The organism is Serratia sp. CY82433 (assembly GCF_052166535.1).
Taxonomy (GTDB): domain Bacteria; phylum Pseudomonadota; class Gammaproteobacteria; order Enterobacterales; family Enterobacteriaceae; genus Serratia; species Serratia sarumanii.
In genome coordinates this window covers 2589780-2701347 of the sequence record NZ_JBJNOR010000001.1, presented here as the reverse complement: position 1 = coordinate 2701347, position 111568 = coordinate 2589780, and the positions used below count along the sequence as shown (strand labels likewise).

At 60.9% G+C, this 111568-nt stretch carries 110 protein-coding genes and 1 tRNA gene (2 of these 111 only partly in view); 85 read left to right on the top strand and 26 right to left on the bottom strand.

The window, feature by feature from the left end:
* On the bottom strand, window positions 1–482 hold the start of the coding sequence (locus ACJ8PI_RS13055) for a PAS domain S-box protein (RefSeq protein ID WP_164134487.1). The gene continues 1015 nt to the left of window position 1, outside the view; the window shows 482 of its 1497 coding nt (coding positions 1–482); it begins with the start codon at window positions 480–482; its stop codon lies beyond the left edge, outside the window.
* A gap of 227 nt (window positions 483–709) precedes the next feature.
* Between ACJ8PI_RS13055 and ACJ8PI_RS13050 the strand changes: the two genes are divergently transcribed.
* The 4 genes from ACJ8PI_RS13050 to ACJ8PI_RS13035 all read left to right on the top strand — a co-directional run bounded on the left by ACJ8PI_RS13050 (window position 710) and on the right by ACJ8PI_RS13035 (window position 4704).
* Window positions 710–1681: a hypothetical protein gene (locus ACJ8PI_RS13050; protein WP_041036124.1), complete on the top strand. Its 972-nt coding sequence runs from the start codon at window positions 710–712 to the stop codon at window positions 1679–1681.
* A 1-nt stretch (window position 1682) separates the two neighbouring features.
* A complete protein-coding gene (locus ACJ8PI_RS13045) occupies window positions 1683–1904 on the top strand; it encodes a hypothetical protein (RefSeq protein ID WP_004936288.1) in 222 nt (73 codons plus the stop codon).
* A gap of 704 nt (window positions 1905–2608) precedes the next feature.
* On the top strand, window positions 2609–3409 hold the full coding sequence (locus ACJ8PI_RS13040; RefSeq protein ID WP_033635401.1) for a helix-turn-helix domain-containing protein: 801 nt from the start codon (window positions 2609–2611) through the stop codon (window positions 3407–3409).
* Window positions 3410–3429: 20 nt separating this feature from the next.
* Complete coding sequence (locus ACJ8PI_RS13035; protein ID WP_239509786.1) at window positions 3430–4704, top strand: lactonase family protein; 1275 nt, start codon at window positions 3430–3432, stop codon at window positions 4702–4704.
* 94 nt (window positions 4705–4798) lie between these two features.
* Here the strand turns inward: ACJ8PI_RS13035 and ACJ8PI_RS13030 are convergent.
* Together ACJ8PI_RS13030 and ACJ8PI_RS13025 are read right to left on the bottom strand one after the other, a co-directional pair.
* Window positions 4799–4873 (bottom strand) — tRNA-Arg (locus ACJ8PI_RS13030).
* A 129-nt stretch (window positions 4874–5002) separates the two neighbouring features.
* Window positions 5003–5929: a formate/nitrite transporter family protein gene (locus tag ACJ8PI_RS13025; RefSeq protein WP_033648092.1), complete on the bottom strand. Its 927-nt coding sequence runs from the start codon at window positions 5927–5929 to the stop codon at window positions 5003–5005.
* 220 nt (window positions 5930–6149) lie between these two features.
* Between ACJ8PI_RS13025 and ccmA the strand changes: the two genes are divergently transcribed.
* From ccmA to mlaA, 10 genes are all read left to right on the top strand, one after another.
* Window positions 6150–6782 carry a cytochrome c biogenesis heme-transporting ATPase CcmA gene (ccmA, locus tag ACJ8PI_RS13020; protein WP_033653721.1) on the top strand — a complete coding sequence of 211 codons (633 nt, stop codon included), beginning with the start codon at window positions 6150–6152 and terminating at the stop codon, window positions 6780–6782.
* Entirely contained in the window at window positions 6782–7441 is a 660-nt protein-coding gene (ccmB, locus tag ACJ8PI_RS13015) for a heme exporter protein CcmB (protein ID WP_025303731.1), read from the top strand. Before ccmA ends, ccmB begins: the two co-directional genes overlap by 1 nt.
* 119 nt (window positions 7442–7560) lie before the next feature.
* A complete protein-coding gene (locus tag ACJ8PI_RS13010; protein ID WP_033653722.1) occupies window positions 7561–8298 on the top strand; it encodes a heme ABC transporter permease in 738 nt (245 codons plus the stop codon).
* Window positions 8295–8531, top strand: coding sequence for a heme exporter protein CcmD (ccmD, locus tag ACJ8PI_RS13005; RefSeq protein WP_004936267.1), 237 nt, complete (start codon window positions 8295–8297; stop codon window positions 8529–8531). The genes ACJ8PI_RS13010 and ccmD overlap by 4 nt, the downstream gene beginning before the upstream one ends.
* Complete coding sequence (ccmE, locus tag ACJ8PI_RS13000) at window positions 8528–9022, top strand: cytochrome c maturation protein CcmE (protein WP_004936264.1); 495 nt, start codon at window positions 8528–8530, stop codon at window positions 9020–9022. The genes ccmD and ccmE overlap by 4 nt, the downstream gene beginning before the upstream one ends.
* A complete protein-coding gene (locus tag ACJ8PI_RS12995; protein ID WP_164134488.1) occupies window positions 9019–10989 on the top strand; it encodes a heme lyase CcmF/NrfE family subunit in 1971 nt (656 codons plus the stop codon). Before ccmE ends, ACJ8PI_RS12995 begins: the two co-directional genes overlap by 4 nt.
* A complete protein-coding gene (locus ACJ8PI_RS12990; protein ID WP_015378623.1) occupies window positions 10986–11537 on the top strand; it encodes a DsbE family thiol:disulfide interchange protein in 552 nt (183 codons plus the stop codon). Before ACJ8PI_RS12995 ends, ACJ8PI_RS12990 begins: the two co-directional genes overlap by 4 nt.
* Window positions 11534–12001: a cytochrome c-type biogenesis protein gene (locus tag ACJ8PI_RS12985; protein ID WP_033648088.1), complete on the top strand. Its 468-nt coding sequence runs from the start codon at window positions 11534–11536 to the stop codon at window positions 11999–12001. Before ACJ8PI_RS12990 ends, ACJ8PI_RS12985 begins: the two co-directional genes overlap by 4 nt.
* On the top strand, window positions 12001–13215 hold the full coding sequence (gene ccmI, locus ACJ8PI_RS12980; RefSeq protein ID WP_033653727.1) for a c-type cytochrome biogenesis protein CcmI: 1215 nt from the start codon (window positions 12001–12003) through the stop codon (window positions 13213–13215). The genes ACJ8PI_RS12985 and ccmI overlap by 1 nt, the downstream gene beginning before the upstream one ends.
* 28 nt (window positions 13216–13243) lie before the next feature.
* Complete coding sequence (gene mlaA / locus ACJ8PI_RS12975) at window positions 13244–14002, top strand: phospholipid-binding lipoprotein MlaA (RefSeq protein WP_033635394.1); 759 nt, start codon at window positions 13244–13246, stop codon at window positions 14000–14002.
* Between the two features lie 117 nt (window positions 14003–14119).
* Here mlaA and fadL read toward each other — a convergent pair whose 3' ends face one another.
* Window positions 14120–15442 (bottom strand): long-chain fatty acid transporter FadL, encoded by a 1323-nt coding sequence (fadL, locus tag ACJ8PI_RS12970; protein ID WP_033648086.1) that lies wholly within the window; start codon window positions 15440–15442, stop codon window positions 14120–14122.
* 405 nt (window positions 15443–15847) lie between these two features.
* Between fadL and ACJ8PI_RS12965 the strand changes: the two genes are divergently transcribed.
* The 4 genes from ACJ8PI_RS12965 to sixA all read left to right on the top strand — a co-directional run bounded on the left by ACJ8PI_RS12965 (window position 15848) and on the right by sixA (window position 20687).
* A complete protein-coding gene (locus tag ACJ8PI_RS12965; RefSeq protein WP_019453781.1) occupies window positions 15848–16144 on the top strand; it encodes a YfcZ/YiiS family protein in 297 nt (98 codons plus the stop codon).
* 196 nt (window positions 16145–16340) lie between these two features.
* Window positions 16341–17651, top strand: coding sequence for an acetyl-CoA C-acyltransferase FadI (fadI, locus tag ACJ8PI_RS12960; protein WP_041036112.1), 1311 nt, complete (start codon window positions 16341–16343; stop codon window positions 17649–17651).
* On the top strand, window positions 17651–19816 hold the full coding sequence (gene fadJ / locus ACJ8PI_RS12955) for a fatty acid oxidation complex subunit alpha FadJ (RefSeq protein ID WP_164134542.1): 2166 nt from the start codon (window positions 17651–17653) through the stop codon (window positions 19814–19816). The genes fadI and fadJ overlap by 1 nt, the downstream gene beginning before the upstream one ends.
* A 388-nt stretch (window positions 19817–20204) precedes the next feature.
* On the top strand, window positions 20205–20687 hold the full coding sequence (gene sixA, locus ACJ8PI_RS12950; RefSeq protein ID WP_004936230.1) for a phosphohistidine phosphatase SixA: 483 nt from the start codon (window positions 20205–20207) through the stop codon (window positions 20685–20687).
* 71 nt (window positions 20688–20758) lie between these two features.
* Here the strand turns inward: sixA and smrB are convergent, their stop codons facing one another.
* Window positions 20759–21289, bottom strand: a complete 531-nt coding sequence (gene smrB / locus ACJ8PI_RS12945; protein WP_004936226.1) for an endonuclease SmrB — start codon at window positions 21287–21289, stop codon at window positions 20759–20761.
* A 170-nt stretch (window positions 21290–21459) separates the two neighbouring features.
* On the opposite strand from smrB, the gene prmB reads away from it, so the two are divergent.
* The 6 genes from prmB (at window position 21460) to ACJ8PI_RS12915 (ending at window position 26138) form a co-directional block, all read left to right on the top strand.
* Window positions 21460–22392, top strand: a complete 933-nt coding sequence (prmB, locus tag ACJ8PI_RS12940; RefSeq protein ID WP_028127753.1) for a 50S ribosomal protein L3 N(5)-glutamine methyltransferase — start codon at window positions 21460–21462, stop codon at window positions 22390–22392.
* 65 nt (window positions 22393–22457) lie between these two features.
* A complete protein-coding gene (gene aroC, locus ACJ8PI_RS12935; protein WP_033635387.1) occupies window positions 22458–23543 on the top strand; it encodes a chorismate synthase in 1086 nt (361 codons plus the stop codon).
* A 5-nt stretch (window positions 23544–23548) separates the two neighbouring features.
* On the top strand, window positions 23549–24376 hold the full coding sequence (mepA, locus tag ACJ8PI_RS12930; RefSeq protein WP_033653732.1) for a penicillin-insensitive murein endopeptidase: 828 nt from the start codon (window positions 23549–23551) through the stop codon (window positions 24374–24376).
* Window positions 24377–24379: 3 nt separating this feature from the next.
* Entirely contained in the window at window positions 24380–25186 is an 807-nt protein-coding gene (locus tag ACJ8PI_RS12925) for a sulfite exporter TauE/SafE family protein (RefSeq protein ID WP_033635385.1), read from the top strand.
* Window positions 25187–25266: 80 nt separating this feature from the next.
* Window positions 25267–25824, top strand: coding sequence for an elongation factor P hydroxylase (locus ACJ8PI_RS12920; RefSeq protein ID WP_033648082.1), 558 nt, complete (start codon window positions 25267–25269; stop codon window positions 25822–25824).
* Window positions 25825–25856: 32 nt separating this feature from the next.
* The gene (locus ACJ8PI_RS12915; RefSeq protein WP_016926855.1) at window positions 25857–26138 is read left to right on the top strand and encodes a YfcL family protein; all 282 of its coding nucleotides are present in this window, start codon (window positions 25857–25859) and stop codon (window positions 26136–26138) included.
* Between the two features lie 41 nt (window positions 26139–26179).
* On the opposite strand, the gene mnmC is transcribed toward ACJ8PI_RS12915, so the two are convergent.
* Complete coding sequence (gene mnmC, locus ACJ8PI_RS12910) at window positions 26180–28201, bottom strand: bifunctional tRNA (5-methylaminomethyl-2-thiouridine)(34)-methyltransferase MnmD/FAD-dependent 5-carboxymethylaminomethyl-2-thiouridine(34) oxidoreductase MnmC (protein ID WP_103774243.1); 2022 nt, start codon at window positions 28199–28201, stop codon at window positions 26180–26182.
* Window positions 28202–28371: 170 nt separating this feature from the next.
* Between mnmC and fabB the strand changes: the two genes are divergently transcribed.
* Together fabB and ACJ8PI_RS12900 are read left to right on the top strand one after the other, a co-directional pair.
* A complete protein-coding gene (fabB, locus tag ACJ8PI_RS12905) occupies window positions 28372–29592 on the top strand; it encodes a beta-ketoacyl-ACP synthase I (protein WP_164134489.1) in 1221 nt (406 codons plus the stop codon).
* 212 nt (window positions 29593–29804) lie between these two features.
* Complete coding sequence (locus ACJ8PI_RS12900) at window positions 29805–30026, top strand: hypothetical protein (protein ID WP_004936201.1); 222 nt, start codon at window positions 29805–29807, stop codon at window positions 30024–30026.
* Window positions 30027–30088: 62 nt separating this feature from the next.
* On the opposite strand, the gene apbE is transcribed toward ACJ8PI_RS12900, so the two are convergent.
* The gene (gene apbE, locus ACJ8PI_RS12895; RefSeq protein ID WP_164134490.1) at window positions 30089–31120 is read right to left on the bottom strand and encodes an FAD:protein FMN transferase ApbE; all 1032 of its coding nucleotides are present in this window, start codon (window positions 31118–31120) and stop codon (window positions 30089–30091) included.
* A gap of 154 nt (window positions 31121–31274) precedes the next feature.
* On the opposite strand from apbE, the gene ACJ8PI_RS12890 reads away from it, so the two are divergent.
* Window positions 31275–32387, top strand: coding sequence for an SLC13 family permease (locus ACJ8PI_RS12890; protein WP_164134491.1), 1113 nt, complete (start codon window positions 31275–31277; stop codon window positions 32385–32387).
* Here ACJ8PI_RS12890 and pepT read toward each other — a convergent pair.
* Complete coding sequence (gene pepT, locus ACJ8PI_RS12885; RefSeq protein WP_103774224.1) at window positions 32384–33631, bottom strand: peptidase T; 1248 nt, start codon at window positions 33629–33631, stop codon at window positions 32384–32386. The genes ACJ8PI_RS12890 and pepT overlap by 4 nt on opposite strands.
* Window positions 33632–33848: 217 nt before the next feature.
* Here pepT and ACJ8PI_RS12880 point away from each other — a divergent pair, with 217 nt between their 5' ends.
* Window positions 33849–34745 (top strand): endonuclease/exonuclease/phosphatase family protein, encoded by an 897-nt coding sequence (locus tag ACJ8PI_RS12880; RefSeq protein ID WP_033648077.1) that lies wholly within the window; start codon window positions 33849–33851, stop codon window positions 34743–34745.
* A 27-nt stretch (window positions 34746–34772) separates the two neighbouring features.
* Here ACJ8PI_RS12880 and pdxR (ACJ8PI_RS12875) read toward each other — a convergent pair whose 3' ends face one another.
* Complete coding sequence (gene pdxR / locus ACJ8PI_RS12875) at window positions 34773–36206, bottom strand: MocR-like pyridoxine biosynthesis transcription factor PdxR (RefSeq protein WP_164134492.1); 1434 nt, start codon at window positions 36204–36206, stop codon at window positions 34773–34775.
* Window positions 36207–36299: 93 nt separating this feature from the next.
* Between pdxR (ACJ8PI_RS12875) and ACJ8PI_RS12870 the strand changes: the two genes are divergently transcribed.
* The gene (locus ACJ8PI_RS12870) at window positions 36300–36755 is read left to right on the top strand and encodes a rhodanese-like domain-containing protein (RefSeq protein WP_060424362.1); all 456 of its coding nucleotides are present in this window, start codon (window positions 36300–36302) and stop codon (window positions 36753–36755) included.
* Between the two features lie 4 nt (window positions 36756–36759).
* Here ACJ8PI_RS12870 and flk read toward each other — a convergent pair whose 3' ends face one another.
* Entirely contained in the window at window positions 36760–37788 is a 1029-nt protein-coding gene (flk, locus tag ACJ8PI_RS12865) for a flagella biosynthesis regulator Flk (protein ID WP_039564954.1), read from the bottom strand.
* Window positions 37789–37993: 205 nt separating this feature from the next.
* On the opposite strand from flk, the gene ACJ8PI_RS12860 reads away from it, so the two are divergent.
* Genes ACJ8PI_RS12860 through ACJ8PI_RS12845 form a run of 4 tightly spaced genes read left to right on the top strand, consistent with a single transcriptional unit; the run spans window position 37994 to window position 41648 of the window.
* The gene (locus tag ACJ8PI_RS12860) at window positions 37994–38356 is read left to right on the top strand and encodes a copper resistance protein (RefSeq protein WP_164134493.1); all 363 of its coding nucleotides are present in this window, start codon (window positions 37994–37996) and stop codon (window positions 38354–38356) included.
* 49 nt (window positions 38357–38405) lie between these two features.
* Window positions 38406–40442 (top strand): protein-disulfide reductase DsbD family protein, encoded by a 2037-nt coding sequence (locus tag ACJ8PI_RS12855; protein ID WP_164050016.1) that lies wholly within the window; start codon window positions 38406–38408, stop codon window positions 40440–40442.
* On the top strand, window positions 40439–41155 hold the full coding sequence (locus ACJ8PI_RS12850) for a DsbA family protein (RefSeq protein WP_033648072.1): 717 nt from the start codon (window positions 40439–40441) through the stop codon (window positions 41153–41155). The genes ACJ8PI_RS12855 and ACJ8PI_RS12850 overlap by 4 nt, the downstream gene beginning before the upstream one ends.
* The gene (locus ACJ8PI_RS12845; RefSeq protein ID WP_033648071.1) at window positions 41148–41648 is read left to right on the top strand and encodes a protein disulfide oxidoreductase; all 501 of its coding nucleotides are present in this window, start codon (window positions 41148–41150) and stop codon (window positions 41646–41648) included. Before ACJ8PI_RS12850 ends, ACJ8PI_RS12845 begins: the two co-directional genes overlap by 8 nt.
* Here ACJ8PI_RS12845 and pdxR (ACJ8PI_RS12840) read toward each other — a convergent pair.
* A complete protein-coding gene (gene pdxR / locus ACJ8PI_RS12840; protein WP_033653744.1) occupies window positions 41645–43111 on the bottom strand; it encodes a MocR-like pyridoxine biosynthesis transcription factor PdxR in 1467 nt (488 codons plus the stop codon). The two genes, ACJ8PI_RS12845 and pdxR (ACJ8PI_RS12840), sit on opposite strands and share 4 nt — an antisense overlap.
* Window positions 43112–43283: 172 nt before the next feature.
* On the opposite strand from pdxR (ACJ8PI_RS12840), the gene ACJ8PI_RS12835 reads away from it, so the two are divergent.
* Together ACJ8PI_RS12835 and ACJ8PI_RS12830 are read left to right on the top strand one after the other, a co-directional pair.
* Complete coding sequence (locus ACJ8PI_RS12835) at window positions 43284–44279, top strand: DMT family transporter (RefSeq protein WP_060430706.1); 996 nt, start codon at window positions 43284–43286, stop codon at window positions 44277–44279.
* A gap of 156 nt (window positions 44280–44435) precedes the next feature.
* Window positions 44436–45065, top strand: a complete 630-nt coding sequence (locus tag ACJ8PI_RS12830) for a CatB-related O-acetyltransferase (RefSeq protein ID WP_060445752.1) — start codon at window positions 44436–44438, stop codon at window positions 45063–45065.
* A 34-nt stretch (window positions 45066–45099) separates the two neighbouring features.
* Here the strand turns inward: ACJ8PI_RS12830 and ACJ8PI_RS12825 are convergent, their stop codons facing one another.
* Genes ACJ8PI_RS12825 through ACJ8PI_RS12815 form a run of 3 tightly spaced genes read right to left on the bottom strand, consistent with a single transcriptional unit; the run spans window position 45100 to window position 48056 of the window.
* A complete protein-coding gene (locus tag ACJ8PI_RS12825) occupies window positions 45100–46617 on the bottom strand; it encodes a tripartite tricarboxylate transporter permease (protein ID WP_049213542.1) in 1518 nt (505 codons plus the stop codon).
* 11 nt (window positions 46618–46628) lie between these two features.
* Complete coding sequence (locus tag ACJ8PI_RS12820; RefSeq protein WP_033635360.1) at window positions 46629–47060, bottom strand: tripartite tricarboxylate transporter TctB family protein; 432 nt, start codon at window positions 47058–47060, stop codon at window positions 46629–46631.
* A gap of 15 nt (window positions 47061–47075) precedes the next feature.
* Window positions 47076–48056: a Bug family tripartite tricarboxylate transporter substrate binding protein gene (locus ACJ8PI_RS12815; RefSeq protein ID WP_033635359.1), complete on the bottom strand. Its 981-nt coding sequence runs from the start codon at window positions 48054–48056 to the stop codon at window positions 47076–47078.
* A gap of 360 nt (window positions 48057–48416) precedes the next feature.
* On the opposite strand from ACJ8PI_RS12815, the gene ACJ8PI_RS12810 reads away from it, so the two are divergent.
* The 3 genes from ACJ8PI_RS12810 to ACJ8PI_RS12800 all read left to right on the top strand — a co-directional run bounded on the left by ACJ8PI_RS12810 (window position 48417) and on the right by ACJ8PI_RS12800 (window position 50909).
* On the top strand, window positions 48417–48662 hold the full coding sequence (locus ACJ8PI_RS12810; protein WP_223479904.1) for a hypothetical protein: 246 nt from the start codon (window positions 48417–48419) through the stop codon (window positions 48660–48662).
* Window positions 48663–48829: 167 nt separating this feature from the next.
* Entirely contained in the window at window positions 48830–49504 is a 675-nt protein-coding gene (gene tctD / locus ACJ8PI_RS12805; protein ID WP_164134494.1) for a transcriptional regulator TctD, read from the top strand.
* Window positions 49491–50909 (top strand): sensor histidine kinase, encoded by a 1419-nt coding sequence (locus ACJ8PI_RS12800; protein ID WP_074026931.1) that lies wholly within the window; start codon window positions 49491–49493, stop codon window positions 50907–50909. Before tctD ends, ACJ8PI_RS12800 begins: the two co-directional genes overlap by 14 nt.
* Here ACJ8PI_RS12800 and ACJ8PI_RS12795 read toward each other — a convergent pair.
* Window positions 50906–51826: a DMT family transporter gene (locus ACJ8PI_RS12795; protein WP_033648062.1), complete on the bottom strand. Its 921-nt coding sequence runs from the start codon at window positions 51824–51826 to the stop codon at window positions 50906–50908. The genes ACJ8PI_RS12800 and ACJ8PI_RS12795 overlap by 4 nt on opposite strands.
* 117 nt (window positions 51827–51943) lie before the next feature.
* On the opposite strand from ACJ8PI_RS12795, the gene ACJ8PI_RS12790 reads away from it, so the two are divergent.
* The 15 genes from ACJ8PI_RS12790 to hisP all read left to right on the top strand — a co-directional run bounded on the left by ACJ8PI_RS12790 (window position 51944) and on the right by hisP (window position 66299).
* The gene (locus tag ACJ8PI_RS12790; RefSeq protein WP_033635354.1) at window positions 51944–52717 is read left to right on the top strand and encodes an AraC family transcriptional regulator; all 774 of its coding nucleotides are present in this window, start codon (window positions 51944–51946) and stop codon (window positions 52715–52717) included.
* A 53-nt stretch (window positions 52718–52770) separates the two neighbouring features.
* Window positions 52771–53892 carry a 4-phosphoerythronate dehydrogenase PdxB gene (gene pdxB, locus ACJ8PI_RS12785; protein ID WP_043147765.1) on the top strand — a complete coding sequence of 374 codons (1122 nt, stop codon included), beginning with the start codon at window positions 52771–52773 and terminating at the stop codon, window positions 53890–53892.
* A 110-nt stretch (window positions 53893–54002) separates the two neighbouring features.
* Window positions 54003–55013, top strand: coding sequence for an aspartate-semialdehyde dehydrogenase (locus ACJ8PI_RS12780; RefSeq protein ID WP_033635352.1), 1011 nt, complete (start codon window positions 54003–54005; stop codon window positions 55011–55013).
* Complete coding sequence (gene truA, locus ACJ8PI_RS12775; protein ID WP_161726366.1) at window positions 55013–55834, top strand: tRNA pseudouridine(38-40) synthase TruA; 822 nt, start codon at window positions 55013–55015, stop codon at window positions 55832–55834. The genes ACJ8PI_RS12780 and truA overlap by 1 nt, the downstream gene beginning before the upstream one ends.
* Before the next feature lie 78 nt (window positions 55835–55912).
* The gene (locus tag ACJ8PI_RS12770; protein ID WP_019453745.1) at window positions 55913–56575 is read left to right on the top strand and encodes a DedA family protein; all 663 of its coding nucleotides are present in this window, start codon (window positions 55913–55915) and stop codon (window positions 56573–56575) included.
* 232 nt (window positions 56576–56807) lie between these two features.
* Window positions 56808–57716, top strand: a complete 909-nt coding sequence (gene accD, locus ACJ8PI_RS12765) for an acetyl-CoA carboxylase, carboxyltransferase subunit beta (protein ID WP_025303691.1) — start codon at window positions 56808–56810, stop codon at window positions 57714–57716.
* Window positions 57717–57907: 191 nt separating this feature from the next.
* The gene (gene folC / locus ACJ8PI_RS12760; RefSeq protein ID WP_164134495.1) at window positions 57908–59173 is read left to right on the top strand and encodes a bifunctional tetrahydrofolate synthase/dihydrofolate synthase; all 1266 of its coding nucleotides are present in this window, start codon (window positions 57908–57910) and stop codon (window positions 59171–59173) included.
* Window positions 59174–59965 (top strand): cell division protein DedD, encoded by a 792-nt coding sequence (gene dedD / locus ACJ8PI_RS12755; RefSeq protein WP_399574390.1) that lies wholly within the window; start codon window positions 59174–59176, stop codon window positions 59963–59965.
* 234 nt (window positions 59966–60199) lie between these two features.
* Window positions 60200–60700 (top strand): colicin V production protein, encoded by a 501-nt coding sequence (cvpA, locus tag ACJ8PI_RS12750; RefSeq protein WP_004936119.1) that lies wholly within the window; start codon window positions 60200–60202, stop codon window positions 60698–60700.
* 21 nt (window positions 60701–60721) lie between these two features.
* On the top strand, window positions 60722–62239 hold the full coding sequence (gene purF / locus ACJ8PI_RS12745; protein ID WP_033653751.1) for an amidophosphoribosyltransferase: 1518 nt from the start codon (window positions 60722–60724) through the stop codon (window positions 62237–62239).
* Between the two features lie 135 nt (window positions 62240–62374).
* Window positions 62375–62947, top strand: a complete 573-nt coding sequence (locus tag ACJ8PI_RS12740) for a UbiX family flavin prenyltransferase (protein WP_033635347.1) — start codon at window positions 62375–62377, stop codon at window positions 62945–62947.
* A 304-nt stretch (window positions 62948–63251) separates the two neighbouring features.
* On the top strand, window positions 63252–64034 hold the full coding sequence (gene hisJ / locus ACJ8PI_RS12735) for a histidine ABC transporter substrate-binding protein HisJ (protein WP_033635346.1): 783 nt from the start codon (window positions 63252–63254) through the stop codon (window positions 64032–64034).
* An 82-nt stretch (window positions 64035–64116) separates the two neighbouring features.
* Window positions 64117–64803, top strand: coding sequence for a histidine ABC transporter permease HisQ (locus ACJ8PI_RS12730; protein WP_033635345.1), 687 nt, complete (start codon window positions 64117–64119; stop codon window positions 64801–64803).
* Window positions 64800–65504, top strand: coding sequence for an ABC transporter permease (locus tag ACJ8PI_RS12725; RefSeq protein WP_033635343.1), 705 nt, complete (start codon window positions 64800–64802; stop codon window positions 65502–65504). The genes ACJ8PI_RS12730 and ACJ8PI_RS12725 overlap by 4 nt, the downstream gene beginning before the upstream one ends.
* A 21-nt stretch (window positions 65505–65525) precedes the next feature.
* Window positions 65526–66299, top strand: a complete 774-nt coding sequence (hisP, locus tag ACJ8PI_RS12720; RefSeq protein ID WP_004936098.1) for a histidine ABC transporter ATP-binding protein HisP — start codon at window positions 65526–65528, stop codon at window positions 66297–66299.
* Between the two features lie 7 nt (window positions 66300–66306).
* Here hisP and ACJ8PI_RS12715 read toward each other — a convergent pair whose 3' ends face one another.
* The 3 genes from ACJ8PI_RS12715 to yfcG form a co-directional block, all read right to left on the bottom strand.
* The gene (locus ACJ8PI_RS12715; RefSeq protein WP_164134496.1) at window positions 66307–67221 is read right to left on the bottom strand and encodes a TIGR01777 family oxidoreductase; all 915 of its coding nucleotides are present in this window, start codon (window positions 67219–67221) and stop codon (window positions 66307–66309) included.
* 16 nt (window positions 67222–67237) lie between these two features.
* Window positions 67238–67609, bottom strand: a complete 372-nt coding sequence (folX, locus tag ACJ8PI_RS12710) for a dihydroneopterin triphosphate 2'-epimerase (protein WP_033635340.1) — start codon at window positions 67607–67609, stop codon at window positions 67238–67240.
* A 109-nt stretch (window positions 67610–67718) separates the two neighbouring features.
* Window positions 67719–68348: a GSH-dependent disulfide bond oxidoreductase gene (gene yfcG, locus ACJ8PI_RS12705; protein WP_033653754.1), complete on the bottom strand. Its 630-nt coding sequence runs from the start codon at window positions 68346–68348 to the stop codon at window positions 67719–67721.
* 233 nt (window positions 68349–68581) lie between these two features.
* Here yfcG and yfcE point away from each other — a divergent pair, with 233 nt between their 5' ends.
* A complete protein-coding gene (yfcE, locus tag ACJ8PI_RS12700; RefSeq protein WP_164134520.1) occupies window positions 68582–69133 on the top strand; it encodes a phosphodiesterase in 552 nt (183 codons plus the stop codon).
* A 99-nt stretch (window positions 69134–69232) separates the two neighbouring features.
* Window positions 69233–69778, top strand: coding sequence for an NUDIX hydrolase YfcD (yfcD, locus tag ACJ8PI_RS12695; protein WP_004936086.1), 546 nt, complete (start codon window positions 69233–69235; stop codon window positions 69776–69778).
* 54 nt (window positions 69779–69832) lie between these two features.
* Here the strand turns inward: yfcD and ACJ8PI_RS12690 are convergent, their stop codons facing one another.
* Window positions 69833–70852 carry a LacI family DNA-binding transcriptional regulator gene (locus tag ACJ8PI_RS12690; protein WP_004936083.1) on the bottom strand — a complete coding sequence of 340 codons (1020 nt, stop codon included), beginning with the start codon at window positions 70850–70852 and terminating at the stop codon, window positions 69833–69835.
* 310 nt (window positions 70853–71162) lie between these two features.
* On the opposite strand from ACJ8PI_RS12690, the gene ACJ8PI_RS12685 reads away from it, so the two are divergent.
* From ACJ8PI_RS12685 to ACJ8PI_RS12655, 7 genes are all read left to right on the top strand, one after another.
* On the top strand, window positions 71163–71606 hold the full coding sequence (locus ACJ8PI_RS12685) for a PTS sugar transporter subunit IIA (RefSeq protein ID WP_033653756.1): 444 nt from the start codon (window positions 71163–71165) through the stop codon (window positions 71604–71606).
* 92 nt (window positions 71607–71698) lie between these two features.
* Window positions 71699–71980, top strand: coding sequence for a PTS sugar transporter subunit IIB (locus ACJ8PI_RS12680; protein WP_025303676.1), 282 nt, complete (start codon window positions 71699–71701; stop codon window positions 71978–71980).
* A 23-nt stretch (window positions 71981–72003) separates the two neighbouring features.
* Complete coding sequence (locus ACJ8PI_RS12675) at window positions 72004–73383, top strand: PTS ascorbate transporter subunit IIC (RefSeq protein WP_004936074.1); 1380 nt, start codon at window positions 72004–72006, stop codon at window positions 73381–73383.
* Between the two features lie 13 nt (window positions 73384–73396).
* Complete coding sequence (locus ACJ8PI_RS12670) at window positions 73397–74248, top strand: transketolase (RefSeq protein ID WP_049233922.1); 852 nt, start codon at window positions 73397–73399, stop codon at window positions 74246–74248.
* Entirely contained in the window at window positions 74241–75194 is a 954-nt protein-coding gene (locus ACJ8PI_RS12665; protein ID WP_442528115.1) for a transketolase family protein, read from the top strand. Before ACJ8PI_RS12670 ends, ACJ8PI_RS12665 begins: the two co-directional genes overlap by 8 nt.
* A gap of 322 nt (window positions 75195–75516) precedes the next feature.
* Window positions 75517–75909 (top strand): polymorphic toxin type 44 domain-containing protein, encoded by a 393-nt coding sequence (locus ACJ8PI_RS12660; RefSeq protein WP_072008404.1) that lies wholly within the window; start codon window positions 75517–75519, stop codon window positions 75907–75909.
* Window positions 75887–76333, top strand: coding sequence for a hypothetical protein (locus ACJ8PI_RS12655; RefSeq protein ID WP_033653823.1), 447 nt, complete (start codon window positions 75887–75889; stop codon window positions 76331–76333). Before ACJ8PI_RS12660 ends, ACJ8PI_RS12655 begins: the two co-directional genes overlap by 23 nt.
* 111 nt (window positions 76334–76444) lie before the next feature.
* On the opposite strand, the gene pta is transcribed toward ACJ8PI_RS12655, so the two are convergent.
* A complete protein-coding gene (gene pta, locus ACJ8PI_RS12650; RefSeq protein ID WP_033653759.1) occupies window positions 76445–78604 on the bottom strand; it encodes a phosphate acetyltransferase in 2160 nt (719 codons plus the stop codon).
* 74 nt (window positions 78605–78678) lie between these two features.
* On the bottom strand, window positions 78679–79881 hold the full coding sequence (gene ackA / locus ACJ8PI_RS12645) for an acetate kinase (RefSeq protein WP_004936063.1): 1203 nt from the start codon (window positions 79879–79881) through the stop codon (window positions 78679–78681).
* 358 nt (window positions 79882–80239) lie between these two features.
* On the opposite strand from ackA, the gene yfbV reads away from it, so the two are divergent.
* The 4 genes from yfbV to ACJ8PI_RS12625 all read left to right on the top strand — a co-directional run bounded on the left by yfbV (window position 80240) and on the right by ACJ8PI_RS12625 (window position 83935).
* Window positions 80240–80695, top strand: a complete 456-nt coding sequence (yfbV, locus tag ACJ8PI_RS12640) for a terminus macrodomain insulation protein YfbV (protein ID WP_004936061.1) — start codon at window positions 80240–80242, stop codon at window positions 80693–80695.
* A gap of 141 nt (window positions 80696–80836) precedes the next feature.
* The gene (locus ACJ8PI_RS12635) at window positions 80837–81331 is read left to right on the top strand and encodes a YfbU family protein (RefSeq protein WP_016926898.1); all 495 of its coding nucleotides are present in this window, start codon (window positions 80837–80839) and stop codon (window positions 81329–81331) included.
* 17 nt (window positions 81332–81348) lie between these two features.
* Window positions 81349–82005, top strand: a complete 657-nt coding sequence (locus ACJ8PI_RS12630) for a sugar phosphatase (RefSeq protein WP_033648049.1) — start codon at window positions 81349–81351, stop codon at window positions 82003–82005.
* 79 nt (window positions 82006–82084) lie between these two features.
* Window positions 82085–83935, top strand: a complete 1851-nt coding sequence (locus tag ACJ8PI_RS12625) for an SLC13 family permease (RefSeq protein ID WP_071883829.1) — start codon at window positions 82085–82087, stop codon at window positions 83933–83935.
* A 27-nt stretch (window positions 83936–83962) separates the two neighbouring features.
* Here the strand turns inward: ACJ8PI_RS12625 and yfbR are convergent, their stop codons facing one another.
* Together yfbR and ACJ8PI_RS12615 are read right to left on the bottom strand one after the other, a co-directional pair.
* Complete coding sequence (yfbR, locus tag ACJ8PI_RS12620) at window positions 83963–84562, bottom strand: 5'-deoxynucleotidase (RefSeq protein ID WP_025303666.1); 600 nt, start codon at window positions 84560–84562, stop codon at window positions 83963–83965.
* Between the two features lie 107 nt (window positions 84563–84669).
* Complete coding sequence (locus ACJ8PI_RS12615) at window positions 84670–85884, bottom strand: pyridoxal phosphate-dependent aminotransferase (RefSeq protein WP_004936047.1); 1215 nt, start codon at window positions 85882–85884, stop codon at window positions 84670–84672.
* A gap of 855 nt (window positions 85885–86739) precedes the next feature.
* On the opposite strand from ACJ8PI_RS12615, the gene lrhA reads away from it, so the two are divergent.
* From lrhA to nuoN, 14 genes are all read left to right on the top strand, one after another.
* Window positions 86740–87684, top strand: coding sequence for a transcriptional regulator LrhA (gene lrhA, locus ACJ8PI_RS12610; RefSeq protein ID WP_033653761.1), 945 nt, complete (start codon window positions 86740–86742; stop codon window positions 87682–87684).
* 707 nt (window positions 87685–88391) lie between these two features.
* Window positions 88392–88829 (top strand): NADH-quinone oxidoreductase subunit NuoA, encoded by a 438-nt coding sequence (gene nuoA, locus ACJ8PI_RS12605; protein ID WP_025303663.1) that lies wholly within the window; start codon window positions 88392–88394, stop codon window positions 88827–88829.
* 15 nt (window positions 88830–88844) lie between these two features.
* Window positions 88845–89519 (top strand): NuoB/complex I 20 kDa subunit family protein, encoded by a 675-nt coding sequence (locus ACJ8PI_RS12600; protein WP_004936039.1) that lies wholly within the window; start codon window positions 88845–88847, stop codon window positions 89517–89519.
* Between the two features lie 96 nt (window positions 89520–89615).
* A complete protein-coding gene (gene nuoC, locus ACJ8PI_RS12595) occupies window positions 89616–91412 on the top strand; it encodes an NADH-quinone oxidoreductase subunit C/D (RefSeq protein ID WP_004936036.1) in 1797 nt (598 codons plus the stop codon).
* A gap of 2 nt (window positions 91413–91414) precedes the next feature.
* Entirely contained in the window at window positions 91415–91966 is a 552-nt protein-coding gene (gene nuoE / locus ACJ8PI_RS12590; RefSeq protein ID WP_033635327.1) for an NADH-quinone oxidoreductase subunit NuoE, read from the top strand.
* On the top strand, window positions 91963–93309 hold the full coding sequence (gene nuoF, locus ACJ8PI_RS12585) for an NADH-quinone oxidoreductase subunit NuoF (protein ID WP_033648045.1): 1347 nt from the start codon (window positions 91963–91965) through the stop codon (window positions 93307–93309). Before nuoE ends, nuoF begins: the two co-directional genes overlap by 4 nt.
* Window positions 93310–93385: 76 nt before the next feature.
* Window positions 93386–96124, top strand: coding sequence for an NADH-quinone oxidoreductase subunit NuoG (nuoG, locus tag ACJ8PI_RS12580; RefSeq protein ID WP_103799118.1), 2739 nt, complete (start codon window positions 93386–93388; stop codon window positions 96122–96124).
* On the top strand, window positions 96121–97098 hold the full coding sequence (nuoH, locus tag ACJ8PI_RS12575) for an NADH-quinone oxidoreductase subunit NuoH (protein WP_004936022.1): 978 nt from the start codon (window positions 96121–96123) through the stop codon (window positions 97096–97098). The genes nuoG and nuoH overlap by 4 nt, the downstream gene beginning before the upstream one ends.
* Window positions 97099–97112: 14 nt before the next feature.
* Window positions 97113–97655 carry an NADH-quinone oxidoreductase subunit NuoI gene (nuoI, locus tag ACJ8PI_RS12570; protein WP_025160170.1) on the top strand — a complete coding sequence of 181 codons (543 nt, stop codon included), beginning with the start codon at window positions 97113–97115 and terminating at the stop codon, window positions 97653–97655.
* A gap of 13 nt (window positions 97656–97668) precedes the next feature.
* Window positions 97669–98226 carry an NADH-quinone oxidoreductase subunit J gene (nuoJ, locus tag ACJ8PI_RS12565; protein ID WP_019453717.1) on the top strand — a complete coding sequence of 186 codons (558 nt, stop codon included), beginning with the start codon at window positions 97669–97671 and terminating at the stop codon, window positions 98224–98226.
* A complete protein-coding gene (gene nuoK / locus ACJ8PI_RS12560; protein ID WP_004936014.1) occupies window positions 98223–98525 on the top strand; it encodes an NADH-quinone oxidoreductase subunit NuoK in 303 nt (100 codons plus the stop codon). Before nuoJ ends, nuoK begins: the two co-directional genes overlap by 4 nt.
* Window positions 98522–100369 carry an NADH-quinone oxidoreductase subunit L gene (gene nuoL / locus ACJ8PI_RS12555; RefSeq protein ID WP_015378577.1) on the top strand — a complete coding sequence of 616 codons (1848 nt, stop codon included), beginning with the start codon at window positions 98522–98524 and terminating at the stop codon, window positions 100367–100369. Before nuoK ends, nuoL begins: the two co-directional genes overlap by 4 nt.
* 95 nt (window positions 100370–100464) lie before the next feature.
* Window positions 100465–101994: an NADH-quinone oxidoreductase subunit M gene (nuoM, locus tag ACJ8PI_RS12550; RefSeq protein ID WP_033648043.1), complete on the top strand. Its 1530-nt coding sequence runs from the start codon at window positions 100465–100467 to the stop codon at window positions 101992–101994.
* A gap of 6 nt (window positions 101995–102000) precedes the next feature.
* Window positions 102001–103458 carry an NADH-quinone oxidoreductase subunit NuoN gene (gene nuoN, locus ACJ8PI_RS12545; protein WP_033635324.1) on the top strand — a complete coding sequence of 486 codons (1458 nt, stop codon included), beginning with the start codon at window positions 102001–102003 and terminating at the stop codon, window positions 103456–103458.
* Window positions 103459–103517: 59 nt separating this feature from the next.
* Here the strand turns inward: nuoN and ACJ8PI_RS12540 are convergent, their stop codons facing one another.
* Window positions 103518–104393: a LysR family transcriptional regulator gene (locus ACJ8PI_RS12540; protein ID WP_164134521.1), complete on the bottom strand. Its 876-nt coding sequence runs from the start codon at window positions 104391–104393 to the stop codon at window positions 103518–103520.
* Between the two features lie 288 nt (window positions 104394–104681).
* Between ACJ8PI_RS12540 and ACJ8PI_RS12535 the strand changes: the two genes are divergently transcribed.
* Complete coding sequence (locus ACJ8PI_RS12535) at window positions 104682–105917, top strand: MFS transporter (protein WP_164134522.1); 1236 nt, start codon at window positions 104682–104684, stop codon at window positions 105915–105917.
* Between the two features lie 130 nt (window positions 105918–106047).
* Window positions 106048–106557: a DUF1097 domain-containing protein gene (locus ACJ8PI_RS12530; protein ID WP_033648040.1), complete on the top strand. Its 510-nt coding sequence runs from the start codon at window positions 106048–106050 to the stop codon at window positions 106555–106557.
* On the opposite strand, the gene ACJ8PI_RS12525 is transcribed toward ACJ8PI_RS12530, so the two are convergent.
* The gene (locus ACJ8PI_RS12525) at window positions 106537–107520 is read right to left on the bottom strand and encodes a LacI family DNA-binding transcriptional regulator (RefSeq protein ID WP_101427174.1); all 984 of its coding nucleotides are present in this window, start codon (window positions 107518–107520) and stop codon (window positions 106537–106539) included. The two genes, ACJ8PI_RS12530 and ACJ8PI_RS12525, sit on opposite strands and share 21 nt — an antisense overlap.
* A gap of 268 nt (window positions 107521–107788) precedes the next feature.
* Between ACJ8PI_RS12525 and idnO the strand changes: the two genes are divergently transcribed.
* From idnO to elaB, 3 genes are all read left to right on the top strand, one after another.
* Window positions 107789–108553 carry a gluconate 5-dehydrogenase gene (gene idnO / locus ACJ8PI_RS12520; protein ID WP_033648038.1) on the top strand — a complete coding sequence of 255 codons (765 nt, stop codon included), beginning with the start codon at window positions 107789–107791 and terminating at the stop codon, window positions 108551–108553.
* A 22-nt stretch (window positions 108554–108575) separates the two neighbouring features.
* Window positions 108576–109607, top strand: a complete 1032-nt coding sequence (gene idnD / locus ACJ8PI_RS12515; RefSeq protein WP_033653769.1) for an L-idonate 5-dehydrogenase — start codon at window positions 108576–108578, stop codon at window positions 109605–109607.
* A gap of 82 nt (window positions 109608–109689) precedes the next feature.
* A complete protein-coding gene (gene elaB, locus ACJ8PI_RS12510) occupies window positions 109690–110001 on the top strand; it encodes a stress response protein ElaB (RefSeq protein WP_025303653.1) in 312 nt (103 codons plus the stop codon).
* A 36-nt stretch (window positions 110002–110037) separates the two neighbouring features.
* Here the strand turns inward: elaB and ACJ8PI_RS12505 are convergent, their stop codons facing one another.
* Window positions 110038–111568, bottom strand: partial view of a glycoside hydrolase family 94 protein gene (locus ACJ8PI_RS12505; protein ID WP_164134523.1) — the end only. It continues 7127 nt past the right edge of the window; only the last 1531 of its 8658 coding nucleotides appear in the window; its start codon lies beyond the right edge, outside the window — the gene reads right to left on this strand; it ends in the stop codon at window positions 110038–110040.

The window sequence follows — 111568 nt, the reverse complement described above, 5'->3', positions numbered from 1 at the left end:
CTTAGCCGACAAATGACCGCCGGCGCCGGATTGGCGTTGAAGGTTTTTTCAAAGCGCTGTTCGGCGCTGGCCCACTCCGTCGCGTCGCTTAGGATCAGCGCCAGCAGCTCCGGCTGCCCCTGCGCATCGGTGATAATCAGGCTCCGCAGGCGGTGCACCCAGAAGCTGTCCGGATCGTCGGCCTGCCGAACCTCCACCACCACATCGGCGAAGGTCTCGCCATCGGCAACCCGGTTCAGCGGATACTGTTCCAAAGCCAGCGGATGATTGTTGCGATAGCGCAGGGCAAAACGCGCCGCGTACTCGCCGGCATTGGCCCCCAGAGCTTTCTGATGACTCACGCCATGCATGGCCAACGCGGCCTCGTTGGCCCAGAGCAGCGTTCGATCGGTATCCGTCAGGATCACGCCGTCGGACAAGCCGGAGATGATTTGCTGCAGGTGGCCGCGGTGGGTTTCGCTGGCCAGGACGGATTGGCTCATGTGTTCTCCGCTAGACAGAAGGGAGCGGCCTCTGACCGGGGCCGCGGGTTACGCTACTCGCTGAGCAGCTTAGTGCATAACGTGCGTATTCGCAGGGTGTGAATGCACTAGTCATTCTGGCGCAAATGAACCGGGACGGCCGACGACGCCGCGCGGCAGACTGCATCTGTCTGCGCGGTTATCCGCCGTGCGTGCAATCACTTGTCCAGAAAATATAAGGAACAACGATGACCACTGTCTATGAATCAAATCGCTTTGCGTTTCAGGTGTCATGGGGCTCGATATTGGCCGGGAGTGCCGTGGCGCTGGTGACTTATCTGATCTTCAGCGTGCTGGGCACGGCTATCGGCGCCCAGGCCGTGGATATGATGCAAAAGGGTAACCCGCTGAGCGGCTTTGGCACTGGCACCGGGATCTGGCTGCTGGTTTCAACGCTGGCGTCGCTGGCCGCAGGCGCGTTCGTCGCCGGCCGCACCGCACCGAACCGCGGCGGCTTGCATGGCCTGCTGAGCTGGGCGATCACCACCTTGCTGACCACTTGGCTGGTGGTTTCACTGGCGAGTGGCGTGGTGGGGCTGGCGGGCAGCGCGGTGGGCAAAGGGCTTTCGCTGGCGGGCAGCGGCCTGGCGGCGGCGGCGCCAAACGTGGGCGAAGGCCTCAAGCAACAGCTGGATAAAAAGGGCATCAGCCTTGACTGGGGAAGCCTGGAAAACCAGTTGAACGCCACGCTCAAGCAGACCGGCAAGCCGGAACTGGATCCGGCTCGGTTGGAACAGAAGGCCGATAGGGCGACCGCCGACGGCAAGCAATCGGCCATGGACGCGGCTGCCGATCCGGCGCAGGCCGCCTCCGAGCTCAAGCAGTGGTTCGACCGCGTCAAGCAGTCCGGTGAGCCGACGTTGAGCGCCGCCGACAAGGATGCGCTGGTGAATATCGTTGCGGCGCGCACCGGCAAAAGCCGCGATGAAGCGAGCCAAATCGTCGATAACTATGCTCAGGCTTACCAGCAGGCGGTGCAGAAAGTGGAAAAACTCAAGGCCGAGGCCGAGCAGAAAGCGCGTGAAGCGGCCGACGAAGCGGCCAAACAGCTGTCGCGCGCCGCTTGGGGTTCGCTGTTGATGCTGCTGTTGGGCGCCGCGCTGAGCGCCGGCGTGGGGCGGATTGCCGAATCAACACGCCGCACTGTCGCGGTAAGTTGAGATGAAAAAAAACCTGTCGTGCATCTCGCTGAATTATCGAAAAGTAGCGGGGGCCTCTGCGCCCGTGCTCGTCATCGATTTTTGCAACGAGAATAACGAGCGCTACACCCTGCGCTACAACCTGCCGCCGGATACCCCGGAACGCACCGAGCGGCGGGTATCTTTGCTGCTGTATCTGTTGCGCAAGCACAGATCTGCAGAGATCGACAACCTGGCTGATTAATCAGGCCGTTAATGAAAGGCCCGGCCTTATAGGCTGGGCTTTTTACTGGGCAATCAGGCTATTCTGGCAACAACGCACGGTGCGAGTCGGCATGAGGCTTTTACGTTGGAGGGCCGGCGGTTCACGGTGGGCAAAGTAGCGCCCCAATTGGCGTGGAGGGTAAAATAGGGCATCGAGCAAGATGTGTTAAAACATCGGTTCTTCTCAGCGCAGGAAAAAGATAAAAGAAGCTCCCTATTACTATCTGTGATTTTCTGGTCCGATGTTCAGAAAATGAGCCTGTCCCTATCTTCTTTTCAAACGCTGCTCATGATTTTATTTATTAGTCTCAATAAGTTTTATCAGTCAGCCTGATTATAAAATGCATTTTAATTTGCAATGATGAAATTCCTATTTGGTCATGCAATTGGGACGCAAAAAAACACTTTAAGATAAAACAATTAACATAAAGTGTGATTTGCCACGGCGGGGCAAATGCATCTTTAATGGATGCACTTTGCGTGGCACATTTTTTATTCACGTGTTTTTCGCAAGCGTATTTATATAACATGATCATTTTCAGTTATTTATATGATGACTTTTCCCATGCCGTAAAAATGGCGTTGTCAGGGTGATTTTTTTTAGGATTAATCTTAATGACTTGATTTGGTTGGTTAACGATTTTAATGAAAAGGACACGATTTTTATAAAAGCAAGGAGCGCGCATGGACTATCGAAAAGATATTCTTTTACAGGTGTTAGAGTATATGGAGAAGAATATTATAGAGGGACTTTCCGTTGAGAAAGTGTCTATTATCTCGGGTTACTCTAAATGGCATTTACAGCGGCTGTTTAAACATTATTTTGGCATTACGTTAGGGACTTATATCAGAAACAGAAAACTGAGCCGATCCGCAATCTTGCTTAAACAACATCAAGGGAACATATTGGATGTCGCCTTGGCATCGGGCTTTGCCTCTCAGCAATGTTACACGCGGGCGTTTAAACGTTTCTTTGGCGAAACGCCCAACAGCTTTAGGAACAGCCGGGGATGGGATTTTTCCACCCAGATCCCACCGTATGGCATTGACAAGAAACCCTATTTTTATCACACGGTCATGCCGGATGATATCGAGCTGTTAAAGCAGTACAAGGCATTGATCTTCCATTCCATAAGGAAATACAGAGATGCCGGTGACATTACGCAGACTAATGAGAAATGGTTAAGCAAGCATGGGAAGGCTTATCGTGCGGAAAACAACAGAGCGGGAAAATGGCATTCAAACGGTAAGGAGCAAGAGGTTTTTCATTCTATCTTCAATTTCTACATACCCAGAGGGAAATATATTGTCATCCCCTTTATGGGGGAGTTGTCTGAGTACATTGATTTTTTTGCAGATATCTATGACGCCTATCTGCCGGCTATCAATGTCAAGGTGAGAGAAAGTTTTTTTATCGAACTATATAGACATGAGCATTTACACAGTCGCGTCGTCAATGTCGATATACTTATTCCTGTAGCGTAGCGTTGAGAAAAGGAAATATCATGAGTATAGAGAAATCCCCCGATTCGATGAATAAGCGTCATTATGCGCGCCGTATGCTACCTTTGACATTGTCTGTGTCTGGCGGATCGAGCGTGGCCGGTTTAGCCAGACAGACCATTCAATTCGCGTTGGCATTAACTCTTTTCATGTTTTCAGGAAATGCGATGGCAAATAATCGGGAGCATCAGCAAATAGCGTTAGTCGGCACCTGGACCCATATTCCGGATGCGCCTGCGGTGCAAAAACCGGCGCACCCCAGTGAAGGCCTCTATCGTCTGGCGGTTAATGGCGACGGCACATTAACGCTGCTCGACGTGATTAAAATGAAAAGCCCGTCATGGATCGTAAAATCTCGCGATGGCCGTTTCGCCTATGTCACCAATGAGGAGAACGCGGGAACGGTCACTGCCTTGGCGATAGACAAAGACGGCGCCGTGCGGGTGCTGAATACGGTGAGCAGCGCGGGCCGGCAGCCGACGCATGCCACCCTCAGCCCGGATGGCAAGTTTCTGTTTGTCGCCAACTACTCCGTCGCCAAAGGCGGCGCGGGGGTGACGGTATTACCGATTGGCGGCGACGGCAAACTGGGGGAACGGGTGCAGCATTTTCCGTTCACGCCCGGCTCCGGCGTCGTGCAGGGGCGCCAGGAAGGGGGCCATGCGCACTCCACCACCTTCAGCCGCGATGGCCAATATCTGTACACGGCGGATCTCGGCGGGGACAAGCTGCGCGCCTACCGCTATCGCTCGGGCAACGCGCAGCCTTTGCAAGCGGATGCTTCGCGCGATGTCGCCTTCGCACCCGGCGCCGGCCCACGGCACATGGCGTTCTCGCCAGAAGGGGAATACGCCTACGTCATCACTGAAATGGCGAGTGAAATCGAGGTGTTTGCCGTCAGCGACCATCGATTGACGCGGCAAGGGAAGGTGAAACTGAACGGCGGGCAGGATTCAGCGGAGGCGAAAAGCGGTGGGGCAATAATCCTCAGCCCGAGCGGCAGATATCTTATTGCCACCAATCGCGGTGCCGATAACCACCTGCTGGTATTAAAAATTGGCGAGGATGGGCTGCCAGATGTGCCAACGCGCTATGAAGCCGGCGGTATTGAACCGCGTGCGCTCGCTTTCGATGCCGGCGGTAACCATCTCTATGTGACGAATGTGTTTACCAATACCGTTATGTTGTTCGATTTCGATGATGAAAAGGGCGAGTTGCAGGCCAGAGGGCAGGCGACGACGGTTTCTACTCCGACGGATATTAAGTTTTTTAATTAATGCCAATCATAACGCTCGGGGGAAATCGAATCTGAACGGGGGAAAAGGGCAGATTGCGGGTGCAGATGACGGGGAATGGCTGGACAAGAAAGAATGGCGTCCCCGACTGGAATCGAACCAGTAACTAGCCCTTAGGAGGGGCTTGTTATATCCGTTTAACTACGGGGACGCTGCGGGCCGGCAACCGAAGCTGCCGGGGCATTATACCTTTTTTTACCCGCAGAATAAGCGCTTAGCGGCGCGTTTGCTCAATACCTCGCCAGTTCATGCCGAAATTTCCTCGGCTAACCGACGGCGATCACGGTTTTTCCCCGCCGTGGCGCCGTTTTTCCTCTTGCAGGCGCGCCGCCCGATTTTTGGCGCTCAAATCGTTGCGGATCTGCGCGTGGCTTATCAGCGCAAAGATAAAGGTGCCGCCGATGATGTTGCCCGCCAGCGTCGGCAGGGCGAACGGGTAAATGAATTCTTGCCATTCAATCGCGCCGTTGAACGCCAGATAGAGGATCTCGACCGAACCGACCACGATATGGGTCAGATCGCAAATCGCCACCAGGTAGGTCATCAGTACGATCACCCAGATTTTCGCCGCGCCGGCGGCCGGGAACATCCACACCATGGTGGCGATGATCCAGCCGGCCAGGATGCCGTTGGCGAACATTTCTCCCGGCGTATGGCGCATCACCTCTTCGCCCAGGCTGATGAAGGCGCCGCGCGTCTCGGCGTCGAACAGCGGCATATGGGTAAACGCCAGCGCCGCCAGCCCGGTGCCGATCAGGTTGCCGAGCAGCACCACGCCCCACAGGCGCAGCAGGATCAGCAGGTTGCGCGGCGTGGGTTTATGCATGATTGGCAATACCGCCGTGACGGTATTTTCGGTAAACAGCTGCTGGCGCGCCATGATGACAATGATGAAACCGAAGGTGTAGCCGAGGTTCTCGATGAAAAAGCGGCTGGGATCGTCCGGCAGGCGGGCGTGGAAAATGCCCTTTGCCGCCAGCGAGGCACCCATCGACAGCCCGGCGGCGATCGCCGACCACAGCAATGCCAGCCAGTCGCGCTCCAGCTCTTTTTCGCCTTCCATCCGGATCTGTTCATGCACCGCCGCCGCGCGCGACGGCAGATTTTCTTCCCTGACTTCGATTTCGCGCTTGCCCTGTTCCTGTTCTTTGCTCTCTACCTGCATCGTCTCATCCGGCTCGTGCTCCTGGCGTCGCTGTTCGTTCATGCTGTCGCTCCTGCTTCATAAGGGTGAGTTCACGTCATTAAGCGTAGTTAAATGCGGCGAAATACAGAAAAAGGTAACAAGAGTTAAAATCCGCCGATTTTTTCCACGCATTCTTGATCCTGCTCGCCATATTGGCCCGTCGGCGCGCCCGCCGCGGGCTGCGTGCGGGGAAAGGCTTATGCTATGATTCGCTATCCCAAAGAAAAATATGAGTTCCCCGATGCTGGAAGCCAAAAGTCTGAGTTGCGTGCGCGATGAGCGCATCCTGTTTAGCGAGCTAAGCTTTTCAGTTCAGCCGGGCGATATCATTCAGGTAGAAGGGCCGAACGGCGCGGGCAAGACCAGTTTACTGCGCATTCTCGCCGGCCTGGCGCGGCCGGACGGCGGCGAGGTGTGCTGGCGCGGGCGCAACACGCTGCGCGATCGCGCGAATTACCAGCAAGATTTGCTGTTTATCGGCCATCAGCCCGGCATCAAAGCCGTATTGACGCCCTTCGAAAATCTGCAGTTTTATCAGGCGGTGCGCGGCGCGGCCGAGCATCAGGCCATCTGGCGCGCGCTGGAGCAGGTGGGGCTGGTGGGTTACGAAGATCTGCCGGTGGCGCAGCTTTCCGCCGGGCAGCAGCGGCGCGTGGCGCTGGCGCGGCTGTGGCTCAGCGCGGCGCCGCTGTGGATCCTCGATGAACCGCTGACGGCGATCGACAAACAGGGCGTGGCCGAGTTGATTAGCCTTTTTGAACAACATGCGCAGCGGGGCGGCATGGTATTGTTGACCACCCATCAGGATTTGGCCGGCGTCGGCCAAACGGTGGGCAAAGTTCGTTTGGCGGAACACGACGCGGGGAGTTTGTGATGTTTTTGACCCTGGTGCGCCGCGAACTGAAGATCGCCTGCCGTAAAGGCTCGGAGATCGTCAACCCGCTGTGGTTTTTCCTGATAGTGATCACGCTGTTCCCGTTGGGGATTGGCCCGGAGCCGCAGCTGCTGGCGCGCATTGCGCCGGGCATCGTGTGGGTGGCGGCGCTGCTGGCCTCGCTGCTGTCGCTGGAGCGGCTGTTTCGCGATGATTTCCTCGATGGCTCGCTGGAGCAGCTGTTGCTGCTGCCGACGCCGCTGCCGATGACGGTGCTGGGCAAAGTGTGTGCTCACTGGGTCGTGACGGGTCTGCCGCTGCTGATCCTGTCGCCGCTGGTGGCGCTGCTGCTGTCGCTCGATATGCAGACCTGGCTGGCGGTGGCGGGGACGCTGCTGCTCGGCACGCCGACGCTGAGCCTGATCGGCGCTATCGGCGTGGGGTTGACGGTCGGCCTGCGCAAAGGGGGCGTGCTGCTCAGCCTGCTGGTGCTGCCGCTGTATATTCCGGTGCTGATCTTCGCCACCGGGGCGATCGACGCCGCTTCGATGGGCATGCCGATCGACGGTTACCTGGCGATACTCGGCGCGATGCTGGCGGGCAGCGTGACTTTGGCGCCGTTTGCCACCGCGGCGGCGCTGCGAGTGAGCGTACACTAGCTAACGTATTGAATGAACAGACGGGCAAGGCCGACAAGAGCGTACCCCGCAGAAGATTTTCGCCGTTTCGAACCCTCGGGGCGGCCGACGCATAAAAATTACCGTGAGCACTGACGACAATGTGGAAATGGTTACATCAACTGGCGCGGCCTGAACGGCTGTATCACGTCTGCGGCCGCTTTGTCCCCTGGCTGGGGCTGGCGGCGGCGGCTTGCCTGCTGCTTGGCTGGGCATGGGGCTTTGGTTTCGCGCCGAAGGATTATCAGCAGGGCGACAGCTTCCGCATCATTTATATTCACGTGCCGGCGGCCATGTGGTCGATGGGCATCTACGCCTCGATGGCGGTGGCGGCGTTTATCGGCCTGGTGTGGCAGATGAAAATGTCCGATACCGTGGTGGCGGCGATGGCGCCGATCGGCGCGGTGTTCACCTTTATCGCGCTGGTGACCGGCTCCGCCTGGGGCAAGCCGATGTGGGGCACCTGGTGGGTGTGGGATGCGCGTCTGACCTCCGAGCTGGTGCTGCTGTTCCTCTATATGGGCGTCATCGCGCTGTACAACGCCTTCGAAGACCGCCGCCTGGCGGGCCGCGCCGCCGGGATTCTGGTGCTGGTGGGTGTGGTGAATATCCCGATCATCCATTTCTCGGTCGAATGGTGGAATACGCTGCATCAGGGCTCGACCAACATGCAGCAGTCCATCGCGCCCAGTATGCGCACCCCGCTGCGCTGGGCGATCCTCGGCTACCTGCTGCTGTTCGTCACGCTGACGCTGATGCGCCTGCGCAATCTGATCCTGTTCCAGGAACGCCAGCGCCCGTGGGTCGCCGGGCTGGTGAATAAGGAGCGTCAGTCATGAATGCCGCATTCGATTCCTGGTCGGCGTTTTTCGCCATGGGCGGTTACGCCTTCTATGTCTGGCTGGCGGTCGCCGCCACGCTGATTTCGCTGTTGGGGCTGGTGGCGCACACCGTCTGGCAACGGCGCCAGCTGCTCGCCGAGATCGGCCGCCGTCAGGCGCGCGAGCGGCGCATTCGCCATGCGCAACAATCAAAACAAAAATCCGCCGCACCGCGGGAGAAATCATTGTGAATCCACGTCGTAAAAGCCGCCTTTATCTGGCGATCGTTGTGCTGATCGGCATCGCGCTGACCGCGACCCTGATGCTGTACGCGCTGCGCTCCAATATCGATCTGTTCTATACCCCGGGTGAAATTTTGCAGGGCAAGGGCGAGAATCATGAGAAGCCCGAGGTCGGCCAGCGGCTGCGCATCGGCGGCATGGTGATGCCGGGCTCGGTGAAACGCGATCCCAATACGCTGCAGGTCAGCTTCAAGATTTACGACGCGCGCGGCGCGATCGGCGTGACCTACACCGGCATTCTGCCGGACCTGTTCCGCGAAGGGCAGGGCGTGGTGGCGCAGGGGGTGCTGGGTGAGGGCAACGTGGTCAACGCGCGCGAAGTGCTGGCCAAACACGACGAGAAATACACGCCGCCGGAAGTGGCCGACGCGATGAAAGAGAACCACAAAGGCCCGGCGGAAGCGTATAACGCGCCGCAGGCGGAGGGCGCCAAGTCATGATGCCGGAACTGGGCAGTTTTCTGCTGTGCCTGGCGCTGGCGATCGCGCTGCTGCTGAGCATTTACCCGCAGTGGGGCGCGGCGCGGCAGGACAGCCGCATGATGGCGGTGGCCCGGCCGCTGACCTACGGCATGTTCGCCGCGATTGCGCTGGCGTTCCTGTGCCTGGTGCACGCCTTCGTGGTCAACGATTTTACCGTCGCCTACGTGGCCACCAACTCCAATACCCAACTGCCGGTGTATTACCGCATCGCCGCCACCTGGGGGGCGCATGAAGGTTCGCTGCTGCTGTGGGTGCTGCTGCTGAGCTGCTGGTCGCTGGCGGTGGCGTTGTGCAGCCGGGCGATGCCGCAGGATGCGGTGGCGCGGGTGCTGTCGGTGATGGGGATGATCACCGCCGGTTTCCTGCTGTTCATCATCATGACCTCCAATCCGTTCACCCGCACGCTGCCGAATTTCCCGATCGACGGCAGCGATCTCAACCCGCTGCTGCAGGATATCGGCCTGATCTTCCACCCGCCGCTGCTGTATATGGGCTATGTCGGCTTCTCGGTCGCCTTCGCGTTCGCCATCGCCTCGCTGATGGCCGGCCGGCTCGACACCGCCTGGGCGCGCTGGTCGCGCCCGTGGACCACCGCCGCCTGGGTGTTCCTCACGCTGGGCATCGTGCTGGGGTCGGCCTGGGCCTACTATGAGCTGGGCTGGGGCGGCTGGTGGTTCTGGGATCCGGTGGAAAACGCCTCCTTTATGCCGTGGTTGGCCGGCACTGCGCTGATGCATTCGCTGGCGGTGACCGAAAAACGCGGCACCTTCAAAGCCTGGACGGTGCTGCTGGCGATCACCGCCTTTTCGCTGTGCCTGCTGGGCACCTTCCTGGTGCGTTCCGGCGTGCTGGTCTCGGTGCACTCCTTCGCCTCCGATCCGGCGCGCGGCATGTTTATCCTCGCCTATCTGGTGATCGTGATCGGCGGTTCGCTGCTGCTGTACGCGGTCAAGGGCGGCCAGGTGCGAAGCCGGGTGCAGCACGAGACCTTCTCGCGCGAGACCTTCCTGCTGGGCAACAACGTGCTGCTGATCGCCGCCATGCTGGTGGTGCTGTTGGGCACGCTGCTGCCGCTGGTGCACAAACAGCTGGGACTGGGCAGCATCTCGATCGGCGAGCCGTTCTTCAACACCATGTTCACCTGGCTGATGGCGCCGTTGGCGCTGCTGTTGGGCATCGGCCCGCTGGTGCGCTGGCGCCGCGATGAGCCGAGCAAGCTGTGGCGCCGCCTCAGCGTGGCGCTGTTGGCGACGCTGGCGCTGTCGATTCTGCTGCCGTGGCTGCTGCAGGACAGTATCGCCAGCATGACGGTGGTGGGCCTGATCATGGCGCTGTGGGTGATCATTCTGACGCTGATGGAACTGCATGAGCGTGCCACCCACCGTCACGGTTTCTGGCGCGGCCTGCGGCAGCTGTCCCGCAGCCACTGGGGCATGGTGCTCGGCCACCTCGGCGTGGCGGTGACGGTGATCGGCATCACCTTCAGCCAGAACTACAGCGTGGAGCGCGACGTGCGGATGAAGGCCGGCGACAGCGTGGATATCCACAACTATCACTTCGTGTTCCGCGACGTGCACGACATTCGCGGCCCGAACTACAGCGGCGGCGTCGGCATCATCGACGTCACGCGCAACGGCAAGCCGGAGGCGACGCTGCGCGCGGAGAAACGCTATTACAGCGTGGCGCGCAGCATGATGACCGAGGCGGCGATCGACGGCGGTTTCAGCCGCGATCTGTATGCGGCGCTGGGCGAGGAGCTGGAGGACGGTTCCTGGGCGGTGCGCCTGTATTACAAACCCTTTGTGCGCTGGATCTGGTTCGGCGGCGTCTTTATGGCGATCGGCGGCCTGCTGTGCATCCTCGACCCGCGTTACCGCATGAGCAAAAAACTCAAGCGCGAAGGCAAGCTGGAGACGCAACCATGAAGCGCAAGCTGCTGTTTATCCCGTTGGTACTCTTCCTGCTGCTGGTGGCGGCGCTGATGGTGCAGCTGACGCGCAACGCCGGCGGCGAAGATCCGACCATGCTGGAATCGGCGCTGATCGGCAAACCGGTGCCGACCTTCAGGCTGGAATCGCTGGATCAGCCCGGCAAAACCTACGATCAGGCGGTGCTGCGCGACGGCAAGCCGATATTGCTCAACGTCTGGGCCACCTGGTGCCCGACCTGCCGCGCGGAACACCAGTATCTCAACACGCTGGCGGCGCGCGGCGTGCGGGTGGTCGGCCTGAACTACAAAGACGATCGCGCCAAGGCGGTGACCTGGCTGAATTCCCTCGGCAATCCCTACGCCCTCAGCCTGTACGACGGCGACGGCATGCTGGGGTTGGATCTCGGGGTGTACGGCGCGCCGGAGACCTTTCTCATCGACGGCCAGGGGATTATTCGCTATCGCCACGCCGGTGACATGAATGAGCGCGTCTGGCAGCAGGAAGTGCTGCCGCTGTATAAAAAGTACGGAGGTGAGGCATGAGGCTGATTGTCCTGCTGTGCGCCGCGCTGCTGAGCTGGAGCGCCGCCGCGGCGATCGATACCTATCGCTTCAACTCCGTCGAGCAGGAGCAGCAGTATCGCGAGTTGACCGAACAGCTGCGCTGCCCGAAATGTCAAAACAACAGCATTGCCGATTCCAACGCCATTATCGCCGCCGACATGCGCACCAAGGTGTACGAGCTGATGATGCAGGGGCAAAGCAAGCAGCAGATCATCGATTACATGGTGGCGCGCTACGGCAATTTCGTCACCTACGAGCCGCCGGTGACGCCGGCGACGCTGATCTTGTGGATCGGCCCGCTGCTGTTCGTGCTGATCGGCGGGGCGGTGGTGATCCTGCGCGCTCGGCGCCGGCCCGACGCGGCGGTGGACGATGCATTCTCCGAACGGGAACGGCAGCGCCTGGCGGCGCTGTTGCAAGAGACTGACAGGAAGAAACCCTAATGGCTTTTTGGCTGATTATTTGCGTGTTGCTGGCCGGCGCCGCCGCGTTGCTGGTGGTGCCGGCAATGCGCCACGGCAAGCAGAGCGCCGCCACGCGCGATGCGTTGAACAAGGCTTTTTATCAGGATCGTCTCAGCGAGCTGGAGCAGGACGAGCAGCAGGGCGTGGTGGCCGAGCGTCCGGAGCTGGTGAAAGAGCTGCAACAGAACCTGTTGAACGACATCCCGGCCGAGCAAGCGGCGCAGGCGAAACCGATCAATCGTTGGGCGCTGGTGCCGGGCGTGCTGTTATTGCTGGCGGTGACCGTTGGCTTTTATCTGAAAACCGGCGGATTGGCGCAGGTGCTGGACTGGCGTCTGGTGCAGGCGCAAATGCCGGAATTGCGCGAGCGCGTTGCCAATGAGCGCGCCAAACCGCTGAGCATGGAAGAGATCGCCCGCCTCGGGCTGGGGCTGCGCACCGCGCTGCAGCAGGACGATCGCAACATCAACGACTGGATGATGCTGGGGCGCGTCGGCATGGCGTTGAACAACGCCACCACCGCCACGCAGGCGTTTGCTCATGCTTATCAATTGGATCCGAATAGTCTGGAAGTGCGGCTCGGCTATGCCGAGGTCTTGACGCGCTCCAACGATCCGGAGGATAACAAGCAGGCGACGCAGCTGCTGCGGCGCATGATCGCGGAAAACCACGGCGATCCGCGGGTGCTGAGCCTGTTGGCGTTCAATGCCTTCGAACAGGGCGATTTCAAGCAGGCGATCGGCGCCTGGCAGGTGATGCTGCAGCTGCTGCCGGCCAACGATCCGCGCGCGGAAGTGATAAAGCGCAGCATTGCACAAGCAAAAGCCCAGGCAGGCGGAGAAAATGTTAAACTGAATGTGACCGTTTCGCTGTCACCGCAGGCGGCGAAAGCCTTGCCGCCGCAGGGGACGCTGGTCATTTCGGTCACTGACGGCGTTAGCCCGGTGCCGGTGGCGGTAAAACAATTGCCGCTGAGCCGTTTTCCGCTGTCTTTCTCACTGGATGACGGCAACGCCATGATGCCCGAGCGTCTGCTCTCGGCGCAGCATCAGGTGCAGGTGCGTGTGCGCCTCTCACAGGACGGATTGGCCACGCCGCAGCCGGGGGACTGGTTCGGCGAAAGCTCGCTGCAGACATTCAGCGGTAAAGAGCAGGTTAGCGTTCAGATAAACAAGCAGGTCACTGAAAAATAAGACCGAACGTGTTTTTATGGAGAAAAATATGAACTTTCGCCTGACTGGGGTGGCATTCGCAACGGTATTACTGGTGGGCTGTGCCAGCGCGCCAGACAACGATCCGCAAGGGCGTTCCGATCCTCTGGAAGGATTCAACCGGACGATGTTCGACTTCAACTACAACGTCCTGGATCCCTATATCCTGCGTCCGGTCGCGGTGGCCTGGCGTGACTACGTGCCGATGCCGGCGCGTAACGGCATCAGCAACTTCACCTCCAACCTGGAAGAGCCGGCCAGCATGGTCAACGCCTTCCTCAAGGGCGACCCTTATCGCGGGATGATTCACTTCAACCGCTTCTTCCTGAACACCCTGCTCGGGATGGGCGGCCTGATCGACGTGGCCGGCATGGCCAACCCGAAACTGGCGCGCGAAGAGCCGAACCGCTTCGGCAGCACGTTGGGGCATTACGATGTGGGTTACGGCCCGTACGTGATGCTGCCGGGCTACGGCAGCTTCACCCTGCGTGAAGACGGCGGCGACTTTGCGGATACGCTGTATCCGATGCTGAGCTACCTCACCTTCTGGATGTCGGCGGGCAAATGGGTGGTCGAGGGGATCGAAACCCGCGCCCAGCTGCTGGATTCCGACGGCCTGCTGCGCAACTCCTCCGATCCTTACATCATGGTGCGCGAAGCTTACTTCCAGCGCCACGACTTCATCGCCAACGGCGGCTCGCTCAAGCCGGAAGAGAACCCGAACGCCAAGGCGATTCAGGGCGAACTGGACGAGATCGACTCGCAGTAATCACGGGCGTCACGCCAATGAAAAACCCGCCGGCAGGCGGGTTTTTTATGCCGGCAGCACGCGGCAGGCAAAGAAAAAGCGCCCCGCGGGGCGCTTTGGCATCCATCTCAGGCGAGATTAGAAGCGGTAGTTGAAGTTGGCGCCGTACAGCCAGGCTTTACCTTCAGAGTTGAAGGTGTAAGGGCCTTCTTTGATGGTGACTTTCTGGCCGTGCATGTAGGAAACGCCGACGTCGACCGACGCGTCTTTGTTGAACGCATAGGTAGTACCGGCACTCAGCCAGAAACGGTCCTGATCCGGAATGGAAATCGAACGGTTCTGTGCTGGCACTGGGCTGTCATCGAAGGCGATACCGGTACGGAAGGTCCAGTTGTCGTCGTAGAAGTAGGTGGTACCCAGCGCGATGCGGTAAGCGTCTTTGAAGCCTTCATGCTTCTCGAACAGCGTTTGGCCGTTGTTGCCGGTGGCTCTCAGCTCCTGGAACTGGCTCCAGCTGGTGTAGGCCAGGCTGTAGTGAATGGCCCACTGCGGCGCCACTTTGTTGTAACCAGACAGCTCCCACATTTCCGGCAGGTGCAGGCTCAGAGAACCCGGAATGGTGTTGCCGTTGGTGCCCCACGGAAGACCTTGAGAGGCCAGCAGCGGGTTGAAGGCTGAAGGCAGGCTGCTCTTGTAGTCGCCGTCGAAGTCGATTTTCACTTCAGAGCGGTAGGTGAGGCCATAACGGTTGTTTTCATCCACTTCGTACAGAATACCGGCGTTCCAACCGAAGCCCCATTCGTCGCCTTTCAGGTGCGAAATCTGGGTATCTGCCGGGATCTGCGAAACAGGGCCGGCTAGCTGCGGCGGTAATTGGCCGGAACCGGCGATGAGCTTCGGCAATTCACCGGCGTAACGTTCCAGTTTGGCTTTGGCGTACACTGCATCGAAGCCCAGACCGAAGCTGAAGTGTTGATTCAGACGGTATGCGCCGCTGAGGTTCAGGTTGAGGGTGGTCAGATCGGTCTTGCCGCCGTAAGCGCCGGCGGTATAGCCGTCGTTGAATTCTGTCGCCAGACCGTAGTTGCTGGTGACCGAGCCGCCTACGGCGAACTGATCGTTAATCGGGTGAACATAATGCAGGTTCGGCACCCAGGCGGTCGGCGCGATGTTTTTCGAATCCAAACTGGCGCCGGAAGGGGATTGACCGGTAATGTCAACGTCCGGGTCGATGAAGACCGCGCCGAAAGAAAGTTCCGGGCGGGTATACATCATCAGCAACGCCGGGTTGCGGCTTGCCGAGGCCGCCGTATCCGCCATGGCGCCTTCGCCAGAATACGAACGTCCTAAACCAGCTGATGAGAACTCATTCAGCTGGAATCCTGCGGCAGACACGTTTGAAGAGATAATTGCCACTGCAGCTGCGAGAGCTGATTTAGTCAATAGGTTTTTCTGGCTCATGACCAAAACCTCATTATGTGTTTATTATTTAAACTATTGTTACACGAAGTAACAAGGAGCGCGGGATTGTAGGGTCCGTTATCGTTCAGACAAATCAGACCAGTGGCTGAAGTATAGGTCTGACCTGTGAAAATGTTGCAAGTTTGTTTTTGAAATATTTCCAACCTGATATCAAAAAAGAGATCTGCTTAACAAAACGCCAGCGGTAAATAACAAAATTCTTACCATTCCTTAGCAGGCGCTCATTTTTATTTGTGATTTCCATCACTTAAAACACCCATTAAAAGTAAGTGCTAGTGATTGCCGGCGTGGAAGCGTAAAATACCTGCAGAATTTTGTGGCTTTGTGCCGGTGAGTAAAACGGCAATTTGGGCTGATAACCGAGGCCTTTGAGGAGAACCAATCATGTCAGATGCAATTAATAAATGCAGCGCCCAGGAAACCGCCGCGTGTTGCTGTGTGGATGTCGGCACCGTGATGGATAACACCGATTGCACCGCGTCCTACAGCCAGGTGTTCAGCAATCAACAAGATGCGGAGGCGATGCTGGCCGCCCTGAGCGAAAAGGCGCACGCGGTCGAATCCGACCCTTGTGACATCAGCAGTAGCATTAAACCGGTTGACGGCGGCGTGCAGTTGGAGGCCGATTTTACCTTCGCCTGCCAGGCGGAAACCCTGATCTTCCAGCTCGGCCTGCGTTAATCCCCGTTTTACCCCGGCGCCGCCTGCCGCGTGCCGGGGATTGCCTTCCCTACATCGCCCCCCGATAGAAAGTGCGCCTGCTCGCAGTTTTGATCTCTGCCGGTTTGCCAAATGTAACCGTTTGGTTAACAATGACCTCATCAGGTCAGACCTCTTTCTGCCCATTGCGCTGACGTTATTTTCTTCAGGAGCATTTATGAGTAAGGCACTGCCGTTGGTGACCCGTCATGGTGACCGCATTGCGATTGTGAATGGACTGCGTACCCCCTTTGCCAAACAGGCGACTGCCTATCACGGCATTCCGGCGGTGGATTTAGGGAAAACGGCGGTGAGCGAGCTGTTGGCGCGCAGCGGCATCGATCCGCAGCTTATCGAACAGTTGGTGTTCGGCCAGGTGGTGCAAATGCCCGAGGCGCCGAACATCGCGCGTGAAATCGTGCTCGGCACCGGCATGAGCGTCCATACCGACGCCTACAGCGTGTCGCGCGCCTGCGCCACCAGCTTCCAGGCGATCGCCAACGTGGCGGAGAGCATCATGGCCGGCAGCATCAGCGTTGGCATCGCCGGCGGGGCGGATTCTTCTTCCGTCTTGCCGATCGGCGTCAGCAAGGCGCTGGCGCGCACGCTGGTGGACGTCAACAAAGCGCGCACGCTGTCGCAGCGCCTCAAACTGTTCAGCCGGCTGAAATTCCGCGATCTGATGCCGGTGCCGCCGGCGGTGGCGGAGTATTCCACCGGCCTGCGCATGGGCGATACCGCCGAGCAGATGGCGAAGAGCCACGGCATCACCCGCGAGGCGCAGGATGCGCTGGCGCACCGTTCCCACGAGCTGGCGGCCAAGGCCTGGCGGGAAGGGTGGCTGCGCGACGAGGTGATGACCGCCTATGTGCCGCCTTACCGCGCGCAGCTTTCTGAAGACAACAACATCCGTAAAGATTCCAGCCTGGCTTCCTACGCCAAGCTGAAGCCGGCGTTCGATCGCAAGCATGGCAGCGTCACCGCGGCCAACAGCACGCCGCTGACCGACGGCGCGGCGGCGGTGCTGATGATGAGCGAGTCGCGCGCCAAAGAGCTGGGGCTGCAGCCGCTGGGTTATTTGCGCAGCTTCGCCTTCGCCGCCATCGACGTGTGGGAAGACATGCTGCTGGGGCCTTCCTACGCTACGCCGCTGGCGCTGGATCGCGCCGGCATCGGTCTGGCCGATCTGACGCTCATCGACATGCATGAAGCCTTCGCTGCGCAAACGCTGGCCAACCTGAAGATGTTCGCCAGCGAAGAGTTCGCCCGCGAGAAGCTTGGCCGCAGCCAGGCGATCGGCGAAGTGGACATGGACAAATTCAACGTCTTGGGCGGTTCCATCGCCTATGGCCACCCGTTCGCCGCCACCGGCGCGCGCATGATCACCCAGACGCTGCATGAGCTGAAACGCCGCGGCGGCGGGCTGGGCCTGACCACCGCCTGCGCCGCCGGCGGGTTAGGGGCCGCGATGATCGTGGAGGTGGAATGATGAGCTTCGAAAACGCATTGCATGAACAGCGCGCCAAACCGTCGGCCTTTCAGCTGACGATTCGCCCCGACAACATCGGCGTGATCACCATCGACGTGCCGGGCGACAAGGTGAACACGCTCAAGGCCGAGTTCGTCGAACAGGTCAACGACGTGCTGATCCGGGCGCAGCAGCATACCGCGCTGGAAGGGCTGGTGATCGTTTCCGGCAAGCCGGACTCGTTTATCGCCGGCGCCGACATCACTATGATTGCCGCCTGCACCAGCGCCAAAGAGGCGGAAACGCTGGCCAAGAAAGGGCAGAGCACGTTGGCGCAGATCGCCGCGTTCCCGGTGCCGGTAGTGGCGGCCATTCACGGCGCCTGCCTGGGCGGCGGCCTGGAGCTGGCGCTGGCCTGCCACGGCCGCGTCTGTTCGCTGGATGATAAAACCGCGCTCGGGCTGCCGGAAGTGCAGCTGGGCCTGCTGCCGGGCTCCGGCGGCACGCAGCGCCTGCCGCGCCTGGTCGGCGCCGCCAAGGCGCTGGACATGATCCTGACCGGCAAGCACATTCGCGCCCGCCAGGCGCTGCGCATGGGGTTGGTGGACGACGCCGTGCCGCAGTCGATTCTGTTGCAGACCGCCATCGAGCGGGTGAAGCAGGGCTGGAAGCATCAGCGCGAGCTGCCGTGGCAGGATCGCCTGCTCAACGGCCCGCTGGGCAGAAGTCTGCTGTTCAGCATCGTGCGCAAGAAAACGTTGGCGAAAACCCACGGCAACTACCCGGCGGCGGAGCGCATCATTCAGGTGGTGCGCACCGGGCTGGATCACGGCAGCGCCAGCGGCTATGAGGCCGAAGCGCGCGCCTTTGGCGAGCTGGCGATGACGCCGCAGTCGGCGGCGCTTCGCAGCCTGTTCTTCGCTTCCACCGCGCTGAAAAAGGAGCGGGGCGGCAATGCCCAGCCGCACGCCCTGCATCGCGTCGGCATTCTCGGCGGCGGCCTGATGGGCGGCGGCATCGCCTGCGTCACCGCCACCCGCGGCGGATTGCCGGTTCGCATCAAAGACATCAATGAAACCGGTATCAACCATGCGCTGAAATACAGCTGGGACGTGCTCGGCAAGCGGGTGCGCCGCAGGCGCATGCGCCCGGCGGAACGGCAAAAGCAGATGATGCTGATCTCCGGCTCTACCGATTACACTGGCTTTGAACAGGTGGATATCGTGGTCGAGGCGGTGTTCGAAGATCTGGCGCTGAAGCAGCAGATGGTAGCCGAGGTAGAAGCCAACTGCGCGCCGCATACCGTGTTCGCCTCCAATACTTCCTCGCTGCCTATCGGCCGCATCGCCGAAAAGGCCCAGCGGCCGCAGCAGGTGATCGGCCTGCACTACTTCAGCCCGGTGGACAAGATGCCGCTGGTGGAAGTGATCCCGCACGCCGGCACCAGCGAAGAGACCATCGCCACCACCGTGGCGCTGGCGCACAAGCAGGGCAAAACCGCCATCGTGGTGGGCGACAGCGCCGGTTTTTATGTCAACCGCATCCTGGCGCCGTACATCAACGAAGCGGCGCGCTGCCTGCTGGAAGGCGAGCCGATTGAGTCGCTGGACAAGGCGCTGGTGGACTTCGGTTTCCCGGTCGGCCCGATCACCCTGCTGGATGAAGTGGGCATCGACGTCGGCACCAAGATCATTCCCGTGCTGGTCGAGGCGCTGGGGCCGCGCTTCGCCGCACCTGCCGCGTTCGATGCGGTGCTGAAAGACGGGCGCAAAGGGCGCAAGAACGGCCGCGGCTTCTATCTCTACCCGAGCGAAGGGCAGCAGCGGCAGCGGCGCAAACGTGCGGATACCTCATTGTATACGCTGCTCGGCGTCACGCCGAAGGCGCACATGCTGCCGGCGACCGTCGCTCAACGCTGCGTGATGATGATGCTGAACGAAGCGGCGCGCTGCCTGGACGAAGGCGTGATCCGCAGCGCGCGCGACGGCGACATCGGCGCGGTGTTCGGCATCGGCTTCCCGCCGTTCCTCGGCGGCCCGTTCCGCTATATGGACGAGCTCGGCGCCGAGAAAGTGGTGAAGACGCTGGACTACCTGCGTCAGCAGCACGGCGAGCATTTCGCCCCGTGCGAACGCCTGCAGCGCATGGCGCAGCAGGGCGAGCGCTTTTACCCGCTGGGGAGCTGAACGCAGGGCGGCCCGATTTGCACTATAGTTGCAACAGGGTCGCGTTGTGATCGCCATCACTCCTTGCGACAGCGTCAGCCGGTGAGGCTGTACAGCGAGGCTGCGGCAGCGGTAAGTTAGCTTGACCGCCATCAATAAATTTCATGGCGGAAAGGTTAAAATTTAACCCGTTGAATTGATTGTTCTGTGAGCAATCGAGGTTTGCCCGGGGAGGATTGCTGTAAAAAACAGCGTTTTCTTTAGGCAAACTTTCAGGCAAAATGCCCGGCCGCCATAAAGAGACGGCGCGTTATCGTTTTAAAGCTTTGGCTTTGGGTTGTAAAACTCGGCGGTACAGCACGCACGGCGTTTCTGTATAGCGTTACTTTGTCAACAACAGCGGTGCAATATGCAAGTTTTGATTATGCGTCACGGAGAGGCGGCGCTCGAGGCAGCCAGCGATGCGGTAAGGCCCCTTACCCTGTGCGGCCGCGACGAGTCCCGTCAGATGGCGGCCTGGTTGAACACCAAGTCTGTGGATATTGAACGCGTGCTGGTCAGCCCCTATCTGCGGGCCGAACAGACGCTGGCGACGGTGCGTGAAGCCTTGACGCTACCGGAGGGCGAAGAAGTGTTGCCCGAGCTGACGCCGGGCGGCAACGCTGAACAGGTCGGCAGCTATCTGCAGGCGCTGGCGATGCAAGGGGTGAGCTCGGTGCTGATCGTGTCGCACCTGCCGCTGGTGGGCTATCTGGTGGCCGAACTGTGCCCGGGCGAGTGCCCGCCGATGTTCGCGACCTCGGCGATTGCCAACGTCGATCTGCCGGCGGACGGCAGCTACGGCAAGTTTGAATGGCAGGTCAGCCCGTCGCAGGTGATGGCCAAAGTGTGAACCGCGGATGCGGTGCGGAATAAACTCAGGGCGATGTCTGACATCGCCCTGAGTCGTTTCTGCGGCGGGGGCTACTCGGCCAGCTCCACCAACAGCAGGATGGCGGCGTTGCCGCCCCATTCCTTCGGCGCCTGATGAAACGCCAGCACGTCGGGATGCTGCGCCAGCCACAGCGGCGTTTGCTGTTTGAGAATGTGCTTGCCGTGCCCGTGCATCACGCAGGCGCAGTGCACGTGTTCGCGTTTGCAGGCGGCGATCAGCGCCCCCAGTTCCTGCTTGGCCTGCAGCTGGGTCAGGCCGTGCAAATCGAGAAACAGCTCCGGCGAGTAATCGCCGCGTCGCAGCTTCTTCAGCTCATACGGGCTGCTGCCGGGGCGCACGTAGCGCGTCGGGCCTTCTTCTTCCAGCTGCGGCTGGTATTCATCTGAAAAATAATAGCTGGCATCGACCTGCTCCTGCAGCAGCCGCTGCGGGGCAATCTGTTTGACCTTGGGTTTCGGCGGGCGGTGGACGATGGTGTCCTGGCGCAGCTTTTTCGCGCCCGCCACCGACTCTCTGAAGAGCTGTTGTTCGTCTTTGCTCAGAGGGGGCTTGTTCTTCATGCTTCATTCACCGGAAATCGTTTATTTCGCTAGTTTACCTTGTGAATGAGCGCTGTCGACGCAAAACTCGGGCCAGAGTGAAAAGCGCGAGGGGCAAGCGTGATTTGTCGCGGGCTTCATGGCAAACTATGCGGCTAAATCATGAAACACAGCGCCTGCCGGAGGGCAAATTGGACAAAATTTTCGTCGACGAAGCAGTGAACGAACTGCACACCATTCAAGATATGCTGCGCTGGACGGTAAGCCGCTTCAACGCCGCCAATATCTATTATGGTCACGGAACCGATAATCCGTGGGACGAAGCGGTGCAATTGGTGCTGCCAAGCCTGTTCCTGCCGTTGGACATTCCGGAAGACATGCACACCGCCCGTCTGACCTCCAGCGAGCGCCATCGCATCGTTGAGCGCGTGATCCGCCGCGTCAACGAGCGCATCCCGGTCGCCTACCTGACCAACAAGGCCTGGTTCTGCGGCATGGAATTCTACGTCGACGAGCGCGTGCTGGTGCCGCGTTCGCCGATCGGCGAGCTGATCAACGATCGCTTCAGCGCGCTGATCCCGCACCCGCCGCGCCATATCCTCGACATGTGTACCGGCAGCGGCTGTATCGCCATCGCCTGCGGCTACGCTTTCCCGGAAGCGGAAGTGGACGCGGTGGACATCTCCAGCGAGGTGCTGGCGGTGACCGAGCGCAACATTCAGGCGCACGGCGTCGAACACCAGGTGATCCCGATCCGTTCCGATCTGTTCCGCGACGTTCCCGCGATCCAGTATGATCTGATCGTCACCAACCCGCCGTACGTCGACGCGGAAGACATGTCCGATCTGCCGCAGGAGTTCCGCTTTGAGCCGGAGCTGGGCCTGGCGGCGGGCAGCGACGGCCTGAAGCTGGTGCGCCGCATCCTGGCCTGCGCGCCGGACTACCTGACCGACGACGGCGTGCTGATTTGTGAAGTGGGCAACAGCATGGTACACCTGATGGAACAATATCCGGATATTCCGTTCACCTGGCTGGAGTTCGAAAACGGCGGTGACGGCGTGTTCATGCTGACCAAACAGCAGCTGGTGGATTGCAAGGAACACTTCAGCCTCTATCGCAGCTAAGCCGCATTTTCAAGGCCCGCACGGCGGGCCTCATAACGATAAAAGACTAACGGTAAGGAGCCGTGATGGCAGGAAACAGTATTGGGCAGATTTTCCGCGTCACCACCTTCGGTGAATCTCACGGGGTGGCGCTGGGTTGTATTGTCGACGGCGTGCCGCCCGGCATCCCGCTCACCGAAGCCGATTTGCAACACGATCTGGACCGCCGTCGTCCGGGCACCTCGCGTTACACCACCCAGCGTCGCGAACCGGATCAGGTGCGCATTCTCTCCGGCGTATTCGAAGGCGTGACCACCGGCACCAGCATCGGCTTGATCATTGAGAACACCGATCAGCGCTCGCAAGACTACAGCGCCATCAAAGACGTGTTCCGCCCGGGGCATGCCGACTACACCTACGAACAGAAATACGGCCTGCGCGATTACCGCGGCGGCGGCCGCTCTTCGGCGCGTGAAACCGCCATGCGCGTTGCGGCGGGCGCTATCGCCAAGAAATACCTGCAGCAGAAGTTCGGCGTGCAGGTGCGCGGCTATCTGGCGCAGATCGGTGACGTGACCTGCGAGCTGAAAGATTGGGATCAGGTTGAGCAGAATCCGTTCTTCTGCCCGGATCCGGACAAGCTGGAAGCGCTGGACGAACTGATGCGCGCGCTGAAAAAAGAGGGCGACTCCATCGGCGCCAAGGTCAGCGTGATTGCTGAAAATGTGCCGGTTGGCCTGGGCGAGCCGGTGTTTGACCGCCTCGACGCCGATCTGGCGCACGCGCTGATGAGCATCAACGCGGTGAAAGGCGTGGAGATCGGCGACGGGTTTGCCGTGGTGACCAAGCGCGGCAGCGAAAACCGCGATGAAATCACCCCGGAAGGCTTCCAGAGCAACCATGCCGGCGGCATTCTCGGCGGTATCAGCAGCGGCCAACCGGTGGTGGCGCATCTGGCGCTGAAGCCGACCTCCAGCATCATGGTGCCGGGCCGCACCATCAATCGCCAGGGCGAAGCGGTGGAAATGGTCACCCGCGGCCGCCACGATCCGTGCGTGGGTATCCGCGCCGTGCCGATCGCCGAAGCGATGATGGCGATCGTGCTGATGGATCACCTGCTGCGCCAGCGTGCGCAAAACGGTGATGTGGTTTCCGACGTGCCGCGCTGGTAATCGCCATGAAAAACTGGATGTTGGGCCTGGTGGCCCTGACGGCCTCCGCCTCCGCCATGGCGCTGACGCCGTGGCAGAAAATCGATCATCCGGTGGCCGGCGCGCCGCAGGCGGTGGGCGGTTTCGCCAACGGCTGCGTCATCGGCGCCCAGCCGTTGCCGCTGAACTCACCGAACTACCAGGTGATGCGTACCGACCAGCGCCGTTATTTCGGCCACCCGGATCTGTTGGCGTTCATTCAGCGCCTCAGCAGCCAGGCGAATCAGAAAGCGCTGGGCACGGTGCTGATCGGCGATATGGCGATGCCGGCCGGCGGGCGCTTCAGCAGCGGCCACGCCAGCCACCAGTCGGGGCTCGACGTCGACATCTGGCTGCAGCTGCCGCGCCAACGCTGGAGCGCGCAGCAATTGCTGAAGCCGCAGCCTATCGATCTGGTGTCAAGTGACGGCAAGCAGGTAGTGGCGCGCCAATGGCAGCCGCAGATTGAGTCGCTGATCAAGCTGGCGGCGCAGGATGCGGACGTGACGCGCATCTTCGTCAATCCGGCCATCAAACAGCGTCTGTGTCTGGACGCCGGCGCCGACCGTGCCTGGTTGCACAAGGTGCGGCCGTGGTTCGGTCACCGCGCGCACATGCACGTGCGCCTGCGTTGCCCGGCGAGCAGCCTTGAATGTAAAGAGCAGGATACGCCGCCGCCGGGCGACGGCTGCGGCGCCGAACTGGCGAGCTGGTTCGTGCCGCATCAACCGAACGCCAAACCGGGTAAACCGGTGCCGCCGCCGTTACCGCCGACCTGTCAGGCATTGCTGGATCACCATTTCTCAGCGGAATAACACATGGACTGGTTTGTCATCGGCCCCGAGATGCTCGGGGTGTTGTTTGCGGTAGCGCTGCTGGCGGGGTTTATCGACTCCATCGCCGGCGGCGGCGGGCTGCTGACGGTGCCGGCCCTGCTGGCGGTGGGGGTTCCCCCGGCCCAGGCGTTGGCGACCAACAAACTGCAGTCGGTCGGCGGTTCCTTCTCCGCCAGCCTGTACTTTATTCGTCGGCGGGCGGTGAACCTCAACGACCAGAAGCTGACGATCTTTCTGACGCTGATCGGTTCGATCGCCGGCGCCATTCTGGTGCAGCATATGCGCGCCGATTTGCTGCGGCAGATGTTGCCGCTGCTGGTGATCGGCATCGGCCTCTACTTCCTGCTGATGCCGCGGCTGGGTGAGGAAGATCGTCAACGCCGTCTCGGCGCCTTGCCGTTCGGGCTGGTGGCCGGCGGCTGCGTCGGGTTTTACGACGGCTTCTTCGGCCCCGGCGCCGGATCGTTTTACGCGCTGGCCTATGTGACGCTGTGCGGTTTCAACCTTGCCAAGTCCACGGCGCACGCCAAGGTGCTTAACTTCACCTCCAACGTCGGCGGGTTGGCGCTGTTCATCATCGGCGGCAAGGTGGTGTGGAGCATCGGTCTGGTGATGCTGGTGGGGCAGGTGCTGGGGGCGCGTTTGGGCGCCCACATGGTGCTGACCCGCGGGCAGAAGCTGATTCGGCCGATGATCGTGATCGTCTCGCTGGTGATGAGCCTCAAGCTGCTGTACGACAATCACGGCGCGGAAATTCAGCAGTGGTTGAGCGCCCTGGTGCACGGTTAAAGATGGAGAGAGGGTGCTGCTTACGCGCCCTGTCTTATCGAGTATAATGGCCTCTTTATTTTTGTGGTTATAGAGTTTTTATGTCAGACACACAGACCCGCCATCACTATGAGCAACTGATCGAGATCTTCAATCAATGCTTCAGCGATGACTACAACACCCGCCTGGTGAAGGGCGACGACGAGCCGATCTACCTGCCGGCCGACGACGAACTGCCGTATCACCGCATCGTATTCGCCCACGGCTTCTACGCCAGCGGCCTGCACGAAATCTCGCACTGGTGCATCGCCGGCGAAGCGCGCCGCCAACGGGTGGACTTCGGTTACTGGTATTGCCCGGACGGGCGCGACGCGCAAACCCAGAGTGAATTCGAAGCGGTGGAGATCAAACCGCAGGCGCTGGAGTGGATGTTCTGCGTGGCGGCCGGTTTCCCGTTTAACGTCAGCTGCGACAACCTGAACGGCGACTGCGAGCCGGATCGCATCGCGTTCCAGCGCAAGGTGCGCGACCGGGTATTGGCGCTGCTGGAGCAGGGAATACCCACACGGCCTGCGCGCTTTATTCAGGCGTTGCAATCGTTCTACAATACGCCACCGTTGGCGGCCGAGCATTTTCCGTATCCGGAAGATCTCAACTGACGCCACAGCCCGTTATTTAATGAGGAAATTTGATGATCGCAGAATTCGAAGCGCGCATTTTGGCGCTGATTGATGACATGGTAGAGCACGCCAGCGATGATGAACTGTTTGCCGGTGGCTACCTGCGCGGTCATCTGACGCTGGCGGTGGCCGAAGCGGAAGAGCAGGGTGAGCACACTGCCGAAGCGCTGAAAGCACGGGTGGAAGAGAGCCTGCACAAAGCGATCGCCGCCGGGGAACTCTCGCCGCCGGATCAGATCCTGGTGCGCGGGATGTGGGAAAACCTTTATCAGGCCGCTACCCCTGCCGCCTGACCGCCATGCCGGGGCGCGCCGCCGCGCCCCTCATTCATGAATTAAACCGCACGCCCTTTCAGCAGCTTCCTCACCCACATCCGATTTGGATTCAACGCCGCCAGCAGGCGCGCATCGCCCGGCAACGGTTCGCCGAACAGCTGCGCCGCCAGAATTTCCGCCGCCAGCGGCGCCGAGCACAGCCCGCGCGATCCCAACCCGCCGATAGCGAACAGGCCGGGATAGACCGGTGCATCGGCGACGGTTTCGCCGCGCTGGTTTCGCCGCTGCAAATCCTGATACTGCGTCACCGTGGCCTGATAGTCCGGCAGCGCGCCGACCATCGGCAGATGATCGCGGGTGGCGCTGCGCACGCCGCAGCGCGCCTGATGAGCGCTGACGTCCACCTGCTGCGGCCAGGCCTGCTCCGGCAGGCAGCGCAGCAGGCGCTCGCGGTTCTCCTGTTGCTCCTGCTCGCGGTAGTCGGTGGCGGTGTCGCCGCGCTGGTAGCTGGCGCCGATGCAGTGCTGGCCGTTGTTGGCGTTGACCGGCGTCAGGTAGCCGTCGTAGCACAACACCTGCTTCAGTTGACCGAGGGCCGGCGAGGTTGGGATGTGCGACACCTGCCCGCGCACCGCATACAGCGGCAGGGCTTGCGTCGGCGCCAGCTCGGCCAACCGGTGGCCGTTGGCCAGGATCACCGTCGCATGGCGGCGGCTTTCGCCGTGGGCGAAATCGATGCGCCAGCCGTTTTCTTCCTGCGTCAGCCTCTGTGCATCGTGCCGGTATTGGCAGACCAGGCCCTGACGCTGCGCCAGCGCGATAGCGCCGCGCGTCAGTTCGGCCGGGCAGAGCCAGCCGCCCTGCGGGTAGGTGATGCCGCCAAAGCCGGTATCGACGCCGCACAGTTCGCTGAGCGTTTCGCGGTCGGCTGCCGCCGCCAAGGCCTGCGGCCAGTCGGTTTTCAGCATATTGGCGATCTTGGCGCCGCTCTTTTCGTCGTAGGCCAGCTGGCTGACGCCGCACCACTGATGATCAAAGGCGACGCCTTGTTGCAACAGGGCGTCGTATTGGCGGCGGGCGAAAGGAAACGCGGCGCTGAAGAAACTCTCCAGCGCGTCGCCGCTGCCGTTCAGCAGGGGGTAAATCGCCCCCTGACGATTGCCGGATGCGCCCTCGGCCGGCTGCTCGTCGGCGCAGTACAGCGTGACGGTGGCGCCGCGCCGCAATAGGGCCAACGCGGTGAGCGCGCTGGCGACGCCGCCGCCGATCAGAGCGATGTCGGCGGTGTTGTCCGCTGCCGGACGCCGATACCAGGGTGCCGGGTGGCGCGTGGGCTGCGCATCGGCCGGCAGACAGCCGGCGAGCATCTCACGCTTTTGGCCGAAGCCTTTGCAACGGTTGACCTGAAAACCGGCCTGTTGCAAGCCGCGGCGCACGAAGCCGGCGGCGGTAAAGGTGGCGAAGCTGCCTTCCGGCCGGGCGAAACGCGCCATGGCGGCGAACAGTTGCTCGGTCCACATGTCGGGATTTTTGGCCGGTGCGAAGCCGTCGAGGAACCAGGCGTCGACCTGGTTATTCATGCTGGCGTCGAACTGCGGCAGCAGTTCGTTGACGTCGCCGAACCACAGATCGAGCGTAATGCGGCCTTCGGCCAACAGCAGGCGATGGCAGCCCGGCAGCGGCAGCGGCCATTGGGCGCGCAGCTCATCGGCATAGGGAGCCAGCTCCGGCCAGCGCGCATGCGCCGCCGCCAGATCGGCCTGCTGCAGGGGGAATTTCTCGAAGCTGATAAAGTGCAGGCGTTGCAGCGCGGCGTCCGGCTCGGCCTGGCGGAAGCCCGCGAAGGCCTGCCACAGCGTAAGGAAATTGAGCCCGGTGCCGAAGCCGGTTTCCGCCACCACCAGCAGCGGGCGCGGGTGAGTGGCGAAACGCTGCGGCAGCCGGTTGCCGTGCAGAAAGACATAGCGGGTTTCTTCCAGCCCATCCTGATTGGAAAAATAGACGTCATCAAACTGTTTCGAAACAGGTGTACCCTGTTCGTTCCAGGTTAGCGTTGCGGTTTGGATGGGGGCGTGGTTCACGGTCAATAGCTCGAAATTAAAGGGATGCCGCGAATTCTAACGGCGCTGGCGCCCTGGCGCAAACTGGACAACAATAAAGCTGAAAAACGCTGATCGGACTTGTTCGGCTTACATCTGTACGCTAAAGTGCGATGCAAAATCCCGTAGGTAAATAGTGGAAGAGGTATTGAATGAAACGTGCAGTGATTACTGGCCTGGGAGTTGTCTCCAGCATTGGTAATAACCAGCAGGAGGTCCTGGCGAGCCTGCAGGAAGGACGTTCTGGGATCACTTTCTCCCAGGAGCTGAAAGATTCCGGCATGCGTAGTCACGTATGGGGGCAAGTTAAGCTCGACACGACCGGCCTGATCGACCGCAAGGTGGTGCGTTTCATGAGCGATGCTTCCATCTATGCCTTCCTGGCGATGCAAGAAGCGATCGCTTCTTCCGGCCTGAAGGAAGAAGAGTATCAAAACAACCCGCGCGTGGGCCTGATCGCCGGTTCCGGCGGTGGTTCTCCGCGCTTCCAGGTGTTCGGCGCCGATGCGATGCGCAGCCCGCGCGGCCTGAAAGCGGTTGGCCCATACGTGGTCACCAAAGCTATGGCTTCCGGCGTTTCCGCCTGCCTGGCGACGCCGTTCAAAATCCACGGCGTGAACTACTCCATCAGCTCCGCTTGCGCGACCTCCGCACACTGCATCGGTAACGCGGTTGAGCAAATCCAACTGGGCAAACAGGACATCGTGTTCGCCGGCGGCGGCGAAGAGCTGTGCTGGGAAATGGCCTGCGAGTTCGACGCGATGGGCGCGCTGTCCACCAAGTACAACGACACGCCGGAAAAAGCCTCCCGTACTTACGACGCCGATCGTGACGGTTTCGTCATCGCCGGCGGCGGCGGTATGGTGGTGGTTGAAGAACTGGAACACGCGCTGGCGCGCGGTGCGCACATCTACGCGGAAATCGTTGGCTACGGCGCAACGTCTGACGGCGCCGACATGGTAGCGCCATCGGGCGAAGGCGCGGTGCGCTGCATGAAGATGGCGATGCAGGATCTGGATGCGCCGATCGACTACATCAACGTGCACGGCACCTCCACGCCGGTGGGCGACGTGAAAGAGCTGGGCGCGATTCGCGAAGTGTTCGGCGACAATACCCCGGCTATCTCCTCCACCAAGGCGATGACCGGTCACTCGCTGGGCGCCGCAGGCGTGCAGGAAGCGATCTACAGCCTGCTGATGCTGGAGCACGGCTTTATCGCGCCGAGCATCAACATCGAAACCCTGGATGAGCAGGCGGCCGGCATGAACATCGTGACTCAGCCGACTCAGCGCGAGCTGACCACCGTGATGTCCAACAGCTTCGGCTTCGGCGGCACCAACGCCACCCTGGTGATGCGCAAACTGGTGAAATAATCCCGCCTGAGCCTCGCTTCGCTATCAAGCCCGTGTTTTCGCGGGCTTTTTACTGGCCGAAGCCCGCCAGCCGGGCGCTCGGAGTTTTCCCAAATCACATCCCCTGACACATCATTACCTCGCCATTACACGCGTTGGGCATACAATAGCCGGGTAGCGTGATTATCGCTCGGCGTAGTTTTCCAAAGTGATCGAACATTGAGGCACGAAGTATGAAAAAGTTAATTGCGGTTGGGTTACTGTCGGCCGTGTTGGCCGGATGCGCCACCGATTCTCCCTGCGTGCCGGTCTACGATGACCAGGGGCGCCTGGTGCACACCAACACCTGCATGAAGGGCACCACTCAGGATAACTGGGAAACCGCGGGTGCGATCGCCGGCGGCGCGGCGGCGGTTGCCGGCCTGACTCTCGGCATCATCGCGCTGACCAAGTGATCGGCGCAGCGCCTGCGGGCGCATGCAACCAGCCCGGCCATCGCGCGCCGGGCTTTTTAATTTCACTGCACCAAAAACGCCTTGAACTGCGGCGTCATCACGGCGCTGAAACCGTCGTCGGTTTTGCTGATCAGGTAGACCGCCAGCCCTTTCTCTTCGGCAAGTTTCAACGCCTTCTCCGTGCCCAGCACCATCAGGCCGGTATCCCAGCCGTCGGCCTCGAGCGCGGTGGGGGCGATCACCGTGGCGGAAACCAGGCGGTGGTTGATCGGCCTGCCGGTGGTCGGATCGATGACATGGGAGTAGCGCTGGCCGTTTTGTTCGAAGTAGTTGCGGTAGCTGCCGGCGGTGCTGATGCCGTAACCGTGCAGATCCACCAGCGCCTGCACCGCATTTTCACGGTCGGTCGGCTTTTGGATCGCCACCCGCCAGGGTTTGCCCTGGCCGTTGACGCCGCGTGAAGAGACCGCGCCGCCGACCGACACCAGGTAGTTGGTAATGCCGTTGCGGTTCATCAGGCGCACCAGTTCATCGGCGCCGTAGCCTTCGCCCAGCGTCGAGAGATCGACATACATGTCCGGCAGATCTTTTTGCAGCCACTCCCCGCGATTGTCGCTGATCAGCTTCAGGTGCTGCAGGCCGGTGCGCTGTTTCGCCGCGTCGATCTGCGCCTGTTCCGGCACTTTGACCGGGTGCTTGTCGGGGCCGAACCCCCACAGGTTCACCAGTGGGCCGACGGTGATGTCCATGGCGCCGCCGGTATCGCGGCCGATGCGCTGCGCCATCAGCACGATGTCTGCCATGCCGCGCGGGATCGGCTGCGGTTCGAGGCCGGCGCTGCGGTTAAATTGCGACAGCACCGAGTCGGCGCGGTAGGTGGAGATATCGTCGTTGGCCCGTTCGAGCACCGAGTCGATCTGCCGCTGCAGTTCTTGCTTGCCGATCGCGACGTCACCGCTGACTTTAACGCTGTAGAAGGTGCCCATGGTCTTGCCGTCGATATCGATTTGCGGGCGGGAGGCGGCATCGTCGCAGGCGGCGAGCAGGGCGCATAAGGCGCTGAGCAACGCCCCTTTGGCGAACAGGGAAGCCATAACATGTCCTTTGAAAACGAGAAAGCCGCTACAAATAAAGTAAAGCGCGGCAAATGGAAAGCGGATAAAGGTAAAATAGCATTTTGCTGGCGTAGATGCCGCGCCTGAGCTAACGTCTCGCTCATGCTTTTCGCTGAGGTTTCAAGCTGCCACCATGAGTTCAACCGCCATTTCCCGGCTTATCCACCCCTTTGTCAAAGACCGTTTCCTGCACGTGCTGTTGCTGGCCGGCGCAGCGATGTTCGCCTTTGATCCGCAGCCGCTGGCGGCGCTGGGCGGTTTCATCGACGTCCGCACCCTCATCACTCTGCTGGGGCTGATGCTGCTGACCAAAGGCGTCGAGGTCAGCGGTTACTTCGACTTCGTTGGCCGCAAGATTATCAACCGGTTGCACAGCGAACGGCGGCTGGCGCTGTTCCTGGTGTTTTCCGCCGCGCTGCTGTCGTCGTTTCTGACCAACGACGTGGCGCTGTTTATCGTCATTCCGCTCACCATCACGCTGAAAAAGCTGTCGGCGCTGCCGGTTGGCCGTTTGATCATCTTTCAGGCGCTGGCGGTGAACGCCGGTTCGCTGCTGACGCCGATCGGCAACCCGCAAAATATCCTGCTGTGGAGCCGCTCCGGCCTTTCTTTCCTCGGCTTCATCGGCCAGATGGCGCCGTTTGGCGCCGCGATGATGCTGAGCCTGCTGGCGTTGACCTGGTTCAGCTTCCCGGCGCGCGACATCGTGAAAACGCCGAATACCGAGGGTTACCCCTATCAACGGCCGCTGTTGCTGAGCTGCGTGGGGCTGTATGCGATCTTCCTGCTGTGCCTGGATATCGGCCTGCCGCTGTATGGGTTGCTGGCGGTGTTCGCCGGCTTTTTGTTGCTGGCGCGCCGGGTGCTGTTGCAGATCGACTGGAGCCTGATTTTTGTGTTCGCCGCCATGTTTATCGATGTTGGCCTGTTTACCCGCCTGCCGCCGCTTCAGTCGGCGTTTGCCGCCATCGCCGGGCTGAGCGACGGTGGGGTGTATGCGTTGGGCGTTGGGCTGTCGCAGATCGTCAGCAACGTGCCGGCCACCATTTTGCTGCTCAACTATGCGCCCTCCAGCACGCAACTGGCCTATGCGGTCAATGCCGGCGGCTTCGGGTTGGCGATCGGATCGCTCGCCAACCTGATTGCGCTGCGCATGGCGGGGGAGCGCAAGATCTGGTTGCGCTTCCACTATTACTCGCTGCCGCTGCTGGCGTGGGCCGCGCTGGTCGGCTGGCTATTGAGCTAACTCTGATTACCGCTCTGCCGGGCGGCCAGCAGGCAAATGCTGCGGGTCACCTGGTAGGATTTCACGAAGGCGCTGACGGGTAAAAACTCGAAGCGCGAGTGGAAGTTATGCGCGCCGGTGAAGTAATTGGGCGTCAGGATGCCGCGGCTCGAGAGCGCCGCGCCGTCGGTGCCCCCGCGCATCGGGATCACCTTCGGCGGGATGCCGTGGGCGGCAAGGGCGCCGAAGATCAGATCGATGGCGCGCCGATCTTCGCCGATGGCGTTGCTGATGTTGCTGTAGATGTCGCTGATGCTGCAGCTGACGTTGGCGCGCGGATAGCCGGCCGCCACCTGACGCACCGTCTCCTCAAGGCGGGCTTTGCGCGCCTCGAACGCCGCGCTATCGAAGTCGCGAATCGACACCTTCAGCGTCGCCTGATTGGCATTGGCGGCCAGATCGGTGAACCAGAAATAGCCCTCGCGCCCGTCGGTGTGTTCCGGGGTATCCTGCACGTCGAAGCGGTTGATGATGTCGTTGGCGATACGTATCGGGTTGATTAACACGTTTTTCGCCGACATCGGGTGCGCGGTCACCCCCTCGATGCGGATTTCCGCCGCCGCCGCGTTGAAATTCTCGTAAACCACTTCACCCAGTTCGCAGCAGTCGATGGTGTAGGCGAAATCGACGGGGAAACGCTGCAGATCCAGCGCCTTGGCGCCGCGCAGGCCGATCTCTTCATCCGGCACGAACGCCACCACGATATCGCCGTGGCGATCGGCGGCGGCCAGGTTGGCCAGCAGCGTCATCACCACGGTGACCGCCGCCTTGTTGTCGGCACCCAGCACGCTGGTGCCGTCGCTGAACAGGATCTCTTCGTTGCGGTAGGGCAGGATCTCCGGGTGTTCGGCGACCCGCAGCCAGATGTCTTGCTCGGCGTTCAGGCATACATCTTCGCCGGTGAAGCGCAGGCGCTGCGGGCGAATCTCGGGCGACAGGCCGACGTCCACGGTGTCGATATGGGTGATGAAGCCGATGCGCGGCGCGCCGGGCTGGGTGCCGGGCTTGCGGGCGGTGACGGTGGCGTGGTCGTCTATCTGCACGTCGGCCAGGCCTAGCCGGCGCAGCTCTTCCGCCAGCAGCTGCGCCATTTCATGCTGCCCCGGCGTGCTGGGCAGGGCGGTTGCGGCGGCATTGCTCTGGCTGGTGACCGCCAGGTAGCGGAAGAAACGTTCGGTAAGCTGTTCGGCAATCGGGCTGGTCATCGGAACTCCTCGCGGTTGGCAATCTACCGGTTTTAAAACGAAATCAGCCGTTTGTCCAACGGTGCAATGCGTAAACCGCTAGAATGCGAAGCATCGCGCAGAAACGAAAAATAGCGGTGCAACTAGGAAATAGTCGCAGGTTTCTGCGGCAAAATCGGTGTTAGCTGTGGGCCGGGAAGCGCCTACATAACACTTATCTGTCCCTCAAGGAGAATTCATGCACACCGGTCACGCTCTGCTTATCACCTTACTGTCCCTGGGCATCTCTCACAGCGCCTGGGCCTCTGCCGATGCCGGCCATGCCAACAGCAACGCCAACAGCCGCGAAGTGGCCAGCGCGTTGGGTGGCCTGAAAAATAAAACCTATGAACTGGAGCAGGCGCCGAAGATCCGCGTCGCCAGCTTCAATATCGCCGCCGGCAAGGTCAGCGACATGACCGCCATCGCCAAGGCAATTCGCGCGATGAACGTCGACGTGGTGGCGCTGCAAGAGGTGGATAAACTCACCGCCCGCAGCGGCCGGGTCGATCAGGCGGCGGAGCTGGCGAAGCTGACCGGCATGCAGGCGGTGTTCGGCCGGGCGATCGATCATGACGGCGGCGAATATGGCCTGGCGTTTCTCTCGAAGTATCCGCTGCACGATGCCGTGATCTATCCGCTGCCGTCCGGCCAGCGCGAACAGCGCATCGCCTTCAGCGCCAAGGTCGACGTGCCGGAGTTCCCGGCGCCGATCACGCTGTTCAACGCCCACCTCGATACCAAGGAAGATCCGACGATGCGCCTGGATCAGGTGCGGGAGCTGAACGATCGCGCCATCGAAGTGCGCGGCATCAAGCTGCTGTTCGGCGATATGAACGATGTGCCGGGCAGCGTGACCTGGCTGGAGCTGAGCCGCTATTGGAACGACATCATGCCTAACGGCCAGGATGGCCGCAGTTGGCCGGCGGAAAACGCCGAGATCAAGGTGGATTACATCTTCACCGGTAACGCGCAGCGCTGGCATCTGGACAGCCTGACGGTGCCGAACGCCAGCGGCGACTGGAACGGCGTGCATTGGCCGGCGGTGAGCGACCACCTGCCGCTGGTGGCGGAGATGCGCCTGACCGAGCAATAAACGGGGGGGCATTCCATTGGGGCCGCGCTAAGCCACGGCGATCCGTGCCAGCCGCTCGACGGCGCTGCGGATCTCGCCCGGCGTCAGGGCCGAAAAGCCCAGCAGCCAGCCGTCGCGCTGCGCCTGCGCCGTCTGGTATTGCGCCTTCAGCCCGGGCGTGAGGATGCCGAGCCGCCGCGCCTGTCGGCTGAGCGCCGCCTCCTGGCCGGGCGGCAGCCAGACGCTGAGCTGCAGGCCGCCGGTGGCGGGAGCGGGCGTGGCGAAGTGGCCGAGTTTTTCGCGTACTTCCGCCAGCAACACATCGCGCCGGCTGCGGTAGAGCTGGCGCATGTAGCGGATATGCGCGGCGAAGTGCCCTTGGTGGATGAATTCGGCGGTGACTGCCTGCATCAGCTGCGCGCTGTGGCCGTCATACACCGTACGCGCGGTGACGAACGCTTCAACCAGCGCGGGCGGGGCGATCAGATACGCCAACCGCAGTGAAGGGAACAGCGACTTGGAGAAGGTGCCGAGGTACAGCACTCGGCCACGGCGATCCAGGCCCTGCATCGCCGGTATCGGCAGACCGTCGTAATGAAACTCGCTGTCGTAATCGTCCTCGATGATCCAGGCCTGTTGCCGCTCTGCCAGCGCCAGCAACGCCAATCGGCGCGCCAGGCTGAGCGCGGCGCCGGTCGGGTATTGGTGTGAGGGGGTCAGATAAATCAAATGTGGGTCCGGCAAGGAGGATTCAGCACGCAGGCCGTCGCCGTCCACCGCGACCGGCGTCAGGGCGGCGCCGGCGCTGATAAAGGCGTTTCTTGCCCCGGCGTAACCCGGCTCTTCCATCCAGACGCTGTCGCCGCTGTCCAGCAGCAACGTGGCGATCAGCTGCAGCGCCTGCTGCGAACTGGTCAGCACGATAATCTGCCGTGCATCGCAGACCACGCCGCGCGTTTGGTTGACGTGGGCGGCAATCGCCTCACGCAGCGGTAAATAGCCCTGCGGGTCGCCGTAGCGCAGCAGGCTTTCTCCCTGTAGCCGCAGGCGCTGTGCGGTCAGCTGCTTCCACAAGGCCAGCGGAAACGCGCGCAGGTCCGGTGAACCGGCGGCGAACGCCTGTGGCTGCTGCGGATCGCGGCAGCCGCCGGTTTGCACGATCTGTTGGCCGCGCTGCGAAAGGCGCGGCATGCCGGAGCCGGCTGCCGGCGGCGGCGATTTGGCGATGGTAATCGCCACAAAGGTGCCCTGGCCGACGCGGCGCTGCAGATATCCCTCCGCCTCCAACTGACCGTAGGCCGCTTCGACGGTCACTCGCGAGAGGCTCAGATCGCTGGCCAGCACCCGGCTGGAAGGCAGGCGTTGCCCAACGTTCAATGCCCCTTGATGGATGGCCTGCCGCAGTGCGCCGCACAGGCGATCGCGCAGCGTGCCGGCGGTGTGGGGCGATTGCTGAAACAGCGTGACCAGCGAGTGCCGCATAATTGGCCTTATGATTTATGGAGAATGGGTATCAATCATAAGACCAAAATGAGGCACTATTGTCATCTGCCTTGATGCACGGGAGTGAGTGGTATGTCGAAAGAATCATTGGTGCTGGCTTTTCCACCGGCGGCGCCGGAAGAGAGCCTGGCTTACCTGGCGGCCAAGCTGAGCCGCTATGCGGATGCCTGGGACGTGGCGGAAGATCTGCGCAACGGCGTGGACGGGATAGTGGTGATCGACACCCGCGCAGAGGCGCTGTACGCCGCCGGGCATATCCCCGGGGCGATCAGCTTGCCGCATCGCCTGATGGATGAAGCCGGCACGGCGCAACTGGATCGCCAAAAGGTGTATGTGACCTACTGCGACGGCATCGGCTGCAACGGTTCCACCAAAGGCGCCTACAAACTGGCGAAGCAGGGATTCAGGGTGAAGGAGCTGATCGGCGGGCTGGATTTCTGGCTGCGCGACGGCCATCCGTTGGCCATCGGCGAACAGCCGGGATCGCTGCGCGATCGGGCGGCTGCTGAGGACTGCGGCTGCGCCTGAGGTGTTAAAACACCAGCGCCAGTACGATCGCCAGCGCCACCAGCAGCAGGATCAGCGCCGCGGCAGGCTTGCTGAGCGCTTTTTGCAGCGGCAGCGGCAGGGCGGCGATCAGCGGGTTGAGCAGCGGCTGCGGCTCGACGGGCTGGCTGACGATCGGCTGCGCCTGGCCGGCCTTCTCCAGGCGGCGGGCAAACAGCTGATGAATGGCGTCGCTCATTTGCGGATGCGTCAGAGGCGCATTGGCGCCGCAGTTGAAGCGCGTCTGGCAATAGTCGTTCATCTGCTGCAGCTCTTGCTCGTCCGCCGGCTGCTTGAGTGCCGCCAGCAGATTGTTCAGCGTCGGCGCGCTCTGCGGGCTGAGGGCCACCTTCACCTGCAAGAATTGGTTCAGCAGCTGGAAGTGGCGCGCCGGCAGCGGATCGTTGGTTTTCACGCCCGCCAGATCAAACAGCGTTTGCCAGATTTTAGCCGGCGCTTCACCGGTGGCCGCGCTAAGTTTGGTGACCTGCTGCTGCAGGCTTTGATGCTCTGCGGGCAGCAGCGGGCGATCGCTGGTGGCGGTTTGCTGCGGCTGGGGAATGGCCAGGCCGCCGGTCTGCAACAGATTCAGCACCTGCTGCAGCTGTGGTGGGCTCAGCTGGCTCAGTACCGTGTGGCCGAACTGCTGGCGAATAAAGTCGCTGACCGCCTGGCGGTTGTTGCCCTGCGGCAGCAATTCGGCCAGCTGTTGCAACAGCTGGCGTCCGGCGTGGTTTTGCTGCGCCTGCGTCAGGCGCGTTTGCAGCAGCTGTTCCGCCGGTTGAAAATGGCGCGCCAGCAGTTCACCGCCGTTGTCGGCGCCGAGATCGTGGCGCAGAGTTGCCCAGATCTCCGCCGGCTTTGCCGGGCTGAGCGTCATGATTTTCACGATCAGCTTTTCCAGCGTCGTGCGCTGCGCCGGAGAGAGGGGTTGATCGTCAGTGGCCGCCGTTTTGCCCGGGGAGGGAGGGCGTTCGCCGGCGATTGGGGTGCCCGGCCCACTCAAAGGTTGCATATCACCAGTCCTTCGCTGTGTATCCCCGCAGAATGCCTGGAGGAGAGAATCATCATCGTACCCGGCGAAAAGCGCAGGCTTACCCACTATGATACCTGTAAATCGCCGCCATCAATACCGCCGCTCAGACATTTCTTTACCGACAAAACGTTGCTAATCGCGCCCGCGCCGCTAAGATAGCCCCAGACCCGAACGTGAGGATGGCATGGTTAAACGGCAGCGGATTGCAAAATGGTTTTTATGCCTGGCTTGCCTGGTGGTGCTGACGTGCATGACCCAGCGCATGGCGGGCCTGCATGCGCTGCAGCAAACGCTGGGGATCCCGGCGGCCACTGCCGTTCAGTCCGGTGATACCGCCGCCGAAGCGCAGCCGACGCCCTGTGAGCTGAGCGCCAAGTCATTGCTGGCCGCGCCGCCGGTGATGTTCGAAACCGTGCTGTTCGGGCTGGGTCTGCTGCTGGCGCTGTTGGCGCCGACCATCGCCGTGCGCCTGCGCATTCCTCCTCCCCGCGCCATTTCACCCCCCACCCTCAGGGTGCACCTTCGATTATGCGTCTTCCGTGAATGAGTTAATCGCCCGTTTTTCGCGGTGATTTAATCATTTATGGAGAATTAACATGTTGAAAATTATCAGGCTGGCCTGCGCTTGCCTGTTTATGCTGTGGCTACCTGCCTTGCAGGCGGCGGACAGCGGCTGGCTGCAAAATCCGGCCAACGATCATGCCAAGGTGCGGCTGCGCGCCGACACGTCACAGCCGGGGGAGACCCGCCTGCTGCTGTCGGTCGAGCTGCAAAAGGGCTGGAAAACCTACTGGCGTTCCCCTGGCGAAGGCGGCATCGCGCCGGCTATCGTCTGGCAGGGCAACCCGCCGCCGGCGACCTGGCACTGGCCGACGCCGCAGCGTTTCGAAGTGGCCGGCATTTCCACCCAGGGCTATCACGATCGGGTCACGCTGCCGATCGTGATGTCAGGCCCGGTATCCGGCCCGCTGGCGGGCACCCTGACGCTGTCCACCTGCAGCAACGTCTGCATTCTGACCGACTACCCGTTCAGTCTGGATCTGACGACGCCGAACGATCCGCAGTTTAACCACGACTTCGCGCAGGCGATGGGGCAGGTGCCGATCGCCGCCGGGGTGGCGGAGAGCGTCAAGGCCGGTTACCGCAACGGCGAGTTGCAGATTGCCGCCGAACGCGCCGCCGGCTGGCAGCAGCCCGCGCTGTTCTTCGATACGCTGGCGGATGCCGATCTCGGTAAACCTCAAGTCGAGACCGACGGCGCTCAGCTGTTGGCGCGGGTGCCGGTCAGCGACGGTTGGGGCGATGCGGCGCCGGATCTGCGCGGCAAAACGCTGACGCTGGTGATCGACGACGGCGGCATGGCGCAGCAGATTACGCTGCCGATTGGCGATCCGTTGGCCGCGCCCGTCGGTGCGGCGTTCCCGCTGTGGCAGGCGGTATTGATGGCGCTGGCGGGCGGGTTGATCCTCAACCTGATGCCGTGCGTGCTGCCGGTGCTGGGCATCAAGCTCGGCTCCATCCTGCAGGTGGAGCATCGCGATCGGCGCAGCGTGCGTTTGCAGTTCCTGGCGTCGTCGCTGGGTATCGTCGCCTCGTTTATGGCGCTGGCCCTGTTGATGACGCTGCTGCGGCTCGGCAACCATGCGCTCGGCTGGGGCATTCAGTTCCAGAATCCGTGGTTTATCGGTTTTATGGTGCTGGTGACGCTGCTGTTCAGCGCCAACCTGTTTGGCCTGTTCCACCTGCGCCTCTCGTCCGATCTAAACACGTCGCTGGCCACCCATAACGGGCAGGGGCTGAGCGGCCATTTCTGGCAGGGCGCGTTCGCCACGCTGTTGGCGACGCCGTGCTCGGCGCCGTTTCTCGGCACGGCGGTGGCCTTCGCGCTGGCGGCGTCGCTGCCGGTGCTGTGGGGCATGTTCATCGCGCTCGGCATCGGCATGAGCCTGCCGTGGCTGCTGATCGCCGCCTGGCCGTCGCTGGCGCTGCGCTTGCCGCGCCCCGGCCGCTGGATGAATACCGTCAAGCTGGCGATGGGGCTGCTGATGCTGGCGTCGTCGCTGTGGCTGCTGAGCCTGTTGAGCAACCATATCGGCGTGCAGGCCACGCTGTGGCTGGGGGCGTTGGCGCTGCTGGCGTTGCTGCTGGCGGTGTGGCGTCAACAGGGCGCACGGTTGGCGGCCAAGCTGGCGGCGGGCACGTTGGTGCTGGCGGGCGTGGCCTTGCTGGCCGGATCGCTGACCGCCGGCCTGTGGCGCCAGCCGTTGCAGGATCGGGTGCAGTGGCAACCGCTGAGCGAACAGGCGATTACCGAAGCGCTGGCCCAGCATAAGCGGGTGTTCGTCGACGTGACCGCCGACTGGTGTGTGACCTGTAAAGCCAACAAATTCAATGTGCTGTTGCGCGATGACGTGCAGCGCGCGCTGAGCGCCGACGACGTGGTCGCGCTGCGCGGCGACTGGAGCCGCCCGTCGGCCGACATCAGCGCCTTCCTGCAAAAGCGCGGCAGCGTCGCCGTGCCTTTCAACCAAATCTATGGCCCCGGCAGCCCGGAGGGCGAGGTGTTATCCCCGCTGTTGACCCGTGACGCCGTGCTGCAAACCCTTTCCCATGCCAAAGGAACCGAACAATGAAAAAGCTACTGATTTTACTGATGATCATCGCCGCCCCGGTGTGGGCCGCCGAGCCTTTCACTCCGGCACAAGAGGCGCGTATCAAAGAGATGATCCGCGAAACGTTGGTGTCTAACCCGGACATTCTGGCGCAGGCGGTGGACGCCTGGCAGCAGCAAACCGCCGGCCAGCAAATCAGCCAAGCTATCAAGCAGAACGCCAAAACGCTGTATCAGGATCCGGCCAGCCCGCGCCTCGGCGCCGCCAACCCCAAACTGACGCTGGTGACCTTTACCGACTATAACTGCCCGTACTGCAAGCGTTTCGATCCGATGCTGGAGAAGATCGTCAAGCAATACCCGGACGTGGCGCTGGTGGTGAAACTGCTGCCGTTCAAGGGCGAAAGCTCGGTCAGTTCGGCGCGCGTGGCGCTCACCACCTGGCAGCAACATCCGGATCAATTCTGGGCTCTGCACCAGCGGCTGATGGCGAAAAAGGGCTTCCACGACAACGCCAGCATCGCCGCCGCGCAAGAGAAAACCGGCGTCAAGGCGGTGGCGCCCAGCGAGCAGAGCATGACCACGCTGCGCACCAACATGGAATTGGCGGAGCAACTGGGCGTGCAGGGGACGCCGGCGACGCTGATCGGCGATCGGATGCTGCCGGGGGCAGTATCCTATGAAGAGCTGGAAGCGATGGTGAAACAGCAGTTGGCGAAGGCCAACAATGGCTAAGCTCAAGCGCTGGGGGCGCGAGCTGCTGCTGTTGGCGCTGATCGCGCTGGCGGTGGTGACGGTGATGGATTGGCTGAACGCGCCGCAGGCGCCGCCGGCCTTCGATGCCCAGACCCTGACCACGCTGGATGGCGAGAGTGTGTCGTTGGCGCAGCTCAGCCATGAGCGGCCGCTGCTGGTTTACTTCTGGGCCAGCTGGTGCGGCGTCTGCCGTTTCACCACGCCGGACGTCGCCCGTTTGCAGGCGGCGGGCGGCAACGTGCTGACCGTCGCGCTGCGCTCGGGCGACGATGCCCAGGTGAAACAATGGCTGGCGCGCAAACGGCTGGCGCTGCCGGTGGTCAACGATCCGGCCGGTACGCTCTCGGCGCAGTGGCAGATTGGCGTGACGCCGACCTTCGTGGTGGTCTCGCAGGGCAAGGTGGTGCAGACCACCACCGGCTGGACCAGCTACTGGGGGATGAAGCTGCGGCTGTGGTGGGCCGCCGTCTAACCGGCGTTTTTCTCCGTTATCACCTCCTCAATCGCCCGGCATAGCCGGGCGATACCTTCTTCAATCTGCGGCGGCGAGTTGGCGGCGAAATTCAGCCGCAGGCCGTGCGCGCCCAAATGTTCCTGCGCATAAAAGCATTCGCCGCGCGCGAAGGTCACGCCGTATCGCCAGGCGACCGGCATCAGCTCGGCGGTGGTCACCGACGCCGGCAGCGTCAGCCAGATAAACAAGCCTCCCTGCGGCGTTTCAAAGCGGCACCCCGGCGGCAGCCGCCGCTGCAAGGCGTCAATCATCACCTCCAGATGGCGGCGGTAGACGCGCCCGGCGCGCCGCAGCTGCTTGTCGTAACGGCCGACGGTGACGAAAGCGTCCAGCGCCCGCTGGATCAGGCTGGAACTGGTGAAGCTGTCGACGTGCTTCAGCCTTGCGAAACGCTGATAGTGTTCGCTGTCCGCCACCAGATAGCCGATGCGCATGCTGGGCAGCAGCATTTTGGAGAAGGTGCTGACGTAGATCACCGCGCCCGGCTGCGCCAGCGCGCGCAGCGACGGCAGCTGTTTGCCCTGATAGCGCAGATCGCCGACGAAGTCGTCTTCCAGGATCACCACGCCGGCCTGTTGAGCGATCGCCAGCAGGCGTCGCCGACGCGCCTCGCTCAGGCAGCGGCCGGTCGGGTTGTGGAAATTGGGGATGGTGTAGATCAGTTTGGGGCGGTGGCGTTCTAACAATTCCGGCAGCAAATCCACCCGCATGCCGTGTCGGTCGCCCGGTACGGTGACGATATTGACGCGGTGCTGGCGCAGCAGGCCCAGCGCTTCGGCGTAGGTCGGCTCTTCGACGATCGCCGTATCGCCCGGCGCCAGCAGGCTTTGCACCACCAGGCTGATGGCGTGCTGCGAGCCGTTGGTGATCAGCACCTGTTCCGCCTGCGTGGGGATGCCCTGTGCGCTGAGAATGCGGCTCAGCGTATCGCGCAGCGGGTAGTAGCCGCAGTATTCGCCGTAGCTGAAGGCCTCTTCCGCGTGGCGGCTGAGCACCGACAGCAGCACTTTGCGAAACGCCTCCAGCGGAAACACCTTAGGGCTGCCGACGCCGGCGGCGAAGTTGATCAGCCCCTCCGGCAGCGGGGCGTCGGCGTAGCCGTCCAGCCGCGAGGTGAGGGTGGTGAAGCTCTCCAGCGGGAAAGGGGCATCGCTGCTCGGCCGGGCCGGGCGCGTTTGCGCCTGCGGGTGCGTGACATAGGCGCCGCTGCCGCGCCGCTGATGCAAAAAGCCCTTGGCCGCCAGTTCGGCGTAGGCGTTATCCACCGTCAAACGGCTGACCGCCAGTTCGGCCGCCAGCGTGCGCGTCGAGGGCAGTTTGTCGCCATCGACGAATACGCCGGTGAGGATGGCGCGCCGCAGCGCTTCTTCGATCTGTAAATAGAGCGGAACGTCCTGCTCACGATCCAAAGGGATGTGCATGGGAAATTGGCCCGGTTATGGAGAGAGGTTTTTACTATACCCCATGTCAACAGGGCTTCAAGCGCAGAAAAGTGGCCTGCATGACAACGCCGTAAAGTGGCTATAGTGAGAAAAAATGGCCGCGTTACACTGTGCGCCTGAGCATTTATGTCGCCATTTTTCCGAGGATCTCATGTCATTACCGTCAGGCGTTTCCGCCCGGCCGGCGCTGCCCGGCGCGCGCCTCTTTCAGGGCAGCAGCCAGGGTTACGTCATCGCCATTATCAGCGCCATGCTGCTGGCCTTTACCGCCATCATCATCCGCGCGCTGACCGAGTACTATCACCTGCCGACCTTCGTGCTGGCGTTCTGGCGCGCGGCGCTGGTGGCGCTGGTGCTGTTGCCGCTGCTGTTGCTGGTGAAACCGCAGTGGGCGCGCCTGCGCCGTAAACAGGTGGCATTCTACGCGCTTTACGGGCTGCTGCTGGCGCTGTTCAACAGCCTGTGGACGCTGTCGGTGGCGCTGAACGGCGCATCGGTGGCGACCATTCTGACCTACTGTTCGGTGGGTTTTACCGTGTTCCTCGGCTGGGTGATGTACAGCGAACGCCTGACGCTGCGCCAATTGCTGGTGATCGCCATCAGCCTGGGCGGCTGCTTCCTGGTCAGCAACGGCGACAGTATGGGGAACAGCCACTTCGATCTGCTGGGGATGCTGGTGGGGATGCTGTCGGGCATCGGCTATACCCTGTATACCCTCGGCGGGCGGGTGGCCAGCGAACGCGGCTATCCGGTGTGGAACACCATCCTGTACGTGTTTGGTTTTTCGGCGCTGTACCAGCTGGTGTTCAACGCGGCGCTGACGGCGTTCCCGCTGGCGGCGTTCCACGGCATGGCCGGCTCCCTGTGGTTCCTGTCGCACGGTGCACAGGGCATCCAGTGGAGCGGCTGGCTGTTGCTGCTGGCGCTGGCCGCCGGGCCGACGCTGCTGGGCTTCGGGCTGTACAATATCAGCCTGAAAACACTGCCGCTGGCGGTGGCCAACCTGATCCTGTCGCTGGAGCTGGTGTTCACCGCGGTGATCGCCTATTTCCTGCTGGGGGAAAGCATGAATCAGCTGCAGCTGCTGGGCAGCGCGCTGGTGATGGGCGGGGTGCTGCTGTTGAAAAGCAAGACCGCCGAGGCGTGATCGGCTACCCTTACGCCTCGCAAGAGAGGCCGTAATGATGAATAACCCGAGATTGAAACGAGCGCTTATCGCTTGAATGGCCGTGTTGAATGAACGACAACACGGCCACAGACATTCCGTTCCGTGGCTTTTATTCCCGTAACCAGAGAATACGCCATGTCCGAAAAACACTGGTCCAACACCGAGCTGCTGCATCAGACGGTGACCAACCCGAACATTATCGTCAAAGGCACCCACAGCTACTACAGCGACTGTTGGGATAACGGCTTCGAACGCTCGGTAGTGCGCTATCTGCACGGCGACGCGGTCAGCCGGCAATGGCAGCCGCTGGGCGACATAGACCGCCTGCTGATCGGCGATTACGTGTGCATCGCGGCCGAAGCGGTGATCCTGATGGGCGGCAACCATACCCATCGCATCGACTGGCTGAGCCTGTATCCGTTTATGGCAACCATCAAGCAGGCGTACCGCCCCAAAGGCGATACCCGGCTGGGCGACGGTTGCTGGATCGGCATGCGGGCGATGCTGATGCCGGGAATCTCGATAGGTGAGGGGGCGATCGTCGCCGCCGGCAGCGTGGTGGCCGGCGATGTTGAGCCTTATGCCATCGTCGGCGGTAATCCGGCGAGGTTTATCCGTTGGCGGTTCGCGCCGGAAGTCATCGCGCGGTTGCTTGCCTTGCGCCTCTATGACTTGTCGGAGGCGGACTTTACGGTGATTCAGCCCCTGCTCGCCGATGACGATATCGATGCGTTGGAAAGGGGAATTGCGGCCTTGCGCCGTTAAACGCAACGGGCGGGGATTCCCCGCCCGTTTCACGTTACTCGGCCTTGGCCTCGATCGCCGATTGGCGGCGTTTGCGCATCAGGCGCAGCAGCGGCGGCAGCGCCAGTACCGCGACCGCCAGCACCAGCAGCGTTTGCGCGATGCTGCTGCTCCACAGGATGCCGAACTCGCCGTTGCTGATCGACAGCGCGCGACGCAGATTCTGCTCCAGCATCTCACCCAGCACGAAGCCCAGAATCAGCGGCGACATCGGGAAGTGCATTTTCCGCAGGATGTAGCCGAACACGCCCAACCCGACCATCAGCAGCAGGTCGAAGGTGGTGCTGTGCACCGCATAAACCCCCACCGCCGAAACCGCGGCGATCGCCGGCACCAGGAACCACAGCGGGATGGTCAGCATGCGGGTGAACAGGCCGACCAGCGGCAGGTTCATGATCAGCAGGATGACGTTGGCGATCAGCAGCGCGGCGATCAGCCCCCAGACGATATCCGGCTGTTCGGTGAACATCGCCGGGCCGGGGGTGATGTTGTACAGCGTCAGCGCGCCCATCATCACCGCCGTGGTGCCGGAACCCGGCACCCCCAGCGTCAGCATCGGAATGAACGAACCGCAGGCAGAGGCGTTGTTGGCCGCTTCCGGCGCCGCTACGCCGCGGATGTCGCCCTTGCCGAAGGTGTCGCTGTTGCCGCTGATTTTCTTCTCGGTCATGTAGGTCAGCGCGCTGGCGATAGTGGCGCCGGCGCCCGGCAGAATGCCGACGAAGAAGCCGATCACCGACGAGCGCAGGGTAGGGCCTGCGCACTGCACCGCCTCTTTGCGGTTGAACAGCAACCGGCCGGTTTTACGCACCAGCTTTTGTCCGGCGCTGGTGCTTTCCAGCATCAGCAGGATTTCGCTGACCGAGAACAGGCCGATCACCACCACGATAAACTGCACGCCGTCAGAGAGGTGCACGCTGTCGAAGGTAAAGCGGTAAACGCCGGTATTGGCGTCGACGCCCACCGTCGCCAGCCCCAGGCCGATCAGCGCCGCCAGCAGCGATTTCAGCGGGTTCTGGCTCATCATGCTGCCGAGGCAGGCGATGGCGAACACCATCAGGGCGAAATACTCCGCAGGGCCGAAGGCCAGCGACCAGCGGGCCAGCAGCGGCGCGAACAGGATGATGCCGCCGATGGCGATCATCGAGCCAACGAACGAGCTGACCGCCGAGATGGACAGCGCCACGCCGGCGCGCCCCTGCTGCGCCATCGGGTAGCCGTCCAGCGCGGTCATGATCGCCGCCGCGTCGCCCGGCACGTTGAGCAGAATCGACGAGATGCGCCCGCCGTATTCGCAGCCGATATACACCGTCGCCAGCAGGATCAGCGCCGATTCGGCCGGCAGCTTGAGGGCAAACGCCAGCGGCAGCAGGATCGCCACGCCGTTGATCGGCCCGAGGCCCGGCAGCAGGCCGACGATGGTGCCGACGAAGCAGCCGATCAGGGCGATAATCAGGTTCTGCGGCACCAGCGCCACTTCGAACCCTTGGGTCAAATACATCCAGGTATCCATCATCGCTCCCGTTAGCTCAGCCAGGCGCCGAGCGGCAGTGTGACATCAAGAAGGCGGTCAAAGGCGTAATACAGCACTGCGCCCATGACGACGCCGGAGATCGCCGCCGCCGGCAGGCTGGCCTGAAACAGCAGGCCGATGCTGAACGTCAGCAGCGCGGTCGCCAGCGGGAAGCCCAGCCATTCAAAGCCCCAGGCATACAGCACCAGGGTGATCACCAGCACCAGTAGCCGCTGCAGCACCTTGTTGTGCGGCCACTCCACCGCCTGCGGGCGGCGCAGCAACAGCAGGGCCGAGCACAGCGCCATCAGGCTGAGGATCGCCAGCGGGAACGGGCGCGGCCCCAGCGGTTCATAGCTGTATTCGCTTTGGATGCCCCAGCCGATGAACAGCCCGCCGATACACAGCAGCAGCCAAAAGCCGGCAAAAATACGATCGCTCATGGTTTTCCCCTGCGGTTATTTGGCCAGGCCGAACACTTTCGCCTGCTCACGGTATTGGGCAACCTGATTCTTCACGTAGGCGTCCAGCTCTTTGCCGGTCATGTTGAATTCGAACAGGCCGCGCAGATCGCGCTGCTGCTTGAATTCGTCGGTCGCCATCATTTTCTGGAAGGTGTCGATCCACCACTGATACTCTTCATCGCTGACTTTCGGCCCGACGTAGAAGCCGCGAATAATCGGCCACACCAGGCTGTATCCCTGTTCTTTGGCGGTCGGAATGTCGGCCAGTTGGCCCGGCAAACGTTGCTCGGCATACACCGCCAGGACGCGGATCTTGTCGCCCTGCAGGTAAGGCACCATCTCGCTCAGATCACCGGAGACCGCCTGGATATGGTTGCCGAGCAGCGCGGTGACCGGCTCGCCGCCGCCTTCGAACGCCACGTAGCGCATCTTGCGCGGATCCACGCCGACTTCGCGCGCCAGCAGCGCGGTTTTCATCCAGTCCTGGCTGCCGATGGAGGCGCCGGCGCCGAATACCACGCTGTTGGGATCTTTTTGGAAGGCGTCCATCAGGTCTTTCAGGGTTTTGTAAGGCGAGTCGGCGCGCACCGCGATCATGCCGTAGTCGGTACCGACCGCCGCCAGCCATTTCACGTCGTCCACGTTGTAGCGGCCGAACTTGCCCTGGGCCAGATTGAGCAGCGAACCGCCGGAGAAGGCCACCACGGTGCCGAACTCCGCCGGGCGCTGCGCGACGATGGCGTTGTAGGCCACCGCGCCGACGCCGCCGGGCATATAGGTGACGCGCATCGGTTTATCGATGGCCTTGGTGTCCTGCAGCGACACCTGAATCAGCTTGCAGGTCAGATCGAAGCCGCCGCCGGGCTTGGCCGGCGCGATGCATTCGGTGCGTTTGGGCGCTTCCACGGCAAAGGCCTGATTGGCTGCCAGCAGCAGGGCGGCGGCGGTAAAGGTACGGGTCATTATTTTTTTCATTGTGACTTGCCCTCGGTATTGTTCTGATTGTGAAATCCCGCCGGGTGCGGTTGCAGGATTGTTAAAACAACAACCTTTCATTTACCTTTCAGTGGCCGGAAAAGTTTCCAGTCTGTGATTAGGGTCTCTTGTCGCCGGCGAATAACGGATGCGCTACCATAGAAAAGCAGGCAAGAACAGGGCGCAAAACCGGGCAAAATCCTGCGTAATATCAGGTTTGCCGTTCTGCTTTCGCGATAAAATCACGATCGGTGAAATGAATAGAGACGCAGTGATATGTTTTCGTTAGGGAAATTGTTTGGTGGCAGGGACAGCGCCAAAGTAGGTGCGATTAAACGGTTGCCTGAGGTTTACGCTGAAATGACGGGAAAAGCCGGGCAGTGCCGTTTAAAGCGACTGCGTGCCGACGTTGGCGTTTTTGAGCTGCATTTCGTCAACGCCGACGGTGAAAAATATGCTTGCCAGATGACCGCCTGCGTGACCGGCATCGATCTGGTGTTTGCCGTCAACAACCGCTCCGTGCTGGTTTCTTCACCGTTTACCGCCGACAAACTGCGCCCGGTGCTGGACATTGCCGTTGCCGATAGCCCCATTCCGCTGATCTGACACCGCCCTGCGATCGCGCCCCATACGCATAATTGTGTGCCAGCTCCCAAAACTGGCGGCGCGGCGCTCTTTTATCCCCTTATTTTCCATGCCATTCTCTGTTATCGGCCTGTTAACAGGCGCCGTGTCGGCGCCAGGTTGTTCAGGTAAATCAATGGAATGGGAACATGCGACTGTTATTGGTTGAAGATCACCCCGAGCTGTCTCACTGGTTGCAAAAGGCGCTGACCGGCGCCGGCTTTGCCGTTGACGTCGCCCCGGACGGCGTGGCGGCGGATCACCTGCTGCTCAACGAACGCTATGCGCTCGCGGTGCTGGATGTGGCGCTGCCGCGTATGAACGGCCTGGATTTGCTGGCGCGCCTGCGCAAGCGCGGGCAGGATCTGCCGGTTCTGCTGCTGACGGCACGCACCGACGTGGCCGACCGGGTGAAAGGCCTGAATCTGGGGGCGGACGATTACCTCACCAAGCCGTTCGAACTGGACGAGCTGGAAGCGCGCATCCGGGCGCTGCTGCGCCGCAGCGTCGGCGCCCCGCAGCCGGCGTTGCAGTACGGCGCGTTGACCTATCACGACGAAGGCTATTTTCTGCTGAAGGGCAAGCCGCTGGCGCTGACGCCGCGCGAACTGGCGGTGCTGACCGCGCTGATGCACCGGCGCGGCCGCCCGGTGGCCAAGCAACAGCTGTTCGAACAGGTGTTTACGCTGTCCGACGAAGCCAACCCGGAGAGCATCGAGCTTTACGTACACCGCCTGCGGAAAAAGCTGCAGGGCAGCGACGTGGCGATCGTCACGCTGCGCGGCCTGGGCTACAGCCTGGAGCTGTGCAATGCGGTGGTTTAACGCGCCGCGTTCGCTGTTCTATCAACTGCTGCTGTTTTTTGGCCTGCCGCTGCTGGCGTTGGGCGGCATCTCTATCTACACCCACTATTTCAGCGCCATGAGCGCCGCCACCCTGGCTTACGATCGCACGCTGCTGGCGTCGGCGCGCACCGTGGCGGAGCGGCTGGTGGTGCGCGAAGGCAAGCTGGCGGTCGATGTGCCCTATGTGGTGCTCGACAGCTTCGAGCGCAACATGAACGATCAGCTGTATTACGAGGTGATTTCGCCGCAGGGGAAAAGCATTTCGGGCTATGACGATTTGCCGTCGTTGCCGCCCCATATCCCGCGCTCCACGCTCTACCCGGCGCTGGTGCATTTTTACGATGCGGAATACCTCGGCCGGCCGATCCGCGTGGCGGCGCTGTTTCAACCGGTCAACGAGTCGGGGGTGAGCGGCATGGCGACCATTTTGGTGGCGGAAACCCTGGAGTCGCGCCGTTACCTGGCGCGGCAGATGATGATCGCGGCGCTGTTGAGCCAGGGCACGGTGGTGGTGTTGACCCTGATCCTGGCGTTCGCGCTGCTCAAGCGGGTGTTGAAACCGATGCGTAAACTCTCCGGCATCATGCTGCGGCGCGATCCGGGTGAGCTGACGCCCTTGCCGCGGGTGTTGCCGTGGTCGGAGATGCAGCCGCTGCTGGTGGCGTTCAATCGTTACATCGAACGGCTGCGGCTGATGGTGGCGCGTCAGGAACGTTTCAGCGCCGACGCCTCCCACCAGCTGCGCACGCCGCTGGCGGTGTTGAAGACTCAGGTCGGGGTGGCGCTGGCCAGCGATCGGCCGCAGCAGTGGCGTGAAAGTCTGCAGGCGATGAGCGCGACGCTGGATAATACCGTGGCGCTGACCGATCGCCTGCTGCACCTCTCACGTCTGAAGGCCAGCGAGCACCAGGCCGAGCGCCAGCTGCAGCCGGTCAATCTGGCGCAGGTGCTGCGCGACGCCTGCTTTTCCCGCTTGCCGCAGGCGCGCAGCAAACAGATCGATCTGGGTTTCGAAGGCGAGGCGGCGTGTCAGGTGGCGGGGGAGCCGCTGCTGTTGGCCGAACTGTGCGCCAATCTGCTGGACAATGCGCTGAAATACACGCCGCGTCAGGGGATAGTGACCGCCCGCCTCACTCAGGATAAGGCGGCGGGGGAAGGCATGCTGGAGATTGAAGACAGCGGCCCCGGCATCGCCTTGCAGGATAAGGCGCTGGCGCTGCAGCCGTTTCACCGGCTGGACAACGTGGGCGATCAGCCGGGCGCCGGCCTGGGGTTGGCGCTGGTGAAGGACATCACCGCCTATCACGGCACCCGCCCGGAGCTGCTGAGCTCCGCCGCGCTGGGCGGCCTGTTGGTGCGGGTGCGCTTCAGGTTGCTGCCTTAAGCCTGTTCTTTGCAGGACTCGACGTTGGCCGCCGGGGCTTTGGCTTTACGCGTCAGCGGCGTGCGCAGCCGCTGCGACAGGATAACGCCCAGCAGGGTGATGCCGCCGCCGATCAGGTGGTAACCGTGCAGCTGCTCATGCAGGAACAGCACGGCGATAGCGGCGGTAAACACCGGCGCCAGGTTCATGAAGATCGAGGCGGTGTTGGCGCCCAGGCGCATCACGCCCTGGATCCACAGGAACGGGGCGATGATCGAAGCCGGAATGCCGGCGAACAGCACCAGCGGCAGGTTATGGCCATTCAAGCCGACATCCTGCGCCATCAGGAAATTAGGCAGCAGCAGCAGCACGCCGAACAGGATCTGCACGTACAGCGATTGCCAGTTCGGCAGCGCGATGGCCCAGCGTTTGGTCAACACGCCATATAGCGCGTAAGAGGCGGTGGCGAGCAGCATCATCAATTCCCCCTTGCCGATACCGTGCTGCAGCAGCACGCCGGGCTGGCCGCCGCTGACCAGCCAGATCAAACCACCGAAGGAGAGTATGCTGCCGAGCAGTACGCCGACGGTCGGGGCAATGCGCAGCAGCACGATGCTGATCAGGATGGTCAGCAGCGGGATCAGCGACACGATGATGCCCATAAACAGCGCGCTGACGCTGTGCGCCGCGTAATAGGCCAGGCTTTGATACAGCACCATGCCCAGCAGGCCGAGGATCATCAGCTTCCACCAGTTGGCGCGCACCTGCGCCCAGTTGCGCAGCACGCCCGGCAGCACGAACGGCGTCAGGGCAATCAGCGCCAGCAGCCAACGGTAGAGCGAAATGGCCGCCGGATCGATGGCGGTGGCGGAGAGTTTGCTGACGACGGCGTTAATCGACCAAATCAGCACGGCCAACAGCGGGAAGAGCATATTCATGATAATTATTCTCAATAACGTCCAACATGCTGGCTAGTCTACGCGTGTCCGGTTTATCATATATAGCGATATCCAGACAAAAATTGGCGTAAACAAGACAAATCACGGGACGAAACCATGCCAGAAATCCGCCATTTCCCCGAGTCGCTGATCCCGGCACCCAACCCGGTGCAGTTCCGCTGTGAGGAGTTCAATGCGCGCACCGAATTCCAGCCGCACAGCCACACCTGGGGCCAGTTGATGTGGGTTAAAGCCGGGGTGATGGTGCTGCGCATCGGCGGGCAGCGCTTTCTGGCGCCGCCGGAGTTCGTGCTGTGGGCGCCGGCGGGCATCGAACACTCCTGTTACAACCAACGGCTGGCGCAGTGCCGCATGGTGGACATCACGCCGGCACTGTGCGCCGGCATGCCCGCCGATCCCTGCCTGGTGAGCGTGACGCCAATCTTCCGTGCCATCGCCGAGGATTTCTATGCGCGCAAACAGTACATTCCGCAGGCGGAGGAGGATTTGCGCCTGTGTCAGGTGCTGATCGACCAGCTGCGTCTGTCGCCGCGCCAGCAAACCTATCTGCCGTCGTCGGACGACAAGTTTTTGGCGCCGGTGCTGGAAGCGTTGGAACATTGCCCGGCGGACAACACCTCGCTGGCGGCGTGGGCGGCTCGGGTCTACACCACCGAGCGTACGCTGTCGCGCCGCTGCCAGCAGGATCTGGGCATGTCGTTCAGCGAATGGCGCCAGCGTCTGCGTTTCCTGCACGCCGTGTCGCTGCTCGAGCAGGGCAAGACGGTGCAGGACGTGGCGCTGGACGTCGGCTACAGCTCCGCGTCGGCCTTTATCGTCATGTTCCAGCAGATCGCCGGCACCACCCCTGAGCGCTTTCGCCGTGCATGATTCAGTGGCACACTATTTCGCAGACAAATAGCCGTAAACCGTCGGAGAACGCAGTGAAAATTCTGGTTGATGAAAATATGCCGTACGCGGCCGAGCTGTTCAGCCGCCTGGGCGACGTGCAGGCGGTGCCGGGCCGCCCGATCCCGCGCGAGGCGCTGGCGGATGCCGATGCGCTGATGGTGCGTTCGGTCACCAAGGTCAATGAAGCCTTGTTGGCCGGCAGCCGCATCGGCTTTGTCGGCACCGCCACCGCCGGCACCGATCACGTCGATGACGCCTGGCTGCAACGGCAGGGCATCGGATTTTCCGCCGCGCCGGGCTGCAACGCCATCGCGGTGGTTGAGTATGTGTTCTCAGCCTTGATGCTGCTGGCCGAGCGCGACGGCTTCCACCTGCGGGATAAAACCGTCGGCATCGTCGGCGTGGGCAACGTCGGTTCGCGCCTGGACGCGCGCCTCAAGGCGCTGGGCGTGCGCACGCTGCTGTGCGATCCGCCGCGCGCCGATCGCGGCGATGCCGGGGAATTCTGGCCGTTGGAGAAGCTGGTGGCCGAGGCCGACGTGCTGACCTTCCATACGCCGCTGAATAAATCCGGTCCATACCATTCGCTGCATCTGGCGGACGCCGAGCTGTTGGCGGCGCTGCCTGACAACCGCATTCTGATCAACGCCTGCCGCGGGCCGGTGGTGGACAACGCCGCGCTGCTGCAGGCGCTGGAAAAAGGTAAAAAGCTGAGCACGGTGCTGGACGTGTGGGAACCGGAGCCGGATCTCTCCTTGCCGCTGCTGGCGCGGGTGGATATCGGCACCGCGCACATCGCCGGGTATACGCTGGAAGGCAAGGCGCGCGGCACCACCCAGGTGTTCGAGGCGTTCAGCCGCCATTTGGGGCAGCCGCAGCAGGTGGCGCTGGCCTCGCTGCTGCCGGTGCCGGAGTTCAGCCAGATCCGCCTCAACGGGCCGCTGGATGAAGCGCGGTTAAAACGATTGATGCACTTGGTGTATGATGTGCGCCGCGATGATGCGCCGCTGCGCAAAGTCGCCGGGCAACCGGGCGAATTCGATCGCCTGCGCAAGCACTACCAGGAGCGCCGCGAGTGGTCTTCGCTGGCCGTGCAATGCGATGACAGCGCCAGCGCCGAGCTGCTCGGCAAGCTGGGCTTCAGCGTGGCATAGCGCGTAAGGTTGTCTTAAGCCAACGCCGCTACAGTGAGCGGCAAAGATTATCGGGCGGTGGCTGCACTGCCCGTCTGCTTTTATGAATGAAATACTCTGGAGAAAACCCGATGTCTGACGGCTGGAATATCGCGCTGCTCGGCGCCACTGGCGCGGTAGGTGAAGCGTTGCTGGAATTGTTGCAGGATCGCCAGTTCCCGGTGGGTGAGCTCTATCCTCTGGCAAGCGAACGCAGCGCGGGCGCCAATGTGCGCTTCAACGGCAAGTCTCTCTTGGTGCAAAACGCCGAGGAGTTCGACTGGTCGCAGGCGCAGTTGGCCTTCTTCGTCGCCGGCAGCGACGCTTCCGCGCGCTATGCCGAAGAAGCCGGCAACATGGGCTGCCTGGTGATCGACACCAGCGGCCTGTTCGCCATGGAGCCGGATGTGCCGCTGGTGGTGCCGGGCGTCAACCCGCAGGTGCTGGCGGATTACCGCAACCGCAATATTGTGGCGGTGGCCGACAGCATGGTCAGCCAGCTGCTGACGGCGATCAAACCGCTGACCGAACAGGCGGGGCTGTCGCGTTTGCACGTCACCACGCTGATGTCGGTATCGTCGCGCGGCAAGGCGGCGGTGGACGACTTGGCCGGCCAGAGCGCGCGCCTGCTGAACGGCATCCCGGCCGAGGAAGGCGTTTTCGGTAAGCAGCTGGCGTTCAACCTGTTGCCGCTGATTGCCGACGAGCAGGGCAGCGTGCGCGAAGAACGCCTGATCGTCGATCAGGTGCGCAAGGTGCTGCAGGATGAAGGGCTGCCGATTTCAGTGAGCTGCGTTCAGTCGCCGGTGTTTTACGGCCACGCGCAGGTGGTGCACCTGGAAGCGCTGCGCCCGCTGTCCGCCGAAGAGGCGCGCAGCGAGCTGGAAGAGGTCGAGGACATTCAGCTGAGCGAAGAGGACGATTACCCGACTCAGGTCACCGACGCCTCCGGCAGCGATGCGCTCAGCATCGGTTGTCTGCGTAACGATTACGGCATCCCCGAGCTGCTGCAGTTCTGGACGGTGGCGGACAACGTGCGCTTCGGCGGCGCGTTGATGGCTGTCGAAACCGCCGAGCGTCTGGTGCAGGAGCAGATGTACTGATGTCTGAGGTGGTCTCACCCGCTCAGCCGACGCTGAAGATCGCGCTGGGCATCGAATATGACGGCAGCCGGTACTACGGCTGGCAGCGGCAGCAAGAAGTGGCCAGCGTGCAGCAACGCCTGGAGCAGGCGTTGAGCAAGGTGGCGGATGCGCCGATTGCCGTGCTGTGCGCCGGGCGCACCGACGCCGGAGTGCACGCCACCGGGCAGGTGGTGCATTTCGAAACCACCGCGCGCCGCAAGGATGCCGCCTGGACGATGGGGGTGAACACCCATCTGCCGCCGGACATCGCGGTGCGCTGGGTGAGCCCCGTCGCCGACGATTTCCATGCGCGCTTCAGCGCCACCGCGCGCCGCTACCGCTATATTATTTTCAACCATCGCTACCGGCCGGCGGTGCTGCAACAGGGGGTGACGCACTTTTATCACCCGCTGGACGCCGATCGCATGCACCGGGCGGCGCAGGCGCTGCTGGGCGAGAACGACTTCACTTCGTTTCGCGCGGTGCAGTGCCAGTCGCGCACCCCGTGGCGCTGCGTAAAACACGTTAAGGTTACGCGCTACGGCGAATATATTGTGGTAGATATCAAGGCGAATGCCTTTGTGCATCACATGGTTCGCAACATCGTCGGCAGCCTGATGGAGATCGGCTGCGGCAATCAGGATGAGAACTGGATGGCCGAATTGTTGGCGTTGAAGGATCGCAATCTGGCGGCGGCGACGGCGCGAGCCGAGGGGCTGTATCTGGTTGCCGTGGATTATCCCGACCACTTTGGTCTACCGCGGCCGCCGATGGGGCCGCTGTTTTTGCCCGACGATTAAACGCCGGCACGCCTGAACGCGTCGCTCCCTTGTGCTTCTGCCGGGTGATTGAAACACCCGGTATCAATGAGAGAATTTATGGACATCATCAAGTTTATTATTGATTTCATTCTGCATATTGATGTGCACCTGGCCGAACTGGTCGCACAATACGGCATGTGGGTCTACGCTATTCTGTTCCTGATCCTGTTTTGCGAAACCGGTCTGGTGGTGACGCCGTTCCTGCCGGGGGATTCTTTGCTGTTTGTCGCCGGCGCGCTGGCGGCGTTGCCGACCAACGATCTGAACGTGCACACCATGGTGGCGTTGATGGTGGTGGCGGCGATCCTCGGCGATGCGGTGAACTACACTATCGGGCGGTTGTTCGGCGAGAAGCTGTTCAGCAACCCGAACTCGAAAATTTTCCGCCGTAGCTACCTGGACAAGACGCACCAGTTCTATGAGAAGCACGGCGGAAAAACGATTATTCTGGCGCGATTTGTGCCGATCGTGCGTACTTTTGCGCCGTTCGTCGCCGGTATGGGGCATATGTCCTATCGCCACTTCGCCGCCTACAACGTGATTGGCGCACTGGTTTGGGTGCTGCTCTTCACTTATGCTGGCTACCTGTTCGGCGATCTGCCGGTGGTGCAGGAGAACCTGAAACTGTTGATCGTCGGGATCATCATCGTTTCGATTCTGCCGGGCGTGATTGAAATTTGGCGCCACAAGCGTGCGGCCGCCCGCCAGCAAAAACAGTAAAAACATCGCTTAACCTGTCGGTTCGACCAGTTTTTTGTCCACAGCGTCGGGCCGATATGGTTTAATGAGCGACATTATGGTCTGTTCCTGCGAACAACCCTGAAGCCGATGCCTCAGTCGCCGCGCTTGCCGCGCCGCGAACGGGCATTTTTTCATTGGGGTGTTTTCAGGGGGATTGTTAAAGCATGAACAGCGGACTGGCGTGTGCCAGGTTCAAACAGAAAGGTCATCGATGAGCTGGATTGAACGAATTCTTAACAAGAGCAATATCACACAAACCCGTAAGGCGAGCATTCCTGAAGGGGTCTGGACCAAATGCGACAGCTGCGGCCAGGTCCTCTACCGCGCCGAGCTGGAGCGTAATCTGGAAGTGTGTCCGAAGTGCGACCACCACATGCGCATGGGCGCGCGCGCGCGCCTGCATACCCTGCTGGACGAAGGCAGCGAAGTGGAGCTGGGCAGCGATCTGGAGCCGAAGGACGTTCTGAAATTCAAGGATTCCAAGCGCTATAAAGATCGTCTGGTCGCCGCACAGAAAGCGACCGGCGAGAAAGACGCGCTGGTGGTGATGAAGGGCACGCTGTACGGCATGCCGATCGTCGCCGCCTCCTTCGAATTCGCCTTCATCGGCGGCTCGATGTCTTCCGTGGTCGGCGCGCGTTTCGTGCGTGCGGTTGAGCAGGCGCTGGAGGACAACTGTCCGCTGGTGTGCTTCTCCGCCAGCGGCGGCGCGCGCATGCAGGAAGCGCTGATGTCGCTGATGCAGATGGCGAAAACCAGCGCGGCGTTGGCCAAGATGCAGGAGCGCGGCTTGCCGTACATCTCCGTGCTGACCGACCCGACCATGGGCGGCGTTTCCGCCAGCCTGGCGATGCTGGGCGACATCAACATCGCCGAGCCGAAAGCGCTGATCGGCTTTGCCGGCCCGCGCGTCATCGAGCAGACCGTGCGCGAGAAACTGCCACCGGGCTTCCAGCGCAGCGAGTTCTTGATCGAAAAAGGCGCGATCGACATGATCGTTCGCCGTCCGGAAATGCGCCAAACGTTGGCGAGCATTCTGTCCAAGCTGACCAACCAGCCGCAGCCGCATTTCGATGAGGCCGCGCCGGTCATTGAGCCGGAGCCGCAGGCCGACGCCTGAGGCAAAGACAGATCCCGCCCGGGTTCAGCCGCCACTTTGTGGCTAAGTGACGGCTGATGCCCGTTCCCTGCCGGCCGTGGCCTATCTCGCTGCGGTTTGCAGGCTGGCGGCAGTCACGAAGCGCATCGCCTTTACCGCGGTGAGGGTGGTGCCCTGATGGATTAATGAACCCAAGTTCAGTGATGGGACTCATGCAAAACCACCAAATTCCCCAAGCCACGTCGCCATTGAGCTCGTGGCTTTATTATCTGGAACGTCTGCACAGCCAGGCGATCGAACTCGGCCTTGAGCGCGTACAGCGCGTCGCGGCGCATCTGGATTTACTGACCCCCGCCCCCACGGTGTTCACCGTTGCCGGCACCAACGGCAAAGGCACCACCTGTCGCACCCTCGAAGCCATTCTGCTGGCCGCCGGCCTGCGCGTCGGCGTCTACAGTTCGCCGCATCTGGTGCGCTATACCGAACGCGTGCGCATTCAGGGGGAAGAGCTGAGCGAAGCGGAGCACAGCCGCTCGTTCGCCGCCATTGAGGCCGGCCGCGGCGAAACGTCGCTGACCTATTTCGAATTCGGCACCCTGTCGGCGCTGCAGCTGTTCAAACAGGCGCGGCTCGACGCGGTGATCCTGGAAGTGGGCCTGGGCGGGCGTCTCGACGCCACCAACATCGTCGATCCGAGCGTGGCGGTGATTACCAGCATCGCGCTCGATCACACCGACTGGCTGGGCAACGATCGCGAAAGCATCGGCCGCGAGAAGGCCGGCATTTTCCGCAGCGGCAAGCCGGCGGTGGTGGGCGAACCCGACATGCCGGACAGCATTCGTCAGGTTGCCGAAACGCTGGGCGCGCCGCTGTATCGCCGCGGCGAAGCCTGGAGCTTCAGCGAGCAGGGCGATCGCTGGCAGTGGCAGGGCGGCGACACGCTGCTGACCGATCTGCCGACGCCGAACGTGCCGCTGGCCAACGCCGCTACCGCGCTGGCGGCGCTGAACTGCTCCCCGCTGGAAATCGACGAACGCGCGATCTTCACCGGGCTGCAGCAGGCGACGCTGCCGGGGCGTTTCCAGATCGTGCGGCGGGAGCCGACGCTGATCCTCGACGTGGCGCACAACCCGCACGCCGCCGGCTATCTGGCCGGGCGTCTGGCCAAACTGCCGCGCGAAGGCGGCAAGGTGCGCGCGGTGGTGGGCATGCTGTCGGACAAGGATATCGCCGGCACGCTGGCCTGCCTGAGCGAGCAGGTGGATGAATGGTACTGCGCGCCGCTCGACGGGCCGCGCGGCGCCAGCGTCGAACAGCTGGCGCAACATCTGAAGGAACCGCGCCGCTTTAATGATGTCGAAACTGCCTGGCGGCAGGCTATGCAGGATGCTGATAAACAGGATATTGTGATCGTCTGTGGATCGTTCCACACCGTGGCGCAGGTGATGGCGGCGTTAGACGAGATGCGGGGAGTGTGAGTGGCGAGTAAATTTCAGAACCGACTGGTCGGAACCGTGATTCTAGTGGCGCTGGGGGTGATCATCCTGCCAGGGCTGCTGGACGGCAAAAAGAAGCATTACGAGGATGAATTTGCGGCCATTCCGTTGGTGCCGAAACCGGGCGATGTCGAAGAGAACGACGTGCTGCCGCCGGTGACGCAACCGCTGCCGGCGCAGCCGCCGGAAGGGGCGGGCGCGCTGGTCGAGCAGCAGGCGGCCAATGAAGCGGCGGCGCAACAGGCGGTGCGGCAGAGCGCTCAGCAGCCGACGCAGGTGGCGCCGCCACCGGTCGAGACGCGTCCTCAGCCGGTGCCGCAGCCCAAGCCGAAACCGGTGGAAACCAAACCGGTGGAAGTGAAAACGAAACCGGCACCGCAACCGAAGCCGGTGGAAGTGAAGCCGACGCCGAAACCTGAGCCGACGCCGAAACCTGAGCCGACGCCGAAACCTGAGCCGACGCCGAAACCTGAGCCGACGCCGAAACCTGAGCCGGCGCCGCAGCCGAAACCGGCGGAAGAAAAAGCGCCGGCAGGGCAAGCCTATGTCGTGCAGCTCGGGGCGCTGAAGAACGCCGCCAAGGCGAACGAGATTGTCGCCTCGCTGCGCCTCTCGGGCTACCGTGCCTTCACCGTGCCGTCAACGCCGGTGCAGGGGCAGATAACCCGCATCTACGTCGGCCCGGACGCCTCCAGGCAGAAGCTGCAGGCGGCGCTGCCGTCGCTGAACTCGATCAGCGGGCTGAGCGGGCAGGTGAAGCCGTACGGCCGTTAAACCCCGCAGGGGCGCAGCACGATGCGCCCCTGAATGAAGGAGTGGTGGAGAGAAAGCGAGAAAAACCGCGCCTTTTACAGGCGAAATCACCTATGTAGGCGCGGCGATTGAGAATTTTTTGATCGCCGCTTTTTATTTGTAACGTGGTAGGAAATCCCCTACGCAAACGTTTTCTTTTTCTGTTAGAATTCGCCGCGAATTGGATGCAGGGGCGATTCATCATTGGAATAGTTCATGGTCTGGATTGATTACGTCATTATAGCGGTAATTGGATTTTCGGCTCTGGTGAGCCTGATCCGAGGGTTTGTTCGCGAAGCATTGTCACTTGTGACATGGGGATGTGCGTTTTTTGTTGCCAGCCATTTCTACTCTTACCTTGCGGTCTATTTCACTCGTTTTGAAGATGAACTGGTGCGAAACGGCATCGCGATCGCGATTTTGTTCATCGCGACCTTGATCGTAGGGGCTATTGTTAACTATGTGATTAGCTCACTGGTAGAGAAAACCGGGTTGTCGGGCACCGATCGGGTGCTGGGCATCTGCTTCGGCGCGCTGCGCGGAGTATTGATCGTCGCGGCGATCCTGTTCTTCCTGGATACCTTTACCGGCTTTTCACAGAGTGCCGACTGGAAACAGTCGCAGCTCATTCCCCAGTTCAGTTACGTCATCAGGTGGTTCTTTGACTACCTGCAGAGCACGTCGAGTTTCTTGCCGACCCAATTGCCGGGGCGGTAGCGCTGATGAGGAAAAGACAACATGTGCGGTATTGTCGGTATCGCCGGTTTCATGCCGGTAAACCAGTCGATTTATGATGCGCTGACGGTGCTTCAGCACCGTGGCCAGGATGCCGCAGGCATCGTCACCATTGACGCCCATAACGGGTTCCGTTTGCGCAAAGCCAACGGCCTGGTGAAGGATGTGTTTGAGGCGCGCCATATGCAACGCTTGCAGGGCAACATGGGCATTGGCCATGTGCGTTACCCGACGGCCGGCAGCTCGAGCGCCTCTGAGGCCCAGCCTTTCTACGTCAACTCGCCGTTCGGCATTACGCTGGCCCACAATGGCAACCTGACCAACGCCCATGAGCTGCGCCAAAAGCTGTTCGAAAGTGGCCGCCGCCATGTCAACACCACCTCCGACTCGGAAATCCTGCTGAACGTGCTGGCCAGCGAGCTGGATCGTTTCCCGCACTACCCGCTGGAGGCCGACAACATCTTTACCGCGGTCGCCGCCATGCATCAGCAACTGCGCGGCGCTTACGCCTGCGTGGCGATGATCATCGGCCACGGCCTGCTGGCGTTCCGCGATCCGAACGGCATTCGCCCGCTGGTGATCGGCAAGCGCACGCTGGAAGATGGCCGCAGCGAGTACATGGTGGCTTCCGAGAGCGTGGCGCTGGATACCCTGGGCTTTGAGTTCCTGCGCGACGTGGCGCCGGGCGAAGCGGTGTACATCACCACCAAGGGCCAGCTGTTCACCCGCCAGTGCGCAGAGAACCCGAAAACCAACCCGTGCCTGTTCGAATACGTTTATTTCGCGCGCCCGGACTCCTTTATGGACAAGATCTCGGTCTACAGCGCCCGCGTGCGCATGGGCCAGAAGCTGGGCGAGAAGATCGCCCGCGAGTGGGAAGATCTGGACATCGACGTGGTGATCCCGATCCCGGAAACCTCCTGCGACATCGCGCTGGAGATCGCACGCATTCTCGAGAAGCCATATCGCCAGGGCTTCGTGAAGAACCGCTACGTCGGCCGCACCTTTATCATGCCGGGCCAGCAGGCGCGTCGTCAGTCGGTGCGCCGCAAGCTAAACGCCAACCGCGCCGAGTTCCGCGACAAGAACGTGCTGCTGGTGGATGACTCCATCGTGCGCGGCACCACGTCGGAACAGATCGTCGAGATGGCGCGCGAAGCGGGCGCCAAGCGGGTGTACCTGGCTTCCGCCGCGCCGGAAGTGCGTTTCCCGAACGTTTACGGCATCGACATGCCGAGCGCCAACGAACTGATCGCCCACGGGCGCGAAGTGGATGAAATTCGCCAAATCATCGGCGCCGATGGGCTGATCTTCCAGGATCTGGACGATCTGATCGAAGCGGTGCGCGAAGAGAACCCGGACATCACCCAGTTCGAATGCTCGGTGTTCAACGGCATCTACGTGACCAAAGACGTCGATCAAAGCTATCTGGAATACCTGGAGTCGCTGCGCAACGACGACGCCAAGGCGCTGCGGGTGCAAACCGAAGCGGAAAACCTGGAACTGCATAACGAAGGCTAACCGCCTGCGTTGATCCATCAGGGGGCATCGCCGCGTCTGCGGCGGTGCGCCTTGTTGCTCCTGTGAACTTGCTTATCCCTCGCCATTGCGGCAAAGTCTGCCTGATCTTACTTTTTACGGCAGAGGCCATTCTTCATGAAACGACTCATCATCGGCATTTCCGGCGCCAGCGGCGCCATCTACGGCGTGCGCCTGTTACAGGTTTTGCGCGACGTCGCAGAGGTGGAAACCCATCTGGTGATGAGCAACGCGGCAAGACAGACGCTGGCGCTGGAAACGCCGTACAGCCTGCGGGAAGTGCAGGCGCTGGCCGACGTGGTGCACGATGCGCGCGACATCGCCGCCGGCATCTCCTCCGGCTCCTTCAAAACCCTGGGCATGGCGATCCTGCCATGCTCAGTCAAAACGCTGTCCGGCATCGTCAACAGTTACAGCGACGGGCTGCTGACCCGCGCCGCCGACGTGGTGCTCAAAGAGCGCCGTCGCCTGGTATTGTGCGTGCGTGAAACGCCGCTGCATTTGGGTCACCTGCGGTTGATGACCCAGGCGGCGGAGATGGGGGCGGTGATCATGCCGCCGGTGCCGGCGTTTTATCACCAGCCGAAAAGCGTGGAAGACATCATCGATCAGACCGTCAATCGGGTGATCGATCAGTTTGATATCGAACTGCCTGCCGATCTGTTCACCCGTTGGCAGGGCGTTAGTTAACATTTTCATCCCCAAATTGGCACATTTGTGCAACACCGCACTGAATTAGGGCGGCGCATGCACCATAATGATCCTACTTCATCACGTTCACTGTTTCATGGTGCCGCCTTGTCGCGGCTGCCAGTGGCGCGGCCCCGAGCGGCCGATTTAATTTTGCGGTTATCGTCCCAGGAAACAGTATTGTGAAGGCCGGAGCCGTTCCCTCCGCCCGTAGCACCTAATGTGGCACGATTACTGCAAATTGATTTGGTGGGGAAAAGTAATGCCCGTAGTGGCATCAAAAAAATCAATTTGAGGGTAATTTATGAAAAAGCTGGTTAAGGTTCTTCCTTTAGTCTTGGCTTTGGCGGCCGCAAACAGCGCATTCGCCGCTATCCCATCGACATTGAAGATCGGCACCGATCCGACTTATGCGCCGTTTGAATCCAAAAACGCCAAAGGCGAGCTGGTCGGCTTCGATATCGATTTGGCCAAAGAGCTGTGCAAACGCATAAATACCCAATGCACCTTCGTGGAGAGCGACTTTGACGCGCTGATCCCATCACTCAAGGCGAAGAAAATCGACGCCATCATCTCTTCGCTGTCCATCACTGAAAAACGCCAGCAGGAAATCGCCTTTACCGACAAGCTGTATGCCGCCAACGCGCGTCTGATCGCGCCGAAGGGCTCCAAGCTGTTGCCTACCGTGGACGCCCTGAAAGGCAAGAGCGTGGGCGTGCTGCAGGGCACCACCCAGGAAGCCTACGCCAACGCCATGTGGCAGCCGAAGGGCGTCACGGTGGTGCCTTACCAGAACCAGGATCTGGTCTACGCCGATCTGGCGTCCGGGCGCATCGACGCCGCTTTCCAGGATGAAGTGGCGGGCAGCGACGGCTTCCTGAAACAGCCGCCGGGCAAAGACTACGCGTTCGCCGGCGAATCGGTGAAGGATGACAAATTCTTCGGCGTCGGCACCGGCATGGGGCTGCGCAAAGCCGATACCGAGCTGAAAGCCGCGCTGGATAAAGCCTTCGCCGAAATGCGCAAAGACGGCACCTACGATAAATACGCGAAAAAGTACTTCGACTTTGACGTCTACGGCGGGTAATCCGCTAACCGTTCCATGCTGTGACTGCGGGGCCGGTGCGCCGGCCCCGATGGTTCGGATCCTAGACCACAGGGTGAAGTAGATGCTGCAAGGCTATTCCCAACTGATTTTCGAGGGGGCTCTGGTGACGCTGGAGTTGGCCCTCAGTTCCGTATTGTTGGCGGTGGTGATCGGGTTGATCGGCGCCGGCGGCAAACTCTCCCACAACCCCCTTATTTCCGGCCTGTTCGGCGCTTACACCACGCTGATCCGCGGCGTGCCCGATCTGGTGCTGATGCTGCTGATCTTTTACGGTCTGCAAATCGCGCTGAACAATATCACTACGCTGCTGGGCTTCTCGCAGATCGATATCGATCCGCTCGGCGCCGGCATCATTACCCTCGGCTTTATCTACGGCGCTTATTTTACCGAGACCTTCCGCGGCGCCTATCTGGCGGTGCCGAAAGGGCAGATCGAAGCGGCGACGGCCTACGGCTTCAGCGGTGCGCAGATCTTCCGGCGCATTCTGTTCCCGGCGATGATGCGTTTCGCCTTGCCGGGCATCGGCAATAACTGGCAGGTGATCCTGAAGGCGACGGCGCTGGTGTCGATCCTCGGCCTGAACGACGTGGTGAAAGCCACTCAGCTGGCGGGGAAAGGCACCTATCAGCCGTTCTTCTTCGCCATCGTGGCCGGCGTGGTGTACCTGATCTTCACGACCGTTTCCAACGGCGTGCTGCTGTGGCTTGAACGGCGTTACTCACTGGGCGTCAAGAGGGCCGAGCTATGATCGAGATTTTGCAACAGTATTGGCAGTCGCTGCTGTGGAGCGACGGCTACCGTTTCACCGGCGTGGCGGTAACGCTGTGGCTGCTGATCGCTTCGGTGGTGATGGGCGGGCTGCTGGCGATCCCGATGGCGGTGGCGCGCGTCTCTTCCATCCGCTGGGTGCGTTTCCCGGTGTGGCTCTATACCTACGTGTTTCGCGGCACGCCGCTGTACGTGCAGCTGCTGGTGTTCTACTCCGGCATGTACAGCCTCGAGATCGTGCGCGGCAGCGAGTTTCTCAATGCGTTTTTCCGCAGCGGGCTCAACTGCACCATCCTGGCGTTGACGCTCAACACCTGCGCCTATACCACCGAGATCTTCGCCGGGGCCATCCGCTCGGTGCCGCACGGTGAAATCGAGGCCGCCAACGCCTACGGTTTCTCGCGCTTCAAGATGTATCGCTGCATCATTTTGCCTTCGGCGCTGCGCACCGCGCTGCCGGCCTACAGCAACGAAGTGATCCTGATGCTGCACTCCACCGCGCTGGCGTTTACCGCCACCGTGCCGGATCTGCTGAAGATTGCGCGCGACATCAACGCCGCGACCTATCAGCCGTTTTACGCTTTCGGCATCGCGGCGGTGCTGTACCTGATCATCTCCTACGTGTTAATCAGCCTGTTCCGCAAGGCTGAAAAACGCTGGATGGCACACGTTAGTCACTGATAAATGACGGGAAGAAAAACCATGTCTGAGAATAAATTAGCCGTCACGGAACTGCACAAACGCTATGGCGACCACGAAGTGCTGAAGGGCGTCTCGCTGGCGGCCAACGCCGGGGATGTGATCAGCATCATCGGCTCCTCCGGCTCCGGCAAAAGCACCTTTCTGCGCTGCATCAACTTCCTCGAGAAGCCGAGCGAGGGCTCGATCAGCCTGAACAACGAAGACATCCGCATGGTGCGCGACAAGGACGGCCAGCTGAAGGTGTTCGACAAGAAGCAGCTGCAGCTGCTGCGCACCCGCCTGACCATGGTGTTCCAGCATTTCAACCTGTGGAGCCACATGACGGTGCTGGAGAACGTGATGGAGGCGCCGGTGCAGGTGCTGGGGCTGAGCAAGGCCGACGCGCACGAGCGCGCGGTGCGTTATCTGGATAAGGTGGGCATCGATGAGCGGGCGCGCGGCAAATACCCGGTGCACCTGTCGGGCGGCCAGCAGCAGCGCGTTTCTATCGCCCGCGCGTTGGCGATGGAGCCGGAAGTGCTGCTGTTTGACGAACCGACGTCGGCGCTGGATCCCGAGCTGGTGGGCGAGGTGCTGCGCATCATGCAGAAGCTGGCGGAGGAGGGGAAAACCATGGTGGTGGTGACGCACGAAATGGAGTTTGCGCGCCACGTTTCCAACCACGTGATCTTCCTGCACAAAGGGTTGATTGAAGAACAGGGGCCGCCGGCCGAGCTGTTCGGTAACCCCAAAAGCCCGCGCCTGCAACAGTTCCTGTCCGGCGCGTTGAAGTAACTTCAGATCAGCGGGCTTCGGCCCGCTGATTAATCACCTCATCCAGCGCCTGCTCCAGCTCCAGATAGCGGAAGTGGAAGCCGGCCTCCTCCAGCCGCTTCGGCACCGCCCGCTGGCCGCCGAGCACCAGCACCGCCGCTTCCCCCATCAACAAACGCATGACGAACGCCGGCACCCGCAGAAACGCCGGGCGATCGAGCACGTTGGCCAATTGGGCGGCGAACTGCTCGTTATGCACCGGGTAGGGGGCGACCATGTTGAACGGGCCGGTGAGCGTGACGTGATCCAGCAGATAAATAATGCCGTTGACCATGTCGTCGAGATGGATCCACGGCAGGTATTGGCGGCCGTCGCCGATCGGGCCGCCCAGCCCGAAGCGGAACGGCGGCAGCATTTTGGCCAGCGCGCCGCCCTGCGGCGCCAGCACCACGCCGGTGCGCAGCAGGCAGACGCGGGTGGCGTCGCTCTGCGCCTGCAGCGCCAGCGCTTCCCAGCGTTGGCACAGCTGGTGGGTGAATTCGTCGTGCGGCGGCTCCTCTTCGGTGACCACCGCCTGCCCCTGATCGCCGTAGTAGCCAACGGCGGAACCGGAAATCAGCACGCCGGGCGGCGTGCTGCCGGCCTTGATCAACTGCGCCAAGCGTTCGGTCAGATCCCAGCGGCTATGACACAGCCGCTGCTTCTGCTGTGCGCTCCAGCGCTTGTCGGCGATAGGTTCGCCGGCCAGATTGATCACCGCATCGAAGTCATCCAGCGACTGCCGGTCGTCCAGCGTGCGCCAATAGCTCGGCTGGTCGCCGAGCCGGGCCCGAGCCCGCCGTTCGTCTCGCGTCAGTACCGTAATATGGTGAGAAAGCGCCAGCAGCCTGGCCGTCAGGCTGCTGCCGATCAATCCCGTTGCGCCGGTGATCAGGATCCGCATGGTCGACCTCCCTGAGTTAGTCCCTGCGATAGCTCATGGTCATGGAGACAGAATCGGCGTAGCGCAGAGCCAGAAGTTTATCTATCTCCACTTCAGCATAGGTCACCCAGGCGTGTTCTTTTACGATATCGAGCACATCCTGCGTTAATTTTTCCAGCAACGCGAAACGGTTATCTTCCACATGGCGGATGATCGCTTTGGTGATGGTGCGGTAGTTGAGCGCATCGGCGATGTCTTCGCTGTTGCGCGCCTTGTCCGCCGGGTAGTGGATCACCACGTTGATCAGGATGTCCTGTCGGTTGTTGATTTCCTCTTCCTTGATACCGATGAACGTGCGCAGCCGCAGATTTTTAATGCGAATAACGGCGTCGGGTTGACTGAAAGACATCAGAGATTCTCCATAGGTCTGATTATTGGCGTTCAGAATACACGGAAAGTAGGGAAATGATAACGCAGGGACGATGTGACTCCCCGGTGGCGGGGAGTCGGGGAGGCACTTAGCCCTGTTCGGCCAGCTTATAGGCGCGCTCGGTCGCCGGGCGGTTGCTGATGCGTTCGAACCAGTTGCGCACCGCCGGGTAATCCGCCAGATCGATGCGCTGGCGCGGATGCGACACCACCCACGGGTAGGTGGCGATATCGGCGATGCTGTAGTTGTCGCCGCCGAGGTACGGGTGTTTTTGCAGCTCGGCTTCCAGCACGCCATACAGCCGTTTGGTTTCCAGCTGGTAGCGCTCAATGGCGTAAGGCACCGGCTGCGGCGCGTAGTGGTTGAAGTGATGATTCTGCCCGAGCATCGGCCCGAACCCGGCCACCTGCCAGAACAGCCACTGCAGGGTGGCGGCGCGTTCGCGCAGGCCCTTGCTCAGCAGTTTGCCGGTCTTCTCCGCCAGATACAGCAGGATTTCACCGGATTCGAACAGGCTGATCGGCTCGCCGCCGTCCACCGGTTGCTGATCGACGATCGCCGGGATTTTGTTGTTGGGAGAAATGCTCAGAAAGTCCGGTTTGAACTGCTCGCCGGCGCTGATGTTTACGCGATGGATACGGTAGGGTAAGCCGACCTCTTCCAAAAACAAGGTGATCTTGTGACCATTGGGAGTAGGCGCGTAATACAGGTCAATCATGTTGCCTCCTGCGGTAAGGTGATCTGTAATTCATTACACGTTGCTGCGGTCTTCGCCGCGCACAAAGGTATATCAGAGATCCAACAATAGCAGCTAAGGATAGCAGGCTATGTGGGATTCGTCCGATGCTATCTGCGCGGCTGGATCACAATTCTCCATCGGGGCGGGCGGCGGTTTGCCGCACGGCGCCGGCGCGGTAAAATGGCGCTTATTTCCCTCTATAGGACAAGGTTATGAAGCTGATGTTCGCCTCGGATATCCACGGCTCGCTGCCGGCCACCGAACGCGTGCTGGAATTGTTTGAACAAAACGGCGCCGACTGGCTGATTCTTCTGGGTGATTTGCTGAATCACGGCCCGCGCAACGCGCTGCCGGCCGGGTATCAGCCCGCTCAGGTTGCCGAACGATTGAATCGCTATAGCGACAAGATCATCGCCGTTCGCGGCAATTGCGACAGCGAGGTCGATCAGATGCTGCTGACGTTTCCCATCGAGGCGCCCTGGCAACAGGTTTTACTGCAAAAAAGACGATTGTTTTTGACCCACGGTCACCTTTATCATCCCTCGGCACTGCCGCCGTTATCCCGCGGTGACGTCCTGGCCTACGGCCATACGCATCTGCCGCAGGCGGAGCGGCAGGGTGAGATCTATTGCTTCAATCCGGGCTCGGTCAGCATCCCCAAAGGGGGCTTTCCGGCCAGCTACGGCATGTTGGATCGGGGCACTTTGCGCGTGCTGACGCTCGACGACGGCAAGGCCGTCGCGGAAGTGGCGTTAACACGCTAAACGCACTAATTTATACACACACAATAAAAATCTTTGAAAAGCACTCATTGATTAACCAGCGCGCGGGATGCATCGCGCCAAAATAGAAGGTTTTAGAGGATGGCGGAACAGGGTCAGGCTGCAGATACCGAATGGGTTGATATCGTCGACGAGCAAAACGAGGTGATTGCGCAATCCAGTCGTCAACAGATGCGGGCGGAGCGGCTGCGTCATCGTGCTACCTATATTGTGGTGCATGATGGGATGGGAAAAATTCTGGTGCAGCGTCGCACCGAGATCAAAGACTTCTACCCGGGCTGGCTGGACGCGACGGCGGGCGGCGTGGTGCAAAGCGGTGAAAACGTGCTGGACTCGGCGCGCCGCGAGGCGGAAGAAGAGCTGGGCATCGCCGGCGTGCCTTTCGCCGAACACGGTCTGTTCTACTTCGAAGAAGAGCAGTGCCGGGTGTGGGGCGCGCTGTTCAGCTGCGTATCGCACGGCCCGTTCGCGCTGCAGGAAGAAGAAGTGGCCGAGGTGTGCTGGCTGACGCCGGAAGAGATCACCGCGCGCTGCGACGAGTTTACTCCGGATTCGCTGAAGGCGCTGTCGCTGTGGCTGACGCGCAACAACGAACAGGATTACGGCAAGCCGCTCGACAACCACTGAGACGCCAACGCGTAAGAAAGCCGGTCATCGACCGGCTTTTTTTATGGTGCGGATTCAGCAGCTGTCGCGGCGGCACAGCGTGGCGGGCAGGGAGCCTGCCGGCTGCCAGGGCTGCTCGTTCAGCCGCGCCAGCAGCGCCTGGCCGGCCTGAATGCCGATGTCGCGATGCGGAATGGTCATGGTGGTCAGCGGCGGCTGGCACACCCGGCTGAACTCGCTGTTGCCGAACCCCACCACCGCCAGATTGTCCGGCACCTTGATGCGCCGCCGCTGGCATTCATACAGCGCGCCGCCGGCCAGTTCGTCCGAGGCGCACACCAGCGCGTCCAGCTCCGGCCAGGCCAGCAAGAATTCCGGCAGCTGCTGCGCGCCGGTGCTGAAGCTGGCGGGCTGCGCGGCGTTGATCACCCGATGCGGCGACATATGGTTGCGCAGCAGCGCCTTGTGCCAGCCCTGCAGGTGCTGCTGGAAGATCCACTGTTCCTGGTTGGCGCACAGCAGCCCGATGTTCTGATAGCCGCTGGCGATCACCGTTTGCGTCAGCTGATACATGGCCGCCACGTAGTCGATGCCGATGCTCATGTCGATCGGATCGGCGCGTACGGCGCCGATCTCCACCACCGGAATGTTGGCGGCGATCAGCGCGTTGCGGGCGTTTTGCGAATGCTCGACGCTGAGCAGCACCGCCGCCGCCAGATTGTAAGAGAGCAGGGTCTCCAGCAATTTCTCTTCCCGTTCGAGGTGATGCTGCGATTCCGCCAGCATGATGTGATAACCGGCCGGCTGCAGCACTTTCTGCAGGCCGGCGAACATCTCGGCGCAGCCGGATTCGGACAGGCTGGGCACCACCATGGCGATGGTGTAGGACGAGGCCGACGCCAGCGAGCTGGCGGCCAGGTTGGGCAGATACCCCAGTTCGCTTACCGCGGCTTCAATCTTCTCGCGCAGTTTGTCTGAAACCTGCTCCGGCGTGCGCAGCGCGCGCGACACCGTCATGGTGCCGACGCCCGCCAGCTGCGCTACGTCAGCCAACGTCACCCTGCCCGTGCTGCGTCGTTTTTTACCGATCGACATGCCTAATCCCGACTGAAATGCGCGCGCGGCGCATAAAAATGGTGAGGGCGGGAAGCCGACGGCGCGGCTTCGACGATCCCCGTATGCGGCACATTCTACCCCGTTACCCGAAAGAGCGAGAAAAAATTGTGGTTAACGCCATGCCGCGGCGCGGCGTTTTGATAGCGCTATCACAGATCTGCATGATAGCGCTTTGGTAGCGCTATCTTTGTGATATCCATCACTGTGTGGCCGGGAGGGGTTGATTAAAGTTTTACCGTCGTCGGTGAATTAATCACCGGCCGAAACCATCAACCTTTAGGAGGGTAACGTGCTGAAAGAGTGGCTGACCGCCGATCATATACAGCTGTGCGAACGGGTGGAGGACTGGCGCCAGGCGGTCACGCTGAGCGCGCAGCCGCTGCTGCAAGACGGCGTGATCACGCCGAATTACCTGACGGCGATCTTTCATCAGCAGGAGAAGCTCGGCCCTTACTTCGTCCTGGCACCGGGCATTGCCATGCCGCACGCCCGGCCCGAAGAGGGCGCCAACGCGTTGGGATTATCGCTGTTGAAGATCCATCAGGGGGTGAACTTTCATTCCGCAGATAACGATCCGGTTCAGGTGGTGGTGATGCTTTCGGCGCCCGACGGCGACAGCCACATCGAATTGATTTCGCAACTGGCGGAATTATTTTCAGACAATCAGGCCATGGCGGCGTTATTTCACGCCAAAGATAAACGGCAAATCGAGGATATTATCGCCCGCTATTAACGCTTAATCACCAGGAATACCATCAATGCTAACAACGCCGGGAATATGACCGGCGGCGCTACCCTACACGCTAAATTCAACAGGTGGATATTATGAAAATCATGGCGATTTGCGGTTCCGGTCTCGGCAGCAGTTTTATGGTGGAAATGAACATTAAAAAGGTGCTGAAAAAGATGGGCGTGGAGGCCGAGGTCGAACACTCCGATCTGTCGTCCGCCACTCCCGGCGCCGCCGACGTGTTCGTGATGGCGAAAGACATCGCCGACAGCGCCAGCGTACCGGCCGAGCAGCTGGTGGTGATCAGCAACATCATCGACATTAATGAGCTGGAAGCCAAGCTGCGCGCTTACTTCGAAGCCCACTCAATCATCTGAATAAAACGATTGGCGAGGTGGATATGTTTATCCAGGAAACGCTTAAGTTTGTGGTGGATATATTAAAGGTGCCTTCGGTGCTGGTCGGGCTTATTGCGCTGATCGGTTTGCTGGCGCAAAAGAAATCGTTTTCCGACGTGGTGAAAGGCACGGTAAAAACCATTCTCGGCTTTATCGTTTTAGGCGGCGGCGCCACGGTATTGGTCGGGTCGCTCAATCCGCTGGGCGGCATGTTCGAACATGCGTTCAATATTCAGGGCATCATTCCGAATAACGAAGCCATTGTCTCCATCGCGCTGGAGAAATACGGTGCCTCCACCGCGCTGATCATGGCGTTCGGCATGGTGGCGAATATCGTGGTGGCACGCTTCACCCGGCTGAAATACATCTTCCTGACCGGCCACCACACTTTCTACATGGCCTGCATGATCGGCATCATCCTGACGGTGGCGGGCTTCGAGGGCGTGCAACTGGTGTTTACCGGCGCGCTGACCCTGGGGCTGGTGATGGCGTTCTTCCCGGCGATCGCCCAGCGCTATATGCGCCGCATCACCGGCAACGACGATATCGCCTTCGGCCACTTCGGCACCCTGGGCTACGTGCTGTCCGGCTGGATCGGCTCGAAGGTGGGTAAAAACTCGCGCTCGACCGAAGAGATGAACCTGCCGAAAAACCTCAGCTTCCTGCGCGACAGCTCCATTTCGATCTCGATGACCATGATCGTCATCTACCTGATCCTGGCGATCTGCGCCGGGCGGGCCTATGTGGAAAGCGAGCTCAGCGGCGGCCAGAACTACCTGGTGTATTCGATCATTCAGGCCATCACCTTCGCCGCCGGGGTGTTCATCATCCTGCAGGGCGTGCGCCTGATTCTGGCGGAAATCGTGCCGGCGTTCACCGGCTTCTCGGAAAAACTGGTGCCTAACGCGCGGCCGGCGCTGGATTGCCCGGTGGTCTATCCCTATGCCCCCAACGCGGTGCTGATCGGCTTCCTGTTCAGCTTCCTTGGCGGATTGGCCGGGCTGTTCCTGCTGGGGCAGTTGAAGATGGTGCTGATCCTGCCCGGCGTGGTGCCGCACTTCTTCACCGGCGCTACCGCTGGGGTGTTCGGCAACGCCACCGGCGGGCGGCGTGGCGCGATGCTGGGCGCCTTCGCCAACGGGCTGCTGATCACCTTCCTGCCGGTATTGCTGCTGCCGGTGCTGGGGGCGTTGGGCTTTGCCAACACCACCTTCTCCGACGCCGACTTCGGCGCGATCGGCATCCTGCTGGGCAATATGGCGCGCTTTATGTCGAAAGAGATGATCATGCTGGCGATCGTCGCCGTGTTCGCGCTGCTGGTGGCGCATAACTTCCTGGGCAAACGCAAAGGCGCGCCGGCCGCTGACCGCGTCGAGAAATAACGAGGGCAGACTGATGAACTACACAACGAGCGAAACGGAAATTGAAGAGCTGCATATCCTGGCGCGTGCGATCCGCCTGGAAACGCTGAAGGCGCTGACCGGGCTGGGCTTCGGCCACTACGGCGGCTGCATGTCGGTGGTGGAGACGCTGGCGGTGCTGTACGGCAGCGTGATGCGCATCGATCCGGCGGATCCGGACTGGCCGGAGCGCGATGACTTCGTGCTGTCGAAAGGGCACGCCGGCCCGGCGCTGTACAGCACGCTGGCGATCAAGGGCTACTTCCCGCTGGCGGAGCTGAAGACCCTCAACCAGAACGGCACGCGTCTGCCGAGCCATCCGGACCGGCTGCGCACGCGCGGCGTGGACGCCACCACCGGCTCGCTGGGGCAGGGCGTGTCGATCGCCGCCGGCATGGCGTTGTCCCATCGGCTGGCGGGGCGCCGCAATCGGGTGTTCAGCATCCTCGGTGACGGGGAACTGAACGAAGGGCAGTGCTGGGAGGCGTTCCAGTTTATCGCCCACCACAATCTGAACAACCTGACGCTGTTCATCGATTACAACAAGCAACAGCTGGACGGCGCGCTGGACGAGGTGATCCAACCGTTCGATCTGGCCGCCAAGTTCCGCGCCTTCGGCTTTGAGGTGCAGACCATCAAGGGCGACGACATCGCGGCGCTGCTGGCGGCGGTGGCGCCGGCGCGCGGCGGCGAACAGCGGCCGCTGGCGATCGTGCTCGACAGCATCAAAGGGCAGGGCGTGGCCTATCTGGAAAACCTGTCGAACTCTCACCACCTGCGCCTGACGCCGGACGTGCAGCAGGAAATCGAAAAAGCCATCGCCGAACTGGAGGCCGCCCATGTTTAACGTAGTGACGCAGTTGGAAAACGACGCCGTCGAAATGCGCAAAGTCTACGCCGGCGCGGTGCGGCGGCAGATTGAGGCGGGCGCGCCGATCATCGCGCTGGAGGCGGATCTGATGAGCTCGATGGCGATGGACGGCGTACACAAGGATCACCCGCAGCACGTGATCAACTGCGGCATCATGGAGGCCAATGTGATCGGCGTCGCCGCCGGGCTGTCGCTCACCGGCCGGGTGCCGTTCGTGCATACCTTTACCGCCTTCGCCAGCCGCCGCTGTTTCGATCAGCTGTTCATGTCGCTGGATTATCAGCGCAACAACGTCAAGGTGATCGCCTCCGACGCCGGGGTGAGCGCCTGCCACAACGGCGGCACCCACATGTCGTTCGAGGACATGGGCATCGTGCGCGGGCTGGCGCATTCGGTGGTGCTGGAGGTGACCGACGCCACCATGTTCGCCGACATTCTGCGCCAGCTGATGGATCTGCGCGGGTTCTACTGGGTGCGCACTATTCGCAAGCAGGCGACGCGCATCTATCAGGAGGGCTCGCGCTTTACCATTGGCAAGGGCAACCTGCTGCGCGACGGCGACGACATTACGCTGATCGCCAACGGCATCATGGTGGCGGAGGCGCTGAAGGCGGCGCAGAGGCTGGCGCAGCAGGGCGTCAGCGCGGCGGTGATCGATATGTTCACCCTCAAGCCTATCGACCGTGAACTGATCAAAACCTACGCGGCCAAGACCGGGCGCATCGTCACCTGTGAAAACCACAGCATTCATAACGGGCTGGGATCGGCGGTGGCGGAGGTGCTGGCGGAAGAGTGCCCGACGCCGATGCGGCGCGAGGGGGTGAAGGAGCGTTACGGCCAGGTGGGCACCCAAGCGTTCTTGCAACAGGAGTATGGCCTGACCGCCGAGCATATTCTGGAGGCCGCCGGGCAGCTATTGTAAAGCAGAATAGGAATTACCGGCATTCTCTTCGGTAATCAAATCGGTTATTCCCCGCGTGTTGTTCTGCCCAGAGACGTTTATCAACATGCTACCCATTGTAAAGTCCCCTAGGGGACTTTTTCTTTTTTTATTGATAATAACTGGCCAATGCAGGAATAAAAATTTATTATTTGTAAATAAGTAAATAAAAACAATTGGTTATATTCATTTTGTGAATAATATACATCACCCTCTCTTATTCATACATGGAGTGAATAAGGGAGGGGGTAATTTTTCCATTAACCCTATGATTGAATTGCATTCGGCTCTCAAGGAGGAGATTATGGCCGTGGTTCCATTACTGCCGCCAGGCGGTTTTACTGTTCTTGCCAGAAATTTGCGCGAGGCGCGCAGGCAGGGGCAACCTCGCAACATGGCGCTGCCAGGTACTTATTATTGGTTCTACCAGCAGGTAAAAAATCGGGGCCCTTGGGATTACAAACAGCAAAATCGCGCATTGGCTAACTTTGGTAATTTCAATTATGGGGCAACCGGTACTGCGGCTGGAATTCCCGCAGAAATTTTGTTGATGGGCGCCGGATTTGCTCAGTCACGGGCAGGAACATCTCGGTCAGAATGGAGTCATTGGTATCAACGCCCGCCGTATGGTGATGACCCTCAGGATCAATATTGGATCAAGCAAGGAATTGATTATGCAAATCGGCATGGTTACTAGATGGGCTCATCGGCTGCTGACGGCAATTTTGTTGGTTATTGTCGTCGGATTGGCGGGATACTGGTATACCACCCGCGATACTTATGACGATAAGCTCTATAGCAAAAAGCAGTTGACCGACGATATTTGGCTCTACATCACCGAGTACCAGAATGCGGGGGCTACCGACACGGATGTGTATCGTTACTATTTGAACCGAAGCCTGGATGGGGACCCTATCAAAGTGCTGGGGCAAAGCGCGCCAATCTTGACGGCGGATCGGGCTGATGCAACTATCCGTGGTGAGGGAAACCGCATCACCATCAATTTTTCCGGGAAGGTGTATTCCTTTACGAATTCGGCATTTTTCTATGCCACGAACAGCCAAACACCCATCATGCCCACCATTGATTTTTCTGCACGGGGCGTCAGCGCCTGGCGATGATGGTGGGTGCAGCGGATTTGGCGGATATTGTCTAAAACAGCATAATCACCAAGAATATCAGGCATAAAAAAGCCAGTCAGGATTACCTGACTGGCTTTTTTTAACGGTTTATTACGCCTTGGCGGCGGCAGCGTCAGCCTGGGAAGACTGGATCGCCGTCAGCGCGACGGTGTAGACGATATCGTCAACCAGTGCGCCGCGCGACAGGTCGTTCACCGGCTTGCGCATGCCTTGCAGCATCGGCCCGATGGAGACCAGGTCAGCGGAACGCTGTACCGCTTTGTAGGTGGTGTTGCCGGTGTTCAGATCCGGGAAGATGAACACGGTCGCCTGGCCGGCTACCGGTGAGTTCGGCGCCTTGGACTTGGCAACGTCGGCCATGATGGCGGCGTCGTACTGCAGCGGGCCGTCGATGATCAGATCCGGGCGTTTTTCCTGCGCCAGACGGGTTGCTTCGCGCACTTTCTCGACGTCGCTGCCCGCGCCGGAGTTGCCGGTGGAGTAGGAGATCATCGCCACGCGCGGCTCGATGCCGAAGGCCGCGGCGGAATCCGCAGACTGGATGGCGATTTCAGACAGCTGCTCGGCGGTCGGATCCGGGTTGATCGCGCAGTCGCCGTAGACCAGTACCTGGTCAGGCAGCAGCATGAAGAACACGGAGGACACCAGCGAGCTGCCCGGCGCGGTTTTGATCAGCTGCAACGGCGGGCGGATGGTGTTGGCGGTGGTGTGAACCGCGCCGGAGACCAGACCGTCGACTTCGCCTTGTTCCAGCATCAGGGTGCCGAGCACCACGTTGTCTTCCAGCTGCTCGCGCGCGACCACTTCGGTCATGCCCTTGCTCTTGCGCAGCTCAACCAGACGCGGCACGTAGTTTTCACGCACGGCGACCGGATCGACGATTTCGATGCCTTTGCCCAGCTCAACGCCTTGCGCTGCCGCGACGCGCTGGATCTCTTCCGGGTTGCCGAGCAGCACGCATTCCGCGATGCCGCGTTCGGCGCAGATGGCCGCCGCTTTCACGGTGCGCGGCTCGTCGCCTTCCGGCAGCACGATGCGCTTGCCGGCTTTACGCGCCAGCTCGGTCAGCTCGTAACGGAACGCCGGTGGAGACAGACGGCGTGAACGCTCTGAGGTGGCGGTCAGCGAGTCGATCCATTCGGTGTTGATGTGGCTGGCCACGTAGTTCTGCACTTTCTCGATGCGCTGGTGGTCGTCCGCCGGCACTTCGAGGTTGAAGCTCTGCAGGCTCAGCGAGGTCTGCCAGGTGTTGGTATCGACCATGAACACCGGCAGGCCGGTCTGGAAGGCGCGTTCGCACAGCTTCTTGATCGGCTCGTCGATGGCGTAGCCGCCGGTCAGCAGGATGGCGCCGATTTCCACGCCGTTCATCGCCGCCAGGCAGGCGGAGACCAGCACGTCAGGACGGTCTGCGGAGGTCACCAGCAGGGAGCCTGGGCGGAAGTGTTCCAGCATGTGCGGGATGCTGCGCGCACAGAAGGTCACGGACTTCACGCGGCGGGTCATGATGTCGCCTTCGTTGACCACGCGGGCCTTCAGGTGGCGAGCCATGTCGATGGCGCGGGTGGCGATCAGATCGAAGCTCCACGGCACGCAGCCCAGAACCGGCAGCGGGCTGTTGGCGAACAGCTGCGCAGGATCGACGTGGGCGATGCTGGCTTTGGTGGAGTCGTCGAAGATTTCGGACAGGTCAGGACGGGTGCGGCCCTGATCGTCGACCGGTGCGTTCAGCTTGTTGATGATCACGCCGGTGATGTTTTTGTTCTTGCTGCCGCCGAAGCTGGTGCGCGCCAGTTCGATGCGCTCTTTCAACTGCGCCGGGGAGTCGTTGCCCAGCGCCAGCACGAAGACGATCTCGGCGTTCAGGGTTTTGGCGATCTCGTAGTTCAGCGCGTTGGCGAACTGATGCTTGCGGGTCGGCACCAGGCCTTCGATCAGCACCACTTCCGCGTCTTTGGTGTTCTCGTGGTAACGCGCCACGATCTCTTCCATCAGCACGTCTTGCTGGTTGGAGCTCAGCAGGCCCTCAACGTAGTCCATGCGCAGCGGTTCGGCCGCCGGGATGGTGGAGTTGCTGCGGATGATGGTGGTGGTCTGGTCGAGCGCGTTGTCGCCGGTGCGCGGTTGAGCGATAGGCTTGAACACGCTCAGACGAACGCCTTTTTGCTCCATGGAGCGGATGACACCCAGGCTGACGCTGGTCAGGCCGACGCTGGTGCCGGTGGGGATCAACATAATAGTACGTGACACAGAATAGTCCTCTTCACGATTAACATGAGGCTAAAACAACACCGCCAGCCTGGGCTGACGGTGTTTTGAGAGCATTACGCGGTCAGGCGGGATGCGTCCTGCGCGATGACCAACTCTTCGTTGGTCGGGATCACCAGCGCCAGGCGGCTGCCGTCTTTGGTGATGGCGCCGGATTTGCCGAAGCGAGCGGCCATGTTACGGTCGTGGTCGATTTCGAAGCCCAGCAGGCCCAGTTTGTTCAGGGTCAGCTCACGCACCATGCCTGCGTTCTCGCCGATGCCGCCGGTGAAGATCACCGCGTCCAGACGGCCTTCCATCAGCGCGCTGTATGCGCCGACGTATTTGGCCAGACGGTGGCAGAACACGTCCATGGCGCGTTTGGCGTCGGCTTTGCTGTCGTAGTTGTCTTCAACGTAACGGCAGTCGCTGGTGACTTCAGTCAGGCCCAGCAGGCCGGATTCTTTGGTCAGCATCTTGTTGATCTGGTCAACGCTCATGCCCAGAGAATCGTGCAGGTGGAAGATGATAGCCGGATCGATGTCACCGCTGCGGGTGCCCATCACCAGGCCTTCCAGCGGGGTCAGGCCCATGGAGGTGTCAACGCACTGGCCGTTGCGCACTGCGGTAACGGAACCGCCGTTGCCCAGGTGGCAAGTGATCACGTTCACTTCTTCCACCGGCTTGTTCAGCATCTTCGCGGCTTCCTGAGTCACGTAGAAGTGGCTGGTGCCGTGCGCGCCGTAGCGGCGAACGCCGTGGTCGCGGTACAGGCTGTACGGCAGGGCATACAGGTAAGATTCTTCCGGCATGGTCTGGTGGAACGCGGTGTCGAACACGGCAACGTTCTTGTCGGCCAGGTGAGGGAAGGATTTCAGTGCTTCCGCGATGCCGATCAGGTGAGCCGGGTTGTGCAGTGGTGCAAACGGCACGGAATCTTTGATACCCTGCAGAACTTCGTCGTTGATCACGGCGGAAGCGGTGAACTTCTCGCCGCCGTGCACGATGCGGTGGCCGATGGCGGTCAGCTGCGCGGAAAGCTCTGGTTTTTGTGCCAGAATAGTATTAACGATGAAGTTCAGCGCTTCGCTGTGTGCAGCGCCGGCCCCCAGGGCAGCTTCGTGTTTGGCGCCGTCCATTTTCCACTTGATGCGAGCTTCAGGCAGGTGGAAACACTCGGCCAAACCGGAGAGGAATTCGTCGCCGTTAACGGCATCGATGATGGCGAATTTCAGAGAAGAACTGCCGCAGTTAAGAACCAGTACTAGCTTACTCGACATGGAAGTACCTACTTAAATAGTCGTGTTGTTAAAAGAAAATCGAAAACACGTGGTGAATTAATCGTCAATCAGACAACAAGCGTAGCGCATAGTGCCGATGACATTTATGATTAACATCATGTGACGTGCACAAATCACAGGATGATGGAAAAACCGATGATTTCTCTGCGGTTTAAATAATCTTGATTTTTATAGGGCTAAAAGTTGACAAAATTTGCGTCATCTTCTACCGGCCACAAGGCCGGCTTAGGATACCGATAGCCCGGTGTAAACACAAAATAAATTTAAAGCTTCAAATTTTTTAGTATGGTCTCTGGCAGCACGCTTTTAGTTTCTTTACGTGACGTTGAGGTACGCAATGACGAGCAAACCGTCCGGTTCCGTAAGCTGGTTTCAGGTCTTCCAGCGCGGGCAGCATTATATGAAAACCTGGCCGTCGGACAAACGTCTGGCACCGGTCTTTCCGGAGAACCGCGTTGCGCGTGCCACCCGTTTCGCTATCCGTTTCATGCCGCCGTTGGCGATTTTCACGCTGACCTGGCAGATCGCGCTCGGCGGCCAGCTCGGCCCGGCGATCGCCACCGCGCTGTTCGCCTGCAGCCTGCCGATGCAGGGGCTGTGGTGGCTGGGGCGCCGTTCGGTCACGCCGCTGCCGCCGACGCTGCTGCAATGGTTCCATGAGGTGCGCAACAAGCTGACGGAAGCCGGGCAGGCGGTGGCGCCGCTCGAAGGCACGCCGACCTATCAGACGTTGGCCGATCTGCTCAAGCGCGCTTTCAAGCAACTGGACAAAACTTTCCTCGACGATCTGTAAATGAAAAAGGCCGCGTTGTGCGGCCTTTCTCGTCAAAGCGCCAATAACCCCGGTTTAAATCAAAGAACGGTCGAGTTGTGATTTCCTGCGTTCTTGCGCTGTGCGATGCTCCCGCCATCACACAGAAATGAGGAAATCCTGATGGAAATGACCAACGCCCAGCGGCTGATCCTGTCGAACCAGTACAAGATGATGACCCTGCTCGATCCGGACAACGGCGACCGTTATCGCCGGTTGCAAACCATCGTCGAACGCGGCTTCGGTTTGCAAATGCGCGAACTGGATCGCGACTTCGGCGAACTGAGTGAAGAGGTGTGCCGCACCATCATCAACGTGATGGAGATGCACCATGCGCTGCAGGTTTCCTGGGGCAACCTGAAAGAGAAGCAGGATCTGGACGAGCGCCGCCTGGCGTTTCTCGGCTTCGACGCCGCCACCGAGGCGCGCTACCTGAGCTACGTGCGTTTCCTGGTCAGCACCGAGGGGCGCTATACTCACTTCGATTCCGGCAGCCACGGTTTCAACGCCCAGACCAAAATGTGGGAAAAATACCAGCGCATGCTGGCGATCTGGCTGGCCTGTCCGCGCCAGTATCACTTGAGCGCCGTTGAGATAGCGCAAATCATCAATGCTTGATTAAGAAGAGGTTTTCTGTGGAGTGTAAGGGTTTTCTGTTCGATCTTGATGGCACCCTGGTGGATTCGTTGCCGGCGGTAGAGCGCGCCTGGACGCACTGGGCCGAACGCCGCGGCGTCAACCCGCAAGCGGTACTGGACTTCATTCACGGTAAACAGGCCATTACTTCTCTGCGCCACTTTATGCCGGGCGAAAGCGAAGCGGAAATTCAGCGCGAGTTCGAGTTGTTGGAGCAGGTGGAAGCGCAGGATACCGACGGCGTTCGCGCGCTGCCGGGCGCGATTGCGCTGCTGGAGCGCCTGAACGCGCTCGGCATCCCTTGGGCGATCGTCACCTCCGGTTCGGTGCCGGTGGCCGGCGCTCGCCGCCAGGCCGGCGGTTTGCCGCAGCCGGAGGTGTTCATCACCGCCGAGCAGGTTAAACACGGCAAGCCGCAGCCCGACGCCTATCTGTTGGGCGCCGAGCGCCTGGGGCTGGCGCCGCACGAGTGCGTGGTGGTTGAAGACGCGCCGGCCGGCATTCTCTCCGGCCTGGCCGCGGGCTGCCAGGTGATCGCGGTCAACGCGCCGGCGGATACGCCGAAGCTGGAGCAGGTCGACCTGCGGCTGGATTCGCTGGCGCAGATCGCCGTCGATAAAACGGCGCAGGGCGCGATCGTTCGCCGGCTGGCCTGAGCGGCATTATCTTCACCCTAATTGATTAGACCCCGCTTCGGCGGGGTTTTTTTATGCTATTTTTTAGACCCTTGGATATTTGCCGGATGAGGCCGTTTTGAACAGCGAATTACTGTGGGTGCTGAGTTTACTGCTGATTGCCATCGTGCTGTTTACCACCAACAAGCTGCGTATGGACGTGGTGGCGCTGTTGGTGATCATCGCCTTCGTGCTGAGCGGCACGCTCAGCCTGCAGGAGGCGACGGTCGGTTTCAGCGATCCCAACGTGATTTTGATCGCCGCGCTGTTCGTGATCGGCGAAGGGCTGGTGCGCACCGGCGTGGCCTATCAGGTCGGCGACTGGCTGGTGAAAGTGGCCGGCAGCAGCGAAACCAAAATGTTGATGCTGCTGATGGTGACGGTCGCCGGGCTGGGCGCGTTCATGAGCTCGACCGGCGTGGTGGCGATCTTTATTCCGGTGGTGCTCAGCGTGACGGCGAGAATGAAGATTGCGCCGGGGCGGCTGATGATGCCGCTCAGCTTCGCCGGGCTCATCAGCGGCATGATGACGCTGGTGGCCACGCCGCCCAACATGGTGGTCAACAGCGAACTGGTGCGTGAAGGCATCCATGGTTTCGGCTTCTTCAGCGTGACGCCCATCGGTCTGGCGGTGCTGGCGCTGGGTGTCGGTTACATGCTGATCGCTCGGCGTTGGCTGGGCAGCGGTGACACGGGCAAAGCCGGCGATGACTGGCAGCGCCGCACCTTCCGCGATTTGATCCGCGACTACAAGCTGACCGGCCGCGCACGGCGGCTGGCTGTCCGCAGCGCTTCGCCGCTGATCGGGCGTTCGCTGGATGAGCTGCACCTGCGCGCGCGCTATGGCGCCAACGTGGTGGGCATTGAGCGCTGGAAACGCTTCCGGCGGGTGATGGTCAGCGCTTCCGGCAGCACCGAGCTGCGCGAGGGCGACGTCCTCTTGATCGACATGTCGGACAGCCAGGTCGATCTGCGCGAATTCTGCGGCGAGCAGCGGCTGGAGCCGATGGTGCTGCGCGGCGATTACTTCTCGGAACAGTCGCGCAACGTCGGCATGGCGGAAGTGTCGCTGATCCCGGACTCGGCGCTGCTGGGCAAAAGCCTGCGCGAAGCGGCGTTCCGCAGCCGCTACGATCTGAACGTGGTGGGCATCCGCCGCCACGGCGAGACGCTGGGCGGCAAGCTGGTGGACGAGCCGCTGGAGCTGGGCGACATCTTGCTGGTGATCGGCGACTGGAAGGCGATCCGTCAGCTGCAGGCCAAAACCCACGACTTTATCGTGCTCAATCTGCCGGCCGAAGTGGACGAAGTGGCGCCGGCGATCACCCAGGCGCCGCACGCGCTGTTTTGCCTGGCGCTGATGGTGGCGATGATGCTGACCGACGAAATCCCCAACCCGATCGCGGCTCTGATCGCCTGTCTGCTGATGGGCAAGTTCCGCTGTATTGATATGGAAAGCGCCTATAAATCGATCCATTGGCCGAGCATCATTTTGATCGTCGGCATGATGCCGTTCGCGCAGGCGCTGCAAAAGACCGGCGGGGTGGATCTGATCGTCAGCGGGCTGATGGACGTCGCCGGCGGTGCGGGGCCGCGCGTGATGCTGCTGTGCCTGTTCGTCTTGTGCGCCACCATCGGCCTGTTTATTTCCAACACCGCGACGGCGGTGCTGATGGCGCCGATCGCCATCGCCGCCGCGCGCGAAATGGGCGTTTCGCCATACCCGTTCGCGATGATTATCGCCATCGCCGCGTCCGCCGCCTTTATGACGCCGGTTTCTTCACCGGTCAACACGCTGGTGCTGGGGCCGGGCAATTACAAGTTCGGCGATTTCGTGCGTCTCGGCGTGCCGTTCACCCTGCTGGTGATGGCGGTCAGCGTGATTGTGGTGCCGTGGCTCTACGGCTTTTAACGGCGCAGCGAGGCTGCGCCGGCGGGGTTACAGCGAGCTGTCGAGGCTGATTTCGTCCAATGACAGGCTGAAGCTGGGGATGAACACGTCCATGAAGTAGTCCATTTCCGGGCTGCGACGCTGTTCCAGGGTTTTATCCAGCCGCGCCTTGGCCAGGGTGAATTCGTTGTTGCCGGCAGAGAGTTCCTCCAGGCATTTCAGGTAGGCGCACAGTGCGTCTGCCTGCTTCACTACCTGCTTTTCATCTTCGCTGTAGTAGTGCTCATCCAGAATGGTGCGGAAATCGTTGCGCAGCTCCGCGGGGATCATGTCCAGCAGCTTTTGCTGGGCGATCTTTTCGATCTTCTTGTATTCGTGGGCGATCTGCGGATTGTAGTACTTGATCGGCGTTGGCATGTCGCCGGTGATCACTTCGCTGGCGTCGTGGTACATCGCCAGCAGCGCAACGCGGTCGGCGTTGAGGTTGCCGTTGAATTTGCGGTTTTTGATCACCGCCAACGCGTGGGCGACAAAAGCCACCTGCAGACTGTGTTCGGAAACGTTCTCGGTACGCACGTTGCGCATCAGCGGCCAGCGGTTGATCAGTTTCAGGCGGGACAGATGGGCGAAGAAATGGCTCTGGCTCATGGTGCTCTCTTTAACGGCAAGTGAGGGCCCCATTGTGAAGCAGTGACGGCGAATTTTGCAACCGGGCAGTGAGAGAAGGGCGCAACAAGGCGCTGCGCCCCAGGCGATTACTGGTGGTAGCCTTCCAGGAAGCGGCCCAGCTTGCCGACCGCCATTTCCAGCTCGTCTACGCGCGGCAGGGTGACGATGCGCACGTGATCCGGATAAGGCCAGTTGAACGCGGTGCCCTGCACCAGCAGCACTTTTTCCTGCAGCAGCAGATCCAGCACCAGCTTCTGGTCGTCGTGGATGTTGAAGCGCTTGGCGTCGATGCGTGGGAACATGTACAGCGCGCCCTGCGGCTTCACGCAAGAGACGCCCGGGATGTCGTTGAGCAGCTCCCAGGTGCGGTTGCGCTGTTCGTACAGGCGGCCGCCGGGCTGAATGAACTCGCTGATGCTCTGATAACCGCCCAGCGCGGTCTGAATGGCGTGCTGCATCGGCACGTTGGCGCACAGGCGCATCGAAGCCAGCATCTCCAGCCCTTCGATATAGCCTTTGGCGTGCTTCTTCGGCCCGTTCAGCACCATCCAGCCCTGGCGGAAGCCCGCCACGCGGTAGGTTTTCGACAGGCCGTTGAAGGTGACGGTCAGCAAATCCGGCGCCAGCGCGGCGATCGAATGGTGCTCGGCTTCGTCATACAGGATCTTGTCGTAGATCTCGTCGGCGAAGATGATCAGGTTGTGTTGACGGGCGATCTCGACGATCTGTTCCAGCAGCGCTTTGCTGTAAACCGCGCCGGTCGGGTTGTTCGGGTTGATGATCACGATGCCGCGGGTGCGCGGGGTGATCTTGCTGATGATGTCGTCCAGATCCGGGAACCAGCCGGCCTGCTCATCGCACAGGTAGTGCACGGCCTTGCCGCCGGACAGCGATACCGCGGCGGTCCACAGCGGGTAGTCCGGCGCCGGCACCAGCATTTCGTCGCCGCTGTTGAGCAGCGCCTGCATGGATTGGACGATCAGTTCCGAGACGCCGTTGCCAATGTAGATATCCTCAACGGTCACGTCACGCATGTTGCGCGCCTGATAGTGCTGCATGATCGCTTTACGCGCCGAGAAGAGGCCCTTGGAGTCGGAATAGCCTTGCGCCGTGGGCAGATTGCGGATCACGTCGACCAGGATTTCGTCAGGGGCGTCGAAACCGAACGGGGCAGGGTTGCCGATGTTCAGTTTCAGGACTTTGTTGCCTTCTTCTTCAAGACGTTTAGCTTCTTTAAGCACCGGGCCGCGAATGTCATAGCAGACGTTGTCCAGTTTGCTGGATTTCTCAATGGGGGACATAAAAAGTTGAGCCTTTTGCTGGGATAGGGGCGCTCCTACCGTGGGACGCCGCAACCCGCCCAATGTACTCCTGGCGTAGTTGCTTTTGAAGGGTTTTGCACGCCTTTGGTGCAAATGCATGTCGTAACGGGAGATTTTAGTTATGATAAGCAAAGGTAAAGTTATTTTGTGGTTCATAATTTCATGAACTATAATTTTACTAGGGTTTTGTTCTGTAAAATCCCGCATCGATAAACGCGACGTGCCGGCGATCGCGGCCGGCAGCAGTGAACTGATAAGCCGAAAGTGAGAATGGGCTTCAATAAACTGTAAAGGAACGATAATACCGGAGTTGTCTGATAGCGGGTTGTCGGTTAGCGCACCACACTAAGAAAATGGCATATTTACATTAGCTTTACTTTATATTTTAGCTTAAGCATTGTTTATGTGGTTATAGGATTATTATTTAAAGTAAAAATCTTACTGATTGAATTTATTAAATTCATTGAGTAGTAACACGAAGTCGGTAGCGTTAATTATTTATCTGTTTTGCTCTGTAATGCAGTCTGAACGCCGGTTGATAAGGGTTCTCAGTAGCACGAATGGAGTGGAAATTAGGCAGTATGAATGAGTAAAATCTCAGGTTCGGTGGGGGTTTTCCCTTTCTACCGATATTCAGCCCCCCGCGTTCTATAAGCACCATCGATAGATCGCATTTTAAAAAGCGATAGAGGTAACGAATCATAAGTAATTTTTTTGCCCTCCACTTATGAGTGGGGTACTGTCATAACAGGCTCCGTCCTTTTCAACGGCGTCTGAGAAACACACCAGGGTAGTAGTTCGTAAATTAGAATTTAAAAAAGTGAAGAATACACTATGACAACTGCAAATCGTCCGATACTTAATCTCGACCTCGATCTGCTAAGAACCTTTGTTGCGGTTGCTGATTTGAATACCTTCGCGGCGGCGGCCGTCGCCGTATGCCGTACTCAATCAGCCGTCAGTCAACAAATGCAGCGATTAGAGCAACTGGTCGGCAAAGAACTGTTTGCCCGCCATGGGCGCAACAAACTCCTGACTGAGCATGGTATTCAGCTTCTCGGTTATGCCAGGAAGATCCTGCGCTTTAACGACGAAGCCTGTACCTCGCTGATGTACAACAATATTAAAGGTGTTCTGACCATCGGCGCTTCCGACGACACCGCCGATACCATTCTGCCTTTCCTGCTGAACCGCGTGACCGCCATCTATCCGAAGCTGTCCATTGACGTGCGCGTAAAGCGCAGCACGACGATGGTCGATCTGCTGGAAGAGGGCGAGATCGATCTGGCGGTGACCACGGCCGATCCGGCCGGGCACCCGCACATCGTGCTGCGCACATCGCCGACGCTGTGGTACTGCGCCGCCGATTACCACTATCAGGCCGGCGAACCGATCCCGCTGGTGGTGATGGATGAGCCAAGCCCGTTCCGTGCGCTGGCGATCAAGCAGTTGGACGAAGCCGGTATCCCGTGGCGCATCGCCTACGTCGCCTCCACGCTGTCCGCGGTGCGGGCGGCCTGTAAGGCCGGCCTGGGCGTGACCGCGCGGCCGATCGAGATGATGAGCCCTGACCTGCGGGTGCTGGGGGCGGTGGAAGGTTTGCCGCCGCTGCCGGATACCCAGTATGCGCTGTGCAAAAACGCGCAGTGCAGCAACGAATTGGCGATGGCCATCTTCAGCGCCATGCAGGGCGGCAATGACGGCTATGGCTTCAACGGCGCAGAGGCCGGTCTCCAGGGCGATCAGGATGACGCCAGCCTGGTAGACGAAGAAGAATAACGCCGCGGCGCTAGATCTGATGAAAACCTCTGCTTCGGCGGAGGTTTTTTTTGCCCTTTTTTTGGGGATTTTTACTGTTATAGGGGTTTAATGACGATTTTGTTATGAGTTGGCTTTTTTATTAACTTTTAAGCGTTACTGAAAAGAGAGTTTGGCCGGGTTTAAGACGCTGAGTTTGTTTTTTGAGCAATAAGATTGAATGGGTTAAAGGCATGGTAATAGAAGGGTTATTTTGTTAGCTTATAGCGGCCGTTTTTGCGGCTTAATTTGAGGAAAATTGTTAAAGGGCCACACTTTTTTTGAGGATTTATGCTGAAAACGTGTCCTGGATCAAAAAAATACCCCTAGGTAGTGAGTGGAAGAACAGGGAATTCCTGAGACAATGGTATAGTAAAACTGAAATGTGCACGTTGGTTTATATCTATCTGTTTCTACACAAAAATTAACTGACACGATTTAGCCAGCCCCTGGCGCATCAAATGTTAATCAAATGATACGTATGTAAACTAGTGTGTAGATACTTTTGTCAAAGTTGACAAAAGGTTATAGAAAGGAGTAAAAAGCCCACAGAAAAACGCTGCCTAACTCGCTGTAAAAGCAGTTTGTTTGTGTGGTTATTTATCCTTCCCTTAAATCGATGTGGCGCACTAACTGCCGGTGACAAGAGCAGCGCGATCGACGCCACTTTTGATGAGTAAGCATAGAGTATGTCAACAACCACTGAAGTTATCGCTCATCACTGGGCGCTCGCCGTATTTCTCGTCGTGGCTATCGGGCTCTGCGGCTTAATGCTGCTGGGTGCGTTCTTCTTGGGCGGGAGAGCCCGGGCGCGCGCCAAACACACCCCGTTTGAATCAGGCATCGACTCGGTCGGTACGGCGCGCATGCGCTTGTCCGCCAAGTTCTACCTGGTGGCCATGTTCTTCGTTATTTTCGACGTTGAAGCCTTATACCTGTATGCCTGGTCGGTCTCGGTTCGCGAGAGCGGCTGGGTAGGCTTTATCGAAGCCGCCATTTTCATTTTGGTGCTATTGGCCGGTCTGGTTTATCTGGTGCGCATCGGCGCGTTGGATTGGACTCCGGCGCGTTCCCAACGCCGCAGCAAACCGAGCACGATCACTAACACCAACAGTCATCCGCAGTAACAGCGAGGCATTAAGATGGACTATACGCTCACCCGCATAGACCCGAACGGTGAGAACGACCGTTATCCCCTGCAAAAACAGGAGATCGTCGCCGATCCCCTGGAACAACAGGTCCACCGCACGGTTTACATGGGTAAACTCGAACATGCGCTGCATGACATGGTGAACTGGGGGCGTAAAAACTCTATTTGGCCGTATAACTTCGGCCTTTCGTGCTGTTACGTGGAGATGGTGACGTCGTTTACCGCCGTTCACGACGTGGCGCGTTTCGGTGCGGAAGTACTGCGCGCCTCCCCGCGTCAGGCTGACCTGATGGTGGTGGCCGGTACCTGCTTCACCAAGATGGCCCCGGTCATCCAGCGCCTGTACGAGCAGATGCTGGAACCTAAGTGGGTGATCTCGATGGGCGCCTGCGCCAACTCCGGCGGCATGTACGACATCTATTCCGTGGTGCAGGGCGTCGACAAGTTCCTGCCGGTCGACGTGTACATTCCCGGCTGCCCGCCGCGTCCGGAAGCCTACATGCAAGCGCTGATGCTGCTGCAGGAATCCATCGGCAAAGAACGTCGCCCGCTGTCGTGGGTTGTCGGCGATCAGGGCGTTTACCGCGCCAATATGCAGTCTGAAAGAGAGCGTAAACACGGCGAGCGCATCGCGGTGACCAACCTCCGGACGCCTGACGAGATTTAAGACGTTCATTTAACGTCCATCTTAGTGCGCTATTGGTTAACACAGCGAAAAGTGAAACTTGCGGCGAATAACCCTTTAGTGTGGTGAAAAAAAATTATGACAGATTTGACGACGCACGACGCCTTGCCTGCCTGGCAGACCCGAGATCACCTTGACGACCCGGTGATCGGCGAACTGCGCAACCGTTTTGGGCCGGAAGCCTTTACTGTTCAGGCCACCCGTACCGGCATGCCCGTGGTATGGGTTAAACCTGACCAGTTGCTGGAAGTAATGACGTTCCTGAGAAAACAGCCGAAGCCGTATGTCATGCTGTTCGATCTGCATGGCGTGGACGAACGTCTTCGCACCCACCGCGATGGCCTGCCCGCTGCGGATTTCTCCGTTTTCTACCATCTGATTTCCATCGAACGCAACCGCGACATCATGCTGAAGGTGGCGCTGTCTGAAAAAGACCTGCACGTGCCGACGGCGACCAAGGTGTTCCCGAACGCCAACTGGTACGAGCGCGAAACCTGGGAAATGTTCGGCATCACCTTCGACGGCCACCCGCACCTGTCGCGCATCATGATGCCGCAGACCTGGGAAGGGCACCCGCTGCGCAAGGACTACCCGGCGCGCGCCACCGAATTCGATCCTTTCGTGCTGACCAAGCAGAAAGAAGATCTGGAGATGGAAGCGCTGACCTTCAAGCCCGAAGACTGGGGCATGAAGCGCGGCACCGAGAACGAAGATTTCATGTTCCTCAACCTCGGCCCGAACCACCCGTCCGCGCACGGTGCGTTCCGCATCATTCTGCAGCTGGACGGCGAAGAGATCGTCGACTGCGTGCCGGATATCGGCTATCACCACCGCGGCGCCGAGAAGATGGGCGAGCGCCAATCCTGGCACAGCTACATTCCGTACACCGACCGTATCGAGTACCTCGGCGGCTGCGTGAACGAAATGCCTTATGTGCTGGCGGTCGAGAAGCTGGCCGGCATCAAGGTGCCGGAGCGCGTCGACACCATCCGCGTGATGCTGTCCGAGCTGTTCCGCATCAACAGCCACCTGCTGTACATCTCCACCTTCATTCAGGACGTCGGCGCGATGACCCCGGTGTTCTTCGCCTTTACCGACCGTCAGAAAATCTACGATCTGGTGGAAGCGATCACCGGTTTCCGTATGCACCCGGCCTGGTTCCGCATCGGCGGCGTCGCGCACGATCTGCCGCGCGGCTGGGATCGCCTGCTGCGTGAATTCCTCGACTGGATGCCGAAGCGTCTGGACTCCTATGTGAAAGCGGCGCTGAAGAACAGCATCCTGAAAGGCCGTTCCATTGGCGTAGCGTCTTACAACGCCAAAGAAGCGCTGGAGTGGGGCGTGACCGGCGCCGGCCTGCGCGCCACTGGCGTCGAGTTCGACGTGCGTAAATGGCGTCCGTACTCCGGCTACGAGAACTTCGACTTCGAAGTGCCGGTCGGCGACGGCACCAGCGACTGCTACACCCGCGTGATGCTGAAGGTGGAAGAGCTGCGCCAGAGCCTGCGCATCCTCGAACAGTGCCTGAACAACATGCCGGAAGGCCCGTTCAAGGCCGATCACCCGCTGACTACGCCGCCGCCGAAAGAGCGCACGCTGCAGCACATTGAAACGCTGATCACCCACTTCCTGCAGGTTTCCTGGGGCCCGGTGATGCCAGCCAACGAATCATTCCAGATGATTGAAGCCACCAAAGGGATCAACAGCTACTACCTGACCAGCGACGGCAGCACCATGAGCTACCGCACCCGGGTACGTACGCCGAGCTTTGCGCACCTGCAGCAGATCCCATCGGTCATCCGTGGCAGCCTGGTTTCCGACCTGATCGTCTATCTGGGTAGTATCGATTTTGTTATGTCAGATGTGGACCGCTAATTATGCACTCTCAAAAAGACAATCACGCAGTCAATGATGCGCTCGAGCCCATCAACGCAGCCGCTCCTCAGAGCGGCGTTGATGCATTTGTACTGAGTGCGGAAGAACGTGATGCGATCGAGCACGAAAAGCATCATTACGAGGATCCGCGCGCCGCTTCCATCGAAGCACTGAAAATTGTGCAGAAGCAGCGCGGCTGGGTTCCGGACGGTGCGATTTACGCCATCGCGGAAGTGCTGGGCATCCCCGCCAGCGACGTAGAAGGCGTGGCCACGTTCTACAGCCAGATTTTCCGTCAGCCGGTAGGACGTCACGTGATCCGTTATTGTGACAGCGTTGTTTGTCACATCACCGGTTACCAGGGCATTCAGGCCGCTATCGAGAAGAAGCTGAACATCAAGCCGGGTCAAACCACTTTTGATGGCCGCTTCACGCTGCTGCCGACCTGCTGTCTGGGCAACTGCGATAAAGGGCCGACCATGATGATTGATGACGACACTCACAGTCAGCTGAAGCCTGAAGATATCGAGACGCTACTGGAGCAGTATCAATGACCAAGCACATTGTACGCACTCCCGAAACGCATCCGCTGACCTGGCGGCTGCGTGATGACAAGCAGCCGCTGTGGCTGGACGAATACCGCAGCAAAAACGGCTATGCCGGCGCGGAAAAGGCCCTCAAAGGCCTGGCCCCGGACGAGATCGTCGGCCTGGTGAAAGACTCCGGGCTGAAGGGCCGCGGCGGCGCGGGCTTCTCCACCGGTTTGAAGTGGAGCCTGATGCCGAAGGACGAATCCATGAACATCCGTTACCTGCTGTGTAACGCCGATGAAATGGAGCCGGGCACCTATAAAGACCGCCTGCTGATGGAGCAGCTGCCGCACCTGCTGGTGGAAGGCATGCTGATCTCCGCCTTCGCGCTGAAAGCCTACCGCGGCTATATCTTCCTGCGCGGCGAGTACATTGAAGCGGCGGCGCACCTGCGTCGCGCCATCGCGGAAGCCACCGAAGCCGGCTATCTGGGCAAGAACATTCTCGGCACCGGGTTCGATTTCGAGCTGATCGTGCACACCGGCGCCGGCCGTTACATCTGCGGCGAAGAAACCGCGCTGATCAACTCGCTGGAAGGCCGCCGCGCCAACCCGCGCTCCAAGCCGCCATTCCCGGCCAGCGCCGGCGTGTGGGGCAAGCCGACCTGCGTCAACAACGTCGAAACGCTGTGCAACGTACCGGCCATTTTGGCGAACGGCGTGGAGTGGTACACCGGCATCTCCGGCAGTGAGGACAAAGGCACCAAGCTGATGGGCTTCTCCGGCCGGGTGAAAAATCCGGGCGTCTGGGAGCTGCCGTTCGGCACCACCGCGCGCGAGATCCTGGAAGACTACGCCGGCGGCATGCGCGACGGTCTGCGCTTCAAAGCCTGGCAGCCAGGCGGCGCGGGGACTGACTTCCTGACCGCCGATCACCTCGATCTGCCGATGGAATACGGTGCGATCGGCAAAGCCGGCAGCCGTCTCGGCACCGCGCTGGCGATGGCGGTAGACCACGAGATTGGCATGGTGCCGCTGGTGCGTAACCTGGAAGAGTTCTTCGCCCGCGAGTCCTGCGGCTGGTGTACGCCATGCCGCGACGGCCTGCCGTGGAGCGTGAAGATCCTGCGTGCGTTGGAAAACGGCGAAGGGCAGCCGGGGGATATCGAAACCCTCGAACAGCTGTGCCGTTCCCTCGGCCCGGGCAAAACCTTCTGCGCCCACGCGCCAGGTGCCGTAGAGCCACTGCAAAGCGCGATTAAATATTTCCGTGAAGAGTTCGAGGCGGGCATCGCCGTGCAGCACTTCAGCAACGCCCATGCGATTGGCGGCATTCAGCCGAACAATCTGCTGAAGCAGCGCTGGTAAGCCGACTCGCCCGAACACGGCCAGAATTTTTGATTAACGCCTGCCGCAAGGCAGGCCACTTGGAAGCATGCTGACTATGGCTACGATTCATGTAGACGGCAAAGAGTATGAGGTAGACGGAGCGGACAACCTGCTGCAGGCTTGTCTTTCCCTCGGCCTTGATATTCCTTACTTTTGCTGGCATCCGGCGCTGGGAAGCGTCGGCGCTTGCCGCCAATGTGCGGTAAAGCAATACCAAAACGCGGAAGATACGCGCGGCCGTTTGGTGATGTCCTGTATGACCCCGGCATCCGATGGCACCTTCATCTCCATCGATGACGGCGAAGCGAAGCAGTTCCGTGAAAGCGTGGTCGAGTGGTTGATGACCAACCACCCGCACGATTGCCCGGTCTGTGAAGAAGGCGGTAACTGTCACCTGCAGGATATGACGGTAATGACCGGCCACAGCTTCCGCCGCTACCGCTTCACCAAGCGCACCCACAACAACCAGGAGCTGGGGCCGTTTATCTCGCATGAGATGAACCGCTGCATCGCCTGCTACCGCTGCGTGCGTTACTACAAAGACTATGCGGACGGCACCGACTTCGGCGTGTATGGCGCGCACGACAACGTCTACTTCGGTCGCCCGGAAAGCGGCACGCTGGAAAGCGAGTTCTCCGGCAACCTGGTGGAAGTGTGCCCGACCGGCGTATTCACCGACAAAACGCACTCCGAGCGCTACAACCGTAAATGGGACATGCAGTTCGCGCCGAGCATTTGCCAGCAGTGCAGCATCGGCTGTAACACCAGCCCGGGCGAGCGCTATGGCGAGCTGCGCCGTATCGAAAACCGTTACAACGGCAGCGTGAACCACTACTTCCTGTGCGACCGCGGCCGCTTCGGTTACGGCTACGTCAACCAGAAAGATCGTCCGCGTCAACCGCAGCAGCTGCGCGGCGATGACTGGATCACCCTGAACGCCGAGCAGGCGATGCAGGGCGCGGCGGACATCCTGCGTCAGGCGAAGAAAACCATCGGCATCGGCTCCCCGCGCGCCAGCCTGGAAAGCAACTTCGCACTGCGCGAGCTGGTCGGCGCCGAGAACTACTACACCGGTATCGCTCAGGCGGAGCAATCACGCCTGGCGCTGATGCTGAACGTGCTGAAGAACGGCGGCGTCCATACGCCGGCGCTGCGTGAGATCGAAGATTACGACGCGGTGCTGGTGCTGGGCGAAGACCTGACGCAAACCGGCGCGCGCATCGCGCTGTCCGTGCGCCAGGCCGTCAAGGGCAAAGCCCGCGCGATGGCGGCGGCGCAACGCGTGGCCGACTGGCAGATCGCGGCGGTGCAGAACATCGGCCAGCACGCCAAGTACCCGCTGTTCACCACCAACGTCGACAACACCCGCCTGGACGACATCGCCGCCTGGAACTACCGCGCGCCGGTGGACGAGCAGGCGCGCTTCGGCTTCGCCATCGCTCACGCGCTGGACAGCGCGGCGCCGGCGGTGAACGATCTGGCTGAAGGCCTGAACAAGAAAGTCGATATCATCGTGCAGGCGCTGACCGGCGCACGCAAACCGCTGATTATTACCGGCAGCAACGCCGGCAGCGAAGCCATCATCGAAGCGGCGGCCAACATTGCCAAAGCGTTGAAGGGCCGCGGTTCCGATGTCGGCATCACCTTCGTGGCGGGCGCAGCCAACAGCATGGGCCTGGCGATGATCGGCGGCGGTTCGCTCGATCAGGCGCTAGAACAGCTGGCGAGCGGCGCAGCCGATACCGCCATCGTGATGGAAAACGATCTCTATCGTCATGCGCCGGCGGCGCAGGTGGACGCGGCGCTGGCCAAGGTCAACAACCTGATCGTCGCCGACCACCAGCGCACCGCGATCATGGACAAAGCCAACCTGATCCTCTCCTCGGCCAGCTTCGCCGAGAGCGACGGTACGCTGATCAACCAGGAAGGCCGCGCGCAGCGCTTCTTCCAGGTATACGATCCGGCCTACTACGACGACGCCAAGAAGAATCAGTTCACCGTGATGCTGGAAAGCTGGCGCTGGATGCACTCGCTGCACTCCACCTACACCAGCCGCCACGTGGACTGGACCCAGCTCGATGACGTGATCGACGCTTGCGTCGCCGCGTTGCCGCAGCTGCAGGGCATCGTCGACGCTGCGCCGGACGCGACTTTCCGCATTCGCGGTCAGAAGCTGGCGCGTTCGCCGCACCGCTCCAGCGGCCGTACCGCCATGCGCGCCAACATCAGCGTGCACGAGCCGCGTCAGCCGCAGGATAAAGACACCATGTTCGCCTTCTCGATGGAAGGGAACAACAGTCCGCTGGCCGATCGTCAGCAGATCCCGTTCGCCTGGGCGCCAGGCTGGAACTCACCGCAGGCATGGAACAAGTTCCAGGCCGAAGTGGGCGGCAAACTGCGCCACGGCGATCCGGGCGTGCGCCTGATCGAAGCGGGGGAGGGCAGCCTCGGTTACTTCGACCGCGTGCCTGCCGCGTTCAATCCGAACGACGGCTGGCGTGTCGCGCCGTACTACCACCTGTTCGGCAGCGACGAAATGTCGCAGCGCTCTCACGTGATCCAGCAGCGCATGCCGGAAGCCTACGTGATGGTCAACCCGGCCGACGCGGCGACGCTTGGCGTCAACGCGGGCAGCCTGGTGGAGTTCAGCTGTGCGGGCCAGACCCTGCGTCTGCCGGTGCGTCTGAGTGAAACCCTGACCCAGGGCCAGGTTGGTTTGCCGCTCGGCTTGCCAGGGATCCCGCCGATCTTGGTGGGTGCTAAGGTAGACAATCTGCGGGAGGCGGCACGATGAGCTGGTTTACCCCTGAGGTGATCGACATTCTGATCGCCATTCTTAAAGCGGTCGTGATCCTGTTGGTGGTCGTAGCGTGCGGGGCATTCATGAGCTTCGGCGAACGCCGCCTGCTCGGCCTGTTCCAGAACCGCTACGGACCGAACCGCGTAGGCTGGGGCGGCTCGCTGCAGCTGGTCGCCGACATGATCAAAATGTTCTTCAAGGAAGACTGGGTGCCGAGATTCTCCGACCGGGTGATCTTCACCCTGGCGCCGATGATCGCCTTTACTTCCCTGTTGCTGGCATTTGCCATCGTGCCGGTCAGCCCGACCTGGGCGGTGTCCGATCTCAACATCGGTATTCTGTTCTTCCTGATGATGGCCGGCCTGGCGGTGTACGCCGTGCTGTTCGCCGGATGGTCGAGCAACAACAAATACTCGCTGTTGGGCGCGATGCGCGCCTCCGCGCAAACCCTGAGCTACGAAGTGTTCATCGGCCTGTCGCTGATGGGCGTGGTGATGCAGGCGGATTCGTTCAACATGCAGGCCATCGTTGAATCCCAGGCGCACGTCTGGAACGTCATTCCGCAGTTCTTCGGCTTCGTGACCTTCGCGATCGCCGGCGTGGCGGTGTGTCACCGTCACCCGTTTGACCAGCCGGAAGCCGAGCAGGAACTGGCCGACGGTTACCACATCGAATATTCCGGCATGAAGTTCGGTCTGTTCTTCGTGGGGGAATACATCGGTATCGTCACCGTGTCCGCCCTGATTGTGACGTTGTTCTTCGGCGGCTGGCAGGGTCCGTTCCTGCCGCCATTCATCTGGTTCGCGTTGAAAACGGCCTTCTTCATGATGATGTTCATCCTGATCCGTGCCGCGCTGCCGCGTCCGCGTTATGACCAGGTGATGTCCTTCGGCTGGAAAGTGTGCCTGCCGCTGACGCTGCTGAACCTGCTGGCAACCGCCGCGGTCATTTTGTACAACGCTCAATAAGGGGTGAATAAACCATGACATTGAAAGAGTTAGTGGTTGGTTTCGGCACCCAGGTGCGCAGCATTTGGATGATTGGCATGCATGCCTTCGCCAAGCGCGAAACCCAGATGTATCCGGAAGAACCGGTTTACCTGCCGCCGCGCTACCGCGGCCGCATCGTGCTGACGCGCGATCCGGACGGCGAAGAGCGCTGCGTCGCCTGTAACCTGTGTGCGGTGGCCTGCCCGGTCGGCTGTATCTCGCTGCAAAAAGCGGAGCAGAAAGACGGCCGTTGGTATCCGGAGTTCTTCCGCATCAACTTCTCGCGCTGCATTTTCTGTGGCCTGTGCGAAGAGGCTTGCCCGACTACCGCTATCCAGCTGACGCCGGATTTCGAACTGGGTGAGTACAAGCGTCAGGATCTGGTGTACGAAAAAGAAGATCTGTTGATCTCGGGGCCGGGTAAATATCCGGAATATAACTTCTACCGGATGGCCGGTATGGCGATTGACGGCAAAGCCAAAGGCGAAGCCGAAAACGAAGCCAAACCGATCGACGTCAAAGGTCTGTTGCCCTAAGGAGCCAGCAAGCATGGAAATTGCATTTTACCTGGCAGGTTTGATTGCGGTGGCCGCGACGATTCGCGTGATCACCCATACCAACCCTGTGCATGCGCTGCTGTATCTGATCGTCTCGTTATTGGCGATCTCGGCAGTCTTCTTCTCGCTCGGCGCCTACTTTGCCGCCGCGTTGGAAATCATCGTCTATGCGGGCGCCATCATGGTGCTGTTCGTGTTCGTGGTGATGATGCTGAACCTCGGCAACGTGCAGCAGCAAGAGCGCGACTGGATGAAGCCGACGGTGTGGATCGGGCCTGGCCTGTTGTCGCTGGCGCTGCTGGTGGTATTGATCGTCGCGATCCGCAGCGTATCCGACCAGGGTATCAGCGGCGAGATGGTCGACGCGAAGGCGGTGGGCATCAGCCTGTTCGGGCCTTACGTATTGGCGGTTGAGCTGGCTTCAATGCTGCTGTTGGCGGGTCTGGTTGTCGCCTTCCATATCGGCCGCGAGCACAAGCCTGGCGAGGTGCTGAGCAACGCGCCGGCGAGTGGCGAAATGGCGAGAAGAAAATCGGAGGAGCAAGCATGATCCCTCTTCAACACGGCCTGATCCTGGCGGCTATCCTGTTTGTGCTCGGGCTGACCGGGCTGCTGGTGCGCCGCAACCTGCTGTTTATGCTGATCAGCCTGGAAGTGATGATCAACGCTGCGGCGTTGGCGTTTATCGTGGCGGGAAGCTACTGGGGCCAGGCGGACGGGCAGGTGATGTACATCCTGGCGATCAGCCTGGCGGCAGCCGAGGCCAGTATCGGCCTGGCGCTGCTGCTGCAGCTCTACCGTCGTCGTCATACCCTGAATATTGATACTGTCAGTGAGATGCGCGGATGAACCTATTATATTTAACAATTCTGCTACCGCTGATCGGGTTCCTGCTGTTGGCATTTTCCCGCGGTCGTTGGTCTGAGAACACGGCGGCTACCGTCGGCGTGGGCTCTATCGGCCTGGCTGCGCTGGTCACGGTGTATGTGGCGATGGATTTCTTCGCCCAGAAAGCCGCCGGCGTGCAGCTGTTTGAGCAAAGCCTCTGGACCTGGATGGCCGTCGGCAACTTCAATATCGGCGTGACCCTGGTGCTGGACGGCCTGTCGCTGACCATGCTGTCGGTGGTCACCGGCGTCGGCTTCTTCATCCACATGTTCGCCTCCTGGTACATGCGCGGTGAAGAGGGCTACTCGCGCTTCTTCGCTTACACCAACCTGTTTATCGCCAGCATGGTGGTCTTGGTGCTGGCGGACAACCTGCTGCTGATGTATCTGGGTTGGGAAGGCGTGGGCCTGTGCAGCTACCTGTTGATCGGCTTCTACTACAAAGATCCGGCCAACGGCGCGGCGGCGATGAAAGCCTTCATCGTGACCCGCGTGGGCGACGTGTTCCTGGCGTTCGCGCTGTTCATCCTCTACAACGAGCTGGGCACGCTGAACATCCGCGAGCTGATGATCCTGGCACCGCAGAAACTGGCGGTGGGCGATACGGCCATCACCTGGGCAACCCTGATGCTGCTGGGCGGCGCGGTCGGTAAATCGGCGCAGCTGCCGTTGCAAACCTGGTTGGCGGACGCGATGGCGGGCCCAACCCCGGTTTCCGCACTGATCCACGCGGCGACCATGGTGACCGCGGGCGTCTATCTGATCGCCCGTACGCACGGCCTGTTCCTGATGGCGCCGGAAGTGCTGCACCTGGTGGGCATCGTCGGTGCGGTCACCCTGCTGCTGGCCGGCTTCGCCGCGCTGGTGCAGACCGACATCAAGCGCGTGCTCGCTTACTCCACCATGAGCCAGATCGGTTACATGTTCCTGGCGCTGGGCGTGCAGGCATGGGACGCGGCGATCTTCCACCTGATGACCCACGCGTTCTTCAAGGCGCTGCTGTTCCTGTCGTCCGGTTCGGTGATCCTGGCTTGCCACCACGAGCAAAACATCTTCAAGATGGGCGGCCTGCGCAAGAGCATCCCGCTGGTGTACGTCTGCTTCCTGGTGGGTGGCGCGGCGCTGTCTGCGTTGCCGCTGGTCACGGCCGGCTTCTTCAGTAAGGACGAGATCCTGGCGGGCGCGATGGCCAATGGCCACATCAACCTGATGGTGGCCGGCCTGGTCGGCGCGTTCATGACCTCGCTGTACACCTTCCGTATGATTTTCATCGTGTTCCACGGCGAAGAGAAAATCAAAGCGCATGCCGGTAAAGGCATCACTCACCACCTGCCGCTGCTGGTTCTGCTGGTGCTGTCCACCTTCGTCGGCGCGATGATCGTGCCGCCGTTGCAGGGCGTGCTGCCGGAGACGACCGAGCTGGCGCACGGCAGCGTGCTGACGCTGGAAATCACCTCCGGCGTGGTGGCTATCGTCGGCATTCTGCTGGCGGCCGCGCTGTGGCTGGGCAAACGCAGCCTGGTCAACAGCATCGCCAACAGCGCGCCGGGGCGTTTCTTCTCGACCTGGTGGTTCCATGCCTGGGGCTTCGACTGGCTGTATGACAAAGTGTTCGTCAAGCCGTACCTGGGCATTGCGAAGCTGCTGCAGCGCGATCCGCTGAACTCGCTGATGAATCTGCCGGCCGTCTTCTCCCGCTGGGGGAACCGCGGTCTGACGGTGAGCGAGAACGGTCAGGTGCGTTGGTATATAGCGTCTATGGGTGTGGGTGCAGTGGTCGTATTGGCTCTGTTGATTTTGGTTTAATTGAATAATTTAAACAGACGCATTTTTCGGGCGTAGCGCCGGGCAGGCGCTACGTACAAAGTTTGAAATTATTCGTATAAGGGACACAAAACGCCATGCTATTACCTTGGCTAATTCTTATCCCCTTTATCGGCGGTCTGCTGTGCTGGCAGCTTGAGCGCTTCGGTACTAAGGTGCCGCGCTGGATAGCGCTGATCGCAATGGGGCTGACGTTGGCGCTCTCTCTGCAGCTGTGGCTGCAGGGCGGCTATACCTTGACCACGCCGAAAGGCATTCCGCAGTGGCAGAGCGAATTCCTGCTGCCGTGGATCCCGCGCTTCGGCATCTCCATCCACCTGGCGCTGGACGGCCTGTCGCTGCTGATGGTGGTGTTGACCGGTCTGCTGGGCGTGCTGGCGATCCTCTGTTCCTGGCGTGAAATCCAGAAGTATCAGGGCTTCTTCCACCTCAACCTGCTGTGGATCCTGGGCGGCGTTATCGGCGTGTTCCTCGCCATCGACATGTTCCTGTTCTTCTTCTTCTGGGAAATGATGTTGGTGCCGATGTACTTCCTGATCGCGCTGTGGGGCCACAAGGCGTCGGACGGTAAAACCCGCATCACCGCGGCGACCAAGTTCTTCATCTACACCCAGGCCAGCGGTCTGGTGATGCTGATTGCGATCCTGGGCCTGGTGTTCGTGCACTACAACGCCACCGGCGTGTGGACCTTCGATTACGAAGACCTGCTGCAAACGCCGATGTCCCACAACGTGCAATATCTGTTGATGCTGGGCTTCTTCATCGCCTTCGCGGTGAAAATGCCGGTAGTGCCGCTGCACGGCTGGTTGCCGGACGCGCACAGCCAGGCGCCGACCGCAGGTTCCGTCGATCTGGCGGGCATCTTGCTGAAAACCGCGGCCTACGGCCTGCTGCGTTTCAGCCTGCCGCTGTTCCCTGAGGCTTCGCACGAGTTTGCGCCAATCGCCATGTGGCTGGGCGTGATCGGCATCTTCTACGGCGCCTGGATGGCGTTCGCGCAGACCGACATCAAGCGTCTGATCGCCTACACCTCGGTTTCGCACATGGGCTTCGTGCTGATCGCCATCTACACCGGCAGCCAGTTGGCTTATCAGGGCGCGGTGATCCAGATGATCGCGCACGGCCTGTCCGCCGCCGGTATGTTTATCATCTGCGGCCAGCTGTATGAGCGCCTGCATACCCGCGACATGCGTCAGATGGGCGGCCTGTGGGGGCGTATCAAGTTCATCCCTGCGCTGTCGCTGTTCTTCGCCGTGGCTACGTTGGGGATGCCGGGTACCGGTAACTTCGTCGGCGAATTCATGATTCTGTTCGGCAGCTACCAGGTGGTGCCGGTGATCACCGTGATCTCCACCTTCGGTCTGGTGTTCGCTTCGGTTTACTCGCTGATCATGATGCAGCGCGCTTACTACGGTGCGCCTAAATCCGACCAGCCGCTGCAGGGCATGACCGCGCGCGAACTGTTCATCATTCTGCTGCTGGTGGTGTTGCTGGTTCTGCTGGGGGTTTACCCGCAGCCGATTCTGGATACTTCCAACGCGGCGATGAGCAACGTGCAACACTGGTTTGGTTCGTCAGTTTCAGCAATTTCAACAACAAGGCCGTAATTCGCCATGACAATAACTCCTCAACAACTGATCGCACTGCTGCCGCTGTTGATCGTCGGATTGACGGTGGTGGTTGTGATGCTAGGCATTGCGTGGCGACGCGACCACTTTATCAACGCCACCCTGACCGTGATCGGTCTCAACCTGGCGCTGCTTTCGCTGTACTTTGTCGGCCAGGCAGGCCCAATGGACGTCACCCCGCTGCTGCGGGTTGACGGTTACTCGATGTTCTACACCGGGCTGGTGCTGCTGGCGAGTCTGGCGACCTGCACCTTCGCCTATCCGTGGCTGGTCGGCTATCCGGATAACCGCGAAGAGTTCTACCTGCTGGTGCTGATCGCCGCCATGGGCGGCATCCTGCTGGCGAGCGCCAACCATCTGGCTTCGCTGTTCATCGGTATCGAGCTGATCTCGCTGCCGCTGTTCGGCCTGGTGGGCTACGCCTACCGCCAGAAGCGCCCGCTGGAAGCCGCCATCAAGTACATGCTGCTGTCCGCCGCCGCGTCGTCGTTCCTGCTGTTCGGCATGGCGCTGCTGTATGCCGAATCCGGCGATCTGTCGCTGGCCGGCCTCGGCAAGAGCCTGCAGGAAAACATGATGCACCAGCCGCTGATCCTGGCCGGTATGGGCATGATGATCGTCGGTCTGGGCTTCAAGCTGTCGCTGGTGCCGTTCCAACTGTGGACGCCGGACGTGTATCAGGGCGCGCCTGCGCCGGTCTCGACCTTCCTGGCGACCGCCAGCAAGATCGCGATCTTCGCGGTTGTGATGCGTCTGTTCCTGTATGCCCCGGCCGCCGACAACGAAGCGCTGCGCATGGTGCTGTCGATCATCGCGTTCTGCTCTATCTTGTTCGGTAACCTGATGGCCATCAGCCAGACCAACATCAAGCGTCTGCTGGGTTACTCTTCGATCGCTCACCTGGGCTACCTGCTGGTGGCGCTGATTGCGGTGCAAACCCATCAGCTGTCGCTGGAAACCGCCGGCGTTTACCTGGCCGGTTACCTGTTCAGCAGCCTGGGCGCCTTCGGCGTGGTCAGCCTGATGTCCAGCCCGTACCGCGGCCCGGATGCGGATTCACTGTTCTCTTATCGCGGTCTGTTCTGGCATAAGCCAATCTTGTCCGCGGTGATGACGGTGATGATGCTGTCGCTGGCCGGTATCCCGATGACGCTGGGCTTTATCGGCAAGTTCTTCGTGATCGCGATGGGCGTCAGCGCGCATCTGTGGTGGTTGACCGGCGCGGTTGTGGTAGGCAGCGCCATCGGCCTGTACTACTACCTGCGCGTGACCGTCAGCCTGTTCCTCAGCGCGCCGGAATCGCTGCAGCGCGATACCCCGAACAACTGGGCGTTGACCGCCGGTGGCGTCGTGGTGCTGATCTCCGCCGCGCTGGTGCTGCTGCTGGGCGTCTATCCGCAGCCGCTGATTTCGCTGGTGCAGATGGCGCAGCCGACGTTCTGATAACGCTTGAAACGATAAAAAGGTCGCTTCGGCGGCCTTTTTTTATGGGGAAACGGCACTCAGCCGTAATGGGCGCTAAACGAGGTTTCCAGCGCCTGCACTACCGCGCGCACGCGGGCGGCGCGTTGCAAATCGGGATGCAACACCAGCCAGATATCCACCCAGTCTTTGTTCTCCGGCAACAGGCGCACCAGCTCCGGGTCTTTGTCCGCCAAAAACGCGGAGAGCAGGCCGATGCCCAGCCCGCTGCGGGTAGCGGAACGCAGCAGCAGCTGCGAATTGCATTGCAGCACCACGTTGGGCTCGTGCAGGGCCTCGCCGCAGAAATTGTTCCAGTGGCGCGGCACCAGCTCGCGCGGGAACATCAGCAGATCGTGGCCGCGCAGCTGCTCGCCCCTGAGCGGCATGCCGCGCCGCGCCAGGTAGTGTGGGCTGGCGTACAGACCCATTTCGATGGTGGCTAAGCGTTTGATGATCAGCTCATCGTCATCGGGGCGGGCGCCACGGATCGCCAGATCTGCGCTGTGGTAAGAGATATCGGCGATGTTCAGCGCCGTTAACAGCGTGACGGTGATGGCGGGGTAGCGTTCCCGCAGATCTTGCAGCGCCGGCATCACGAAGGCTTCGGCCAGGGTATCGGTGGTGGCGATGCGCACGTTGCCGCTCAGGCTTTCGTCACCGCTGGCGGCTTTGCGGTTGATCGCCTGCACCGCATTTTCCATCTTCATCACGTCCGCCAGCATTTCTTCCCCCAACGGGCTGAGGGCGAAGGATTTCGGCGTGCGGATAAACAGCTTGGAACCGAGCGCGTCCTCGAAAGCGGACAGCCGTCGACCGACGGTCGCCTGATCGACATGCAGCTGGCTGGCGGCTTTGCGTAGCGTGCCGCAGCGCGCGACGGCCAAAAAGAAGCGCGCGTCGTCCCAATTTATCATGCCATTTCCTCTCTGCAGATTTGTCGGCGCCGTAGGAAACAGGCCGGGCCGGACGAATGATAACGGGTTATATCATAAAGCGTTGCTCTGCCCTGGGGGAGAGAAAGACGGCTAGCGGCCTGCACATCGGCGGTTATTTCTCCGGTGATGCAAGAATGCATCAGGGTGATTCATTCTTGACGATACTTCGCCCGCCGCCGTAACGCTATGATAAGCCCCGTTCCCGGCCCGCCGGGTGAGAAAGATGTCGATGGCAGGCCACCGTCTGCCGACTTTGGGAGTTGAAACATGTCAGAAAATACCGCCAGCCAGATCGCGGCGCCGCAAAATGCTCAGGCGTCGCGCAGGACCATTTTATTGTTCCTGGCGCTGGCTTTGATGTCGGCATTGCTGAACAGCAGTGCGCCGACGCCGCTTTATCCGCTGTATCAGCAGCAGTTTGCGCTGAGTTCCGTCAGCCTGACCGTCGTTTACGGTGCCTACGCTGCCGGCGTACTGATCTCTTTGTTCGGCGTCGGCAATCTGGCCGGCAAAGTGAAGGATTTGCGCAGCATGATCGTGCCGGCATTGCTGGTGGTGTTGAGCGGTGCGCTGCTGTTTGCGCTGGCGGATACCTTTGTCATGATGCTCATGGCGCGACTGCTGGCCGGGGTGGGCACCGGGGCATTGACCGGGGCGGCAAACATCGCCCTGGTGCGTTTTGGGCCACAGGACGGCGGTAAAAACGCCGCGCTGATCGCCACGTTGTCCTTTACCACAGGGTTGGCGCTGGGCCCGATCTTCAGCGGCATCGCTTTGCAGACCGGTTTTCATCCCACGACGCTGCCGTTCATTTTCATCATGATCATTGCCGCCGTGGCGGCGTTGGGCGTGATGTTCTCGTGGCCGCGTGGCGTGGTCGCGGCGCCGACCCGCGCTGCGCCGACGGCGACAGAAAAAAGCACGCTGCTCGATGGCCTGCGTATCACCGGCGGTAAATTCTTTGTCTGTGCCGGGGCGCTGTTTGTCTGTTGGGCCCTGGCCGCCAGCATTTTGGCTATTGGCCCCAGCGTGGCGGAAACGCTGTTAGGCATGCACCAGCGGGGCGTCTTTGGCTATGCGATTGCGGTGTATCTGTTGATCGCCGGTATTAGCCAGATCCTGAGCCGCCGCCTTAACGCCCGTTATTCGCTATTGTTCGGTTGCCTGGCGCAGGTGCTGGCGGCGGTGGTATTCGCTGCGGCGATCCAATGGCATTCACTGTGGCTGGCGGCTGCGGGCCTGGTGGTGGCCGGCTATGCTTACGGCGCCATTTTCGTCGGCAGCGCGACCCTGGTAAACCTGATTTCGCCGCCGGCCAGCCATGCGCGTTTGCTTTCACTGTTTTACGTTATCGCTTATATCGCCAACTGGGTGCCGATCTTGCTGGGGATCGTGGTCGACCGTGTCGATCTGCAGCAGGCAACCCATCTGCTGTTCCTGAGCAGCACCACGGTATGCCTGTTGTTGGCATGGATGACGGTACGTGTAGGGTTCCCACGTTAATAATTTTGTGATTTAAGTCTCTTTTATTTAATTAATCATTCTTTAATTGCATTTATATTGTGATTTTAATCACATGAAATGACCAGCTTTCGGGTAAACTGCGCGCTTTCTTTTTGCCGCGGGTCACTTTATGAACGTTCTTTTCGCCATTGCCGTTACTACCGGGATCCTCTCCGGCGTGTGGGGCTGGGTTGCCGTCAGCCTGGGGCTGATCGGTTGGGCCGGTTTTCTCGGCTGCACGGCGTATTTCGCCTGCCCGCAGGGCGGGCTGAAAGGGCTGTTGATCGGCGCGTTAACCTGCTGCAGCGGCGTCTTCTGGGCAATGGCGATCATCCACGGCAGCGAACTGGCGCCGCAGTGGGAGCTGCTGGGGTATCTGCTGACCGGCGTCGTTGCGTTCCTGATGTGCATTCAGGCCAAGCAGCAGTGGCTGGGGTTTGTGCCCGGCACCTTTATCGGCGCCTGTGCGACCTTCGCCGGCGGCGGAGATTGGCCGCTGGTGACGCTTTCTCTGTTGGTGGGCTTGCTGTTTGGCTATGCGATGAAAAACAGCGGTCTGTGGTGGGCGGCGCGCAGCGAAAAAGCCCGTGCCGCACAGCCGGTCAGCCCGAATGCCGGCTCAAACGGTGCCGCCGAGTGAGAGGCGGTAGTGCAGATCGTGGCGCTCGGCGCAGGGTTCGCCCGCGATCCGCAGCAGCAGCATTTCAGCGGCGGTTTTCCCCATGTCAAAGCGCGGCGTGATCACGCTGGCGATGCCCGGCGTGGTCGCCTGGCCAATATCCAGGCCGTGAAAACCCGATAGCGCAATCTCCTGCGGCACGCGCACGCCGAGACGCAGGCAGGCCTGCAACACGCCCACCGCCAGATCGTCGTTGGTGCACAGGATACCGTCCAACTGCGGGTAGCGTTCGCGCGCCATCGCCAGCATGTCGGCGCCGATCGAAACCGAAGAGACCCGATGCGGCGTGATCTGGCGCGGTGTTTGCCCCTGAGCCGCCATGGCGCGGCAGTACCCCCGATAGCGTTTATTGTCGCGGGCGTCCGACATGGCGCCAAAGTAAACGATATGCCGTTTGCCGCTGGCGAGCAGCGCTTCGGTCATGTCATACCCCGCCTGTTCATTATCAAACCCCACCGCAATCCGCCCCGGCGGCGCGTCGAGATCCATCACCTGCGCGAGGGGGATTTTGGCGGCGCCGAGGTAGGTCTCTGCGCGCAAGGTATGCGCAGAGTCGGTGAGGATCAGCCCGGCGATCGGGTAGCTCAACAGCTGTGCGATCTGCTCTTCTTCCCGCTGCGGGCTGTAATCGTAGTTCACCACCAGCGTTTGGTAACCCCGCGCTTGGGTAACGGATTCGATGCCGGCCAGCAGGTCGGCGAAGATCTGGTTGTTGAAGGAGGGGATCAGTACGCCGATGCGCGGTCTTCTGCCGGCCTGTGCGGTATCGGCATCTGTGACGTTCAGCTCCCGCATGACCTGCGCAATGCGTTCGGCGGTGTTGGCCGCCACTTTTTCCGGCGTGCGCAGGAAGCGGCTGACGGTCATTTTGGTCACGCCGGCCAATTGCGCAATGTCCTGTAGCGTAACGCGAGGGTGTTTCATTCGGTGGCCTTCACGGGCGGCGCGGCAAGGGCGGATAGCGGTATGTTAACAAATCGATTTGGCGATAACAATGAATGCGCTTCTATTGAAAATAGCTATTTTTCAATTGGATAACTGCGTGTTGCCCGCTTGCTGCCTGCGTGAGATCACGTTAAGGGTAACAGGGTTTCGTAACATGATGTTCAGTGATTTCCATCACGTTTTTACCGGTAACAATCGGCTGAGATAGAGGCCTGTCTGATTGGAGGCCTGATGGCCGGGAATCACCATGAACAACCTGTTTTCACTGGATAACAAAATTGTCTTGATCACCGGCGCCTCGCGCGGCATCGGTTTTCTGCTGGCGCGCGGCCTGGCGCAGCAAGGCGCGCATATTCTGGTCAACGCCACCACCGACGAACATGCCCGACACGCCGCCGATCGCCTGCGCGAAGAGGGCTTGCGCGCCGATGCGGCGGCGTTCGACGTCACCGATTCCCAGGCGGTGCATGCCGCCATCGATCGTATCGAAGCGGATATCGGCGCGATAGACGTCTTGATCAACAACGCCGGCATCCAGCGCCGTCACCCGTTCACCGAGTTTCCGGAGCAAGACTGGGACGATATCATCGCCGTCAACCAGAAGGCGGTTTTCATCGTGTCGCAAACCGTGGCGCGTTATATGGTGCCGCGCCGGCGCGGCAAGATAGTCAACATCGGCTCGATGCAAAGCGAGCTGGGGCGGGACACCATCACCCCTTATGCGGCCTCCAAGGGCGCGGTGAAAATGCTGACGCGCGGCATGTGCGTGGAGCTGGCGCGCTACAACATTCAGGTCAACGGCATCGCCCCCGGCTACTTCAAAACCGAGATGACACAGGCGCTGGCCGACGATCCGGCCTTCACCGCCTGGCTGACCCAACGCACGCCCGCCGCACGCTGGGGCGATCCGCAGGAGTTGATCGGCGCGGCGGTGTTCCTGGCCGCCGACGCCTCCGCCTTCGTCAACGGGCAACTGCTGTTTGTCGATGGCGGCATGTCGGCGGCGGTGTAACCTTTTTTCGTGGAGTGTTGAGATGAAAATTCAAACCCAGTCCTGCGTGGTCAATGGCAAACGCGACGTGGCGGTGATTGCGCAAGAAGTGGATTACCGTGGGCAGGGAACGCTGGTGAAAATCAGCCGCGGCGGCATCTGCGGCTCGGATCTGCATTACTTTCAGGAAGGCAGGGTCGGCAATTTTCAGGTGCGCCAACCGATGGTGCTGGGCCATGAGGTGATCGGCGAGGTGGTCGCCAGCGATTCGCCGCAGCTGCCGGTCGGACAGAAGGTGGCGCTCAATCCCAGCAAACCCTGCGGGCAGTGCAAATACTGTCTGGCGCAGCAAAGCAATCAATGCGTCGAGATGCGCTTTTTCGGTAGCGCGATGTATTTTCCGCACGTCGACGGGGCCTTTACCCAATACAAAGTGGTGGACAGCGCGCAGTGCATTCCTTACGGCGCCGATCGCGACGACAGGGTGATGGTGTTCGCTGAACCGCTGGCGGTGGCGATCCACGCGGCGAAGCAGCCCGGCGACGTGACGGGGAAAAAGATCTTCGTGTCCGGCGTCGGCCCGATCGGCTGCCTGCTGGTGGCGGCGCTGAAAGCGCTGGGCGCCGCCGAAATTGTCTGTGCCGATCTCAGCCCGCGCTGCCTGGCGATCGCCAGGCAAATGGGAGCCGATCGGTGCCTGCATGCCGCGGACGACGATGTTAGCGGTTATCAGCAGGACAAGGGGTATTTCGATGTCGCCTTCGAAGTGGCGGGGCATCCGCAGTCGCTGCAGCGCTGCCTGGAGATCACCCGCGCCAAAGGCACCGTGGTGCAGGTGGGCATGGGCGCCAGCTTCCCCGATTTTCCGCTGATGTTGTTGATCGCCAAGGAGTTGAACCTGCTCGGATCCTTCCGCTTCGTGGCGGAGTTTGCGCTGGCGGTGGCGTGGCTGGCCGACGACGTGGTCGATCCGCTGCCGTTGCTGTCGGCGGAGTTCGCCAGCGGGCAACTGGCGCAGGCGCTGGAGTTTGCCGGCGATAAGCGCCAGGCCGCCAAGGTGCAATTGGTGTTTTAGGGTAAAAGTCCGATGGCCGCAGGCGGCGATCCTTGTCTATAGTGTAGGAACGCTTAATTTTTTCAACCACGGAGATCTCACTATGGCAAGACATACGGATGCTGAGCAAACTACGCTGGATGACGATCTGAGAATGCTGACCGAGACGCTGGAAGAAGTGCTGCAATATACCGGCGATCGCGCGGATCAGGCCTACATCGACATCAAGTCGCACGCCGAGCAGGCGCTGAGTGAGGTTAAGGCGCGCTGGGCGAACACCGGCGAATCCTACTATGCGCGCGCCAAAGAAGCGGTACACCGCACCGACGACTACGTGCGGGATAAACCCTGGCACAGCGTAGGCATCGGCGCCACCGTAGGGCTGGTGCTGGGGCTGCTGCTGGCCAGAAAATAACGACGTCGGGCGGCGGCCTGCGCCGCCGCCCGACAGCTACGTATCTTCTTTCCCCAAAATCACTTCCACCTGATGGATCCTGCCGTCGTCCCGCAGCGCGATCGTCGGCTCCGACTGAGGGATGCCGTCAACGATGATCTGCGTTTCGCCTTCTCCCTGGCGCACGACCAGCTGATATTCGCTGGCGCCTTCGCGGTAGTTGATCGTGAATTGCGGCCAGTCGGCCGGCAGACGCGTATCGATCGTCAGCCGATCGCCGCGGCGTTTCAGGCCCAGCAACGACTCGAGAATCAAGCGATACATCCAGCCTGCCGAGCCGGTATACCAACTCCAGCCACCCCGGCCGATATGCGGCTCAACTGCGTAGACATCAGCGGTCGCCACGTAAGGTTCGACTTTGTAACGTTCGGCGGCGGCGCTGTCCAGGCTGTGGTTGATGGGGTTGATCAGCGCCATCAGCTGCCAGGCGCGTTCGATGTCACCCATTTCGGCGAAGGCCATCACCGCCCATACCGCGCCATGGGTGTATTGGCCGCCGTTTTCCCGCACGCCGGGCAGATAGCCGCGGATATAGCCGGGATCGGGGCCGTTGCCGTCGAACGGCGGCGTCAACAGTCTGATCAGCCTGGCCTGCGGGTCGACCAGATGTGTATCCAATGACTGCATCGCCTGCCGACTGCGCTGCGGATCGCCGGCGCCGGACAGCACCGACCAGCTTTGCGCAATGGCGTCGATGCGGCACTCCGCGGCCAGGTGTGAGCCGAGCGGTTCGCCGTTGTCGAAATAGCCGCGGCGGTACCATTCGCCATCCCAGGCATGGTTGTGCAGGTTGTCCTTCAGGGCGGCGGCCTGGCGGCGGCACTGTGCGGCCAGGTCGTCATCGTGGTGGCGTTCCGCCAGATCGCCGTAGCGCTGCAGGATGGAAAACAGGAAGAAGCCGAGCCAGACGCTTTCGCCGCGGCCTTCCAGCCCGACCCTGTTCATGCCGTCGTTCCAGTCGCCGGCCCCCATCAGCGGCAACCCGTGCTCGCCGAAGGTCAGGCCGTGTTTCAGCGCGCGCGCGCCGTGCAGGTACAGGCTTTCCCGCACTGCGCTCTGCGCCGGCTGTTCATAGGCGGACTCTTCGCCGGGCGCCAGCTGGCGCGCCTCCAGATAGCCCACCTGTTCGGTCAAAATGCTCTCGTCGCCGGTGGCGTCCAAATAATGACACATCGCCAGCGGCAGCCACAGATAGTCGTCGGAACAGCGGGTGCGCACGCCGTTGCCCTGCGGCGGATGCCACCAGTGCTGCACATCGCCCTCGATAAACTGGCGTGAGGCGCACAGCAGGATCTGTTCGCGCAGCCGTTGCGGCGCGGCGTGGGTCAGTGCCAGCGTGTCCTGCAGCTGATCGCGGAAGCCAAAGGCGCCGCCGGATTGGTAGTAGCCGCTGCGTGCCTGAATGCGGCAGGAGAGAGTTTGGTACAGCAGCCAGCCGTTAGCCAGCAGATCGACCGCCGGATGCGGCGTGCCGATCTGCACCTTATTCAGGATGCCGTCCCAATAGGCGGCGACCTGTTGCCGTTCG

Excerpts from the sequence above, each read along its gene's own strand:
- ACJ8PI_RS13050 (WP_041036124.1), top strand. The coding sequence starts at position 710 with ATGACCACTGTCTATGAATCAAATCGCTTTGCGTTTCAGGTGTCATGG.
- ACJ8PI_RS13045 (WP_004936288.1), top strand. The coding sequence starts at position 1,683 with ATGAAAAAAAACCTGTCGTGCATCTCGCTGAATTATCGAAAAGTAGCG.
- ACJ8PI_RS13040 (WP_033635401.1), top strand. The coding sequence starts at position 2,609 with ATGGACTATCGAAAAGATATTCTTTTACAGGTGTTAGAGTATATGGAG.
- ACJ8PI_RS13035 (WP_239509786.1), top strand. The coding sequence starts at position 3,430 with ATGAGTATAGAGAAATCCCCCGATTCGATGAATAAGCGTCATTATGCG.
- ACJ8PI_RS13025 (WP_033648092.1), bottom strand. The coding sequence starts at position 5,929 with ATGAACGAACAGCGACGCCAGGAGCACGAGCCGGATGAGACGATGCAG.
- ccmA (WP_033653721.1), top strand. The coding sequence starts at position 6,150 with ATGCTGGAAGCCAAAAGTCTGAGTTGCGTGCGCGATGAGCGCATCCTG.
- ccmB (WP_025303731.1), top strand. The coding sequence starts at position 6,782 with ATGTTTTTGACCCTGGTGCGCCGCGAACTGAAGATCGCCTGCCGTAAA.
- ACJ8PI_RS13010 (WP_033653722.1), top strand. The coding sequence starts at position 7,561 with ATGTGGAAATGGTTACATCAACTGGCGCGGCCTGAACGGCTGTATCAC.
- ccmD (WP_004936267.1), top strand. The coding sequence starts at position 8,295 with ATGAATGCCGCATTCGATTCCTGGTCGGCGTTTTTCGCCATGGGCGGT.
- ACJ8PI_RS12995 (WP_164134488.1), top strand. The coding sequence starts at position 9,019 with ATGATGCCGGAACTGGGCAGTTTTCTGCTGTGCCTGGCGCTGGCGATC.
- ACJ8PI_RS12990 (WP_015378623.1), top strand. The coding sequence starts at position 10,986 with ATGAAGCGCAAGCTGCTGTTTATCCCGTTGGTACTCTTCCTGCTGCTG.
- ACJ8PI_RS12985 (WP_033648088.1), top strand. The coding sequence starts at position 11,534 with ATGAGGCTGATTGTCCTGCTGTGCGCCGCGCTGCTGAGCTGGAGCGCC.
- ccmI (WP_033653727.1), top strand. The coding sequence starts at position 12,001 with ATGGCTTTTTGGCTGATTATTTGCGTGTTGCTGGCCGGCGCCGCCGCG.
- mlaA (WP_033635394.1), top strand. The coding sequence starts at position 13,244 with ATGAACTTTCGCCTGACTGGGGTGGCATTCGCAACGGTATTACTGGTG.
- fadL (WP_033648086.1), bottom strand. The coding sequence starts at position 15,442 with ATGAGCCAGAAAAACCTATTGACTAAATCAGCTCTCGCAGCTGCAGTG.
- ACJ8PI_RS12965 (WP_019453781.1), top strand. The coding sequence starts at position 15,848 with ATGTCAGATGCAATTAATAAATGCAGCGCCCAGGAAACCGCCGCGTGT.
- fadI (WP_041036112.1), top strand. The coding sequence starts at position 16,341 with ATGAGTAAGGCACTGCCGTTGGTGACCCGTCATGGTGACCGCATTGCG.
- fadJ (WP_164134542.1), top strand. The coding sequence starts at position 17,651 with ATGAGCTTCGAAAACGCATTGCATGAACAGCGCGCCAAACCGTCGGCC.
- sixA (WP_004936230.1), top strand. The coding sequence starts at position 20,205 with ATGCAAGTTTTGATTATGCGTCACGGAGAGGCGGCGCTCGAGGCAGCC.
- smrB (WP_004936226.1), bottom strand. The coding sequence starts at position 21,289 with ATGAAGAACAAGCCCCCTCTGAGCAAAGACGAACAACAGCTCTTCAGA.
- aroC (WP_033635387.1), top strand. The coding sequence starts at position 22,458 with ATGGCAGGAAACAGTATTGGGCAGATTTTCCGCGTCACCACCTTCGGT.
- mepA (WP_033653732.1), top strand. The coding sequence starts at position 23,549 with ATGAAAAACTGGATGTTGGGCCTGGTGGCCCTGACGGCCTCCGCCTCC.
- ACJ8PI_RS12925 (WP_033635385.1), top strand. The coding sequence starts at position 24,380 with ATGGACTGGTTTGTCATCGGCCCCGAGATGCTCGGGGTGTTGTTTGCG.
- ACJ8PI_RS12920 (WP_033648082.1), top strand. The coding sequence starts at position 25,267 with ATGTCAGACACACAGACCCGCCATCACTATGAGCAACTGATCGAGATC.
- ACJ8PI_RS12915 (WP_016926855.1), top strand. The coding sequence starts at position 25,857 with ATGATCGCAGAATTCGAAGCGCGCATTTTGGCGCTGATTGATGACATG.
- fabB (WP_164134489.1), top strand. The coding sequence starts at position 28,372 with ATGAAACGTGCAGTGATTACTGGCCTGGGAGTTGTCTCCAGCATTGGT.
- ACJ8PI_RS12900 (WP_004936201.1), top strand. The coding sequence starts at position 29,805 with ATGAAAAAGTTAATTGCGGTTGGGTTACTGTCGGCCGTGTTGGCCGGA.
- apbE (WP_164134490.1), bottom strand. The coding sequence starts at position 31,120 with ATGGCTTCCCTGTTCGCCAAAGGGGCGTTGCTCAGCGCCTTATGCGCC.
- ACJ8PI_RS12890 (WP_164134491.1), top strand. The coding sequence starts at position 31,275 with ATGAGTTCAACCGCCATTTCCCGGCTTATCCACCCCTTTGTCAAAGAC.
- pepT (WP_103774224.1), bottom strand. The coding sequence starts at position 33,631 with ATGACCAGCCCGATTGCCGAACAGCTTACCGAACGTTTCTTCCGCTAC.
- ACJ8PI_RS12880 (WP_033648077.1), top strand. The coding sequence starts at position 33,849 with ATGCACACCGGTCACGCTCTGCTTATCACCTTACTGTCCCTGGGCATC.
- pdxR (WP_164134492.1), bottom strand. The coding sequence starts at position 36,206 with ATGCGGCACTCGCTGGTCACGCTGTTTCAGCAATCGCCCCACACCGCC.
- ACJ8PI_RS12870 (WP_060424362.1), top strand. The coding sequence starts at position 36,300 with ATGTCGAAAGAATCATTGGTGCTGGCTTTTCCACCGGCGGCGCCGGAA.
- flk (WP_039564954.1), bottom strand. The coding sequence starts at position 37,788 with ATGCAACCTTTGAGTGGGCCGGGCACCCCAATCGCCGGCGAACGCCCT.
- ACJ8PI_RS12860 (WP_164134493.1), top strand. The coding sequence starts at position 37,994 with ATGGTTAAACGGCAGCGGATTGCAAAATGGTTTTTATGCCTGGCTTGC.
- ACJ8PI_RS12855 (WP_164050016.1), top strand. The coding sequence starts at position 38,406 with ATGTTGAAAATTATCAGGCTGGCCTGCGCTTGCCTGTTTATGCTGTGG.
- ACJ8PI_RS12850 (WP_033648072.1), top strand. The coding sequence starts at position 40,439 with ATGAAAAAGCTACTGATTTTACTGATGATCATCGCCGCCCCGGTGTGG.
- ACJ8PI_RS12845 (WP_033648071.1), top strand. The coding sequence starts at position 41,148 with ATGGCTAAGCTCAAGCGCTGGGGGCGCGAGCTGCTGCTGTTGGCGCTG.
- pdxR (WP_033653744.1), bottom strand. The coding sequence starts at position 43,111 with ATGCACATCCCTTTGGATCGTGAGCAGGACGTTCCGCTCTATTTACAG.
- ACJ8PI_RS12835 (WP_060430706.1), top strand. The coding sequence starts at position 43,284 with ATGTCATTACCGTCAGGCGTTTCCGCCCGGCCGGCGCTGCCCGGCGCG.
- ACJ8PI_RS12830 (WP_060445752.1), top strand. The coding sequence starts at position 44,436 with ATGTCCGAAAAACACTGGTCCAACACCGAGCTGCTGCATCAGACGGTG.
- ACJ8PI_RS12825 (WP_049213542.1), bottom strand. The coding sequence starts at position 46,617 with ATGGATACCTGGATGTATTTGACCCAAGGGTTCGAAGTGGCGCTGGTG.
- ACJ8PI_RS12820 (WP_033635360.1), bottom strand. The coding sequence starts at position 47,060 with ATGAGCGATCGTATTTTTGCCGGCTTTTGGCTGCTGCTGTGTATCGGC.
- ACJ8PI_RS12815 (WP_033635359.1), bottom strand. The coding sequence starts at position 48,056 with ATGAAAAAAATAATGACCCGTACCTTTACCGCCGCCGCCCTGCTGCTG.
- ACJ8PI_RS12810 (WP_223479904.1), top strand. The coding sequence starts at position 48,417 with ATGACGGGAAAAGCCGGGCAGTGCCGTTTAAAGCGACTGCGTGCCGAC.
- tctD (WP_164134494.1), top strand. The coding sequence starts at position 48,830 with ATGCGACTGTTATTGGTTGAAGATCACCCCGAGCTGTCTCACTGGTTG.
- ACJ8PI_RS12800 (WP_074026931.1), top strand. The coding sequence starts at position 49,491 with ATGCGGTGGTTTAACGCGCCGCGTTCGCTGTTCTATCAACTGCTGCTG.
- ACJ8PI_RS12795 (WP_033648062.1), bottom strand. The coding sequence starts at position 51,826 with ATGAATATGCTCTTCCCGCTGTTGGCCGTGCTGATTTGGTCGATTAAC.
- ACJ8PI_RS12790 (WP_033635354.1), top strand. The coding sequence starts at position 51,944 with ATGCCAGAAATCCGCCATTTCCCCGAGTCGCTGATCCCGGCACCCAAC.
- ACJ8PI_RS12780 (WP_033635352.1), top strand. The coding sequence starts at position 54,003 with ATGTCTGACGGCTGGAATATCGCGCTGCTCGGCGCCACTGGCGCGGTA.
- truA (WP_161726366.1), top strand. The coding sequence starts at position 55,013 with ATGTCTGAGGTGGTCTCACCCGCTCAGCCGACGCTGAAGATCGCGCTG.
- ACJ8PI_RS12770 (WP_019453745.1), top strand. The coding sequence starts at position 55,913 with ATGGACATCATCAAGTTTATTATTGATTTCATTCTGCATATTGATGTG.
- accD (WP_025303691.1), top strand. The coding sequence starts at position 56,808 with ATGAGCTGGATTGAACGAATTCTTAACAAGAGCAATATCACACAAACC.
- folC (WP_164134495.1), top strand. The coding sequence starts at position 57,908 with ATGCAAAACCACCAAATTCCCCAAGCCACGTCGCCATTGAGCTCGTGG.
- cvpA (WP_004936119.1), top strand. The coding sequence starts at position 60,200 with ATGGTCTGGATTGATTACGTCATTATAGCGGTAATTGGATTTTCGGCT.
- purF (WP_033653751.1), top strand. The coding sequence starts at position 60,722 with ATGTGCGGTATTGTCGGTATCGCCGGTTTCATGCCGGTAAACCAGTCG.
- ACJ8PI_RS12740 (WP_033635347.1), top strand. The coding sequence starts at position 62,375 with ATGAAACGACTCATCATCGGCATTTCCGGCGCCAGCGGCGCCATCTAC.
- hisJ (WP_033635346.1), top strand. The coding sequence starts at position 63,252 with ATGAAAAAGCTGGTTAAGGTTCTTCCTTTAGTCTTGGCTTTGGCGGCC.
- ACJ8PI_RS12730 (WP_033635345.1), top strand. The coding sequence starts at position 64,117 with ATGCTGCAAGGCTATTCCCAACTGATTTTCGAGGGGGCTCTGGTGACG.
- ACJ8PI_RS12725 (WP_033635343.1), top strand. The coding sequence starts at position 64,800 with ATGATCGAGATTTTGCAACAGTATTGGCAGTCGCTGCTGTGGAGCGAC.
- hisP (WP_004936098.1), top strand. The coding sequence starts at position 65,526 with ATGTCTGAGAATAAATTAGCCGTCACGGAACTGCACAAACGCTATGGC.
- ACJ8PI_RS12715 (WP_164134496.1), bottom strand. The coding sequence starts at position 67,221 with ATGCGGATCCTGATCACCGGCGCAACGGGATTGATCGGCAGCAGCCTG.
- folX (WP_033635340.1), bottom strand. The coding sequence starts at position 67,609 with ATGTCTTTCAGTCAACCCGACGCCGTTATTCGCATTAAAAATCTGCGG.
- yfcG (WP_033653754.1), bottom strand. The coding sequence starts at position 68,348 with ATGATTGACCTGTATTACGCGCCTACTCCCAATGGTCACAAGATCACC.
- yfcE (WP_164134520.1), top strand. The coding sequence starts at position 68,582 with ATGAAGCTGATGTTCGCCTCGGATATCCACGGCTCGCTGCCGGCCACC.
- yfcD (WP_004936086.1), top strand. The coding sequence starts at position 69,233 with ATGGCGGAACAGGGTCAGGCTGCAGATACCGAATGGGTTGATATCGTC.
- ACJ8PI_RS12690 (WP_004936083.1), bottom strand. The coding sequence starts at position 70,852 with ATGTCGATCGGTAAAAAACGACGCAGCACGGGCAGGGTGACGTTGGCT.
- ACJ8PI_RS12680 (WP_025303676.1), top strand. The coding sequence starts at position 71,699 with ATGAAAATCATGGCGATTTGCGGTTCCGGTCTCGGCAGCAGTTTTATG.
- ACJ8PI_RS12675 (WP_004936074.1), top strand. The coding sequence starts at position 72,004 with ATGTTTATCCAGGAAACGCTTAAGTTTGTGGTGGATATATTAAAGGTG.
- ACJ8PI_RS12670 (WP_049233922.1), top strand. The coding sequence starts at position 73,397 with ATGAACTACACAACGAGCGAAACGGAAATTGAAGAGCTGCATATCCTG.
- ACJ8PI_RS12665 (WP_442528115.1), top strand. The coding sequence starts at position 74,241 with ATGTTTAACGTAGTGACGCAGTTGGAAAACGACGCCGTCGAAATGCGC.
- ACJ8PI_RS12660 (WP_072008404.1), top strand. The coding sequence starts at position 75,517 with ATGGCCGTGGTTCCATTACTGCCGCCAGGCGGTTTTACTGTTCTTGCC.
- ACJ8PI_RS12655 (WP_033653823.1), top strand. The coding sequence starts at position 75,887 with ATGCAAATCGGCATGGTTACTAGATGGGCTCATCGGCTGCTGACGGCA.
- ackA (WP_004936063.1), bottom strand. The coding sequence starts at position 79,881 with ATGTCGAGTAAGCTAGTACTGGTTCTTAACTGCGGCAGTTCTTCTCTG.
- yfbV (WP_004936061.1), top strand. The coding sequence starts at position 80,240 with ATGACGAGCAAACCGTCCGGTTCCGTAAGCTGGTTTCAGGTCTTCCAG.
- ACJ8PI_RS12635 (WP_016926898.1), top strand. The coding sequence starts at position 80,837 with ATGGAAATGACCAACGCCCAGCGGCTGATCCTGTCGAACCAGTACAAG.
- yfbR (WP_025303666.1), bottom strand. The coding sequence starts at position 84,562 with ATGAGCCAGAGCCATTTCTTCGCCCATCTGTCCCGCCTGAAACTGATC.
- ACJ8PI_RS12615 (WP_004936047.1), bottom strand. The coding sequence starts at position 85,884 with ATGTCCCCCATTGAGAAATCCAGCAAACTGGACAACGTCTGCTATGAC.
- lrhA (WP_033653761.1), top strand. The coding sequence starts at position 86,740 with ATGACAACTGCAAATCGTCCGATACTTAATCTCGACCTCGATCTGCTA.
- nuoA (WP_025303663.1), top strand. The coding sequence starts at position 88,392 with ATGTCAACAACCACTGAAGTTATCGCTCATCACTGGGCGCTCGCCGTA.
- ACJ8PI_RS12600 (WP_004936039.1), top strand. The coding sequence starts at position 88,845 with ATGGACTATACGCTCACCCGCATAGACCCGAACGGTGAGAACGACCGT.
- nuoC (WP_004936036.1), top strand. The coding sequence starts at position 89,616 with ATGACAGATTTGACGACGCACGACGCCTTGCCTGCCTGGCAGACCCGA.
- nuoE (WP_033635327.1), top strand. The coding sequence starts at position 91,415 with ATGCACTCTCAAAAAGACAATCACGCAGTCAATGATGCGCTCGAGCCC.
- nuoF (WP_033648045.1), top strand. The coding sequence starts at position 91,963 with ATGACCAAGCACATTGTACGCACTCCCGAAACGCATCCGCTGACCTGG.
- nuoG (WP_103799118.1), top strand. The coding sequence starts at position 93,386 with ATGGCTACGATTCATGTAGACGGCAAAGAGTATGAGGTAGACGGAGCG.
- nuoH (WP_004936022.1), top strand. The coding sequence starts at position 96,121 with ATGAGCTGGTTTACCCCTGAGGTGATCGACATTCTGATCGCCATTCTT.
- nuoI (WP_025160170.1), top strand. The coding sequence starts at position 97,113 with ATGACATTGAAAGAGTTAGTGGTTGGTTTCGGCACCCAGGTGCGCAGC.
- nuoJ (WP_019453717.1), top strand. The coding sequence starts at position 97,669 with ATGGAAATTGCATTTTACCTGGCAGGTTTGATTGCGGTGGCCGCGACG.
- nuoK (WP_004936014.1), top strand. The coding sequence starts at position 98,223 with ATGATCCCTCTTCAACACGGCCTGATCCTGGCGGCTATCCTGTTTGTG.
- nuoL (WP_015378577.1), top strand. The coding sequence starts at position 98,522 with ATGAACCTATTATATTTAACAATTCTGCTACCGCTGATCGGGTTCCTG.
- nuoM (WP_033648043.1), top strand. The coding sequence starts at position 100,465 with ATGCTATTACCTTGGCTAATTCTTATCCCCTTTATCGGCGGTCTGCTG.
- nuoN (WP_033635324.1), top strand. The coding sequence starts at position 102,001 with ATGACAATAACTCCTCAACAACTGATCGCACTGCTGCCGCTGTTGATC.
- ACJ8PI_RS12540 (WP_164134521.1), bottom strand. The coding sequence starts at position 104,393 with ATGATAAATTGGGACGACGCGCGCTTCTTTTTGGCCGTCGCGCGCTGC.
- ACJ8PI_RS12535 (WP_164134522.1), top strand. The coding sequence starts at position 104,682 with ATGTCAGAAAATACCGCCAGCCAGATCGCGGCGCCGCAAAATGCTCAG.
- ACJ8PI_RS12530 (WP_033648040.1), top strand. The coding sequence starts at position 106,048 with ATGAACGTTCTTTTCGCCATTGCCGTTACTACCGGGATCCTCTCCGGC.
- ACJ8PI_RS12525 (WP_101427174.1), bottom strand. The coding sequence starts at position 107,520 with ATGAAACACCCTCGCGTTACGCTACAGGACATTGCGCAATTGGCCGGC.
- idnO (WP_033648038.1), top strand. The coding sequence starts at position 107,789 with ATGAACAACCTGTTTTCACTGGATAACAAAATTGTCTTGATCACCGGC.
- idnD (WP_033653769.1), top strand. The coding sequence starts at position 108,576 with ATGAAAATTCAAACCCAGTCCTGCGTGGTCAATGGCAAACGCGACGTG.
- elaB (WP_025303653.1), top strand. The coding sequence starts at position 109,690 with ATGGCAAGACATACGGATGCTGAGCAAACTACGCTGGATGACGATCTG.